The 115,343-nt window shown below is 36.5% G+C and carries 101 protein-coding genes and 1 tRNA gene (1 of these 102 running past the window's edge); 48 read left to right on the forward strand and 54 right to left on the reverse strand.

The window, feature by feature from the left end:
• Positions 1 to 346 precede the first annotated feature (346 nt).
• From AC59HC_RS11440 to AC59HC_RS11455, 4 genes are all read right to left on the reverse strand, one after another.
• Positions 347 to 3,535: an efflux RND transporter permease subunit gene (locus tag AC59HC_RS11440; protein WP_343640569.1), complete on the reverse strand. Its 3,189-nt coding sequence runs from the start codon at positions 3,533 to 3,535 to the stop codon at positions 347 to 349.
• Between the two features lie 7 nt (positions 3,536 to 3,542).
• Positions 3,543 to 4,604, reverse strand: a complete 1,062-nt coding sequence (locus AC59HC_RS11445; protein ID WP_137905617.1) for an efflux RND transporter periplasmic adaptor subunit — start codon at positions 4,602 to 4,604, stop codon at positions 3,543 to 3,545.
• A gap of 9 nt (positions 4,605 to 4,613) precedes the next feature.
• Positions 4,614 to 5,966 carry a TolC family protein gene (locus AC59HC_RS11450; protein ID WP_062675101.1) on the reverse strand — a complete coding sequence of 451 codons (1,353 nt, stop codon included), beginning with the start codon at positions 5,964 to 5,966 and terminating at the stop codon, positions 4,614 to 4,616.
• A gap of 88 nt (positions 5,967 to 6,054) precedes the next feature.
• On the reverse strand, positions 6,055 to 6,648 hold the full coding sequence (locus AC59HC_RS11455) for a TetR/AcrR family transcriptional regulator (RefSeq protein WP_062675102.1): 594 nt from the start codon (positions 6,646 to 6,648) through the stop codon (positions 6,055 to 6,057).
• A gap of 178 nt (positions 6,649 to 6,826) precedes the next feature.
• On the opposite strand from AC59HC_RS11455, the gene AC59HC_RS11460 reads away from it, so the two are divergent.
• Entirely contained in the window at positions 6,827 to 10,738 is a 3,912-nt protein-coding gene (locus tag AC59HC_RS11460; protein ID WP_496558630.1) for a DUF7948 domain-containing protein, read from the forward strand.
• A gap of 37 nt (positions 10,739 to 10,775) precedes the next feature.
• Here AC59HC_RS11460 and AC59HC_RS11465 read toward each other — a convergent pair whose 3' ends face one another.
• Positions 10,776 to 11,600, reverse strand: coding sequence for a CvfB family protein (locus AC59HC_RS11465; protein ID WP_202838803.1), 825 nt, complete (start codon positions 11,598 to 11,600; stop codon positions 10,776 to 10,778).
• 134 nt (positions 11,601 to 11,734) lie between these two features.
• Between AC59HC_RS11465 and AC59HC_RS11470 the strand changes: the two genes are divergently transcribed.
• The gene (locus tag AC59HC_RS11470; protein ID WP_202838802.1) at positions 11,735 to 12,181 is read left to right on the forward strand and encodes a hypothetical protein; all 447 of its coding nucleotides are present in this window, start codon (positions 11,735 to 11,737) and stop codon (positions 12,179 to 12,181) included.
• A 139-nt stretch (positions 12,182 to 12,320) separates the two neighbouring features.
• Here AC59HC_RS11470 and lpdA read toward each other — a convergent pair whose 3' ends face one another.
• From lpdA to recQ, 5 genes are all read right to left on the reverse strand, one after another.
• Positions 12,321 to 13,724, reverse strand: a complete 1,404-nt coding sequence (gene lpdA / locus AC59HC_RS11475) for a dihydrolipoyl dehydrogenase (protein WP_047429636.1) — start codon at positions 13,722 to 13,724, stop codon at positions 12,321 to 12,323.
• 130 nt (positions 13,725 to 13,854) lie between these two features.
• On the reverse strand, positions 13,855 to 14,241 hold the full coding sequence (locus tag AC59HC_RS11480) for a cupin domain-containing protein (RefSeq protein ID WP_395973829.1): 387 nt from the start codon (positions 14,239 to 14,241) through the stop codon (positions 13,855 to 13,857).
• Between the two features lie 37 nt (positions 14,242 to 14,278).
• Positions 14,279 to 14,623 carry a hypothetical protein gene (locus AC59HC_RS11485; RefSeq protein WP_202838800.1) on the reverse strand — a complete coding sequence of 115 codons (345 nt, stop codon included), beginning with the start codon at positions 14,621 to 14,623 and terminating at the stop codon, positions 14,279 to 14,281.
• Between the two features lie 76 nt (positions 14,624 to 14,699).
• A complete protein-coding gene (locus tag AC59HC_RS11490) occupies positions 14,700 to 15,782 on the reverse strand; it encodes a glycosyltransferase (RefSeq protein ID WP_343640588.1) in 1,083 nt (360 codons plus the stop codon).
• 326 nt (positions 15,783 to 16,108) lie between these two features.
• Positions 16,109 to 18,313: a DNA helicase RecQ gene (gene recQ / locus AC59HC_RS11495; RefSeq protein WP_496558631.1), complete on the reverse strand. Its 2,205-nt coding sequence runs from the start codon at positions 18,311 to 18,313 to the stop codon at positions 16,109 to 16,111.
• A gap of 158 nt (positions 18,314 to 18,471) precedes the next feature.
• Between recQ and AC59HC_RS11500 the strand changes: the two genes are divergently transcribed.
• From AC59HC_RS11500 to AC59HC_RS11520, 5 genes are all read left to right on the forward strand, one after another.
• Entirely contained in the window at positions 18,472 to 19,431 is a 960-nt protein-coding gene (locus AC59HC_RS11500) for a KpsF/GutQ family sugar-phosphate isomerase (RefSeq protein WP_202838795.1), read from the forward strand.
• Between the two features lie 130 nt (positions 19,432 to 19,561).
• Entirely contained in the window at positions 19,562 to 20,389 is an 828-nt protein-coding gene (gene tatC, locus AC59HC_RS11505) for a twin-arginine translocase subunit TatC (RefSeq protein WP_330746624.1), read from the forward strand.
• Positions 20,390 to 20,611: 222 nt separating this feature from the next.
• The gene (locus AC59HC_RS11510) at positions 20,612 to 23,572 is read left to right on the forward strand and encodes a reprolysin-like metallopeptidase (RefSeq protein WP_496558632.1); all 2,961 of its coding nucleotides are present in this window, start codon (positions 20,612 to 20,614) and stop codon (positions 23,570 to 23,572) included.
• 135 nt (positions 23,573 to 23,707) lie between these two features.
• Positions 23,708 to 25,339 (forward strand): M1 family metallopeptidase, encoded by a 1,632-nt coding sequence (locus tag AC59HC_RS11515; RefSeq protein WP_496558633.1) that lies wholly within the window; start codon positions 23,708 to 23,710, stop codon positions 25,337 to 25,339.
• Between the two features lie 134 nt (positions 25,340 to 25,473).
• The gene (locus AC59HC_RS11520) at positions 25,474 to 27,330 is read left to right on the forward strand and encodes a M61 family metallopeptidase (protein ID WP_202838791.1); all 1,857 of its coding nucleotides are present in this window, start codon (positions 25,474 to 25,476) and stop codon (positions 27,328 to 27,330) included.
• 116 nt (positions 27,331 to 27,446) lie between these two features.
• Here AC59HC_RS11520 and AC59HC_RS11525 read toward each other — a convergent pair whose 3' ends face one another.
• The 4 genes from AC59HC_RS11525 to pepE form a co-directional block, all read right to left on the reverse strand.
• Positions 27,447 to 28,616 carry a sensor histidine kinase gene (locus AC59HC_RS11525; RefSeq protein ID WP_238349588.1) on the reverse strand — a complete coding sequence of 390 codons (1,170 nt, stop codon included), beginning with the start codon at positions 28,614 to 28,616 and terminating at the stop codon, positions 27,447 to 27,449.
• Positions 28,617 to 28,623: 7 nt separating this feature from the next.
• On the reverse strand, positions 28,624 to 29,997 hold the full coding sequence (gene dacB, locus AC59HC_RS11530) for a D-alanyl-D-alanine carboxypeptidase/D-alanyl-D-alanine endopeptidase (RefSeq protein WP_343640604.1): 1,374 nt from the start codon (positions 29,995 to 29,997) through the stop codon (positions 28,624 to 28,626).
• Between the two features lie 97 nt (positions 29,998 to 30,094).
• Positions 30,095 to 30,946 (reverse strand): hypothetical protein, encoded by an 852-nt coding sequence (locus AC59HC_RS11535; protein WP_496558634.1) that lies wholly within the window; start codon positions 30,944 to 30,946, stop codon positions 30,095 to 30,097.
• Positions 30,946 to 31,638 (reverse strand): dipeptidase PepE, encoded by a 693-nt coding sequence (pepE, locus tag AC59HC_RS11540; protein ID WP_110010963.1) that lies wholly within the window; start codon positions 31,636 to 31,638, stop codon positions 30,946 to 30,948. Before pepE ends, AC59HC_RS11535 begins: the two co-directional genes overlap by 1 nt.
• Before the next feature lie 194 nt (positions 31,639 to 31,832).
• Between pepE and AC59HC_RS11545 the strand changes: the two genes are divergently transcribed.
• On the forward strand, positions 31,833 to 32,363 hold the full coding sequence (locus tag AC59HC_RS11545) for a tetratricopeptide repeat protein (protein WP_330746632.1): 531 nt from the start codon (positions 31,833 to 31,835) through the stop codon (positions 32,361 to 32,363).
• 62 nt (positions 32,364 to 32,425) lie between these two features.
• Here AC59HC_RS11545 and AC59HC_RS11550 read toward each other — a convergent pair whose 3' ends face one another.
• Positions 32,426 to 32,914 carry a YdeI/OmpD-associated family protein gene (locus tag AC59HC_RS11550; protein WP_202838787.1) on the reverse strand — a complete coding sequence of 163 codons (489 nt, stop codon included), beginning with the start codon at positions 32,912 to 32,914 and terminating at the stop codon, positions 32,426 to 32,428.
• Positions 32,915 to 33,191: 277 nt separating this feature from the next.
• Here AC59HC_RS11550 and fsa point away from each other — a divergent pair, with 277 nt between their 5' ends.
• A complete protein-coding gene (gene fsa, locus AC59HC_RS11555) occupies positions 33,192 to 33,845 on the forward strand; it encodes a fructose-6-phosphate aldolase (RefSeq protein ID WP_002978975.1) in 654 nt (217 codons plus the stop codon).
• A gap of 73 nt (positions 33,846 to 33,918) precedes the next feature.
• Here fsa and AC59HC_RS11560 read toward each other — a convergent pair whose 3' ends face one another.
• The 4 genes from AC59HC_RS11560 to AC59HC_RS11575 form a co-directional block, all read right to left on the reverse strand.
• Positions 33,919 to 34,482, reverse strand: coding sequence for a sugar O-acetyltransferase (locus AC59HC_RS11560; RefSeq protein WP_110010966.1), 564 nt, complete (start codon positions 34,480 to 34,482; stop codon positions 33,919 to 33,921).
• 212 nt (positions 34,483 to 34,694) lie between these two features.
• A complete protein-coding gene (locus AC59HC_RS11565) occupies positions 34,695 to 35,597 on the reverse strand; it encodes a GLPGLI family protein (RefSeq protein ID WP_496558635.1) in 903 nt (300 codons plus the stop codon).
• Between the two features lie 57 nt (positions 35,598 to 35,654).
• On the reverse strand, positions 35,655 to 37,571 hold the full coding sequence (locus tag AC59HC_RS11570) for a M56 family metallopeptidase (RefSeq protein ID WP_496558636.1): 1,917 nt from the start codon (positions 37,569 to 37,571) through the stop codon (positions 35,655 to 35,657).
• 4 nt (positions 37,572 to 37,575) lie between these two features.
• Positions 37,576 to 37,941 carry a BlaI/MecI/CopY family transcriptional regulator gene (locus tag AC59HC_RS11575; RefSeq protein ID WP_202838784.1) on the reverse strand — a complete coding sequence of 122 codons (366 nt, stop codon included), beginning with the start codon at positions 37,939 to 37,941 and terminating at the stop codon, positions 37,576 to 37,578.
• 335 nt (positions 37,942 to 38,276) lie between these two features.
• Here AC59HC_RS11575 and AC59HC_RS11580 point away from each other — a divergent pair, with 335 nt between their 5' ends.
• Positions 38,277 to 38,858, forward strand: a complete 582-nt coding sequence (locus AC59HC_RS11580) for a hypothetical protein (protein ID WP_202838783.1) — start codon at positions 38,277 to 38,279, stop codon at positions 38,856 to 38,858.
• A gap of 336 nt (positions 38,859 to 39,194) precedes the next feature.
• Here AC59HC_RS11580 and AC59HC_RS11585 read toward each other — a convergent pair whose 3' ends face one another.
• On the reverse strand, positions 39,195 to 39,641 hold the full coding sequence (locus AC59HC_RS11585) for a GNAT family N-acetyltransferase (protein ID WP_496558637.1): 447 nt from the start codon (positions 39,639 to 39,641) through the stop codon (positions 39,195 to 39,197).
• A gap of 191 nt (positions 39,642 to 39,832) precedes the next feature.
• Between AC59HC_RS11585 and AC59HC_RS11590 the strand changes: the two genes are divergently transcribed.
• The 4 genes from AC59HC_RS11590 (at position 39,833) to AC59HC_RS11605 (ending at position 42,327) form a co-directional block, all read left to right on the forward strand.
• The gene (locus AC59HC_RS11590; RefSeq protein WP_496558638.1) at positions 39,833 to 40,546 is read left to right on the forward strand and encodes a 2OG-Fe(II) oxygenase; all 714 of its coding nucleotides are present in this window, start codon (positions 39,833 to 39,835) and stop codon (positions 40,544 to 40,546) included.
• 18 nt (positions 40,547 to 40,564) lie between these two features.
• A complete protein-coding gene (locus tag AC59HC_RS11595; protein WP_496558639.1) occupies positions 40,565 to 40,813 on the forward strand; it encodes an Ada metal-binding domain-containing protein in 249 nt (82 codons plus the stop codon).
• 302 nt (positions 40,814 to 41,115) lie between these two features.
• Positions 41,116 to 41,397: a hypothetical protein gene (locus AC59HC_RS11600; protein ID WP_110010973.1), complete on the forward strand. Its 282-nt coding sequence runs from the start codon at positions 41,116 to 41,118 to the stop codon at positions 41,395 to 41,397.
• Between the two features lie 78 nt (positions 41,398 to 41,475).
• Positions 41,476 to 42,327: a GLPGLI family protein gene (locus AC59HC_RS11605; protein WP_496558640.1), complete on the forward strand. Its 852-nt coding sequence runs from the start codon at positions 41,476 to 41,478 to the stop codon at positions 42,325 to 42,327.
• A 158-nt stretch (positions 42,328 to 42,485) separates the two neighbouring features.
• Here the strand turns inward: AC59HC_RS11605 and AC59HC_RS11610 are convergent.
• Positions 42,486 to 42,558: transfer RNA gene (locus AC59HC_RS11610), tRNA-Met, on the reverse strand.
• Positions 42,559 to 42,659: 101 nt separating this feature from the next.
• Between AC59HC_RS11610 and AC59HC_RS11615 the strand changes: the two genes are divergently transcribed.
• From AC59HC_RS11615 to AC59HC_RS11650, 8 genes are all read left to right on the forward strand, one after another.
• Positions 42,660 to 43,271 carry an L-threonylcarbamoyladenylate synthase gene (locus AC59HC_RS11615; protein ID WP_202838779.1) on the forward strand — a complete coding sequence of 204 codons (612 nt, stop codon included), beginning with the start codon at positions 42,660 to 42,662 and terminating at the stop codon, positions 43,269 to 43,271.
• A 43-nt stretch (positions 43,272 to 43,314) separates the two neighbouring features.
• Positions 43,315 to 44,016, forward strand: a complete 702-nt coding sequence (locus AC59HC_RS11620) for a CPBP family intramembrane glutamic endopeptidase (RefSeq protein ID WP_496558641.1) — start codon at positions 43,315 to 43,317, stop codon at positions 44,014 to 44,016.
• 4 nt (positions 44,017 to 44,020) lie between these two features.
• Complete coding sequence (yaaA, locus tag AC59HC_RS11625) at positions 44,021 to 44,779, forward strand: peroxide stress protein YaaA (RefSeq protein ID WP_496558642.1); 759 nt, start codon at positions 44,021 to 44,023, stop codon at positions 44,777 to 44,779.
• Positions 44,780 to 45,628 carry a peptide chain release factor N(5)-glutamine methyltransferase gene (gene prmC, locus AC59HC_RS11630; RefSeq protein ID WP_202838776.1) on the forward strand — a complete coding sequence of 283 codons (849 nt, stop codon included), beginning with the start codon at positions 44,780 to 44,782 and terminating at the stop codon, positions 45,626 to 45,628.
• A 29-nt stretch (positions 45,629 to 45,657) separates the two neighbouring features.
• Complete coding sequence (locus tag AC59HC_RS11635; RefSeq protein ID WP_202838775.1) at positions 45,658 to 46,680, forward strand: serine hydrolase domain-containing protein; 1,023 nt, start codon at positions 45,658 to 45,660, stop codon at positions 46,678 to 46,680.
• Positions 46,681 to 46,682: 2 nt separating this feature from the next.
• On the forward strand, positions 46,683 to 47,042 hold the full coding sequence (locus AC59HC_RS11640; protein WP_202838774.1) for a DUF4180 domain-containing protein: 360 nt from the start codon (positions 46,683 to 46,685) through the stop codon (positions 47,040 to 47,042).
• 532 nt (positions 47,043 to 47,574) lie between these two features.
• On the forward strand, positions 47,575 to 48,147 hold the full coding sequence (locus AC59HC_RS11645; protein ID WP_110010981.1) for a phage tail-like protein: 573 nt from the start codon (positions 47,575 to 47,577) through the stop codon (positions 48,145 to 48,147).
• A gap of 7 nt (positions 48,148 to 48,154) precedes the next feature.
• The gene (locus AC59HC_RS11650) at positions 48,155 to 49,696 is read left to right on the forward strand and encodes an L-type lectin family protein (RefSeq protein WP_238349586.1); all 1,542 of its coding nucleotides are present in this window, start codon (positions 48,155 to 48,157) and stop codon (positions 49,694 to 49,696) included.
• Between the two features lie 17 nt (positions 49,697 to 49,713).
• On the opposite strand, the gene AC59HC_RS11655 is transcribed toward AC59HC_RS11650, so the two are convergent.
• The 8 genes from AC59HC_RS11655 to AC59HC_RS11690 all read right to left on the reverse strand — a co-directional run bounded on the left by AC59HC_RS11655 (position 49,714) and on the right by AC59HC_RS11690 (position 59,379).
• On the reverse strand, positions 49,714 to 50,700 hold the full coding sequence (locus AC59HC_RS11655) for an NAD-dependent epimerase/dehydratase family protein (protein ID WP_496558643.1): 987 nt from the start codon (positions 50,698 to 50,700) through the stop codon (positions 49,714 to 49,716).
• Positions 50,697 to 51,482 carry an SDR family NAD(P)-dependent oxidoreductase gene (locus AC59HC_RS11660; RefSeq protein WP_496558644.1) on the reverse strand — a complete coding sequence of 262 codons (786 nt, stop codon included), beginning with the start codon at positions 51,480 to 51,482 and terminating at the stop codon, positions 50,697 to 50,699. The genes AC59HC_RS11655 and AC59HC_RS11660 overlap by 4 nt, the downstream gene beginning before the upstream one ends.
• Before the next feature lie 159 nt (positions 51,483 to 51,641).
• Entirely contained in the window at positions 51,642 to 52,730 is a 1,089-nt protein-coding gene (locus AC59HC_RS11665) for a helix-turn-helix domain-containing protein (protein ID WP_496558645.1), read from the reverse strand.
• Positions 52,731 to 52,760: 30 nt separating this feature from the next.
• Positions 52,761 to 53,402, reverse strand: coding sequence for a rhomboid family intramembrane serine protease (locus AC59HC_RS11670; RefSeq protein ID WP_429814224.1), 642 nt, complete (start codon positions 53,400 to 53,402; stop codon positions 52,761 to 52,763).
• Positions 53,403 to 53,439: 37 nt separating this feature from the next.
• A complete protein-coding gene (locus tag AC59HC_RS11675) occupies positions 53,440 to 56,031 on the reverse strand; it encodes a DNA gyrase/topoisomerase IV subunit A (RefSeq protein ID WP_411413049.1) in 2,592 nt (863 codons plus the stop codon).
• A complete protein-coding gene (locus tag AC59HC_RS11680) occupies positions 56,006 to 56,512 on the reverse strand; it encodes a hypothetical protein (RefSeq protein WP_110010987.1) in 507 nt (168 codons plus the stop codon). Before AC59HC_RS11680 ends, AC59HC_RS11675 begins: the two co-directional genes overlap by 26 nt.
• A gap of 107 nt (positions 56,513 to 56,619) precedes the next feature.
• Positions 56,620 to 58,506 carry a DNA topoisomerase IV subunit B gene (locus AC59HC_RS11685; protein WP_110010988.1) on the reverse strand — a complete coding sequence of 629 codons (1,887 nt, stop codon included), beginning with the start codon at positions 58,504 to 58,506 and terminating at the stop codon, positions 56,620 to 56,622.
• Positions 58,507 to 58,827: 321 nt separating this feature from the next.
• Positions 58,828 to 59,379, reverse strand: a complete 552-nt coding sequence (locus AC59HC_RS11690) for a DUF2867 domain-containing protein (protein ID WP_110011012.1) — start codon at positions 59,377 to 59,379, stop codon at positions 58,828 to 58,830.
• 223 nt (positions 59,380 to 59,602) lie between these two features.
• On the opposite strand from AC59HC_RS11690, the gene AC59HC_RS11695 reads away from it, so the two are divergent.
• Positions 59,603 to 60,751 carry a methionine aminotransferase gene (locus tag AC59HC_RS11695; RefSeq protein WP_496558646.1) on the forward strand — a complete coding sequence of 383 codons (1,149 nt, stop codon included), beginning with the start codon at positions 59,603 to 59,605 and terminating at the stop codon, positions 60,749 to 60,751.
• A 421-nt stretch (positions 60,752 to 61,172) separates the two neighbouring features.
• Entirely contained in the window at positions 61,173 to 61,349 is a 177-nt protein-coding gene (locus AC59HC_RS11700; protein ID WP_171006339.1) for a hypothetical protein, read from the forward strand.
• 89 nt (positions 61,350 to 61,438) lie between these two features.
• Here the strand turns inward: AC59HC_RS11700 and AC59HC_RS11705 are convergent, their stop codons facing one another.
• On the reverse strand, positions 61,439 to 62,203 hold the full coding sequence (locus tag AC59HC_RS11705; RefSeq protein WP_202838767.1) for an SDR family NAD(P)-dependent oxidoreductase: 765 nt from the start codon (positions 62,201 to 62,203) through the stop codon (positions 61,439 to 61,441).
• A gap of 89 nt (positions 62,204 to 62,292) precedes the next feature.
• Entirely contained in the window at positions 62,293 to 63,231 is a 939-nt protein-coding gene (locus AC59HC_RS11710) for a helix-turn-helix domain-containing protein (RefSeq protein WP_411413046.1), read from the reverse strand.
• A 279-nt stretch (positions 63,232 to 63,510) separates the two neighbouring features.
• Between AC59HC_RS11710 and AC59HC_RS11715 the strand changes: the two genes are divergently transcribed.
• The 4 genes from AC59HC_RS11715 to AC59HC_RS11730 are packed head-to-tail and all read left to right on the forward strand — an operon-like array spanning position 63,511 to position 64,401.
• Complete coding sequence (locus tag AC59HC_RS11715) at positions 63,511 to 63,699, forward strand: hypothetical protein (protein WP_062675156.1); 189 nt, start codon at positions 63,511 to 63,513, stop codon at positions 63,697 to 63,699.
• A gap of 30 nt (positions 63,700 to 63,729) precedes the next feature.
• Positions 63,730 to 63,927 carry a hypothetical protein gene (locus AC59HC_RS11720; protein ID WP_062675157.1) on the forward strand — a complete coding sequence of 66 codons (198 nt, stop codon included), beginning with the start codon at positions 63,730 to 63,732 and terminating at the stop codon, positions 63,925 to 63,927.
• A 36-nt stretch (positions 63,928 to 63,963) separates the two neighbouring features.
• Positions 63,964 to 64,122, forward strand: a complete 159-nt coding sequence (locus AC59HC_RS11725; protein ID WP_165490835.1) for a hypothetical protein — start codon at positions 63,964 to 63,966, stop codon at positions 64,120 to 64,122.
• Positions 64,123 to 64,155: 33 nt separating this feature from the next.
• Positions 64,156 to 64,401: a bacteriocin gene (locus tag AC59HC_RS11730; protein ID WP_343641347.1), complete on the forward strand. Its 246-nt coding sequence runs from the start codon at positions 64,156 to 64,158 to the stop codon at positions 64,399 to 64,401.
• A 159-nt stretch (positions 64,402 to 64,560) separates the two neighbouring features.
• Here AC59HC_RS11730 and ychF read toward each other — a convergent pair whose 3' ends face one another.
• The 6 genes from ychF to AC59HC_RS11760 form a co-directional block, all read right to left on the reverse strand.
• Complete coding sequence (gene ychF / locus AC59HC_RS11735) at positions 64,561 to 65,652, reverse strand: redox-regulated ATPase YchF (protein ID WP_202838764.1); 1,092 nt, start codon at positions 65,650 to 65,652, stop codon at positions 64,561 to 64,563.
• A 178-nt stretch (positions 65,653 to 65,830) separates the two neighbouring features.
• Positions 65,831 to 66,382: a ferritin gene (locus tag AC59HC_RS11740; protein ID WP_330746661.1), complete on the reverse strand. Its 552-nt coding sequence runs from the start codon at positions 66,380 to 66,382 to the stop codon at positions 65,831 to 65,833.
• Positions 66,383 to 66,622: 240 nt separating this feature from the next.
• Positions 66,623 to 68,239, reverse strand: coding sequence for a glycoside hydrolase family 10-like protein (locus AC59HC_RS11745; protein WP_343641350.1), 1,617 nt, complete (start codon positions 68,237 to 68,239; stop codon positions 66,623 to 66,625).
• A 128-nt stretch (positions 68,240 to 68,367) separates the two neighbouring features.
• Positions 68,368 to 70,173, reverse strand: coding sequence for a translational GTPase TypA (gene typA / locus AC59HC_RS11750; protein ID WP_062675162.1), 1,806 nt, complete (start codon positions 70,171 to 70,173; stop codon positions 68,368 to 68,370).
• Between the two features lie 135 nt (positions 70,174 to 70,308).
• Positions 70,309 to 70,515, reverse strand: a complete 207-nt coding sequence (locus AC59HC_RS11755; protein ID WP_137905639.1) for a bacteriocin-like protein — start codon at positions 70,513 to 70,515, stop codon at positions 70,309 to 70,311.
• Between the two features lie 88 nt (positions 70,516 to 70,603).
• Entirely contained in the window at positions 70,604 to 70,858 is a 255-nt protein-coding gene (locus tag AC59HC_RS11760; RefSeq protein WP_202838761.1) for a DUF1294 domain-containing protein, read from the reverse strand.
• A 127-nt stretch (positions 70,859 to 70,985) separates the two neighbouring features.
• On the opposite strand from AC59HC_RS11760, the gene AC59HC_RS11765 reads away from it, so the two are divergent.
• The gene (locus AC59HC_RS11765) at positions 70,986 to 71,342 is read left to right on the forward strand and encodes a hypothetical protein (protein WP_202838760.1); all 357 of its coding nucleotides are present in this window, start codon (positions 70,986 to 70,988) and stop codon (positions 71,340 to 71,342) included.
• Positions 71,343 to 71,408: 66 nt separating this feature from the next.
• Here the strand turns inward: AC59HC_RS11765 and AC59HC_RS11770 are convergent, their stop codons facing one another.
• Positions 71,409 to 72,086, reverse strand: coding sequence for a YceI family protein (locus AC59HC_RS11770; RefSeq protein ID WP_343641358.1), 678 nt, complete (start codon positions 72,084 to 72,086; stop codon positions 71,409 to 71,411).
• Positions 72,087 to 72,345: 259 nt separating this feature from the next.
• Here AC59HC_RS11770 and AC59HC_RS11775 point away from each other — a divergent pair, with 259 nt between their 5' ends.
• Together AC59HC_RS11775 and AC59HC_RS11780 are read left to right on the forward strand one after the other, a co-directional pair.
• Positions 72,346 to 74,469: a Tex family protein gene (locus AC59HC_RS11775; protein WP_343641361.1), complete on the forward strand. Its 2,124-nt coding sequence runs from the start codon at positions 72,346 to 72,348 to the stop codon at positions 74,467 to 74,469.
• A gap of 43 nt (positions 74,470 to 74,512) precedes the next feature.
• Positions 74,513 to 75,163 (forward strand): HAD family hydrolase, encoded by a 651-nt coding sequence (locus AC59HC_RS11780; RefSeq protein WP_202838757.1) that lies wholly within the window; start codon positions 74,513 to 74,515, stop codon positions 75,161 to 75,163.
• A 74-nt stretch (positions 75,164 to 75,237) separates the two neighbouring features.
• Here the strand turns inward: AC59HC_RS11780 and AC59HC_RS11785 are convergent, their stop codons facing one another.
• Positions 75,238 to 76,578 carry a LuxR C-terminal-related transcriptional regulator gene (locus AC59HC_RS11785; protein WP_343641365.1) on the reverse strand — a complete coding sequence of 447 codons (1,341 nt, stop codon included), beginning with the start codon at positions 76,576 to 76,578 and terminating at the stop codon, positions 75,238 to 75,240.
• Positions 76,579 to 77,600: 1,022 nt separating this feature from the next.
• Between AC59HC_RS11785 and AC59HC_RS11790 the strand changes: the two genes are divergently transcribed.
• Positions 77,601 to 78,038 (forward strand): transposase, encoded by a 438-nt coding sequence (locus tag AC59HC_RS11790; protein ID WP_202838755.1) that lies wholly within the window; start codon positions 77,601 to 77,603, stop codon positions 78,036 to 78,038.
• A gap of 187 nt (positions 78,039 to 78,225) precedes the next feature.
• Here the strand turns inward: AC59HC_RS11790 and AC59HC_RS11795 are convergent, their stop codons facing one another.
• From AC59HC_RS11795 to AC59HC_RS11810, 4 genes are all read right to left on the reverse strand, one after another.
• Entirely contained in the window at positions 78,226 to 79,002 is a 777-nt protein-coding gene (locus tag AC59HC_RS11795; protein WP_496558647.1) for a hypothetical protein, read from the reverse strand.
• A gap of 172 nt (positions 79,003 to 79,174) precedes the next feature.
• Positions 79,175 to 80,581 (reverse strand): LuxR C-terminal-related transcriptional regulator, encoded by a 1,407-nt coding sequence (locus tag AC59HC_RS11800; protein WP_411413037.1) that lies wholly within the window; start codon positions 80,579 to 80,581, stop codon positions 79,175 to 79,177.
• Between the two features lie 86 nt (positions 80,582 to 80,667).
• A complete protein-coding gene (locus AC59HC_RS11805) occupies positions 80,668 to 81,111 on the reverse strand; it encodes a hypothetical protein (RefSeq protein ID WP_343641369.1) in 444 nt (147 codons plus the stop codon).
• 143 nt (positions 81,112 to 81,254) lie between these two features.
• Positions 81,255 to 81,458 carry a hypothetical protein gene (locus AC59HC_RS11810; protein ID WP_395973875.1) on the reverse strand — a complete coding sequence of 68 codons (204 nt, stop codon included), beginning with the start codon at positions 81,456 to 81,458 and terminating at the stop codon, positions 81,255 to 81,257.
• Between the two features lie 503 nt (positions 81,459 to 81,961).
• On the opposite strand from AC59HC_RS11810, the gene AC59HC_RS11815 reads away from it, so the two are divergent.
• The gene (locus AC59HC_RS11815) at positions 81,962 to 82,309 is read left to right on the forward strand and encodes a helix-turn-helix domain-containing protein (RefSeq protein ID WP_228406557.1); all 348 of its coding nucleotides are present in this window, start codon (positions 81,962 to 81,964) and stop codon (positions 82,307 to 82,309) included.
• A gap of 289 nt (positions 82,310 to 82,598) precedes the next feature.
• On the opposite strand, the gene AC59HC_RS11820 is transcribed toward AC59HC_RS11815, so the two are convergent.
• Positions 82,599 to 84,170 (reverse strand): M20/M25/M40 family metallo-hydrolase, encoded by a 1,572-nt coding sequence (locus AC59HC_RS11820; RefSeq protein ID WP_496558648.1) that lies wholly within the window; start codon positions 84,168 to 84,170, stop codon positions 82,599 to 82,601.
• Positions 84,171 to 84,448: 278 nt separating this feature from the next.
• Positions 84,449 to 84,625 (reverse strand): BF3379 family histone-like protein, encoded by a 177-nt coding sequence (locus AC59HC_RS11825; protein ID WP_002978882.1) that lies wholly within the window; start codon positions 84,623 to 84,625, stop codon positions 84,449 to 84,451.
• 466 nt (positions 84,626 to 85,091) lie between these two features.
• Between AC59HC_RS11825 and AC59HC_RS11830 the strand changes: the two genes are divergently transcribed.
• From AC59HC_RS11830 to AC59HC_RS11850, 5 genes are all read left to right on the forward strand, one after another.
• Complete coding sequence (locus AC59HC_RS11830) at positions 85,092 to 85,607, forward strand: hypothetical protein (protein WP_202838749.1); 516 nt, start codon at positions 85,092 to 85,094, stop codon at positions 85,605 to 85,607.
• Positions 85,608 to 85,781: 174 nt separating this feature from the next.
• A complete protein-coding gene (locus tag AC59HC_RS11835; protein ID WP_110011150.1) occupies positions 85,782 to 86,696 on the forward strand; it encodes a helix-turn-helix domain-containing protein in 915 nt (304 codons plus the stop codon).
• 88 nt (positions 86,697 to 86,784) lie between these two features.
• On the forward strand, positions 86,785 to 87,990 hold the full coding sequence (locus AC59HC_RS11840) for an MFS transporter (RefSeq protein ID WP_343641373.1): 1,206 nt from the start codon (positions 86,785 to 86,787) through the stop codon (positions 87,988 to 87,990).
• 162 nt (positions 87,991 to 88,152) lie between these two features.
• Positions 88,153 to 88,605 (forward strand): MarR family winged helix-turn-helix transcriptional regulator, encoded by a 453-nt coding sequence (locus AC59HC_RS11845; RefSeq protein ID WP_227944228.1) that lies wholly within the window; start codon positions 88,153 to 88,155, stop codon positions 88,603 to 88,605.
• Between the two features lie 20 nt (positions 88,606 to 88,625).
• A complete protein-coding gene (locus tag AC59HC_RS11850) occupies positions 88,626 to 89,468 on the forward strand; it encodes a universal stress protein (protein WP_496558649.1) in 843 nt (280 codons plus the stop codon).
• Positions 89,469 to 89,483: 15 nt separating this feature from the next.
• Here the strand turns inward: AC59HC_RS11850 and AC59HC_RS11855 are convergent, their stop codons facing one another.
• Together AC59HC_RS11855 and AC59HC_RS11860 are read right to left on the reverse strand one after the other, a co-directional pair.
• Positions 89,484 to 90,080, reverse strand: coding sequence for a Crp/Fnr family transcriptional regulator (locus AC59HC_RS11855; RefSeq protein WP_330746683.1), 597 nt, complete (start codon positions 90,078 to 90,080; stop codon positions 89,484 to 89,486).
• A gap of 110 nt (positions 90,081 to 90,190) precedes the next feature.
• A complete protein-coding gene (locus tag AC59HC_RS11860; protein WP_330746684.1) occupies positions 90,191 to 90,547 on the reverse strand; it encodes a winged helix-turn-helix transcriptional regulator in 357 nt (118 codons plus the stop codon).
• Between the two features lie 115 nt (positions 90,548 to 90,662).
• On the opposite strand from AC59HC_RS11860, the gene AC59HC_RS11865 reads away from it, so the two are divergent.
• From AC59HC_RS11865 to AC59HC_RS11890, 6 genes are all read left to right on the forward strand, one after another.
• Positions 90,663 to 91,265 (forward strand): FMN-dependent NADH-azoreductase, encoded by a 603-nt coding sequence (locus AC59HC_RS11865; RefSeq protein WP_496558650.1) that lies wholly within the window; start codon positions 90,663 to 90,665, stop codon positions 91,263 to 91,265.
• A 154-nt stretch (positions 91,266 to 91,419) separates the two neighbouring features.
• A complete protein-coding gene (locus AC59HC_RS11870) occupies positions 91,420 to 91,845 on the forward strand; it encodes a RidA family protein (RefSeq protein ID WP_330746686.1) in 426 nt (141 codons plus the stop codon).
• Positions 91,846 to 92,289: 444 nt separating this feature from the next.
• Complete coding sequence (locus tag AC59HC_RS11875) at positions 92,290 to 92,736, forward strand: hypothetical protein (protein ID WP_496558651.1); 447 nt, start codon at positions 92,290 to 92,292, stop codon at positions 92,734 to 92,736.
• Entirely contained in the window at positions 92,733 to 94,808 is a 2,076-nt protein-coding gene (locus AC59HC_RS11880) for a GMC oxidoreductase (RefSeq protein ID WP_496558652.1), read from the forward strand. The genes AC59HC_RS11875 and AC59HC_RS11880 overlap by 4 nt, the downstream gene beginning before the upstream one ends.
• A gap of 4 nt (positions 94,809 to 94,812) precedes the next feature.
• The gene (locus tag AC59HC_RS11885) at positions 94,813 to 96,267 is read left to right on the forward strand and encodes a ferritin-like domain-containing protein (RefSeq protein WP_496558653.1); all 1,455 of its coding nucleotides are present in this window, start codon (positions 94,813 to 94,815) and stop codon (positions 96,265 to 96,267) included.
• Positions 96,268 to 96,285: 18 nt separating this feature from the next.
• The gene (locus tag AC59HC_RS11890) at positions 96,286 to 97,812 is read left to right on the forward strand and encodes a peroxidase, FMP-type (protein ID WP_496558654.1); all 1,527 of its coding nucleotides are present in this window, start codon (positions 96,286 to 96,288) and stop codon (positions 97,810 to 97,812) included.
• 70 nt (positions 97,813 to 97,882) lie between these two features.
• Here the strand turns inward: AC59HC_RS11890 and AC59HC_RS11895 are convergent, their stop codons facing one another.
• The 5 genes from AC59HC_RS11895 to gnd all read right to left on the reverse strand — a co-directional run bounded on the left by AC59HC_RS11895 (position 97,883) and on the right by gnd (position 104,159).
• Entirely contained in the window at positions 97,883 to 98,521 is a 639-nt protein-coding gene (locus tag AC59HC_RS11895; protein WP_110011162.1) for a TetR/AcrR family transcriptional regulator, read from the reverse strand.
• A 694-nt stretch (positions 98,522 to 99,215) separates the two neighbouring features.
• The gene (locus AC59HC_RS11900; RefSeq protein ID WP_496558655.1) at positions 99,216 to 99,845 is read right to left on the reverse strand and encodes a TetR/AcrR family transcriptional regulator; all 630 of its coding nucleotides are present in this window, start codon (positions 99,843 to 99,845) and stop codon (positions 99,216 to 99,218) included.
• Positions 99,846 to 100,510: 665 nt separating this feature from the next.
• Positions 100,511 to 101,221 (reverse strand): 6-phosphogluconolactonase, encoded by a 711-nt coding sequence (pgl, locus tag AC59HC_RS11905; RefSeq protein ID WP_429814185.1) that lies wholly within the window; start codon positions 101,219 to 101,221, stop codon positions 100,511 to 100,513.
• A gap of 26 nt (positions 101,222 to 101,247) precedes the next feature.
• Entirely contained in the window at positions 101,248 to 102,729 is a 1,482-nt protein-coding gene (gene zwf, locus AC59HC_RS11910) for a glucose-6-phosphate dehydrogenase (RefSeq protein WP_429814182.1), read from the reverse strand.
• Positions 102,730 to 102,740: 11 nt separating this feature from the next.
• The gene (gene gnd, locus AC59HC_RS11915) at positions 102,741 to 104,159 is read right to left on the reverse strand and encodes an NADP-dependent phosphogluconate dehydrogenase (protein ID WP_496558656.1); all 1,419 of its coding nucleotides are present in this window, start codon (positions 104,157 to 104,159) and stop codon (positions 102,741 to 102,743) included.
• A 253-nt stretch (positions 104,160 to 104,412) separates the two neighbouring features.
• Here gnd and AC59HC_RS11920 point away from each other — a divergent pair, with 253 nt between their 5' ends.
• Complete coding sequence (locus AC59HC_RS11920; protein WP_137906036.1) at positions 104,413 to 104,772, forward strand: prevent-host-death protein; 360 nt, start codon at positions 104,413 to 104,415, stop codon at positions 104,770 to 104,772.
• 161 nt (positions 104,773 to 104,933) lie between these two features.
• Here AC59HC_RS11920 and AC59HC_RS11925 read toward each other — a convergent pair whose 3' ends face one another.
• A complete protein-coding gene (locus AC59HC_RS11925) occupies positions 104,934 to 105,659 on the reverse strand; it encodes a response regulator transcription factor (protein ID WP_062675197.1) in 726 nt (241 codons plus the stop codon).
• A 748-nt stretch (positions 105,660 to 106,407) separates the two neighbouring features.
• Here AC59HC_RS11925 and AC59HC_RS11930 point away from each other — a divergent pair.
• Genes AC59HC_RS11930 through AC59HC_RS11940 form a run of 3 tightly spaced genes read left to right on the forward strand, consistent with a single transcriptional unit; the run spans position 106,408 to position 114,254 of the window.
• Entirely contained in the window at positions 106,408 to 110,916 is a 4,509-nt protein-coding gene (locus AC59HC_RS11930) for a GEVED domain-containing protein (RefSeq protein WP_496558657.1), read from the forward strand.
• Positions 110,917 to 110,966: 50 nt separating this feature from the next.
• Entirely contained in the window at positions 110,967 to 113,789 is a 2,823-nt protein-coding gene (locus AC59HC_RS11935; RefSeq protein WP_202838732.1) for a T9SS type B sorting domain-containing protein, read from the forward strand.
• Positions 113,790 to 113,816: 27 nt separating this feature from the next.
• Positions 113,817 to 114,254: a hypothetical protein gene (locus AC59HC_RS11940; RefSeq protein WP_202838731.1), complete on the forward strand. Its 438-nt coding sequence runs from the start codon at positions 113,817 to 113,819 to the stop codon at positions 114,252 to 114,254.
• Between the two features lie 785 nt (positions 114,255 to 115,039).
• Here the strand turns inward: AC59HC_RS11940 and AC59HC_RS11945 are convergent.
• Positions 115,040 to 115,343, reverse strand: the final stretch of a protein-coding gene (locus tag AC59HC_RS11945) for a helix-turn-helix transcriptional regulator (RefSeq protein WP_496558658.1). It continues 1,136 nt past the right edge of the window; 304 of the gene's 1,440 nt are visible here — the last part of the coding sequence; the start codon falls outside the window, past its right edge; the stop codon is at positions 115,040 to 115,042.

Here is a 115,343-nt window from a genome sequence, read left to right on the forward strand (position 1 = left end):
AGGGTAAAAATCAAAGACGTTCACCCTACGCAAGCTAACTCAAGGTCGCTTTTATAAATATAAATGTATAAAAAATAATTTGGAAGTTAACACAGAATCTAAAGCCGAATAATGAACGTTATAGAATTAAGCATGCTTCCTTCATCTGAGCTCAGGAGTAAGGCCGCTCCTATTGAATGAGCCAAAAGTTAACAGTCTACGTTTGTCATTCTGAACGAAATGAAATGAAGTGAAGAATCTCATAGGAAAGACTACAAAACGAGATTCTTCCTTCGTCAGAATGACATTTACCAACAAAAAAAGCCGTATCAAGATGACACGGCTTTCGGTTAATTAAAGGTTTAATTTATTTATCCAAATGCTTCGGAGTAAATCCGTCTTCATTCAATTCTCTATGTACGTAATCAGCTTTCATTTCAGCTTCGTAGTCTACTTTCTTATGTTGTCCCATTCTTCTTAAAAGAGAGTCAAATAATGAATATACTACCGGTACAATGATCAGGGTAAGGAATAGTGATGATGTCAGACCACCGATTACTACCCATGCAAGACCTTTGTTCATCTCTGCTCCGGCACCTGTTGCCAATGCGATCGGTAACATACCGAAGATCATCGCAATGGTGGTCATCAGGATCGGACGAAGACGTGCGTGGTTCGCCTGTACCAGGGCATCGTGAGTATTGGCACCAGCTGCTTTTCTTGCATTCGTAAAGTCAACGATAAGGATCGCATTCTTCGCTACCAGACCAATCAACATAATCATACCCAACATGGTGAAAATGTTCAGCGAGTTGGCTGTTAAGGCAAGGATAACCATTACCCCGATCATCGCCAACGGGATTGAGAACAATACCACGAAAGGATATACAAAACTGTCATATAGTGAAACCATCACCAGGTATACCAATACGATAGCTGCCAATAATGCAATTCCCAATGTACCGAAACCTTCCTGCTGGTTCTCCATATCTCCACTCCAGATGTAATCTACACCTACAGGCTTTTTATCGCTGTTCATGAACTGGTTTGCCCATTCATTCGCTACGTCCCCTACCGGTCTACCAACAGCTTTCGCTCTTACTTTTACAGAAGGAGATTTATCTCTACGTTCAAGCAAACTCGGTCCTGAACCCATTTCCACATTAGCAAACTGACTTAAACGAACCTGCTGTCCCTGAGGGTTTGTAAACATAAGGTTTTTAACGTCATCAATAGATTGTCTGTTCACATCACCGAAACGGATATTAATATCATATTCATATTCTCCCGCTCTGAATTTTCCGTCTGTATTTCCGTTGAATGCGGTCTGCATCGTCTGTCCTACACTTGAAAGATTCAGGCCTAAAGCTGCCATTTTATCTCTGTCGATACTTACCTGAACTTCAGGGCTACCTGTATCGGTTGATAATTCGGCGTCTACTGCTCCAGGAACTTTTTTCAATAGCTCAAGGATTCTTGTTGCTTCTTTCACTGCTGTAGCGTTATCCGGTCCTGTTACTACCATTTCAATAGGAGCATTTTCCGCACCCATGATACCGATTGGAGCCGTTTTAAACTCAACTCCTGTGAATTTCTCTTCCAGCTGTCTTTTTATTTTTGCAGCTTTGATATTGGTACTTTCAGAACGTTCAGACTTATCAGTTAAGTTCACCTGAACCTCAGATTGGTAAGTAGTTGCCTGAGCACCACCAAAACCTGTAGACTGCTGTCCTACTGTTGTAATAAGATCTACAACATCTTTATCATTTCTTAAGAATTTCTCAACATCTAATGTTAATTGGTTTGTCTTCTCAACGGTTGCATCTTTTGACAATTCCATTTGTACCAGGAACTGGCCACGGTCGATTGGCGGGAAGAACTCACCTCCGATGAACCCAAATGCTACCAGCATGAATGAACTGATTAAAACAATGAATGTGATTACCACTGTTGAAATTCTTCTTAACGTCGTTTTCAGACACCATTCAAGGATTCCTGTGATCCAGTGTGTAAACTTGTCAATTAATCCTTCAAACCAAAGAATGAATTTCTCAAACCAGTTTTTCCCTGTTAAATGCTCCAGCTTACCGAATCTTGATGATAACCAAGGAATGATGGTAAATGAAGCCAATAAAGATAATAAGGTGGCAATAACTACCGTGACGCAGAACTGGGCAAGGATGTTGGCTACAAGACCTGAACTCATCGCGATCGGTAAGAATACCACTACAATTACCAGGGTAATTGCCGCAACAGTAAATCCGATTTCTGAAGCTCCATCATACGCTGCTCTGATCTTACTTTTACCCATCTCCATGTGACGGTAAATGTTTTCCAGTACTACAATCGCGTCATCCACCAGGATCCCTACCACAAGTGAAAGTCCAAGTAAACTCATTAAGTTCAAAGTATATCCCATTAAGTTCATTCCGATGAACGCTGCCACCAATGAAGCCGGGATAGAAACCATTACGATGAATGCGTTTCTGATACTGTGAAGGAATAGTAACATTACAATTGCCACGAGGATAATCGCTAGGAATAAGTCGAAAATAACGTGGTTGGCTGATTCAAGGGTAAATTCTGTCGTATCGTTTACGATTTTTACTTTTACTCCCTGAACTTTGTATGCTTCTTCTACTGTTTTAATGGTCTTCTGAACACTTTCAGATACTGCTACCGCATTGGCATCAGATTGTTTTTTAACCTGCATCAAAATCGTAGGGAACTGATTGAATCTCGCTACTTTTTCAACATCCTTCTGAGAGTCGAAAACGGTTGCAATATCAGATAAACGTACCTGAGCTCCGTTTTTATTGGAAACAACAAGGTTGTTCATTTCCTCCGTAGATTTATATTTTCCTGAAAGTCTGATCGTAGATTTTGTAGTTCTCGTCTTCAAACTTCCTGTAGGGAAATCTAAGTTTGATGAAAGAATGGCCTGTTGTACGTCTCCAATTGAAAGTCCGTACCCCTGTAATTTTTTCTCATCAAGATTTACCTGAATCTCTCTCTCCTGTCCACCTACAAGGTCAACCTGAGCGACACCGTTTACACGGGAGAAAATAGGTTCAATCTTTTTATCCAATAAGTCATAAAGGTCCTTACTATTCAGTTTATCCGATGAAATACTCATGGTGATAATCGGTAAATCATCTAAGGAGAATTTATTCAGAGACGGCGCCTTCACATCTTCCGGAAGGTCTGCCAGAATAGCATTTACTTTTCTCTGCGCATCATTTAAAGCGTAATCTACATCGGCTCCATCATTCAGCTGAACCATGATTACGGATAAGCTTTCGTATGAAGAAGATTCTACTTTTTTTACGTTTTCCAAAGAACCTACGGCATCTTCAATTTTCCGGGTTACGGAGGTTTCCACCTCTGCAGGCGAAGCTCCCGGGTAGACCGTAGAAATGGTTACCATATTGGTTTCAAACTTCGGAATCAATTCGTATCCCATGAGTGTATAACTCAGGATACCTCCCAACGTCAGAATTGTAAATAATACAATTACCAGCGAGGGTCTTTTGATCGATATTTCTGCTAACTTCATAGATCTGCTACTTTACAATGTTCACTTTAGATCCGTTGTCCAGGTTGATCTGTCCGCTGGTTACCACCTGTTCTCCTCCATTCAATCCACTTAAAATCTGAACTTTATCTCCGTAAACTTTTCCGATGGTTACTTTGATCAATTTAGCAACACCATTCTGAACAATGAATAATTGTCCTGAGCTTACTCCGTTAACAAAGGCTTCTGCAGGGACTGTCAGCATATTCTGAGTTTCTGCGCCGTTGTTTGTACTGAATTTAGCTGTTGCATACATACCAGCCTTAAGGTTTCCTCTGTTTTGTACTTCGATTTCAACTGGGAAATTCAGAGAAGCATCACTTTTAGGAGCGATGAAAGTAATTCTACCTACGAAAGAGTCTTCCGGAAGAACATTTACTTTAATCGGAACTTCCTGACCTAACTGGATTTTTCCGATCTGGCTTTCATCTACCAAAACAGAAAGTTTCAGACTGTTGATATTAACGATTTCAAACATCGATGTTCCAGGAGAAACCACCGTTCCGGGTTCAACCATTTTCTTGTTGATAGTACCGCTGATTCCAGCACGGATGCTTGTATCATTTACTTTCACACCTTGAGCTCTTACTGCAGCCTGAGCATTTTTCAGCTGTAGTCTTGAGTTATCAAGCTGTTGTTTTGTAACTCCGCCTGTTTTATATGCGTTCTCATAGCGTTGGTTATCAATAATAGCATTCTGAAGATTGTTCTGAGCCTGGGTAACATCCACTTCGATAGCATCTTTTTTAATCGTTGCCAAAACCTGTCCTGCTCCTACCCTTGAACCTTCTTTTACCAGAACGCTTACAATACGTCCTGATATTTCAGAAGACTGGTTCATTTCCTGCTTAGGAATAAAAGTTCCGTTGGCTGAGTAGTCTGTATCAATATTTTCCCTTGTAACGGTTACAATATTAACATTGATTTTATCTACCTGCTTGGCAACTTCTTTTACTTCCTGCGTCTGTTTTTCTTTGTTACCCGCAATCTTGTAAGCGGCTAAACCTACCAGTACAGCTGCTACGATGATATATATTAAAGTTTTTTTCATTTTAGTTTATTATAAGTTTTGTAGTGTGTTTAGTTCACCCTTAGCTTTTATCAGCTTGATCTCTGCCTGTTTATAATCCAGCAATGCATTAGAATAGTTCTGTTTTGCCTGCGTAAGAGCATTTTCAGAATCCAGCACTTCTGTAAGTGTTGCCAGCCCATACTGGTAGTTTGACTGGGTATTTTTCTGAACTCTTTCTGCCAATCCTACATTATCTTTCATGCTTTCGAGATTGATCAATGCATTTTCCATATTGGTAACGGCATTTTTATAATCTAAACTTAAGCTCAGCTGAGTGTTTTCAATATCAACATCAAGATCCTGAATATCAATTTCTGCCTGGTTGATTTTCGCTTTGGTAGCTCCACCCGTGAAAATAGGAATATTGACATTCAAACCAATTGCTGAAAAATCGCTCCAGAGAACGCCTTTACTAAGGCCATTGGTCAATGGGAATTTTGCTCCGTTAGCTCCCCATCCGTAGTTCGCCGTAAGATTTACTGATGGATAAAGATAAGCTTCAGTCGCTTTTTTATTGAAAACCAAAAGTTCCCTGTTTTTATTTAAAACTTTAAGCTCTGTACGATCATTAAGATTTACGTTGCTCGCAATCAGCTCAGGTTTTGGTTCGATTTGTTTTTCTTCAAGCTCGATGTCTGTAGAAATCGGGATTCCCATATAAAACTTCAGGGCATTTTTTGAAAGTTCAACAGAGTTGATTAAAGCCTGCTTGTTGGAACCGATATTGGTAAGCTGAACATTGGTTCTGTCCAAATCGATTGCTTTTGCCAAACCGTTATCAACCAAACTTTTAATAACATTTCTTACTTTTTCAGTGTTGGCATAGCTGGCTGTTACCGTTTTAAGGTTTTCCTCCTGTACGAACACCTGATAATAAGCTGTTGCAACATTTTCAATAATCTGTTCATTGGTTAACTGAGCATTCAGTACATAAAACTCTCTAGTTGATTTTGCAGCTTTCAATCCTGTAAATACTCTCTGATCAAAAATCGCCTGCTGAAGTTGTACAGATGCTGTTGAACCCCAAGGCTGCCCAAACTGAGCTCTGATTTTCTCTCCTCCAAATTCCAGCAAAGATTCCTGAATAATCGGATTATAGGTTAAACCTGCCGTAGCACTGACCTGAGGAAGGGCACCGGCTCTGGCTTCATCAATCTTGTATTCGGCTTTTTTCACCTGTAAAGCAGCTTTTTTAGCTTCTGCTTTATTTTGAAGTGCCTGTTTAATTGCTTCCTGCAGGGAAACCTGCTGCTGGGCAGACATCAGGGTAGAGCCGAAAATCATAAATGCTGAAGCTATCCCAATTTTTAGCTTTGTAGCAGTTATACGTTTTCTATTCATAATTTTATACTTCGTTTATTTTTTATTTAATTTTCATTCATTATTTATTTCTATTTGACGAATCATTTTCAGAAATACTTTAGTTTTTTTAGTTTTTGAACAACATATTGATAATAATTTCTTTTCGTTCAGAAATAATCTTATCATATTCTTCATCATTAATTAATAGATTCTCCATGAATAATGGTCTTATAGCACTAGGAAATACCAGTAGCGAAACCATATTCAGAATAAACTGAACTGGTGCCATTTTCTCAATATTTCCCAATTCCATTTCTTTTTCAATATCCTTGTACATATCGTTCAGGATATCTTCCTCAATTTCTCTGTGATGGCAGGTTCCTTTATTGATCTGTGACACGATATACGTTTCCAGATATGGATACTGAAGGCTTGTGGAAAGACTGCTTTCTATAAATTTGCTGATCTTCTCTTTAAAAGGAAGAGCTGAATTCTGAATGATCTTCGATTTTTCCTGTTCTACTCTTTGGGCTTCATCAAAGATGATCTGGATAAGCTTATCTCTTGAACGGAAATAATAATTAATAAGGGTTCTGTTCACTCCTGCTTCATCTGCAATCTCCTGCGTAGTAGCATCAAACTTTCCTTTCACAAAGAATAAATTCTTCGCTGTCTCCTTGATCAATTCCTGTGTTTGGTCTTTTTTTGCTTGATTTGACATTTTTGTTAAACAAATTTGTGCAAATTTATAGTAAAAATTATTTTTGACAAAATTGTTAAACAAAAATATTAAACAAAAATGTCATGACATCCATCATGTTTGTGAATGAAAGTTTACGATTACTTATTATTCAATAAGAAAGCTATTTTTATATCTTTGCCGCAAAAATTAATAACTGATGAAGAAAATTCTTTCGTTGTTCTCTTTTTTGAGCACGATACTTCTATTTTCACAGAAAAAAATTTCTGAAAACAACTCCTATTATTTTTATGAAAACAAAGGTCAGATTACGGATCAGAACGGGAAGGTAAATCAAGATGTACGATACCTTTTCCATTCAAACGGTCTTAATGTACAGCTTCGAACCGGAGGATTTTCTTACGATATTTACGAAATAAAGAAAACCAGTAATCCTGATTTTTCAAAAAAGGAAAAAAATGCGCTTTCAGTACCAGATCAGTATCATATCCGTGAATATATTTATGAAAAGCTGATTCACAGGGTAGATATTGATCTCGTGAATTCCAATACCCAATCAACAATTACTGCAGAAGGCCGATCTCCGGATTATGATAACTATTATAACCTTCCAGATAATCCAAAAGGCATTAGTAATGTTCACCGATATCAAAAAATCCGCTATAAGAATATATACCCTCATATAGATTTGGTATTCTTTAAACCTAACGATACTTTAAAACCCATCGAATATAATTTCATCATCAATCCTGGTGGAAAAATTTCAGACATACAAATGAAATTTAATGGAGCTCCTACTTTAATAAACAATGGTAGGCTCACCATGAATGTGCGGTTTGGGGAAATCTATGAAGATATTCCTAACAGCTGGATTGCCGGAAATACCAAAAAAAATATTGAAGTTTCTTTTAAGGATCTTGGAGACCATACTTTTGGATTTGCCGCTCCTGTAAATACTTCTGACAAGACCATTGTAATAGATCCGGTACCCACAAGAATATGGGGAAGCTATGCAGGAGGATACGGAGAAGATTACGGCAGGATAAAAACAGATCTTCAGAGTAAGGGCTATGTTTTCGGAACCACTACCAGTACCACAAACTTCGCTACTTCCGGAACCTATCAGCAAAATGTTGCCGGCGCTCTTGACGCATTCCTGATGAAACTGACCAAAACCGGGCAGAGGCTTTGGGGAACCTACTATGGTTTCGGAATGAATGACGGATTTGCAGATGTAGATTTTGATGAAAGTTTTAATATTTATGCAGGCGGAACCGTTCAAAGAGCACAATATAATGAAAATATTGTTTTGGTAAAGTTTAATAATAACGGAAGTTTTGCTTTTGAAAAAGAGTTTTCTTCAAGCAGGCAGAATAAACTCTATACTGTTTCCTACAGTCAAAATCATGTATACATTGGTGGTGATTCTTTCAGTGCTGACTTTCCGACTGTTAACGCCATGCAGCCTGCAAAATCAACACCGATCGGGTATACAGACGGTATTCTGGCATCTCTGAATTCAACAACAGGGAATGTCGATTGGGCTACTTACTTTGGAAGAAGTGACGGTTCTACTTCCATTTTCCAAATTCTCTCCTCAAGCGATAACCTTGAAATAATTGGAGCAACACAATCTTCTGCAATCCCTATGAACAATGCTTTTCAACCGTTAAAAGGCGGGGAATCAGACGGACTATACCTTAAGATTTCAAAATCAGGAACTTCAATTCTGAGATCAAGCTATTATGGAAACAGTGGTTCGGAACAGATATGGAAAGCCAGAATTGTAAATAATACTTTAATTCTTCCGGGAAGATATTCAACTACCGCTTTTCCAATGGGGCAGCCTGGAATATGGAGGGTAAATTTAACTACGAATGCGATTAGCAAAAGCTATTTTAACTTTACAGGCTCTTTCCAGCTATTGGCATATCCTGATACTAACGGAAATGTTTTTTTTACAGGACTGCATTCCAGCGGGCAGCCCGACATCTCTACTCCGGGTGCCTATATGGGAATGCCCGCAATGTATATTTCTACGTTTTTAATTAAATACAATCAGAATGATGTAAAAGAATGGGGAACCTATTACACAGGAAACGGTGCAACGCAACAGGGAGAGGCGACAAAAGATGATGAAGGTGCCATTTATCTGACAGGCATGTCAAGTGGGAATTCAGCTGGTATTGCAACACCGGGAACCTTTCAACAGTCGCCAGGTGGTGGAAATGATATTTTCATTGCTAAATTTCAGGATTGTACCTCTGCAGCGGTTGTTACTTCTAATTCGCCGGTATGTCCTAATGGGACAATCCAACTCAACGCTACCGGAGGAACAGTATATAGCTGGACCGGGCCAAATGGTTTCACATCCAACGAGCAAAACCCTACTATTCCAAATGCGACAGTTACTCAGGCAGGATCTTATGTATGCCAGGTTTCAGGATCTGGCGCTTGTGACGGGACTTTTACAGTAAACGTGATTGTAGGTGACAATGCGGCTCCGGTTCCTGATGTTACTCTGCTGGCAGACATTACAGGAGACTGTCATACAATGGTTGCTACTATTCCTACCGCTACCGATAACTGCGCGGGAGCAATTAGCGCAACAACAACAGATCCTTTATCTTATTCAAGCCCCGGAAACTATATTATCCACTGGACTTATCACGACGGAAATGGAAATACCGCTACTCAGAACCAGAATGTAATTGTGACATCCACAGCTCTTCCGACAACAGCTAATACCCAGCAAACTTTCTGCGCAACCAATAATCCTAAAATCTCTGACATCCAGATCACAGGTCAGAATATAAAATGGTATGATGCGGCAGGAAATATTGTACCTGCAACAACTGTTCTTATCAATGGACAGACCTATTATGCTTCTCAGACTATTAATGGCTGTGAAAGTAATAAAACAGCCATTCAGGTAACCGTAAATACAACTCCTAAACCAACAGCCAATGTAAATCAGGATTTTTGTGCTTCTGCCAACCCTACTTTAGAAAAACTGGTTGTAACGGGAACTGCTCTTAAATTTTATAATGCAGCAGGAAATGTAATTCCAATGTCAACTCCTCTGGTAAGCGGACAAATCTATTTTGTAACGCAAACTTTAAACAACTGTGAATCTGAAAAACTGGCAATAACAGTAACTCTGTCTACGGATAATGTTCCTGCAAAAGATGTAACACAGGTTTTATGTAATTCAACTACCGCAAATTCAATGACTGTCGATCTTCATTCTTATGAAGCCAGTATTATTAATAATCCGGCCGGTTATATTTTTACCTACACTGATACTGCAGGCACCCCTATTGCCAATCCTTCAGCTTACGTATTGAATACCGGAACAACACTTATTCACGTAAGAGTGGCAACGCCTGACGGATGTTTCAAAGGAGTCCGGTTAAGTCTTACCCTAAATCCAAAACCTTTTGTTCTACTTCCTGATAAGCTTGATTTTTGTGAAGGAAAGTCTGTTGTTCTGGATGCAGGACCAGGATTTAATTCTTATGAATGGAATACCGGAGCAACCACACAAACAATTACTGTAACGACTCCGGGAACGTATACTGTAAAAGTGGCCAATATTTTCGGATGTGAAAATACAAGTTCAACTCAGGTAAGCTATTCTGTTTTAGCACATATTGTTTCTGTCAATATCACGAACAATACAGCGACCGTTATTCTTTCTCAGAGCGGAAACTTTGAATTTTCTTTAAATAATTTCACATGGCAGGATTCCAACATTTTCACCAATTTAAGTATGGGAGAATACACCGTTTATGTGAGAACAAAATCCGGATGTATTATCGGACAGAAAAACTTCTCGATATTCAATATTCCCAATGCCATCAGTCCTAACGGAGATGGAATCAATGATGCGTGGAGAATAGCAGGATTGGAAAACTATCCGGGAACAGAAGTAAGTTTATATGACAGAAGAGGTGCTGTAATCTACAAAGAGATTATCAGAAATAAACCTTTCCAGTGGGACGGAAGATATGAATCCCATCCTATTTCTACAGGAAATTACTGGTATACCATAAAAGTTTCTGACGGAAGAATCTACAACGGATGGCTTTTGATCAAAAACAGGGAGTAACAAAAAACGGGCAGAAATTTCTGCCCGTTTTTTATTTTTATAATAATTTGATTTTATCGTCTGAGATATCGATGATCTTATCTTTATAAAGTCCTCCGATTGCTTTCTTGAAGTTTTTCTTACTCATCTGAAGCTCATCTTTAATCTCTTCAGGAGAAGATTTATCGGACACATACAAAAGTCCGTAATTTTCTTCCAGTTTATTCAGAATCTTCTGTTTGAACTCATCAATATTTTCAAAACCTTCCGGCTGCAAAGAAACATCTATTTTACCGTCCTCACGGATAGCTTTGATGTATCCTGTTTCTTCTGACAATGGATACAGTTTTTTGAAAACATCGGAAGCATAAATCAAACCAATGTATTTTTTGTTGATGATCACATTCCAGCCCAGTTCACTTTCGTTCATCATAATCAGATCTACTTTGTCACCTTTTTTGAACGGAAGATCATCATACTGAGGATTTCTTTTGAATTTTGTAGTACCTGTAATCAGTTCCATATCTTCATCTACATAGATATATACCAGATATCTTTTTCCTTCGATGATTTTGGTTTTCTGCTGCTTGTAAGGAATAAATAAATCTTTAATGATTCCCCAATCCATAAAAGCTCCGCTAGGAAGGCTTTGTACACAGCTCATTACTGCAAATTCACCTACTTCAGCCAAAGGAATTTCAGTGGTTGCTTTTAATTTATCGTCATCCTGATATACAAAAACTTCAACTTCTTCACCTGTTTCTTTTTCTTCCTGAATAAAGATTTTAGGCAGAAAAGCCTTCTCACCGGATTCATCTACGAGGATCCATCCTGAATTAATTTTTTCTGAAATTGTTAAAGTTTGAGTTTTTCCGAGTTGCATTGATGATAAAATTAGCTGACAAAGGTACGGAAATTTGAAGATGCTATCCTAGTCAATGCTATTATAATTCTTTAAAGGTCCATCTTCATCTTTTGTAAAGCCTCTGAAACCTTTATATTTGAACAAAAATAATCATGAGAAAATTGATAATCCTACCTCTTATTTTTTTAACGTTTTTTTCAAATGCTCAGCTGCTGAAAAAAACAGCACTGGGTATTTCTTACCGTTATACCGGAAGAAATGTTCTTCAGGCAGGATTAGAATACAGATTGGGTGAAACCTATGATGGTTCCATTATCGTTGGCCCTTCCCTGCTTTATACCAGAGCTGACCAAACTGATAAATTCATCCCGGAGATCCATATTAATTTTTTACGTTTCGGGCAAATGTTTGGAGTATCAGCTAATCCATATTCATTGGAACCGAGAATAGGTTTTTCGTTATTTAATGCAATATTTCTCAATACAGGATATGCTTTTCCCATTCATAAAGAAAAATATTTTAAAGGGATAACTTTTGGGATCCAGTTCAACATTGCACCAAAACATTCTAAGTTTTATGACCATCTGAAAATGATGTAAACAGTTATTGGTTTATAGATGAATTTTTTTTCAAAACCAAGTTCCGTTCTTTATAGCAAAAACATATAAAAAAGGCTGTCTCCAAAAGAAACAGCCTTTAATTTTAAATATTTAAATGATTAAATCTTTTAATCAGATATTACATATGAATAGGTCTTTTTGCTGTAGCATCCAATGCAGCTTCTTTGATAGCTTCTGCATAGGTTGGGTGAGCGTGAGAACTTCTTGCGATGTCTTCAGCGCTTGCACGGAACTCCATAGCAATTACCCCTTCTGCAATAAGGTCAGCAGCTCTTGCTCCTACGATGTGCATCCCTAAAACCTCATCAGTTTTTTCGTCTGCAATAATCTTCACAAGACCGTCAATATCACCACTTGCACGGCTTCTACCTAAAGCTCTCATCGGGAAAGATCCTACTTTGTAAGCAACACCTTCTTCTTTCAGCTGCTCTTCAGTTTTACCAACTCCAGCAACTTCCGGCCATGTGTACACAACACCAGGAATCAGGTTATAGTTGATGTGAGGTTTTTGTCCTGCCAATGTTTCAGCAACGAAAACTCCTTCTTCTTCAGCTTTGTGAGCAAGCATAGCTCCTTTGATAACGTCACCGATCGCATAGATATTAGCAACATTAGTCTGCAGGTGATCGTTTACTTTTACTCTTCCTCTTTCGTCAAGCTCTACACCTGCTTTTTCAAGACCAAGACCGTCTGTATAAGGTTTTCTACCTACAGAAACCAAACAGTAATCTCCTTCTACAACTACTTCTTCACCTTTTTTATCTTTAGCCGTGATCTTTACAGTATCTCCGTTTCTTTCAACTGCAGAAACCGCAGTGGAAAGCATAAACTTCATTCCTTGTTTTTTAAGAACTTTAGTCAATTCTTTGCTTAAAGCTCCATCCATTCCAGGGATGATTTTATCCATAAATTCAACAACAGTTACCTGTGCTCCTAATCTTAAGTATACCGAACCTAGTTCAAGACCGATAACTCCACCTCCGATTACTACTAAATGCTTAGGAATTTCTTTAAGGTTTAAAGCTTCCGTAGAAGTAATCACTCTTTCTTTGTCTAAAGAGATGAAAGGCAGTGTAGATGGTTTAGAACCTGTTGCAATAATGGTATATTTAGACTCGATCGTTTCTGAAGAACCGTCGTTTTTAGTCACTTTAATCTGAGTAGCAGATTCGAAGCTTCCTACTCCTTCAAAAACAGTAATCTGATTTTTGTTCATCAGGTAGCTGATTCCGTCAGTATTCTGTTTGATCACTTCGTTTTTACGTTCGATCATTCTGGCAATATCCGCTTGCGGCTCGTTGATGATGATTCCGTGACCTGCAAAATTGTGTTTTGCATTTTCGAAATGCTCAGAGCTGTCAAGAAGCGCTTTTGACGGAATACATCCAACGTTAAGACAAGTTCCGCCTAAAGTTGAATATTTTTCAATAATTGCTGTTTTGAAACCTAACTGTGCTGCACGGATAGCAGCAACATAACCACCGGGACCAGAACCTATTACGGTAACATCGAATTGACTCATGTTATTGTATGAATTTGTTTATTATTATCTATCTTAATTCTCACAAATTTACATATAAATTACCAAGCACCAAAGTGAGTTTTATCAATTTTAAAAATGATAATTATATGCTCTAGTTTTATGAAAAGTATTATTTTATGAATTTTATATTTTCTTCATTGCCTTCCTTCAGATAAATTGCGGTAAATACAAGCGGTTTTTCAGCTGATGCATTATCAAAATGAAGGATTTTTACATTTTTAGGTTCGTAAAAAGCATCTCCTGTATGAAGTACCACTTTCTCATGTCCTTCTATTTGAAAAACGGCTTCTCCGGAATTAATGATTCCTAAAACGGGACAGGGATGCAGATGCTCGGGAGCTCCTTGTCCTGCAGCCATAGTTATTTCCTGAATCTCTGTGGATTTTACTTTCTGATCAAGAGCAGTTTTTAATAATTCTTTTCTGGAGATGGTCTTCTGCTGAGCAATCATAACAACAGAGTTCAGCATTAAAACAGCGAAAATAAGTGGCTTCATAGATCGGTATTAATTGTAAGAAATCAGTATAGCAAGATTATATATTCAACTTTCCTTGTCCAATGGTTCCCGTACTTTCAAAAAATGAGCCTCCATAGACATACCATTCAAGGCTTTCCAGATATTCTACTGCATTTTCCGGAGTGATGTTGGGACGGTCTTTTTTCGAAACAATTCCTTTATACCATCTCCCTGATTTAGGATAATGCTCATATTCCACAAAATAATGAATCCATATTCTTTGGCACAACTTGCACTGTTGAATCGTTACTTCTCCATATCTTCCGTTGGTATGATCAATTCCTAATGCTGAGCTTCTATATTCTGTATAGCTGGAGTTCGGTTTCTCGCAGGCGCATCCTAATTTTTGGATTTTATTCATGAATAAAATTGTTTTTCAGATAAAATTTGTAGCCTCAAAAGTAAGAAATTAACAGTCTATAAAGCAAATGGAGTCATTATGGTTTGATCAGATCCAATAAGACCTTTTCATATTTATCCAGAATAATATTCTTCGAGAACCTTGATTTAATAGAATTTTTTACAGCATCCCGATTATAATTGCCCTGAAGTATTCTTACAATTTCCTGGGCAAACCTGTCATGGTTCTCAATATCTGCAATCTCTCCATTTATATTATGCTGAATAATCTCATTAATTCCTCCGGGACAGTTGTTGGCCAAAGAATAAGTTCCGCAGGCACCAGCTTCCAGAAGAACGTTGGGAAAGCCTTCGTATCTTGAAGAAAGCACAAATAAATCCGCATATTTCAGATACTGGTATGGATTTTCCTGTCTGCCGTGAAAAATTACTTTTTTTAATCCTAAGAGCTCCTTGGTCTGAAGCAGCAGATCTTTATCTTTTCCATCTCCTAAAATATGAAGCATAATGTTTTCATTCTTCAGCCTTGAAAAAACTTTCAGCAAGTTATCAAACCCTTTTCTGGAAGACAGATTTCCAATGGCCACTACATTTTTATAATTGTATTTGAAACATTCAGGTTTTAAAGAAATAGCCATTTTATCTTCAATAAAATCAAAGTCTACAGGATTATTGATTTTGATAATTTTTTTCTTTTTAATATTAAAATTATCCACAAGATCTTTCATCATATCATCGCTTTGAGCAATGATTTTCTGATAGTTATTGTAAAAATTATAGAAAAACTTAATCTCTTTGCGGGTTACATGCTGAGTCACCACATTAGTTTCCCTTGCAATGAATTTTGTTCTTGGAAAAAGTTTTATGAACAGGGACAAATAAGCATTTACTTCACCAAAACCGGAGAATACAATATCTGGTTTTCTTCTATAGATTTCTCCTAAAATGGGTTTTAAAGAATGTCTTATTCTTTCGGTATTGATATCGATAATTTCTACATCTTTTTTCAGAAAATTCAAATATCCGCCTTGTTTACGTAACAGCAAAATCTTAGGCTCAAACCTATCTCTGGAAAGATGATTCGCTATTGTGGTAACAATCCTTTCTGCGCCCCCGGTTTCTAAGTCCGGCAGAATAAATATGACAGATATTTTTTTCATCCTATCAAAGTTACTAAAAAGTTTAGTTATCTTTCAAATATTGGAATACTGAAGATTTACTATTACTAAACCTAGCAGTCATTGTTAACGCAGCAAAGCAATCTTAATGGTAAAATTTTATTTATTGGAATTGCAAAGGCGCAAAAAAATTTTATAGTATAATGTTTTAAGGCGCAAAGATTTTATCTCCGATAAAATCGTATTCTGTTAAAATATGTTCATAATACAATATTATCCTTCCTTGCGTCCTTGCGTTTTCCAATATGAACCCTTCATAAAGTTCTTCTGTGGAAGAATTTCTTTATATGTATTGTCTACTATACTAATTAGTTCGCTACGTCACTGATGAATTTAATTCTCAACATTCTTACTTCTTCATCCGAAAGTTCATCCCCGAATTCATCCAGCAATACTTTCATACTGTCACTCTCAGATTCATTCATGAATTCCATGAATCCGTCTACAATGTCTTCATCAAAATTATCTTCAATATAGTAATCGATATTAAGTTTTGTCCCCTGATAGACAATTCTTTCCATCTCTTTCAGGAGTTCATCCATAGAAAGGTTTTTAGCTCTTGCTATATCTTCAAGATCAATCTTTTTATCAGTACTCTGGATAATGAAAACTTTATGGCTGGATTTATTGGCCACCTGCTTCAATACCATATCCTGGGTACGTTCGATGTTGTTATCTTCTACGTATGTTTTGATGTAGTCTGCGAATTCTTTACCGTATTTTTTGGCCTTTCCTTCCCCTACTCCGTAGATTTTGGTAATTTCATCTACTGTAATCGGATACTGAACCGTCATATCTTCCAAACTTGGATCCATAAACACCGTATATGGTGGAATTCCATGTTTTTTGGCTACTTTCTTTCTTAATTCTTTCAACAGGTTGAAAAGGTTCTGATCCAACCCTCCTCCAGCCTGCTGCTGTACCTGGTCGCTCTCAGCTTTTGCCTGAGTAAGATCAAATTCACGGTCTTCAGCAATTAAAAAGATGTCTTTAGATTTACCATTCAGGACACTTTTTCCTTTCTCTGTAATTTTTAAAACCCCGTAGGTTTCAATATCTTTCTGTAAAAAATTCTGAACAGTGGCCTGTCTCAGAATTGTTTTCCAGTAATTATCTTTTTCGTCTTTCCCAAAACCAAAATGAGAACTTTGTTCCAGCTTATAAGATTTTGTTACCGCATTTTCTTTCCCTACAATAACTGAGATCAGATCTTTAGACTTGAACTTTTCTCCCGTATCACTGATCAGCTCCAGCGCCTTTTTTAAATCTGCTGTAGCATCCTTTAATTTTGGTGGATTGGATGAATTGTCACACATCTTTGCTCCGTCTCCGTTCACAGGATCGAAACTTTCTCCAAAATAGTATAGAATATATTGTCTTCTGCTCATGGAAGTTTCGGCATAGCCTACGACTTCATTTAGAAGCTGTAATCCGATTTCTCTTTCAGAAACGGGCTTCTGTGCCAGGAATTTTTCCAGTTTTTCGATATCCTTTGGATCATAGAACGCCAGGCAGTGGCCTTCTCCTCCATCTCTTCCAGCTCTTCCTGTTTCCTGGTAATAGCTTTCCAATGATTTCGGGAAGTCGTAATGGATCACAAAACGTACATCCGGTTTATCAATCCCCATCCCGAAGGCAATGGTAGCTACAATTACATCTACTTCTTCCATCAGGAATTTATCCTGATTTGCTACTCTTACTTTTTGGTCAAGACCGGCGTGATAAGGCAGAGCGTTGATTCCGTTCACCTGCAGAAGCTGGGCAAATTCTTCCACTTTTCTACGGCTCAGACAATAAACAATTCCTGATTTCCCTTTATGCTGATTGATAAATTTAACGATTTCCTTATCTACATTGATTTTAGGACATACTTCGTAATAGAGATTAGGACGGTTAAAACTTTCTTTAAACACCAATGCATTGGTCATTCCTAAAGTTTTCTGGATATCATCCTGAACCTTAGGAGTAGCAGTAGCCGTTAAAGCAATCACCGGTACATTGGCGATTTTGTCTATAATCTGTTTCAGATTTCTGTATTCCGGTCTGAAATCATGTCCCCACTCTGAAATACAGTGAGCCTCGTCGATAGCAAAGAAAGAAATTTTCACTTCTTTCAAAAAATCCAGGTAATCATCTTTAATTAATGATTCAGGAGCTACATACAGAAGCTTGGTTTTGCCGCTTTTGATATCGTCAAAAACCTGTTTGGTCTGTGTTTTGTTTAATGATGAATTCAGTACGTGTGCTACCCCATCATCAGATGAAAGGCCGTTCACGGCATCTACCTGATTTTTCATCAACGCTATCAGGGGCGAAACAACTATTGCCGTTCCTTCCGAAATAAGAGCCGGAAGCTGGTAACATAATGATTTCCCGCCACCTGTAGGCATTAAAACAAATATATCCTTCCCATTCAATAGGTTATCTATAATCTGTTCCTGCTGGCCCTTAAATGTAGAAAACCCAAAATACTTTTTCAATTCGCCTGATAAATTGGCTTTTTTTGCGCTCATCTAATTTTCTATTGCTAAATTTGCATCTCACCCAAAGTTATAAAAATTCTGCTTAAAATAAAAGCGAACGAATTTATAAAAAATAAAATTTATATTAAATATTCTTTTTAAAATATAACATTTTTTAGGAACTTTTTTGTATACCTTATCATCGTAAAATGGATAGAACCAACATTATATCAATTGCAAAAAGCACTTTAGAAATAGAAATTTCTGAACTTGAAAAATTAAAAAACAGAATTGATGACGAATTTGCCAGTGCAGTAGAGATCATTCATTCAGCAAAAGGGAAGCTCATTGTGGTAGGAATTGGAAAATCTGCGCATGTGGGTAACAAAATTGTTGCTACATTAAACTCAACCGGCACGCCTTCACAGTTTTTACATGCTTCGGAAGCTATTCATGGTGATCTTGGAGTTATTCAGAAACAGGACGTAGTTTTGTGCATCTCGAATTCAGGAAATTCGCCGGAAATTGCCAATCTGGTTCCTTATTTAAAAGATTACTCTTCTTCTTTAATTGGCATGACCGGAAACAGATCCAGTAAACTGGCAGAATTTTCGGAAGTTATTTTGGATACTCATGTTGATATCGAAGCCTGCCCGAATAAACTGGCACCCACCAGTTCTACTACAATACAAATGGCATTGGGCGATGCGCTAGCTGTTGCTTTAATGGAACTGAATGATTTCAAAGCGAATGATTTTGCCAAATTCCACCCGGGAGGAAGTTTAGGAAAAAACCTGACATCAAAAGTAGAACAGTTCCTTTCTTCTCAAAAGCCTCAGGTTACGGAAGATTCTTCAATAAGAGATGTCATTATTTCCATCAGTGCCTCGAGCCACGGAATCACGGTGGTAACGAATGGAGACCAGATTATTGGCGTTATTACAGACGGAGATTTAAGAAGAATGCTGATGAAAGGAGAAGATATCAGTAAGGTGTCAGCAAAAGATATCATGTCTGCCCGTCCGAGAACAATTGAAAAGGGTGCTTTGGCTAAAGAAGCCATGAAAATTCTGAAAGAAAATAACATCGGCCAGCTTGTAGTAACGGAAAACGGGAAGTATTTCGGGATTATCGATCTGCATAAACTGTTAGACGAAGGGATTAATTAGAACTTATAAATCAGAGGAGATGTTAAACTGAGGAATGATTTTGCAGATTACAGGTAAAATCTAACTAATCATTCACAGACTCTTGCTTCTGTCATTTTTTTTATAAATTTGCGCTTTAAAATTTTATTCTGTGAGTGAAGGTAAAGACATGTCCTTTCTTGGGCATATAGGAGAATTAAGAGGGCACCTGATCCGATCGATTATTGCTATCATAGTTGCCGCTTTTGTGGTAGGCTTTAACATCAACTGGATTATGGACCATATCTTTTTTGGCCCTACCAGAAATGATTTCCCTACCTTCAGACTTGTAAATCATTTTTCAAGAATGATTTTAGGTGAAGACAGTATTCATCTTCCAAAGGACTTTCCTGTTCGTGTACAGAGATTGTATCAGCAGTTCAATGTCATGATGGCTGTTTCAATTTTTGGAGGAATGGTAGCGGCATTTCCTTATATTGTATGGGAACTGTGGCGTTTTATCAGTCCGGCTTTACATCCGAGAGAGAAAAAAAATTCTATTTATATTATTAATGCGGTATGGATGCTTTTTATGACCGGAGTTTTATGCGGTTATTTTCTTATCCTTCCGTTTGCAGTCAATTTCGGGGTTATTTTTAAAATTTCAGATATTATTGTTCCCCTTTATGATTTAAGTGATTATACCACATTATTTTTACAGGTGGTGTTGGGTATGGGTGTTATTTTCCTTTTCCCGATTCTGATCTATTTCCTTACCAGCATCGGAATTCTTACGCCAACGTTCATGAAAACTTACCGTCGCCACGCTATTGTTTTAATTATGGTAGTGGCTGCAATCATTACTCCGGCAGATGTTTTAAGTATGCTGATGGCTGCATTCCCGCTGTTGATTTTATATGAATTCAGCATCATGATGTGTACATTCACTTATAAAAAAGTACAGAAAAACAACGCAAATCTTCCTGCAGTACAGAAATAAACAGTATTTTTTACTAAGCATAAGCGCTACTATTCAGCTGAATAGTAGCGCTTATTTTATATAAAAATATTAATCTTAATTATATTTATTCTTAATTTAATTAAAAACAACAATAAAATTCAACTAATAATATAAAGTTAGGAACAATTAACATGGTGTTATTAATATTTTTTTTAAAAAAATACACTATCTTTAAAAACTTTAACAACAATCAATAAAAATATGAAAAAGAAAATTATTTTCGTCTGTGCACTGGCTTTAAGTCTGGGCGGTTTGCAGGCACAACGCTGGGAACCTGTCTCGGAAAAAATTACTCCGATAAGAAAGGAAGTAAAGGTAGAATATGCTTACAAATTTGACCTTTCAGCATTAAGAAATCAACTAAAGAATGCTCCTGAAGCAGGAAAAGGTGGAAACGCTGTAATTGTTTCTATCCCTACAGCAGATGGAAGAATTGAAAGGTTTTCGGTTTACAGTTCGCCGGTAGTTGAAAAATCAATGGCAGACCGATATGAATTGGGAGCTTATGCCGGTATCGGGTTAGATAATCCACATAAACAAATCCGGTTCAGTACAGCACCTAATGATTTCCAATCTATGACATTCGATACTGATTCAGGAAAATACGAATTCATAGAACCCATTAATAAAGAAAAGGATGTATACGGAGTCTTTTTCAAATCCAACAAATCCCATGAAGACCCTTTCGAATGCAGAACTGCTGAGCCTGAAAAGGCAAAGAAAGAAATGAATAAGCTGCTTAAAACAAAAAACGTTTTAAGGGGTTTAGGGAGCGCTAATAAAAGTAACGAACAAAAATACAGAACCTATAGAATTGCCATCTCGGTAAACGGTGAATACACACAGCTTGCCGGAAGTGTTCCTTTGGCAGCAGCGCGAATTAATGCTACCATGAACCGTGTAAATGGTGTTTTTGAAAAAGATTTTGGGATCCACATGATCGTACAGGATCTTCCACAACTTATATTTGCAGATCCCGCGACAGACCCTTATTCGAATGTAATTACCAATTCAAATGGTACCTATAGTGCTCCCGCAGCATGGAACCTTCAGCTTCAGCAAACCCTTACCAATACCGCTGGTGTAGGTAACGCTGCCTATGATATAGGACATTTCTTTGGCCACAGAGGTGGCGGCGGAAGTGCCGGAGATGTAGGAAATGTCTGCAGAAACCCTGCAAACAACAATGATGCTACTTCTAAAGGAGCAGGAATAACTTCTCCTTCTACTCCGGATCAGCCTTTTGGAGATAATTATGATATCGATTTTGTAGCGCATGAAATTGGCCACCAGTTCGGGGCTGCACACACCATGTCTATTGCTTTGCACGGAGCCCACATGGAACCGGGATCAGGATCTTCGATTATGGGATATGCCGGTATTACCAACTATAATGTTCAGATGCATTCTGATGCTTATTTCCATACCAAAAATATTGAAGAAGTAGGAGCCTACGTTAATGCTCAGGACTGTGGAATTATTACGAATGTAGCAAATACACCTCCTTCTATTCAGCCAATGGCTAATAAAATGATCCCTAAAGGAACAGCTTTTGTGTTAACAGCTTCTGCAACAGATACACAAAATGATCCGATGACCTATACCTGGGAACAGTATGATCTGGCTACATCTGCTTTTGGTCCGGTAAGTGCAACCAGAAATAATGGTGCGAATTTCAGATCTCTGATGCCTACCACTTCCCCTACCCGTTATTTCCCTAAATTCACCAACGTTCTTAATGGTACTCTTACCAGCCCTACAGACTGGGAAACTGTATCTAACATCCCAAGAACCATGAATTTCAAGGTAACGGTGAGAGATAACAATCCGGATGCTGCACAGCAGCAGACACAAAGCAGTCTGATGAAAGTGGACATAGGAAATGAAGGTCCTTTCAAAGTGACTTCAACCACCGTTTACAATAATACACCGGGAGCTGTTACCTGGGATGTCGTAAACACTAATAATGCACCATACAATGTTCAGAATGTTAAAATAGATTATACTACAGATAATGGAACGACATGGACGGTTATCAGCCCATCTACAGCTAATGACGGATCTGAGCCGTTTTCATTCTCTTCTCTGGCTACAGGTACCGGTGTAAAAATAAGAGTAAGTGCCATTGATAATGTATTCTATGCCATTGGGAATGCTACTGTTTCCGCATCAGCGGGCGCCTGTACAACATCTGCTCCAACAGGAGTTACGGTAAGTGGTATTACCAGAACATCAGCATCTGTAAACTGGACAGCGTTAGTTGGAGCAACGTATTCTGTACAGTACAGAAAAGTGGGGACAGCCACATGGACTACTGTTCCTGTTTCAACAAATTCTTATACTATTTCAGGGCTTACAGAAGCTACCCAATATGAAGTACAGGTAGCCAATGTCTGCGGAGGTTCGGTTGGTTCTTATTCAGCTTCAACGAATTTTACTACATTATCTTTTGCTAAATGTTCAATCACCGGAACCAATGCCGCTGACGAGTATATTTCCAATGTTACGGTAACCGGCGCAGGAATGAGCCCAGTTTCAAACACCAGCAGCAACACTCCTTACACAGACTATACTACAGATCCTTCGAAACTGATCACTCTAATGGCCGGATCTTCAGGGAATAATGTAAGCATCTCCAAGGCGTGGACGAGCTCACAGTATAACGATGGAGTAACCGCCTGGATCGATTTCAACAAAGACGGAGTATTCTCTTCTTCTGAAGTAATCTACACCAGTGCACCAAGTATAGCAACACCGGTTTCCGGAACATTCTCCGTACCGGCAGATGCTTATACGGGAGGAAACGTTATTATGAGAGTTGTATTAGGATATGAAAGCCAGCCAAGCAGCGGATGCAGCAACCAGCAATATGGTGAAGTTGAGGATTATCCGGTATTGATTCAGCAGCAGCTTTCCACCAGTGAGACAGTGAAGGATAAGAGCCCGATTCAGATCTACCCTAACCCGGCAAGTGACATATTGAATGTAACTGAAATCTCATCTAAAGCTCAGTTTATCATTACGAATATGGCCGGTCAGAAAGTAATGAACGGACCTATTAATGATCATAAAATCTCTGTTTCAAAATTAACGACAGGAACTTATATTATTTCAATTGAAGACAAAGGAACGACTTCAAATCTGAAATTCATCAAAAAATAAAACCTAACCCGTTTTTAGAGCCCGGCAATGACCGGGCTTTTTTTATGCCTTTCTAAAATCTTTATTTAATTTGATTTCCGGCATCAGCCTATTAATTTAATTTTATACTTTTGAAAAGATTTAATAACAGTTTAAATGAAAAAATTGTCATACACACTCTTATTTGCATCAGGACTGGTTTTCGGACAGTTCTTTGAAAAAGATAAGGCTTTCACCAAACAGGATACTTTAAAGGGTTCCAATACCGAGTTCAGAAATTTCTGGGATGTCAAAAAATATGACCTTTCCGTGGAACCGGACTTTGAGCAGAAAAGTATCAAAGGAAATAATAAAATCAGTTTTGAGATTATAAAAGATGTTACCAATCCTGTATTTCAGATTGACCTTCAGCAGCCTATGAAAGCTGACAAAGTGGAAGGAAACTTTCCTATCGCGAATTACAGACAGGATGGAGACTTTATTTTCATTACAGCAAATAAAAAATTCAAAAAAGGCGAAAAATATACGATTAACGTCATCTATTCCGGAAACCCAACCATTGCTAAAAATGCGCCCTGGGATGGTGGATGGGTTTTCACTAAAGATGAGAAAGGAAATCCATGGATGACTGCTGCTGACGAAGGCATAGGAGCTTCCATATGGCTTCCTACCAAAGATATCTGGAGTGATGAACCTGACAACGGAATCATCATGAAAATTATAACTCCTAATGATCTGGTAGGTGTGGGTAACGGCAGACTCACTGATAAAAAGACAGCCGGAAATAAAACTACTTATACCTGGGAGGTTAAAAATCCTATCAATGCCTACTCCATTATCCCAAGTATAGGAAAATATGTAAATTTTAAAGATGTATTTGAGGGTGAAAAAGGAAAACTGGACCTGGATTACTGGGTAATTGACTATAATCTTGATAAGGCAAAAAAACAGTTTCAGCAGGTGAAGCCTATGCTCTCCGCATTTGAATACTGGTTTGGTCCGTATCCGTTTTATGAAGATTCATACAAACTTGTAGAATCTCCTCACCTTGGCATGGAACATCAGAGTAATGTTGCTTACGGAAATGGGTACCAGAACGGGTACAGAGGAAAAGATCTTTCCGGGACAGGAGTGGGTCTGAAATGGGATTTCATTATTATTCATGAAAGCGGCCACGAATGGTTCGCCAATAATATCACAGCAAAAGACCAGGCTGATATGTGGATCCATGAAAGTTTCACCAATTATTCCGAGACTCTTTTCACCGAAAAATATATGGACAAGAAATCTGCTGAAACCTATGTTCAGGGGATCAGAAAATTGATAGACAATGACGTTCCAATTATTGGTCAGTATGGCGTAAGAAATGAAGGCAGCGGAGATATGTACCCGAAAGGAGCCAATATGCTTCACACGATAAGACAGGTGATCAATAATGATGAAAAATTCAGACAGATTTTAAGAGGTTTGAATAAAGATTTTTATCATCAGACGGTTACCACGCAACAGGTAGAAAATTATATTTCCTCAAAATCAGGAATCGATTTTTCAACGGTATTTGATCAGTACCTGAGAACAATAAAAATTCCAACCCTTGAGTATGCCCAGGATGGTGATACTTTAAAGTTCCGGTATACCGATGTGGTAAAAAACCTGAAATTACCAATCATCATCAATGGTGATCAGACCATAACTCCAACGGAAGAATGGCAGACTGTAAAGCTTAAAAAGAGTACTCCGGTTGAACTAAACCCCAACTATTATATCAATTATAAGGAAACGAAATAAAGAAAAAGGCAAATCCGCACATCAGCAGATTTGCCTTTTCGCTTTTTTAACCTTGAAATTTTAAGAAAAGTTTAATACTTTCTTCGTAACAAATTCAGAAAAAAAGCAACTATTTAACTATTAATTTAAACCTAATGAGAAAAACAGTACTTAGCCTTGGTATTTTTGCTGCTTTTTTAGCAAATGCACAGTCTATAAAAACCACTATTGACCTTGTCAACGTAAAAGATGATAAAGTAGCCGTTACCATGGAGTTCCCAAAAATGAAATCCGGTGACATTAAATTTCATTTCCCTAAAACAGTTCCGGGTACTTATTCTGTAGACGACTACGGAAGATTCATCGAAGGAATCAAATTTTACGATAATAAAGGAAAAGAGCTTACTTATACTAAAGTAAATGACAATACCTATTCATTGAAAAATGCTCAGGGTCTTTCCAAAATCTCTTATCTTGTAAATGACAGTTTTGATGATGAATTGGATACCTCTAAGCATAAAGCCGTATTTTCTCCTTCAGGAACTGATATTGAAGAAGGAAAGATATACATGATCAATACCCACGGATTTATCGGATATATCGAGAACATGCAGGATGTTCCTTATCAGCTTGTCATTCAGAAACCCACTGATTTCTATGGAACGACAGCACTGGTAGATCAGGATAAATCTGAATCTACAGATACCTATACTCTTGCCAACTATGCTAAGGTGACCGATTCACCATTAATGTATACAAAGCCGGATTATATTACCTTCAATGCCGGAGGAATGGATCTAGTACTAGGTGTTTATTCTCCGACAGGAAAGTATAAAGCTGCCGATTTCAAAGAAAATCTTGAAAAAATGGTGGTTGCCCAAAAGAAATTCCTGGGCGATATGAACACGAATAAAAAGTATGCTATCATGCTTTACCTTTCCGGTGGTGACGGACCAAGAATCAAAGGTTTCGGAGCATTGGAACACCACGAATCGACAAGTGTGGTACTGCCTGAAGCAATGCCGAAGGATGCCATTGACAATACCATTACAGATGTCGTTTCCCACGAGTTTTTCCATACGGTAAACCCTCTGAAAACCCATTCCGAAGAGATTCATTATTTTGATTATGCAGATCCGAAAATGTCTCAGCACTTATGGATGTATGAAGGCGGAACAGAATATTTTGCCAACTTATTCCAGATCCAGGAAGGTTTGATCAATAAAGATCAGTTCCTTGAAAGAATTGGTGAAAAAATTGCCAATTCCAAGAGCTATGACGATACAATGCCATTTACAGTAATGAGTAAAAATGTATTGGTAGAGCCTTATAAAGATCAGTACAGAAACGTCTATGAGAAAGGAGCTCTTTTAGCCATGTGCTTAGACATCGAGCTTAGAAAATTGTCCAACGGAGAAATGGGATATAGGGATATGATCAGAAAATTGTCTCAGAGATTTGGTGAAAACAAACCTTTCAAAGATGATAAACTGATTGACGAATTGGTAACAGTTACCGGATATCCTCAGGTAAAAGAATTCTACAACAAATATATCGCAGGAAACCAGCCAACACCTTATGCACAATATCTGAGCATGGTAGGGGTGGATATTAAAAAGCAGGAAAGCCAGCCTTTGTTCTGGTTTATCAAAGACCCGAACCAGACAGGTTTTGATGAAAAGACCAATGCTTTTGCTTTTGATGAACATTCTGCGCTTTCTCCGTTTGCGAAAAGTATCGGATTTAAAATCACAGACCAGGTACTTGCTTTAGACGGAAGAACGGTAGATATCAAAAAGGTACAGGATTTTATTGGTTATACAAGAACCATTAAAGAAGGACAGGAAGTTACGGTAACCATTCTAAGAGACAATGCCGGCAAAAAAGAGAAAATGACATTGAAAGGAAAGGCTATTCTGGATAAAATGACCATGGAAACACTTTCTTTCAAAGCGAATCCAACACCGGAAGAACTGAAACTGCAGACTCAGTGGCTTACAGGTAAAAAATAAAGTGAAAAGCGGGGAAAATTTCCCTGCTTTTTATTTTTATCAGCTTTATCTTGATACAAACCTAACAGGTTTTGAAAACCTGTTAGGTTTCTTATTGGCCCTAATTTCAACGAGAATCAATCCTCTTTTCTGATCGTAATCCTGAAAGTACTCCCCTTTCCTACTTCAGTCTGGGAAATCTTAATATCTCCATTGTGGTATTCATGAATAACTCTTCTTGCCAGTGACAATCCTAGTCCCCAGCCTCTTTTCTTCGTAGAATATCCGGGATTAAAAGCATTTCGTGCCTGCTGTTTAGTCATTCCGCTTCCATTATCTTTTACTTCAATTAAAATATTCTTATTTCTTTCAAAGACAGACATGGTAATAGAGCCTTCACCTTTCATCGCATCCACCGCATTTTTTACCAGATTTTCAATGACCCAGCTCATCAGAATTTTATTGTGAGGAACCAGAACGGTATACGTAGGAAGATTAAGCGTAAAATTGATCTTTCTGGAGATCCTTGTTTTTAAATAATCATAATTCTCCTGAATGGTTTCATTAAAATTTCTGTCATTCAGTTCTGGAACAGAACCTATTTTTGAGAATCGCTCTGAGATCGTTCTGAGTCTTTCAATATCTTTTTCTATTTCATGTACTCCTTCCGAATCCGGATTATCAAGCTTCATAATTTCCATCCACCCGATCATGGATGATAAAGGAGTTCCGATCTGATGTGCAGTTTCTTTAGCCAGACCCGCCCAAAGATATCCTTCATCCGTCTTTTTAATAGTTTTGAAAAACCAGAAAGAAAAACCAAAATACAGCAAAATAAACAACCCTAAAATATAGGGAGAATAGCGAAGATTATTAAGCAGACGCGAGTTGTCATAATAGACAAACTGATTATTTCCATCCGGCACTTTAATCTCGATAGGATCATAATTTTTCTCCATATTCCGGATCAGATCCTGTAGTTTTTCAGGATTCTTAATCGTACTTTCAGGAATATTTCTATAGTATCCGAGGTCAAGAATCGGGTTCTTATATTTGTCTGTTACAATAAACGGAATGGTATTGTTGATATTCAGGATATCCGGCAGCAGATCCAGAACATCAGTATCCGGAGTTTTAACCTCCTGTTGTATTCTTATCGCTTTGGAAAGAAGACTGATCCTTTTGATCTCCTCTTTTCTGAGAAAATTAATAAGCGATGTTGAAGCCACTACAATGGCGATCACCAAAGTAGTCATCACAACAAAAATGATCCAGTTATTCAGTCTGGTGAGGATGGATTTTCTCAAAGGTATTTTATTTTAAAACATTCAGGATTTTCTGCAGCTCAGTATTTCCGCTTCCCTGATAGTTGTTGATGATAATCGAAAATACATATTTTTTCCCATCTTTTGCGGTGTGGTATCCGGCAAAAGATTTGGTATCTCTCATGGTTCCGCTTTTCATTTTCATACCATTATCCTGAACCGGAAATCCATCATAGTACGCTTCAAACCATGATTGTTTTTTAGCATATAAAAGAGCCTGCACTTCTGCTTTTGCGGACACATAATTCTGGGGGGAAAGTCCGCTTCCATCTGCAAAGTTGATCATATTAGGATTAATTCCTCTTGATTTCCAGAATTCTTTCAGATAGGCAACTCCGCTTTTAAAGCTTGAATTTCCTTTTTTCTCTTTTCCTAATGTTTTAATTAATGTTTCTCCATACAGATTGATACTTTTTCTCAGAAACCAGTACACTATTTTATCAAGAGTCGGAGATTGATAAGTCAGGAGAATATTATTTTTTGGAGCTGATAAAGGATTTTTTCCATCTATTTCAAGCTGAGAATTCGTTACAGCTTTTCCAGAAAGTTCAATTCCTGATTCCTTCAGCCATTGTTTTACTTCTGCTGCCAGCTGTAGCGGCGGATTGGGAGCAGAACCGGAAACCGTTACTGTTTTTCCAGCCGGAAGCATTCCATTAATCAAAGCGACATCAGAATGAGGAGCGGTAAAGATCAAGCTTTGATCCGAGTTTCCTCCTGTTTTCAGGTCATTCAGCCACTTTACACCCTCCAGCGGATAAGAAAAGCTTTTAAAATCGGTTCCATTAATATTGATATCAAACTGGTTCTCTTTCCAGTTGATTCCCCATACACCCGCACCATAGTAATTCCCCAGGTCATCCCACGGCCAGCCTCCCGGAATCGTTTGATGATCAAAATAAGAATCATCAATAATCAGATCACCGGATATTTTTGTTATCCCTGAATTTTTGATTGCATCAATCAGTTTCCTTTTAAAATTTTCGGGTTTATAGCCATCATATCTCCAGCTTCCCAAAGTAGGGTCGCCATTGGAGCTGATGAAAAGGTTTCCATTCAGCGTTCCTCCGGAGATATTTCCGGAATAGCTTGAAGTGGTGGTAAAAGTATAGTTTTTTCCTAAAGTTTCCAGTGCAGCTCCTGCCGTGAAAATCTTTTGTGTAGAGGCAGTAGAAAGACCTTTATTTCCCTGATATTCATATAAAAAGTTTCCGTTTTCATCGGAAACATAAAAAGATAAGCTGGAAGATACTGCTCCTGAAGAATCCATAAGATCCTTTGTTACTTTATCTAATTTTTGGGCTATATTCTGTGCAGCAACCATCTGTACAGAGAGTATGAGAACTGCAAATGTTTTTTTCATTACATTGTTATTTGGGTCTGCATGCAAAGGTTTCCAATACAGTTTACAAAGAGTATACGGACCTTTTTCTATTGATTTAAATTCTGATCAAATATAGTTAAAATAAAAACTTTTCATACTCACTGAGCTCTTCGGAGGTGAAAAGTATCTGATGGCCAGGAGTTTTTTCAAATGAACGATCATGTTTGAAATATTTCTCATAATCATCTTCATCTATAAAAATGTCCATCTGGCATTCCTTTATATAGTTTGATTTTTCCCCGTAATCCTGAATAAAATATCCTGAATCATTCCAGGGTTCATGATGACATCGCAGACAATTTCTTTGGTGCACAGCTTTATAACCGCATATTTCACAATTCCGAAGGTCCTGAAATATTGCTGAGATTTCATTCCGGCTCTCTTCTGGAAAAACAGACAGGGGAACGCTTCTCAAAAGCAGATAATAATTGGGTTCCTGCCATGAAAAATAAAAACTCTCTTCATGATGGGTATAAAGCCATAAACTCTGAAGATCATATTCAATCTCGGCTTTGGCAATATCTTTACTATTCAGAACGCTCTCATTATTTCTTTTGATATTCTGTTTATCATCAATCTCAATAACGGGCTGCTGCTCCAGAAAATGGTCCAGGCACAATGTTGTCTGCCATGAGCCTATTGCTCTCATTTTCCCTTCGCTGCCACAGATTTCACAAGTCTTTACCGATAATTTCGAATACTTATCTTTGATGTTTTTAAGCTTGTTATTGAGTATTTCATCCTCAGAATAGGTATAGCATCTCAATTCACCAAACTTCTCCTTTCCAAAGACACGGTATTCCATATTCCAGCCTGCCAAAGCAAATTCATACAGCAATTTCCGGATCAGTTCATTCCATCCGGTACTGTTCACTGAAAAATTAGTGAGATTGCGTTCTATGAAAAGATTAATTTCATTTTCGCTCATTAAAGTCTGCTTCCTGCTTCTATTTCGTAAGGCTCTTTTCCTTTTTCAAAAATCCTTGTCAGTTCACTTCCTTCTACAGTAATGGAATCATTGGTTCTTCTGATCCAGTTCCCTTCTCTGAGACCAACCACTTTGATATCATTCTGGGTAAGAAACTCCTGAATACGGGTTTCTCTGGTTTCTCCGTTATGCTTTAAGTCGGGATTAGGATCAAGATAATGCGGATTAATATTGAAAGGAACCAATCCCATACAGTCGAAACTTGGCGGATATACAATCGGCATATCGTTCGTTGTCTTCATATTCTGGCCTCCGATATTGCTTCCTGCGCTGCATCCGAGATAGGCTTTTCCTTTTGATACATTTTCTTTCAGGACAGACATCAGCCCTTCTTCGTGTAATGTTTTAACCAATAAAAAGGTATTTCCGCCTCCTGTAAAGAAACCTTTTGCCTGATGAATGGCTTCCTTTTTATCTTCAAATTCGTGAAGACCTTTCACTTTTATATCGATGGTTTCAAAGAAAGAACGTGCTTTTGCGGTATAATCATCATGGGAAATTCCACCTGGTCTTGCAAAAGGAATAAATACAATTTCATCAATTCCGTTATAAAGTTGGATTAATTCTTCTCTTAAGTATTCCAGATATTCTCCACCAAAAAGTGTAGATGTTGAAGCTAATATGATATTCATACCACGAAATTTATAAGTATTATTAAAAACGAATCACAAAGATAGCCTCAAAGATCAACGAATCAAAAATTAAATTAAAAAAAACATCAATCCCGTTAATATTTTCTAAAAAAACTTAAAGCCTCTAAAATTTACGGTTTTGTGGAATTATTATTGAATTTTAGATTTTGACTTTAAAATATAAGATTATGAAAATGAGTAAAATTAATAGCCTGTTTTTAGGCTTAATACTAGCAGGAAGTGTAAGTCTTGTAAATGCACAAACGACTCAGCCTGAAACTTCAGCAGCAACGAGTCAAACAACTAATCCAACTATCGAAGATCTTAAAAAACAGATCGCGGCCAATCCAAAGGATGCAGAATCATTAGCAAAACTGGCTAATGCTTATCAGGAGGCTTCAGACTGGCCCAATGCGATTGATACCTGGAAAAAAGTATCAGTTTTATTACCGGACTGGGCTCCGGCTTATTACAGCCAGGCTTATGCCTATCAGTCTGCAAAAGATGATGCCAACGCAAAAATTGCTTACGAAAAGTATATTGCAGCCGTAAAACCTGAAGAAGTGGAGCAAAATAAGAAAAATCTGGCGTACGCTTATTTCTATCTTGCCTTTACAGAACAGAAAACTGATCCTAATAAAGCAAAAGAACATATTGCGAAATCGATACAGTATGATCCTACCAATCAGGATGCTGTGAAGCTTAGCAAAGCATTAAATTCTTAGTAAAAAAGAAAATGCCGGAAGTTTTTCCGGCATTTTTGTTTAATGATTAATGAGTTTTAGATCTACTCAATCATTTTTCCAAAAAAATCTGTTTCACCATGTAGATGCCTGATGATTTTCTCAATATTTCTCTGAATACTGGCTTCGGTTTTTAAATTATTGATATACCTTACCAGCTCATTTTTTCTTGAGGGAGTCAGCTTTTCAAAATTTTCCGCAGCTAAAGCACTTTCTTTGATTGCCTTTTCTAATTGAGGATGAACAGGTATACTTCGGTCGGAATCATCATATTCCAGAACAACTTCAATAATTTCCCCGATTCTTTTGGGAGAATTTTTCAGCATAATCAGATTCACGTAAAGCCTCCACTCACCTAAATATTTCATAAGATTTTGTTTGAATTCTTTCCCGTTCACCGTTCCTTTGACAGCAATAGGGCTCTTATTTCTCCCGGATTTTTCAAAAATCGTTTCCAATATTTCTTCCGGAACAAATACAAAAGGATTAATTCCTATGATTTCCAAAGTGGCGCTGAAACTATTGTTTTTCATGGATGGTATTTTAAGTTGGTCTGGCTGGAAGCTAGAAGCTAGAAGCTAGAAGCTAGAAGCTAGAAGCTGGAAGCAAAAATAACAGTTTGACGAATATCTAGGGAATTTCTTTTTTTATTATTTCAAAACCATTACTTCATACACTCCCACAGCCAAACCCGTTTACCCTCAAACCCTCTCACTCTACCCCTGCAAACCCAAAAACCCGTAACTTAAAATTCATACCTCATAACCCAATTAATTCCCTATATTTGTATCAATAAATCTATTTATCAAAATGAAATTTTTTATTGACACAGCTAATTTAGAGCAAATCAAGGAAGCAAGAGACCTTGGAATTTTAGATGGTGTAACAACCAACCCTTCCCTAATGGCAAAAGAAGGTATTCAGGGAGCTGAAGCCATCAAAAACCATTATAAAACGATCTGCGAGCTTGTAGACGGAGATATTTCTGCGGAAGTTCTTTCTACAACGTATGAAGAAATGATTAAAGAAGGAGACGAATTGGCTGCTATTCACCCGAATATCGTTGTAAAAATTCCGATGATCAAAGATGGAATCAAAGCTTTAAAATATTTTTCCGATAAAGGTATCAAAACTAACTGTACATTGATCTTCTCTCCGGGGCAGGCTCTTTTGGCAGCTAAAGCGGGAGCAACTTATGTTTCTCCTTTCTTAGGAAGATTAGATGATATTTCTACAGACGGCTTGAACCTAATTCAGGAAATCAGATTGATTTTCGATAACTATATGTACGAAACTGAAATCCTTGCAGCTTCTATCCGTCACTCAATGCATATCATCGACTGTGCTAAAATCGGAGCTGATGTTATCACATCTCCACTTCCTCCGATTTTGAGCTTATTGAAGCACCCATTAACAGACAGCGGATTGGCTCAGTTTGTTGCAGATTCTCAGAAATTAGCATAATCACTGATCCTTGTTCAAACATAAAAATCCCGGAACATTGTTCCGGGATTTTACTTTATAGTGATTCTGTATATTATTCTTCCGGGATATTTTTTACTACCCTACACGGATTTCCCACGGCCACTACATTCTCAGGAATATCTTTCGTTACCACACTTCCAGCTCCAATCACAGAATTATTTCCGATAGAAACTCCTGGAAGTACAACCACATTGCCTCCCAGCCATACATTATTACCTACTTTGATAGGATGTGCATATTCCAGTCCCTCATTTCGCTGTTTCGCGTCAAGCGGATGACCTGCCGTATAAAAACTGCAATTGGGGCCTATAAACACATTATCACCAAACTCTACTTTGGCACAATCCAAAATAACCAGATTGTGATTGGCGTAGAAATTCTCTCCTACGGTTATATTATATCCGTAATCACACCAAAAGCTGGGTTCTATACAGATATTTTCTTTTATACTACCCATAATGCTTTTAAGCAATCGGAATCTGTTTTCGGAATCGGAGTTTTTGAGAGCATTATATTCCTGACACAAATCTTTGCATGCAATGCGTTCTTCTATTAATTCTTTATCGTAGTTGGCGTTGTATAAAAGTCCGGCTGCACATTTTTCCTTTTCTGTCATAAGATATAAAGTTTATTGTTTATTGCTTATTGCTTATTGCTTATTGCTTATTGCTTATTGCTTATTGCTTATTGCTTATTGCTTATTGAAAGATAAAAAAATATATTATAACATCATGAAATTGATATTTGTCCCATTTTATTTGACTTCTTTTGTCAAACAAAAACAGGATGACACGTATGCCATCCTGCAGATATTAGAAAATATAATTTTTAATTTACCAGATCCGGTTCTATCGGATTGTTATCTTTTTTTAGGGCTTCTTTAGTATTTTTTTCTATTTCCCTAAGTACCTGATTGGGATCTGAGATTTCTTTACCGTCTCCTGTTCTCAGCTTAAAACTAAATTTCGTATTGCCATCACCATTTTTCATCAACATTTCTCTCATATTCTTTGCCGGATCATTTATATAAGCCTTCCATACTTTTTTGAACTGATCTTTTGTGACTTCCAGTTCTTTTCCGCCTATTCCCAATACTTTTACATGATCAGGCACCTGCATTTCCGAGTCAGCAGCCGGAGTATTAATCGTTTTATTACCTATCATCGTCATAATATGAGATCCGGTGGTGTCCTCAATCTTTACGATAAGACCGGGAAGACCGTAAAAGACATAAGGGCCATCCTGAAAAGGAAGATCTGTTGCAAACCAGGCTATCCATTCCCTTCCTCCAAAGCTGGCAGTGGCTTTCTGAGCCTGATACGCTCCTATTTTTTGTTTCTCGGCCAATATTTTCCATTCCGGTTTCTGATCTTCTTTTATTTTATATTTATCTGTAGAAATGCTTCTGAAAAGATAGGTTTTGAAATCAGGATATTGTTTGGTAACTTTATAAGAAACCTGCCCGGGCTTTTCCCGTCTGTTAACACTGATATTTCCACCTCCGGCTTTTAACTGTTTTTCAAGTTCTGCCTTTCCAATAGAATCTGCTACAAATTTATCACGGCTGTAATAGCTTGATCCGTTTTTATCAATATCGAGCATCATCATTTCCGTCTTTACATCTTCCTTATTATTGGAATCCGGAATAAACTTATATTCATAAAAAAACCTGTTGACCTGTGCACTGACAAGCACACCCAGAAATAAAAAAAATAGAATTTTACTTTTCATAATGTATGTTTAAAAAAAGGCTTTGCCAATCTGAAACTGACAAAGCCTGATGGAACTTTATTTCTTTGTTTCAATTCTTATTTCCCCTTGCTTAAAATCTCCTTTTTTCTGAGTATTGACATTAACTTTCGATATATTGCTTGTATCTAATGAGTTAACATCGTCCTTAGAAACTTCTCTTCCGTCAATATAATACTTATATTTTACATCATCATTACCGCTTATTTTGAAATTTTTCACTCCATTCATGGCAATATTTCCATTGCCGTCTTTTTTGATAAAATCAGCATTCATTACAATAACATCAGGTTTACCGTCAAATTTAATAAATGCTCCGTCTCTGAAGCTGACAGATCTTTTCTCTGCTTCTGCACGGGCTTTTTCAACTTGTTTTCGGATTTTTTCCCCATCAATTCTGATTCTTTCAGTCTTCACTCTAATTCTGTCTCCTTCGGCTCTTGCTGTTTCACCTTCCACTCTGGATTTTACAGCTTCTTTCATCGCCTCTCTGGCTTCTGCCATTGCTTTGCGTACTTCTTCTTTTTCTTTAGCGCTCAGATCTTTATAATAAACGGTGTTATTATTTTTAAAATAAACTACTTTGGGAGCTTTAGGAGCCTTTGGGGCAAGTGGAGCTTCTGGAGCTATTGGCGCCAGAGGTGCATCCGGTGCATTAGGCGGTGTGGGCGGAACGATTTCTTTTACCGCTCTTGCAGCCTCTCTTCCCGCTTTTTTAGCTGCTCTTTTTATTTTACGAAGTTCTTTCTTATCAAGAGGATCCATATTTTCAAGCTCCTTCATCTGATTTTTCCATTCAGCAGAATTGAAATATTTATCAACTTCAACTTTGGCAGCTACCTCTCCAATCTCTGATGCCAGATTACTTATTTCTTCAATTTTATCACTGAAGGCATCACTTTCCGGATCCAATCCATCCAGCTCCTTCTCTTTTTCTTTTATCTTTTTTTCAAGATCAGTTAATTTTTTGTGTTCACCGGGTGATAAGGTTTTTAATTCCCGGATATTTCCCTGAACCGATTTTTCAGGTCTTATTGTATCTTTTTTGATTTCTGAAACTGCTTTTTTAATAGAAAGATTGGTTTCTTCGATTTCTCTGTTCTTCGCATTTACCAGATAAGCAAACGCTACGGTAAATAAAACCGGTAATGCAAGAATTCTTCGCGCATATCCGAACTTGGTTTTTGGTTTTTGTAACATCTTAAGTCTTTTTTTAAGGTTTGAACTTAGAAACGGACTGGCAGCAGGCAACTGTGTTCCGGAAAAGTGGCTTGCTAAAAGCATCTGCGCAAATGCTTTGGTGTCCGACTGCTGTACGGCTTTTTTATCCGCCAGGTATTCGTGGATGAGATTAATTTCTTTTTTGATGATATGAAAAAACGGATTGAACCAGAAAACAGAAGTAATAATCTCGATAAAGATCTTATCAAAGGAATGTTTCTGCTCAATATGTACCATTTCATGCTTTAAAATCTGTTTTCCGATATCAGAATGCAGGGTAATTGTATTCTTCCAGAACAGGTTTTTAAAATAGGAAAATGGAGCTTCATTAAGGTCTGTACGGTAAAAGTTGATCCCGTCAAAGCTTTCTTTCTGAAATTGATTTTTAAACTGCTGGATTTTAAAAATCCCATACAGCAGCCTTCCTAGAAAATAGAAAGAAACCAGTCCCAGAGCTGAAAAAATAATGTTAAAATAAAGGTTACCATTGTTTATATTTTTTTCTGAATTAAAATTCTGAATCTTGTCAAGAAGCATGTACATATCATTATTCACCTCTATCGTAAAATCATCTACTCTGATAAGTGGCAATAACAGGGATATCACAATTGCTGCCAGCAGATAAAATCTGTTATAATGATGGAATGTCTTGTCCTTTAAAGACAATTGATAATACAAAAATGTTACACCCGAACATAAAATAATTTTTCCAAAGTATAAAAGTATTGCTTCCATGGTCCTAGTCTTTATTTTTGAGTTCATCCAATAGCATCTCAAGATCTTCTACCGTCATTTCATTTTTTTCTACCAGAAATGAAACGGCACTTTTGTAAGAGCCTTTGAAATAGTTCTTTACAAGACTTTTCATGGTTTTCCCGGAATATTGTTCTTTTGAAACCAGCGGAAAATACTCATGCTGTCTTCCATGTACACGATAGTCTACAAATTCTTTGTCTTTCAACACTTTTAAAATGGTAGATACCGTATTGGTATGGGGTTTGGGTTCCGGAAAAAGATCAAGAACATCCTTTAGAAATCCTTTTTCTATCTTCCATAAATACTGCATTACCTGTTCTTCTGCTTTTGTTAAAGTCTGAATTTTCATATCCTGTTCATTTATCATTTATAGTGATATAAACCTTTCAACTTCTATATCACTAAGAAATTAGTTATACAAATGTAGAAATAAAATTGAATCAAACAACTATTTTTTTAGTGATAAACACCAGCAAAACATTAAACACCTGATAATCAATTGAATAAAAATAGTTAAAATATATTAAATTTTTAAGAGAGTGAAAATATAGCCTGCTTAATCGATAGAAAAAGAAACAATTCAGAGGTAAATCCTTAAAACTTGTTAAATTTTATTAAATAAAATTAAAATGAATTTGTTTTAACCGGGAAATTATATTTATTTTAGTGCTTTAAAAATTTCTCATGAAAAGATATAATTTACTGATTGTACTATTACTGCTTATTTTTAATGTTACTACAGCACAAAAGAAGGGTTCTCCTGCTGCCGATCTTAGCATACTGAAAGATACAAAATCAAAAATCGAAGCTACCGTTCCATTGGTTATTCAACATCTTCAGACGATCGCTACAAAAGAAGGCGATAATAATATTGTGAATAACGGAAAGATTGCTTTGGGTAAAGAATATGGTATTGTAGAATCTGAATGGTTTTTATACAGAAACAACATGAAAAACTGTATCCTGAACAATTCATCTAAAAAAGCTAAGAAATGTATGGAATACCATAACAATATGATGAGAGGAACCATGATCAATTACAACAATTATATTACTAACCTTACAAGAAAGAATGGTTATCTTGGAGTTGAAGGAGATACAAAATTCGATTTCAAACCTGCTGATATCGCTACAAAACTAAGTGAAGCTTATTTCAATGCCAATGATGCTGCAGGCAGAATGAAAGCGGATCAGAAAAGAGACTTTCTGGGACAGACCATGTCTGATGACAACAAGCTTACTCCTTACGCTCAACTGGCTCAATAATATTTAAATATATTTAAGAATAAAAAAAGAGAATGACCATCGTCGTTCTCTTTTTTTATTCAAAAGCAAAAAATCTCCGCCGGAAAAAGCAGTTTTGTGGTACTAATCATAAAACCGTGGGGAAAAAGTAGAAAATTAGGCAGAGATTTTTTTGCATACGCTCTACAGATCAACTGTCCTACCCATGATCTGTAAGAGCTTTACAAAAATAGGATTATACCCTTCTGCTGGTTGAAAATACCTGTAGAATTAAGTGTTAAGAACTGTAGAACTAATACTACTTATCATTATAGAAGTAAAATACCGCAAAAAAAGGTTATCTTTTGCGGCTTTATTCTACTTCCACCAATGGTAATAATTATGCAATCCGTCATATTCAAACCCACAGCGTGGATATAATTGGTTTCCTATATCATTCGTCTTTTCGGTTTCAAGCATCAGCCCGCATGCTCCTGTTTCTTCACACCATTGTTTACTACGGTCAATTAATGCCACAGAAAGTCCTTTTCCTCTATAATCAGGATGAACAAAAAGATCACTTAACAGCCATTGTTTTTGTAATCTGGTATAATGAAATAATTTGTAAAGCTGCACGAATCCTACGGCTTTTCCGTCCTCTACTGCTAGAAAAATATCGGATTCACTGTTTAAAAACCGTTCTTTGAGAAAAGCCTTCCCTTTTTCTACATCTGATTCCTGCCTGTAAAAAATACGGTAAAGGTTGAACAATTCAGCCGTTTCATCAAGATCCTCAAGACTTGCCTTTTTAATCATGTAATTCATCGTTATATCTATTTTTATTAACAGGGCAAAAATAGCTTTAAACAGGACCCATGATATCATCCAGAATCATATTAAAGCAATAGTCCAGACAGACTTACTCTGATCTTTTATAAACTACGCAATGAATATCGCACGTTTCGGATTGTATTGTTCTGAGGAACTATAGATTTTTGCAGAATAAAATCAAACCAATGAAAGATATTGTCCATACAATCAAAAATACAGACTGGCAGAACGTTACAGAAAAAATGCATCAAAACGGGTATGCCATCATTCCTGATCTGTTGTCTGGGGAAGAATGTGAACTATTAAAAGCAGATTACGATCATTCTTCTCTTTACCGTAAAACAGTCGTCATGGCCAGACACCGTTTTGGATTGGGTGAGTATAAATACTTTACCTATCCATTACCAGAAATCATTCAAACTATACGAACAACAATGTATCCCTATCTGGCTTCTATTGCCAATACGTGGTTTAAAGCTTTACATATTGACATTCATTTTCCTTTAGAGCACCAGGAGTTCCTGGATCTATGTCATCTTAACAACCAGCAGAAAGCTACGGTTTTAATTTTGAAATATGGAAAAGGAGGATTTAATACGCTGCATCAGGATTTATATGGAGATATCTATTTTCCCATTCAAATTGTTGTTATGCTCAGCGAACCCGACAAAGATTTTACAGGCGGTGAGTTTGTCCTTACCCAACAGATTCCGAGAGCGCAGTCAAAAGCTATTGTTTTAAAACCTAAAAAAGGAGATGTCCTTATTTTTACGACTCAGTTTAAACCGGAAAAAGGAACCAAAGGATACTACAGAGTCAATATGAAACATGGAGTAAGTGAAGTGAGAGAAGGAAACCGCTATGCGCTAGGTATTATTTTCCACGATGCAACCACCTAATTATTAAATAAGTGAACTATGATTCAGCATTCTCAGATCACAGCCGAAAGTCTTAGAAGTAAAATCCACCACCGAGACATTTCTTTTGGAGGGAATAAAAAACTGAAAATCTATGGATTGCTCAGCTGCCGCTCAGGAAAAAGAATGAAGAAAGAAAACAGGATCTTCTTTGCAGACGAAAAAGAAGCTTTAGAAAATGGCTATCGTGCCTGCGGGCATTGTATGAAAAAAGCTTTTAAAAAATGGAAGGAAATGAATATGGACTGATTCAAATTTATACCATCGTTTTGTCTGCAATGACAAGAAAATAAAAACAGAATTCTATAAAATTTAAGATGCTATAAAAATATTTTATATTTTTCCTTATGGAAAACCGTAATCAAATTAATTAATGGTTATATAAATTTGATTATTGCGATAGTATTTAAGCAGTTATCAGAATATCATTTTTGAAACATATATTAGAAGTAGTAATGCCCTAGATTTACAAAAATGAAAACAGAAGAGAACCTTTGACAACAAAGACGCTGGATATATTCGCGACTCAATTAATTTTAAATTTTAAAACCATGAAAAAAATTATTTTAATCGCTGGAATTCTTACAGCGGGAATCATGAGCGCTGCTACGGCTCCATCTAAGAACGAGAAATCAACTACGTCTAAGATTCAAAAAGAAAACCGAATAGAAGTTTTGAAGAAAGATTCTAAAACAAAGAAGAAATATTCCAAATTTTATCCAATCTATTATACTACAAGCTGTGGTGTAGCTGCGGTAACTAATCAGTCTAACTGGAGTGAAGCACAGATAATGGCATGGACAGAAGCTCTTGAAGCAAATTACTGTAATTAATTTTTTAATTATATCTTGCACTTACAGTAGTAATAATAACAATCAACTGTAAGTGCAGTTTTTATTTATCATAATATCATGAGTAACTCTAAGAAAATTTCTTTCCTTTTTACCTTCTTTTTATTTGCATTATTTTATTCTCAGACAGAAAGAAAAGAAGCCCTTGTTGCAGACTTCACCTATTTATTAAAAGGGAAAATAAACAAATCAACCCCCAACTATATACATGAAGAGTTTTTCTCTTTACAAGTCTTGAATGACCGGGCTTTTTTTATCAGTGAAAAAGCTGTAAAATTTGATTCTGTGTTTCAAAGTGAGTTTAAAAAAGCTACCGTAAACGGATATTCAAATATAGATTTTAGGGGAAAATCTTTCCCAAAAACCAAATTCCCATACACGATTATCCAATCTAATCAGAACATTCAATATTTTGAAAATATCGGGATGACATTACTTTCCTATAAAGAACCTATAATAAACAACTGGAAACTTATTAATGAGTCCAAAGTAATAAAATCATTTAACTGTAAAAAAGCTGAACTTAATTACAAAGGGCGAAACTGGATCGCCTGGTATTCCACCGATATTCCCCTCTCGTACGGCCCTTACAAATTTACAGGATTACCGGGATTGATAATTAAAATATCGGATCAAAATGGGGATTATGACTATGAACTTGTAAAATCTGTATCAAGCGAAAAACTGAAGGGTATGGAATTGACAGTAAGGAAAAAAAGATATGAGAATTCTACGGAAACTTCTGTAGCAGGCTTACAAGAGGCGAAAAAGAATTTCATTAATAATATGATCGGATCACTTTCGAACTCGGAGACCACTATAACATCAGAGTCTATGGAAACGGTACGAAATATACAAAAACAAAAACTGCAAAATTTAACAGATGAAAATTCAATTGAACTTATTCAATGATTATGCAATATCATAATATCCAGATACCATCAACAGATCTTAAAAAATACTATAGAATTTACAAGCTTAATTAAATGTTCATTTAATTAAGCTTTTTTTAGACAGAACATATAAAAAAAAATCGGTATAACAATAAGTCATACCGATTTTTCGTTTAGTAGCGGGAACCGGACTCGAACCGATGACCTTCGGGTTATGAGCCCGACGAGCTACCTACTGCTCCATCCCGCGATATTGGATTGCAAAGGTACGAATATTTTTTACAAATCCTAATTTTTCTTTTAAATAAAGGACTTTTATGAAAACTATTTTATTATTTGTATCTTTGTTTTATGGCAAAAATATTAAAAATTTATCCAGACAACCCACAGGAAAATCTTGTGAATGAGGTTATTAAAACTTTAAACAATGGCGGGCTGATTATCTATCCTTCTGATACGATTTATGCTTTAGGCTGTAATATTTTTGATATAAAAGCCATGGAAAAGCTGGCTCAGCTGAAAAAAATGAAGCTTGACAAGTCTAAATTCTCAATTATCTGTAATGATCTCAGCCATCTTTCTGACTTTACAAGACCTATTGATACCTCAGTTTTCAGATTTCTGAAAAGTCATCTTCCCGGGCCGTTTACCTTCATTCTTGAAGCCAACAAAAGTTTACCTTTAGCCTATAAAGGCCACAAAACAATTGGTATCCGTGTTCCGGATCATCCGATTCCGCAGCTTATTGTTGAAAAACTTGGCCATCCCATAGCATCCACTTCCATTAAAGATGATGATGAAATTATCGAATACTCTACCGATCCTGAACTTATTGCTGAAAAATATGATCATCTGGTAGATATCGTGATTGATTCAGGATATGGTGATAATGTAGCTTCTACTATTGTAGACCTTACTTCAGGAGAACCGGAAATCATCCGTCAGGGAAAAGGGATCATTTAATTCAAGGTTCAAAGTTAAAGTTCAAGGTTTAGGGTACTGAATTATGAGTCTTACCGGGAAATATGCTGTAGGAATTTTACTCACTTTTGTTATTTTAGCGGCAGCGATGCTCTATTCTTTTCCTGCTGTTACCACAATAACGGGAATAAGAGGAATTACAGAAACCAATTTCTTTCTCAGCAGAATTATACTATGGATTGTTCTTATCATTGTATTTCTATACAATGTCTTTATTGAGAAAAGTGCTTTTTTTCTTAAAAAGGAGAAGAAATATTCCGCAACATTTTACATCAAAGCTGTTGTGAGCTTATATTTTATCTGTCTGATTGGCGGAGTGATTCTGAATGCAGTCGTCATGTTCGTTACACAGGAAAAAATAAGTGAGAAGCTTCTCAACCTTGTTCCCATTCTTAGAAATAATTATTTTTTAGTTATTTTTACATGCCTTACGGCTGCTATTGTAGAGGAATTTCTGATGCGGGGCTATATCCAGCCCAGGATTGAAAAAATCTATAATAACCCGACAGTTGCCATTGTTATTTCAGCTGTCTTATTTGGAATTCTGCACAGCACTTACGGTACCATAAGCCAGGTTCTTGGACCTTTTTTTATCGGAATCGTGTTTGCTGTATTTTATAAACGCTATTCAAATATTAAAATTCTGATCATCTGTCATTTTATGATTGATTTTATCGCAATGATGGTCATGAATTGTATTGATATAAAACACTTATCTGTATTTTAACATTATGAAAATTATAACATCTCCTGCCAAATTAATGAACACGGAAAATTCAACGGATCTGTTGAAAACCACTACTCCAAGATTCATTGAAGATGCAGCATTGATACAATCTTATTTAAAAGAAAAATCACCAAAATACCTTTCCGAGCTTATGGAAATATCCCCAAAGCTTGCTGATGAAAACTGGGAAAGAAATCAAAAATGGAAGTCCAAACCTACAGCAAAAGAATCTGCTCCTGCAATGTTTGCCTTTACAGGAGAGGTTTACAGAGGTCTTGATGCTAAAACACTGGATAAAAATGCTGTAGATTACCTTCAAAAAAACTACAGAATCCTTTCCGGGCTTTACGGCTTACTGAAACCATCTGATAAAGTAATGCTTTACAGACTTGAAATGGGCCGTCCTTTTGAATTTGAGCAATATAAAAACCTATACGAATTCTGGAGAGAAAAGATTACAGAGCAGTTGAATTCTGAGATGAAAAAAGGAGAAATCCTCCTTCACCTTGCCAGCAACGAGTATGGAAAAGTAATCGACAGAAAAAAACTGAATCACAAAGTCATTGATTTTGATTTTTATGAATTAAAAGATGGAAAACTGAAGACCATTGTTGTGTATACAAAGCATGCCAGAGGTCTTGTGGTTAGATTCTGCGCAGAGACCAATGCCAAAACACTGGAGGATGTAAAAGCATTCAACTATGAAGGATACAGAATTGATGAAGAGAAGTCTACAGATACAAAACTGGTTTTTACAAGATAAATGACAATCTCAGGATTTAAAAAATATTTCAAAACAGAACTTTCCGATCTTTATACAGACTCGGAAAGTGTGTTTTTATCGTCTTTATTCATTCATCAAATCGTAGGTTTCGATTCATTTCAGCAAAGAAGATTTGCTGAACAGGAGCTTCTGACTGATGATAAGGAAAAACTGTGTTTTCTTGTTTCAGAACTTAAAACCGGAAGACCTTATCAGCAGATATTAGGAGAAACAGAATTTTACGGAATGAAATTCTTTGTGGATGAAAATGTTCTGATTCCCCGCCCTGAAACAGAAGAACTATTGGAAATTGCTATCAGGGAGATTAAAGGTTCAAAGTTAAAGGTTCCAGGTCTAAAGATTTTGGATATAGGAACCGGAAGCGGAGTTATTCCATTGGTTTTAAAGAAACATTTCCCAGAAGCAGAGGTTTCATCTATTGATTTTTCTGAGAAAGCTTTGAAGACAGCCCAAAGAAATGCAGAGTATCACCAATTGAAAATCCGGTTCATTCATGCCGACTATCTTAATTTTGATCTGGCTGAAAATTATGATATCATTATTTCAAATCCGCCCTATATAGGAATTGAGGAGGAGATTGAAATTGCTGATTCTGTGAAAGAATTTGAACCTAAAATGGCCCTTTTCTCCCCTACTTCAGATGCTTTGATCTTTTACAGAAAAATTGCGGAAGATGCTGAAAAGTATTTGAATGAGAACGGACTTGTATTCCTTGAAATCAATCAGAAGCTGGGGCTGGAAACACTCAGTCTTTATCAGGATTTTCCTAATGCACAACTATTGAAGGATTTATCTGAAAATGACCGATTTATTTATGCAGGGAAATAAGTAATTTTACCTGTTTAAATACTGAACCTATGAAAACTTTACTATGGAAAATTCTCATTTGTCTTTCACTGATTATGCAACTGGTATCCTGCCAAAAGCATCCTCGGGATGTGGTGAGTAAATATTATAGTAAAGGAGAGTTCAACGGTTCCGTTTTGATTGTGAACAACGGCAGGATTGTTTGCGATACGGCTTTGGGTTTCCGCAACTTTGAAAAAGGGCTGAAAACAGATAAAAATACCTCATTTTACATTGCATCCCTCAGTAAACCCTTCACTGCAGCAGCTATTATCATGCTGGAGCAAAAAGGTTTATTGAAGTTTGATGATAAAGCATCCCGGTTTATAACGCTTCCTGAATATGCCAGAAACATTACGATCAGACAGCTTTTGCATCATACTTCAGGAATCAGGGATTATGAAAACCTGTTTTCTAAAAGAGGATTAACGAATCAGGAGGTAATAAACTGGCTGTTTGATCTTAAAAATCTTGATTTTGTTCCGGACAGCAAGTTTAAGTACAGCAATACCGGATATATTGTTCTTTCTCTGATTATTGAAAAGGTTTCAGGTAGATCATACAGTACATTCATCAATGAACAGATTATTACTCCATTAAAAATGAATAACACTTATGTGTATGAACCTGGGACAGTTATTCACAATAGAGCACTCGGATATAATGAACAAAAGCAGCCTGATGATTATTCAATTTTAACAACCGGTGACGGTGGAATCTACTCTACTCCTGAAGATCTCTATAAATTTGATCAGGCTTTACGAAACAATTCTTTTATTAATAAAGAAAATATAAGTATGATGTATTCTCCTTTCCAGTTATCTGACGGACAAATATCAAATTACGGCTTTGCGTGGTACATAGAGAATAAAAGCGGAGAAAAATCAGCAATGCATACAGGTGGCCTGAACGGTTTTAAAGCTTTATTCTGGAGAGATTTGGAGCATAACAGCTGTATTATTGCACTTACCAATCAGGGAGATGCATTTCCGCCACACCACTTTCTACATGACATAAAAAAAACAATACAGTAAACATGATTATTCAGCAACACGAAATCAATTCTATTAAAATTGCAGAAATTATTTCTGATGACATCATTATCCGGTCTGCACAAGACGGGTTGGATCTTATGGGAAATATCTATTATCAGGGGTTTGACAAAGTTATTCTTCACGAAAAAAATATTACTCCAGAATTCTTTGATTTAAAAACAAAAATTGCTGGGGAAATTCTACAGAAATTTTCAAACTACCGCATAGGACTGGCTATTGTTGGCGATTTCAGTAAATATGAAAGCAAAAGTATGAGGGATTTTATTTTTGAAAGTAATAAAACAAATCACATTAATTTTGTACAAGCATTGGAAGATGCTTTAGCTAATTTTTCAAAATAGTCTATTTTTCAATTCTTTAGATACAAAAACGGAAAAATTTTTCTTCAATTTAAGCTGTCACTACCCCAACATCATCTGTTTTTTTAATTTCTTACCACAATACAAAGATGTACATAATAAAAATAATCTTACCAATTGGTAAGCTTGTGTAAAAATTCAATACAAATTACACTAATCATTAAGAGAAGACTAGAATTAATTCTATAACCATAAACATCTGAACATTTCTTTGTACATTTGCAAAAAACACGAGGGAATATGAATCTTACTTATTTAAGAGCTTATACGGCTACATAATCATTTAATTTTTCAACCACCCAGGTAGGTATAGGATATTTCTTTATGAAGCATACTTGCTATATCTGTTGATGAGCTTTTGAACAAAAGTCTCGTCTGGCTATTATTTGAGCAAAACAATTCATTGTATTAATGGACTTGTTGGTTATATCTATTGCCTTTATGAAATTAAGCCTTATAAAGATTTCTTCCTGTAAAAAACAAAAAACACACAAATAAAAATTATTAAGACATCATGATTAAAAAATTATTTCTACCAATCGTTTTTGCAAGCTCGCTTTCTTTCGCTCAAGTAGGGATTAACACATCTACCCCTGACCAGAGTGCGATTCTGGATGTTTATAGTCAAAATAAAGGAATGCTGATACCCAGACTGACTACAGTACAAAGAGATGCTATTGCCAATCCTGCCAACTCGCTTCTTATCTACGATACAGATAAGAAATGTTTAAGTCAGAATATCGGTACTCCTCTCAAACCGGATTGGCTTTGTATCAGCAGCAATGCCGTAAAAATGTTTTATATGCCTAGTGTTTCTTTTGACACTTCCATCACAGCTACTGGCCGGACTAAAGATTTGTATACATTGTATAAAACACAGTTTGGATCTCCAAAAGCAAAGAGTACCAGTGCTCCAGCTTCTATTCCTTTTTTCCCGTCCAGTAAAGATCTTTACTATTATGTAACCGATGCCGACCCTAATGTATTCAGTAATATTTCTATTTCTGATGACGGAGTTATGACTTATGATGTAAAAGCTGCAGCTACTGACTGTTCTTTTATCAATATTGTTTTTGTTGTTAAATAATTGAGTTATGATAAACAGCAGCTCAATTTTACGGTACAAAAGGTTTTTGTTTACCTTTTCCTTATTTGCCTGTTCTCAAAACATTCAGGCTCAGAACGAACAGGGAACCGGTTATCCTTATTTTGTAAACTTTACTCAGGGATTACAGCCACAGGAAGCCTATAAGGTAGCTACCAGCGGTGTTCAGAATGACGCAACCTTTACCACAGACGGGCTAAGGCTCACCCGAAGTGTGAATAATATTTCAGGAGGAGTGATATTGGCGGATAAAATATTCAAAAGTGATCAGGGAATCAAGTTTGAATTTGAATTTGCCATTTATGGAGGAAATACCAACGGAGGAGATGGAATTTCCATATTCCTGGTAGATGGTTCTATTCCTAAAGATCAGCTTAACCTCGGATATTTTGGTGGAGGATTAGGATATAGTTTTGTACGTGGAGGAGAATCTACGGAAGGACTGAGAGGTGGTTATCTGGGAATAGGTCTGGATGAATACGGAAATTTTAAAACAAGTTTTAAACAAACTGAAAGGATCAGAAACGGAATATTTGGGGTGGGACTGGCAGATGGTCGCAGCAACGTTTCATTAAGAGGAAAGCGTGGAAACCAGTATCTGTCTTCAGCTGAGCCTGCAGGATATAACGGTTATCCGCTGCTTTACAGTATCGCAACCAATGCTTTACCAACCAGCAGCAACCGATCTGCTTATCTGGATACGGCAACAGGGAAATATATCGGGATTAAAAATACAGCACTTCAACAGTTCAGCATTGAAAGTGGCGGAACTACAATTCCTCAGAATGAAAATGATGCAAGATTCCGTAAAGCATATGTTACCCTTGTTCCCAATCCGGCCGGCGGTTACAATATAACCCTGGAAATCCAGCACGGAACGGTGAAAGAAAAGGTGATTGACAATTATTACTACCCTACTTCGCTGAAATATACCGAGACTACCATTTCCAACACTACGGTAAGGACTCTGGATACTTCGCCTCCTTCTACTTTCAGAATTGGATTTGCAGCATCTACCGGAGCTGCTAAAAATATACATTTACTGAAAAATCTAGGGGTTACAAGACCTTATGCTGCTGAAGTAACAGATGATTTGTTTGCAGGCTGCCCGGGGATAAAGTCAACGTATTATCCTTTGCTTAATGATGCGGCTTATTCTTCAGCTAATGGCCAGAATCCTCCAACCCTTTCCTATAACAACCTTGATTTTAATTCATTTCGTTTTTTAGATAATAACGGAGCTGTAATTCCCAATATAACAGGCGGTGTCTACACCAATAGTCAGGGAACATGGACTTATTTCCCAACTACCGGAGCACTTTCTTTCAAACCTGCGGCAGGATTCACAGGAGTAGCCCAGATACAGTATGATATTAAAGGAGGTGGAAGCAATGGTACTGAAGCACCTTACAATAGTGAAGAATACAGATCATTGCCGGCATTGGTACAGGTTAATATTTCAACTGCCAATAACTGCAGCAAAGCCTGCGTTATTTCTAATAAAAATGTAACTCAGAAAATAATAAGATAACCTTCTAAAACCAGCTTTTAAGAGCTGGTTTTTTTATTATTTACGGGGTTTTCGATAAAATACCGGACAGCATCCTCAATTGCCCTATCAATAGATTGATATTGAATCCCCAACTCGTCTGCTGACTTCTGATTAGAATAATAATTCCAAATCTGCAGTGCTTTCATATTGGGGGTACTGAGGTTTGTTTTTATTTTTAATGTTCTTAAACCATCACCAATTAATCCAAGGAGACTCAAAAGTGTGTTGGGAATAGCAATCATAACCGGGTTCTGGCTGGTAATCCGGTTTACTTTTTTAAAAAACTCTCTGTAGGTCAGGTTTTCATTGGCCAGGAGATATTTTTCTCCGGTTCTTCCGTATTCAACAGCATTTACTATTCCATTGGCTGCATCTTCCACATGTACAAAGTTCTTACCTCCTTTCGGATAAAATACCAGTTTCTTTTTCCATGCCCAGAAGATTATTTTCCCAGAACTTGGCTTGCTGTCATATGCTCCGATCATCAACGTTGGATTAACAATGATAACCTCTGTGTTCTTACCTTTCTTTAAAAGATAATCTTCCGCAGCCTGCTTGCTTTGAGCATACAGTGAATGGGTAAAAGGATAGATTGGGGGTGCTTTTTCGTTTCCCCGGAATGCGGTGTTTCCAAATCCTAAGGTATTGGCAGTACTCACAAACAAAAACTTTTTTACGCTCATCAATTCTGCATGGGTAAAAAGATTTACAACGGCCTCGTAATTCACTTTTCTGTATTCATCATAACGAAGATTCTGACGTGTTTCTGCTGCCACATGAATAATACAGTCAATATCGGTCAGGTGCCCAGAAATATCGCACAGAAGATCCGCTTCCACAAGCTTCAGATTTTCGTTTTCTTCGCCCAGCCAGCTGCTTTTCTTACGCACCAGAGCAATGACAGAATAACCATTTTGTAATAATTTAAGGATAACATTAGTTCCCAGAAGCCCTGTTGCTCCGGTTACACATACTTTTTTCATGTTTCGATCTCTCTTTTTATAGCCTGGGTCATCAATGGCAGTTTGATCCATATGGGTAAAATTTTCATCACCAGCCAGCTGATTGGGTTCACCATAATTACGGAATCTTTTTTAAATAATTGCCGGAGGCAGTATGAAGCTACTTTATCAGGATTCAAAAGTGTTAATCTTCCCATAAAACCTTGTTTTTCTATTCTTTCACAAACATCCTTATTGGTTTTCATTGCCCCGGGATTCACAACGCTTACAAAAACATTGGTATCTTTCAGTTCTTCATGCAGTCCTCTTGAAAATGAATGGATAAAACTTTTAGAAGCTGGATATACGGTTTTAAAACCAATCGGAGAAAAAGCAGCCATACTTGAAACATTCAGGATATAGGCTTTGGGTTGTTTTAAAAGGTTAGGAAGCAGCTGATGCGTGATCAATGAAGTGGCTGCCACATTCACCTGTAGAATAGTGTTGATATAATCCGAAGAGGCTTCCGTAAATTTTTTTGTTCCCCCAAGCCCTGCATTATTAATCAGAATATGAACATCAAAAGAACGGTTGAGCCATTCTGTAAGCTTCATTACATTTTCATTAACAGAAAGGTCTGTTTCATAGTAATGAGCCTTTATATCATACTGTTTCTCCAACTCTCCGGATAATTCTCTGAGATTCTGATCCGGAAGACTTATAAGAATGACGTTGATTTTTTGTTTTGCAAGATGTTCAGCAAATGATTTTCCAAGTCCCTGGCTTGCGCCCGTGACGACTGCATACGATTCTTTGGTATCCATAAGTTTAAATTGTATGGTACAAAGCTATCGTAAAGAGGATGTCTGAATGTTCAGGATTATCTGAACGAACTGATTTTAAGAAATGAAAATTAAAATAAACAACTATATGATAATCAATTATTTAAAATAAATAAAAAGTAAGAGTTTATAAACCTGAACTTATTTTCTGAACTCAGAAGGTGTTTGTCCGGTCACTTTTTTAAAGGTTGTATTGAAAGAGGTTTTAGAATTGAATCCGGCTTCATAGGCAATCCCCAAAACAGACAATTTATTGTTGGGTTCTTTCAGAAGTTTTTTGGCATACTCTACCCTAAACTCATTAACGTATTGGAAGAAGTTTTTTCCAAACCCTGTATTGATGACATAAGAAAGATGATGGGTAGAAACGGACAGTATTTCAGCCAGCTTGATCAGGTTAAGTTCACTGTCAAGATAAGGTTTCTGAAGTTCCATGATTTCTTCCAGCAAGGTTTTAATCTTTAATAGTTCTTCATCAGATATCAGTTTTTTCTTTACTTCTTCAGGACCTGAATCTTCATCAATAGAGATCAGCTCCTGTCTTTGTTTTTCTTCTAACGGATAAATTTCCTTCTGCTTCATAGAATAGTATCCCACGCAGTAGATAACGGATAAAAAGACCGCATTGATAAAGAAATTCAGTGATTTCGGATCATAGAACAGATTATAAATCACATAGATAATATTCACGATAAGTAGTACCAGAATGATATATTCCAACCAGTTCAGATTGATTCCTTCGGTATTGGATGAGAACTGCTGAATTTTCTTTTGATGTTTTCTGATGGTAATATAGGAAAGCCCCGTGTAAAAGAGAGCCTGGATCAGGATCAGAATAATACTGAGATATTCAAATGGTTTTTTATATCCCAGTTTGATCAATATAAGACAAACCAGAAAAGCAGCCGGAAGGATTAAAAACTTAACCGCTGTAAGTTTAAAAGTAAAGGAAGGATTGGTATAAAACAGTACACTAAAGTAAAAAACGATAGGGGTAAAAAACTGGATAAGTCTAACCCAAAACAAGGAATGAAACTCGATGATTGAACCAGTGATGAGAAACAGTACTTCATCCAGCCAAAAAGTAGACCACAGAAAGAGAAATATCCCGAACCAGAAATTGGCCTTATGGTTTACTTTTAAGGGGTTGGCCAGCTTCAGCAGAGAAAGCAAAACCAATGAACCATAGATAAGTATCACGATGAAACTGTTTAACTCTGATGTGTTCATTGGTTTTGATATTTGATTATAAATAGTCTTTTATCCTATTCGCTTTCTTACAAAAATTTCATATCCTAGATAGATGAGCGGAAGTGACATGATTCCCAAGAAAAGAATATTGCTCATGGCCAGCTGCGGATGCATTACAATAGAGTAAACCAATCCGAAAAATGCTCCTCCAAGGTGAGCAGCATGCCCCAGGTTGTCCCACTGCTTGGGATTCAGCATCATGTATACAGAGTATCCGAAATACAGTGTTCCGAATAACCATCCCGGCAAAAAGTTGACACTGATCTCATTCGGAGCCATAGCTATGGAGGCAAAAATAATCCCGGAAACCGCTCCAGATGCTCCAATTGCAGAATACCACGGCTGCTTTTTATAAATCTGCAGGCTGAATAAATTCCCCAGAATCATTGATCCGAAATATAGAATCAAAAATCCTACTTCTCCAAAGAAACTAATAACGACTCCCTGGAAAAAATACAGAGAAAGCATATTAAAAAATAAGTGCATAAAGTCTGCATGCAAAAATGCAGAGCTGATCAGCCTTACATATTCTTTACGATTCGCAATCGCTCCGACGTTGAATTTATATTTTTCAAATAATGCTGTGTTATTGAAACCCATATAGCTAAAAATACATGTGGCTGCAATGATAATGATAACAACTATATCCATTATGTTCTTTTATGTTATAACTGAATAAACATGCGATCTATTCATTTTCATTATTCCCGTTATCCTGGAAAAGATCTCCGATCATTCCTCCGTCTTCATCGGTTTCGCCGGCAGGTTCGGGATCTTCGTATACTTCAGGCTCTTCTTCTGCCGGTTCAGGAATGGCAATATTGATGGCTTTTACTTTGAACTTTGTAAACTGGTTTCCGATGGCTTTTATTCCTTTTACCGCTATAAATTCATCAATATTTATCGTTTCCGGATCGCGTTCTTTTCCTTTATCTTTTGCAAAAATGATTTCTGCAGTGGCATCATTGGCAACAATTACATTTTCAATGAATGATTTCGGATGTTCAGATGGCATAAAAGTCTGTACATTAACTGTATTTTCCAGTAAGAATCTCTTAATGAAATAAATATCTTTTTCTCCATCGTAATAAATACAGGTAATCGGCTGTGCAGGTCTCCACTTTTCCAGTACCAGGTATTCATCATCAAAACGGTTGCCAAGGTCAAAAGATACCAGTTTTACTTCACCGTTTGTATTGATGGTCAGAATCTTATCATCTCCTTTGAAGCTTCCCAGCAGTGTTCCTCTTGCATCGGCATTCAGTCTTCTTACCGTATCATCAAACCAGATTTTTCTAGGGGCCAGAGTAGAAACCCCTTCTTCCTTCATATCTACTTTCTTGACAGCGTATTTAGTTACCAGATTTCCTTTGGAATCCCGGCCTTTGATGGCCAGATCGGAGAAGTTAATCTCCATTTTGTTCTTTCTGATTCTAGGGTTTGGTTTTAAAAGCACGGTTACAGTTTCTGCTTCTCCATTAGGGTTGGCTGAGAAATAGAGTGTTTCAGAACCCTTTTTATCTGAAGCTAGCGGATAATCTGTATTTCGGGTTACTCCGGTTACAGAGAATCGTTTCATATAATAAGGTCCTTCCCTGCCTTCACGGTAGATCATATTATACACTGTCCTTTTATCGTTTTTCTTCCATACGGCAACATGAAGGATATCTTTTCCGATGAAAGTTTTCGCTTCCACTTTTACAACCTTCATACTTCCGTCTTTTCTGAATGTGATGATATCATCAATATCAGAACAGTCGAACAAATACTGATCTTTCTTCAAAGATGTCCCGATAAAGCCTTCTTCGAAATTTGCATAAAACTTTTCATTGGCTACGGCTACTTTTGTAGCATCAATGGTATCAAAGATTCTGAGTTCAGTCTTCCTTTGTTTGTCTTTACCGTATTTCTTCTGAATATTTAAGTAATACTCAATGGCATAAGCGATCAGGTTGGCCAGGTTGTATTTCACCTGTTCTATTTTGCCTTCAAGCGAAGCAATATTTTCCTTAAACTTATCTAAATCAAATCTTGAAATTCTCTTGATTCTGATCTCTGTCAGTTTTAAAATATCTTCTTCCGTAACGGCTCTTAAAAGATGTTTGGTATGGGGTTTTAATCCTGCATCAATGGTTTTCAGTACATCTTCCCAGGTTTTTACCTCTTCAATATCGTGGTAGATTCTGTTTTCGATGAAAATTCTTTCCAGTGAAGAGAAATGCCAGCTTTCCTGAAGCTCATGAAGCTCAATTTCCAATTCTTTCTTCAGCAATGAAACTGTATGATCCGTATTCGTTTTCAGAATATCGGATACCGTAAGGAACATAGGTTTATCCCCTACAATCACACAGGCATTGGGAGAGATGGTCACCTGGCAGTCCGTAAATGCATAAAGAGCATCAATAGTTTTATCCGGTGAAACATCATTATGGATATGAATAAGGATTTCTACTTTGTCTGAAGTATTGTCCTCAATTTTTTTGATTTTGATCTTTCCTTTCTCATTGGCTTTTAAAATAGAGTCAATAAGATCAGTGGTTGTTTTAGAATAAGGAAGTTCAGAAATCACCAATGTATGCTTATCCGTCTGGGTAATTTTGGCTCTTGCTCTTACTTTTCCTCCTCTTTGACCGTCATTATATTCAGAAACGTCAAGATAACCGGCTGTTAAAAAATCCGGATACAGTTCAAATTTCTTACCTTTCAGGTAGGCTACAGAGGCATTGATAAGTTCATTAAAGTTATGAGGAAGAATTTTGGTGGAAAGCCCCACTCCAATACCTTCTACTCCCTGTGCAAGAAGCAGAGGGAATTTAACCGGTAAATCGATAGGTTCATTGTTTCTTCCGTCATAAGACTTTGTCCATTCTGTAGTTTTAGGATTAAATACTACTTCCAGAGCAAAAGGGGTGAGTCTTGCTTCAATATATCTCGCAGCGGCTGCAGAATCTCCTGTATAGATATTACCCCAGTTTCCCTGTGTATCTATTAACAACTCTTTCTGCCCGATCTGCACCATGGCATCTGTAATGGAAGCATCACCGTGCGGGTGATATTTCATGGTATTTCCCACGATATTGGCCACTTTGTTGTAACGGCCGTCTTCCAGCTCCCGCATGGAGTGCATAATTCTTCGTTGAACGGGTTTTAAACCATCATATATTGAAGGGATAGCTCTATCCAGAATTACATAGGAAGCATAATCAAGAAACCAGTCTTTGTAGAGACCGGAGACTTTTTTTAAGCTTTCACCCTCATGCGAATATTCTTCTGTCATCATCTAGTTTATCTTTTTTCTCTTTATTAGTTTTCACTACTTTGTTTAGAGAGAGTTTTAAATCGTTTACTTGTTTTCTGTTCAAATAAGAAATCTGGTACTTCAATATAGCAGAACCATTATTCTTACTTGAAACGGTGATGTATAATCTTTTGAAAAAGAGAATACTGACTACATCATATTTGATCAGCTTGTATTTTGGAAATTCGTCGTGAAGTGGCTTATCCAGAAATGGAATGATATTCCTGTTTTTAAAATTCAAAGCTTCTCCATCGCTGTCATATTCAAAAATCTGTCTTCCGCTGATGTAAAAGATAATCAGCAGCAGAGCAGGAACAATAATCAATAAATAACTTTCTTTACCCACTGCATTAAACCTATATTCATTAGCAGCAAATGCGATGATGCCAACCATGGTTATCATCAAAAGCAACGTGCATAAAAAATTATAAATTGATGCTTTATTACGGTTACTTAGTCTCATTTTATTTTTTTTGGCTGTGTAAGTACTATAATTCCTACTTCATCCAAAGTTGTGCTTTTTTCAGTCTGCAATGGCTTTACAACCAGTTTTTTAAAGTTATAGTTTTTTTAATTTTCTACTTCATCCAGTATTTCTTTTTTATCGATATCTGTATCATCCTCTACCACAAGGTTTTCAAGAATAAAAGTCTGTCTGTCCGGAGTATTTTTCCCCATATAAAATTCCAGAAGCTGATCAATCGTCTGGTCTTTTCCTACTACTACTGGCTCCAGGCGGATATCTTTGCCAATAAAGTGCTTAAATTCATCAGGAGAAATTTCTCCTAATCCTTTAAATCGCGTGATTTCAGGATTTTTCCCCAGTTCATTTAATGCTTTTACCCTTTCTATTTCTGTATAGCAATATCTTGTTTCTTTTTTATTTCTAACTCTGAATAACGGAGTCTGAAGGATATAAAGGTGTCCATTTTTAATCAGATCCGGGAAGAACTGCAGGAAGAAAGTAATCATCAGCAAACGGATGTGCATCCCGTCAACATCGGCATCGGTAGCAATAATTACCTGATTGTATCTCAGGTCTTCCAGACTTTCTTCAATATTTAAAGCTGCCTGAAGAAGGTTAAATTCTTCATTTTCATACACCACTTTTTTGGTAAGACCATAACAGTTCAGCGGTTTACCCTTCAGTGAAAATACAGCCTGAGTTTCTACATCTCTGGATTTTGTGATTGATCCCGATGCAGAATCTCCCTCGGTAATAAAGATCTGGGTATCTCCTTTTCTTTCGGCTTTCTGGTCGTTATAATGCTGCCTGCAGTCACGAAGTTTTTTATTGTGAAGAGATACTTTTTTTGCTCTTTCTCTGGCCAGTTTCTGAATTCCGGATAATTCTTTTCTTTCTCTTTCGGAAATTAAGATTTTTCTTTGAATTGCTTCTGCTATTTCCGGGTTTTTGTGTAAGAAATTGTCCAGTTTACTCTTCAGGAAATCAATGATGAATGTTCTTACGGTAGGTCCGTTGGGTCCCATGTCATTGGATCCTAATTTTGTTTTGGTCTGGGATTCAAAAACAGGTTCTTCTACGTTGATGGAAATCGCAGCAATGATCGACTTTCTGATATCAGAAGCATCAAAACTTTTATTGAAAAATTCACGAACTGTTTTCACATATGCTTCACGGAAAGCATTAAGGTGTGTTCCTCCCTGCGTTGTATTCTGTCCGTTAACGAAAGAGAAATAGGTTTCTGTCTGTGATTTGTCGGAATGGGTAATGGCAACCTCAATATCATCATCCTTCAAATGAACAATCGGATAAAGGATATCGCTTTCCAGCTCTTCTTCCAATAAGTCTTTAAGACCGTTTTCAGAATAGTAGGTTTCTCCGTTGAAAAGAATTTTAAGTCCCGGATTCAGATAAGCATAGTTACGGAGCATTCTTTCGATATACTCTTTTCTGTATTTGAAATGCAGGAAGATCTCTCCATCAGGAATAAAGGAAATTTCGGTACCGTTTCTGTCCGAAGTTTCTTTCTCGTCAAAGTTCTCTTTGATCATCCCACGGGAGAATTCGGCAGCTTTCATTTTTCCGTCACGGAAAGAACGGACTCTGAAATAATCTGAAAGGGCATTTACCGCCTTGGTACCGACCCCGTTCAATCCTACAGATTTTTTAAACGCTTTACTGTCGTATTTACCTCCGGTATTCATTTTTGAAACCGCGTCTACCACTTTCCCAAGCGGAATTCCACGGCCAAAGTCACGGATGGTAACTTTACCGTCATCCAGCTTTATTTCAATTCTTTTTCCTGCTCTCATTCTGAACTCATCAATAGAGTTATCAAGAATTTCTTTTAGCAGGATATAAATACCATCATCAGCGGAAGAACCGTCACCGAGCTTCCCGATGTACATACCGGGGCGCAGACGGATGTGTTCCTGCCAATCAAGGGTTCTGATATTATCTTCGGAGTAGGTTGGATTTATTTCTTGTGACATATATGATTTCAGCAAACATACAAAAGTACAAAATTGTCCAAAATTATCCGAATTTTTTCAACTTGTTTTTTTCAATATTTCACTGCAAACATTGTAGTATTTTTAATCAAATTATATATTTACGAAATTATCATTATCAAGTGAAAAATTTCTTTACTTTCCTCATATTCTTTATAATTTTATTCTTTTCAACATGTTTTTATTACAGACTCTAAGGGTGGTGAATAACCAACCGAGATATTGATTTATTATTAAACTTTATTAAGTTTATTCCTTTAAAAAAGACCATCCTGTTATGTAGATGGTCTTTTATTTCAATATTTACACTGTATACAATTTATTCTTTTCCAGCTGCCCGATTATATTTTTCAGCATAGCCGGAACAATCAGCTTATGGAAAGGACGAACGGGTAAAAAGTACAAAACGCCCCACCAGTTATGAAATTTTACCGTAGTAGAGATGGTAAGTGAGTTTTGATTGACATCTTTACTATTTTTGTCAATTAAAAGAGAAACCCGGAAATCCAGATGTTTATCATCTTCTCCCAGAACAATTTCGTTACTGGTCTTATCAAAAATCTTAAAAAGTCCCGCTCGTTCGCCAATTTCGCATTGGAAAACCTTCTCTGCTTGTTGCTTCTCATTTTCAGAACCTGTCTTTAAACCGAATAATCCCATTACTCTATTTCTGAAAGCAAACATTTTCTTTCCCCATTTTGGCCCGCTTGTAAAGAAAGCTTTTCCTATTTCTGAGATATCGATATTTCTGCCACATTCTGTAAGTTCTCCCTGAAAACTATCAATATAATCGAAATCTTTTTTTCCCGGAGATAAAACAGATTTTTCAGGAAACTTTGTCTTCTTAATCTTCATTGTCATTGGTTTTATGGTTGTTGTCTAACAAATGTAAGTATCTTTCCATTCATTTAAAAGGAAAATCTAAACAAATGTTTAAATTTATTTTATACTATGAAACTGACTATTTAATTTACAATTTTCCATCATTCTCTTTAAACCTGCTATTTTCTGATTTTTATTACCATAAGTTCAAACTGTTTTAAATATTTCATTAAATTCGGTCAACAAAACTGCTTTTATGATACAACTTCCTTTATCAAAACTTTCCAATGTAGGAACTACTATTTTCAGCCAGATGACTCAACTTGCCAATGAAAATGAGGCGATCAATCTTTCTCAGGGTTTTCCTGATTTTATGCCAGATCCGGAATTACTCAATAATGTGGATCACTTTATCAAAAAAGGGTTCAATCAGTACGCTCCTCTTGGTGGAATGATTGGCTTAAAGGAAGAAATTGCACGAAAAATTGAAAACAGCCATCAGGCAATATACCATCCGGATTCTGAAATAACAGTTACCGCAGGCGGTACCCAGGCCATTTTTACCGCTATCGCCTCCTTTATTAAAAGGGATGACGAAGTGATTATTTTTGAACCGGCATATGACTGCTATGAACCTACTGTGGAACTTTTCGGGGGAATTATAAAGCGCTTTGAAATGAAAGCTCCGGATTACGAAATCGACTGGGCTGCCGTAAAAAGTCTTGTCAGTGAAAAGACCAGGATGATCATTCTTAACAACCCCAACAACCCTTCAGGAAAAATACTGAAAGAAAATGATATACAGGAACTTATTGAGATTGTAAAAGGAACTTCTATTCTTATTCTGAGTGATGAAGTATATGAAAATATTGTTTTTGACGGAAAACAACATATAAGCATCTGTAAATACCCTGAGCTGAAAGAAAGAAGCCTTCTTGTAGCCTCTTTTGGGAAACTTTTCCATGTTACCGGATGGAAAGTGGGCTATTGTGCTGCACCAAAAAACCTAACAGATGAATTCCGAAAGGTTCATCAATTTAATGTTTTTTGCGTAAACACTCCCATTCAGCTCGCACTGGCAGAATACATGAAAAAGGATGAACATTACACCCATCTTAATCAGTTTTTCCAGGAAAAAAGAGATTTCCTGAGAAAAGGACTTGCAAGCACACCATTTGAACTTCTGGATTGTGAAGGAACTTATTTCCAGGCAGTAAAATATGATAAAATTTCAGATAAAAATGATTTTGATTTTGCTTCAGAACTTACCATCAATCATAAGGTTGCCAGCGTTCCTTTCTCTTCATTTTATAAAAACAGGCTGAACGAGAATGTGATCAGATTATGCTTTGCGAAGAAGCAGGAAACACTGGAAAAAGCCCTTGAAAATTTATCAAAGGTTTAACAGTCATCTATTTTTCACCCACTTGACTTTTCAGATTGGCAGATCAAAACTGTCAGCCTTGTCTGTTTAATCTGCGGAGTATTTATTTATAATATTATTCCTGTCCGATTAAATTAAAGCATGAGTATCAGGTCGCTCCCCTGGACCTATAATTTAAAACAAATACGTTCTATTAGCAGTCAGTAGGATCCCATCGGTATCTGCTGTTAGTAGAAAAAAAATGAAGTCCCTGCAAAAAATAAAGCTCCGGAGGAGTGGACTGTTAATGATACGTAAATATTGATATTTAAATGTTTTTACAGTTTTATCGATAGTAATGTTATCATATATAATCATTATTTAGTGACTTATTTAGTTTATTTTTCCTATTTTATCTAAATCAAAAAAATAATAAATCAATAATTACCAAAATAAAACTACCATGAAAAACAAGAATTTAAACAAAGGAAAAAAATTAACCAGAAAAGAGCTGCATAAATTCCACGGAGGATTGGGCAACATAAGATGTACCAATTCTTCAGGCTACTGTATCTACATCGGACCCGGCTGTTCAGAACAGAAATGTCAGTTGCCGGAACCTCTTGAAGCTGTTGAATAAAATACATTACTCCATATCCGGAATCGGCCGGCTCATTCTGAGCCGGCCGATTTATTTAAAGATAATAATTCACTTAAGGTTATTATACTTTATAAAAACATCCCTCCTGAAACTTCAATTCTTTGCCCGTTGATCCATCTTGCATCTTCCGTACACAGGAACGCTACTACTCCACCAATATCATCCGGAAGACCTACTCTTCCCAAAGCTGTAGCACCAGCTACCATGGCATTGATTTCTCCATTATCTCTCACCCTTCCGCCGCCAAAATCTGTTTCAATAGCTCCCGGCGCTACAACATTGGCTTTGATTTTTCTTGAACCTAATTCTTTTGCCATATATTTTGTGAGCATTTCAACGCCTGCTTTGATGGATCCGTAAACAGAAGATCCCGGTGTTGCGAATCTTGCCAAGCCTGAAGACACGTTGATAATTCCTCCTCCGTCATTGATAAATGGCAATAATTTCTGAGTCAGAAAAAATACACCTTTAAAATGAATGTCTACCACATCGTCCAACTGTTCTTCCGTCACTTCTGTAATCGGTGAATATAGGGCTGTTCCTGCATTATTGATCAGGTAGTCAATATGAGTGCTTCCTGTATTTTGCTGCAAGTGATCTGTTACGTTTTTCACAAAAGTATCAAAGCTCTTAATATCTTTTGTGTCAAGCTGAAATGCAACAGCATTCCTTCCCATTGATTTGATCTCATTGACAACAGTTTCTGCTTCTTCCCTGTTGCTTCTGTAGGTGATAATTACATCCAGTCCTTTTTGAGCAATTTTAATTGCTGAGTTTTTCCCTAATCCACGGCTTCCTCCGGTTACCAGTGCAATATTTGTTTTTGTGTTCATTGTATTTTGATTATTTTGATGGTACAAAGTTGGGAAATTTTCAGACTGAAGGGTTTGCTTGAATCAATCTGAAATTTGCAAAATTCAAATCAGGAACGAAATTCTAATGGAGTAAAAGAAGTTTTCCTTTTAAAGAAATTAGAAAAGTGGGCAATTTCCTCAAATCCCAGCGCATACGATATTTCTGAAACATTCCATTTCGTCTGTTTTAAAAGTATTTTAGCTTCCTGAATAATCCGGTCCGAAATAAACTCCGTAGTAGTTTTTCCTGTACTTTCCTTTAATCTTTTGTTTAAGTAATTGACATGAACCGCCAACCGGTCTGCATAATCTTTTGCAGTCTTCAATTGCAGTCTCTGTTCCCAGGATTCTATAGGGAACTGTCTTTCCAGCAGCTCTATAAACAAAGAAACCACTCTCATAGATGCATCATTTGACGATGATATTTTGGAAGCAGGCTGTAATTTCTGTCCGTAATGGATCAGCTCCAGAACATAGTTTCTGATAAGATCATATTTAAAAACATAATCTGAGTCAATTTCCTTTTTTATCTTTTTAAAAAGGTTTTCAATCTCTTCTGCCAGCTCACCATCAATTTCAAAGATCGGCACTCCACCTGGCTGAAATATAGGAAGATCTTCGAGGTTATAGTACGATTTATCCTTGATGAAAAAGTCTTCGGTAAAAACACAGAAACTTCCTGACTGATCAGGGTCTTCAGGAACCCAGTGATAAGGAACCTTAGGCGTTGCAAATAACAAAGCGTTCTGTTTAATTGAGATGACCTTGTCTGCATATTCTGCCCGGTTCCGTCCTTTTATAAAGCTGATCTTATAATACTTCCTTCTGTTATAGGGCATTTCAGAAGTGGTTTTTACCTTTTCGATGGTCTGGGCAATATCGAAGACATTAAAATGACCAATGTCTTTGTGAAGTCCCTTTGGAAAAATACTTTCAAGATCTTTGCCCAGTTTGGCAGCCATCTCATTATAAAAATCTTCCAGTGAAGTAAATGCTAATTTTTCCATCACAAATAATTTGTAAAATTCAAATATACGAACTTATCAACCAATATTTTTTGAAGTGAGTCCAGATTGTTTGGCAGAGAAAAAAGTCTTTTTACATCTCAAAAATAAAGCCTTATTAACTTATTGAAAAATTCAATGTATTTTCCGATTATAGTTAATATTCACCATCAATACCATAATAAAATATTTAAAAAATTCTCCATTTTTTTCTAAAGACAGTGATATACTTCATTTATTTTTATTACTTTCGTTAAAACTAACCCATTAAAAATCAAATCAATGAGAAATCAAATCAGTCAAATCGGAAAAAAATTAAACAAAAAAGAATTAAGAACCATTAAAGGTGGTCTTATCAACTGTATGGAACCGGTTCTTTGTCCTACCCCTTGTGAGCCTTCTTCTGATCCATATGGATGCACAATCATTTCTCCAAAATGTGCACAAAAAGAGTGCAGACCTCAATTATAAATAAAACATCATTTAATCAACAAAAAAATTATGAAAAAGGTAGAATTAAGCAAAGGTAAAAAGCTTGAAAAAAAACAATTAAAAACTATTTTAGGAGGTATGTTAGATTGTATGGAACCAAGACCATGTACAGAATTTCCTTGTGAAACTTATCCCCCTGACGATGTCAGAAACTGCACTAAAATTTCTGTGGGATGCGCCCAAAAAATCTGCAGACCACAACCATAAAGATAGAATTCTTCACTAAACCAAAAATTAAACATTATGAAAAATCAAGATTTAAATCACGGAAAAAAATTGAATAAAAAACAATTAAGAGTAATTACAGGTGGAAAAGAAATGTGCTTGCTTCCAGACCTTACTTGTAAGAAATATTCTTTTACCTGTGCAGAAATTCAATGCCAACCTGGTATTGAATTGTAGCCAATAAAAAACTAAACCATAAGACTTTAACGAATGAGAAATCAACATGTAAATAATGGTAAAAAACTCACTAAAAAAGAGTTGAAAACCATTAAAGGAGGTGTGATGATATGCAGCCATCAAGGTATTTGCGCACAGATTCATCCTTCATGCTATGAACCGGAGTGCCGAACTGGACAGGCGCAGTTAAAATGTACAGATACCATTAATAACTGTGTAGTTTTCTCCCCATCCTGTATCGAGCCAAAATGCCGGTTTGATATAGGTATTCCACTTTAAAAATAAAAATGCTGCTCTCTACTTCAGGGAGCAGTAATTTTTAGTACCTGTTCCTAATATCAAAATATAAACAGACAGCCTACATTATTAATTTTACGCAAAAAACGCTCCCAAATACATGAAAGCGCTTTTTTAATATAACTAACTTTAATACTTTTCTTATACGTTGAATCTGAAGTGCATGATGTCACCATCCTGTACAATATATTCTTTACCTTCTACAGAAAGCTTTCCTGCTTCTTTTACCTTTACTTCAGAACCATAATTTACATAATCATTATACTTGATTACTTCTGCACGGATAAATCCTTTTTCAAAGTCTGTGTGGATTACTCCTGCAGCTTGTGGAGCAGTCCATCCCTGTCCGATAGTCCAGGCTCTTACTTCTTTTACTCCGGCTGTAAAATACGTCTGAAGTTTTAAAAGATCATAAGCTTTTCTGATCAAACGGTTAACCCCTGGTTCTGTAAGTCCCAGCTCATCAAGGAAAATTTCTCTTTCTTCGAAAGTTTCAAGTTCGTTGATATCAGCTTCAATCTGTGCTGCCAATACTACGACTTCAGCACCTTCACCTGCAGCCATTTCCTCAATCTTGGCAATCCATTCATTTCCGTTTTTGATAGAGTTTTCGTCTACATTACAAACGTAAAGAACCGGCTTATTCGTCAACAACTGAACTTCTCCGATAATTGATTTTGTGAAATCATCAGCAGCAAATTCTCTTGCATTTTTACCATCTTCAAGGAATTTCTGTAAATTCTGAAGTGTTTCGTAAGTAAGAATATCCTCTTTCTTTCCTGATTTGATGAATTTTTTAGCTTTTTCAACTGCTTTTCCTACCGTTTCAAGGTCTTTCAGCTGAAGTTCTATATCAATAATTTCTTTATCTCTTAACGGATCTACTGAACCTTCTACGTGAACGATATTTCCGTTGTCAAAACATCTTAAAACATGAATAATCGCTTCACACTCGCGGATGTTAGCCAGGAACTGATTTCCCAACCCTTCTCCTTTGCTGGCTCCTTTTACAAGACCTGCAATATCAACAATTTCAACCACAGCTGGTAAAACTCTTTCAGGTTTTACGATTTTCTCCAGTTCAAACAATCTCTGATCCGGTACAGAAACCGTTCCAAGGTTCGGTTCAATCGTACAGAAAGGATAGTTTGCTGATTGAGCTTTTGCGTTGCTCAGACAGTTAAAAAGAGTTGATTTACCTACATTCGGTAAGCCTACGATTCCACATTTCATATTGTAAAATTCAAAGTTTAAGGTTTAGGGTAACTCAAGGTTTCTCCAACTTTAAACATTGAACTCAGAACCTTGAATTACGAGTGTGCAAAGATAGTGATTTTTGAGGGAGTTTCATAATAAAAAAATCTGCCGATATTCTGACAGATTTTTAAATGGTCTTGTTTCACCAATTGCTTTAAGGATTGTCCCCTGTAGCATTCTGAGCCAGCGGCACATCATTGGGTGCTTCCTGCAAAGTTTTATCTAAAGTAAATAAAGATTCATCTGTTGCCCTGTCGCCGCCTGCAATTTTTAATTTATCAATTAAGTTCTGCGCTAATGTTTCTTCTTCAATCTGTTCCTGTACAAACCATTGCATAAAATTCCATGTAGCCCAGTCTTTTTCTTCAAGAGAAAGATCTACAATTCTGTAAATTGCGGTTGTATTGTCAACTTCATGCTTAAAGACGCCATCAAAACAGGCAGTAAGGCTGTCCGGATCTGCCGGAGGAGCGGGAATAGCGTCTACTTTTGGTTTTCCACCACGGTTTAAGATATATTCCATGAATTTGATGGAGTGGTTTCTTTCTTCCTGAGCATGGCGGTAAAGAAAATTGGCAATACCCTGATAACCTTTATCATCAGCCCAGATCCCATAGGATAAAAAAACGTGTGATGCATGAATTTCTTTGTTCATCTGGTCACTTAATGCCTTTTCCATGTTGTCGGAAAGTCTTTTAGTATTCATAATGTTATATTTTGGTGATTATGGAATGAATCATGCAAAAACAGTTCCGATAGGGTTATTATTCCGTATAAAAATTCCAAAACACCTTTAAAACACAACTGAAATTCAGTAACTTAAATTAATAATTTATAGTTATTCTAAAATAAAACCGGTTCTGTCTGAGAACCGGTTTTTTAAATTTATTACTGAAATTGCTTCACATAAAGGTTCGCAATGACCAATTTAGAATGGGTATACTAACTATTTAATCTTTCTTGCTGTATAATCACTCTCATTTCCTAATCTGTCGATAGCTTTGATGGCAACAGCATTCAATTTTTTTCCGTCTTTAGATTTGGGAATATCTTTTGAAAGCGTATCCAATGTCAGAATTTCTGTTTGCCATACTCCGTTGTACTGTGTAAAAAGTACCCACAGGAAAACATCAGCGGCATTTTTTGTACTCCAGCTTGTCTGAGCAAAGCTTCCGTTATCAGCAATAAACAAGGTTGGAGTCTGCAATGGGACCGCTTTAATCCACGGAGATTTTGGAACTAATGCTTTTTCATTGTATGGTCCGCTTTTCAAAGCGGGAAGCATATTTGGATTTTTGGTAAGCCCGGCAATACTCCAATGAATTTCTCCGGCATCATTTTTAAGGATATTTCTGGAAATTGCAATCTGGTTTTTGATTTCAGCCGGACGGTCTGATACTTTTATTTCAACAGTATTCAATCCCGGCCACAGGTGACGTTTCATTGTATTTTCAGACTGCCACCAGCTTAACAGGCCTTCGAAGCTTTGTCCTTTGGAATCTATAGGCCAGTAAAGCTGTGGTGAGAAATAATCTACCCAGCCTTTATTTAACCATAATTTAGCGTCTGCATACAGTTCATCATATTGTGATGATCCTACAACTCCTGCCGGATATCCTGGTTTCCATATTCCGAACGGGCTGATCCCGAATCTTACATTATTTTTTTCTGCGTGAATTTCTTTATAGATACGTTCTACAAATTTATTCACGTTATCCCTTCTCCAATCTGCCCTGGATAAGGTTCCGCCACTGCTTACATAGGCATTCCAGCTTGCATTATCAGGAAAATCCGCACCTTTGTTGTAAGTAGCATAAGGATAGAAATAATCGTCGAAATGTACAGCGTCAATATCATATCTTTTTACAATATCTTTCACCACATTGGATACGTGACCTTGTGTTTTCGGATTAGCAGGATCAAACCAATACATTCCGTTCTTTAGTCTAACCACAATATCAGACAGTTTATTGGCCATTGAAAGCTTATTTACTGCGCCTCCGTTGGTATGATGTGCACGGTAAGGGTTTAACCAGACATGCAGTTCCAGACCTCTTTTATGAGCTTCTTCAATCCAGAACTGAAGCGGGTCATAATTGGGATATGGTGCAGTTCCTGTTTCTCCGGTCAGAAAGTAAGACCATGGTTCGATATTACTGGTATAAAGGGCGTCTGCCGAAGGTCTGATCTGGAAAATAGCGGCGTTGAAATTGTTATCTTTCAGCATATCAAGCATACTGATTGCTTCTGCTTTCTGCTGATCCACCGTAAGATCATTTCTCGATGGCCAGTTGATATTGGCAACACTTGCGATCCATGCTCCACGGAATTCTCTTTTGATTTCCGGAAGATTGGTTCTGAAATTTTCTTCACCGGAAGCTCCTGTATTTGTAGCAGGTTTTACAGCTGTCGGATTTACTTTCGGAGGATTTGTATTGTTGATTGGTTTTGTCGGATTCTTCGCGGAAGGTGTTTTTACAACGTTGTTCTGAACGGAACAGGAGGTAGCGTAAGATGCAAAAACGCCCAATAAAACGATAAGTTTTAATTTATTCATTCTCATAGTCACAAAACTACTTTAAAATTTATTTTTTTATTTCAGAGATTATTATGCCAAAATAAGCATTTAATGGGTAGGTATAGAAAAAAAGCCTCGAAAATCGAGGCTTTGATTTTATGTATAAGATTTTATTATGCTTTTGCAGATCTTTCTACTCTTTTTCTTTCTTCTTCAGAAAGGATTTTCTTTCTCATTCTGATGAAGTTCGGAGTTACCTCAATCGCTTCATCACCCTGGATGTATTCCATACATTCTTCAAGTGAGAATAAGATTTTCGGAGCAACACCAGTATCTTTATCTTTTCCGGAAGCTCTCATGTTGTTCAACTGTTTTGCTTCTACGATGTTTACTACTAAGTCACCAGGTTTGTTTTGCTCACCGATGATCATTCCTGTGTAGATTTCCTCACCCGGGTCAACGAAGAACTTACCTCTATCCTGCAATTTAGCAATAGAATATTCTGTAGCAGGACCAGTTGTTTTGCTGATTAAAACACCATTGTTTCTTCCAGGAATAGCACCTTTGAAAGGCTTATATTCTGTGAAACGGTGTGCCATAATAGCTTCACCAGCTGTAGCTGTCAACATCTGAGAACGTAATCCGATCAGACCTCTTGAAGGAATTTCGAATTCCATGTGCTGCATTTCACCTTTAGTTTCCATAATGTGAAGGTCACCTTTTCTCTGAGTTGCCAGGTCAATAACTCTTGAAGCAAATTCTTCAGGAACGTCAACAACCAAAGATTCATAAGGCTCACATTTCTCACCATCAATTTCTCTGAAGATAACCTGCGGCTGACCAATTGTCATTTCGTAACCTTCTCTTCTCATTGTTTCGATCAAAACTGATAAGTGAAGAATACCTCTACCGAATACAAGGAATGTATTGGCATCATCAGTCTGCTGAACTCTTAATGCAAGGTTTTTCTCTAATTCTTTTGTTAATCTTTCTTTCAGGTGATTAGAAGTAACATATTTACCGTCTTTACCAAAGAAAGGTGAGTTGTTGATAGAGAACGTCATATTCAGCGTAGGCTCATCAATTGCCGTTCTTTCCAATGGCTCAGGATTTTCAAGATCTACGAAAGAATCTCCAATCTGGAAAGCATCAAAACCTACTACAGCACAGATATCACCTGCCTGTACTTCAGTTACTTTTTTCTTTCCTAATCCTTCAAAAACGTAAAGTTCTTTTACTTTTCCTTTTACAATTTTACCATCTGCCTGAGCAAGACCAATCCATTGAGATTCTTTGATCTCACCTCTTGTCACTTTCCCGATTGCAATTCTTCCTAAGAATGAAGAGAAGTCAAGAGAAGTGATCTGCATCTGAAGATTACCTTCTGTTACTTTCGGTTCAGGAACATATTGTAAAATACCATCCAATAATGGTAAGATATCTTCAGTTTGCTCTAATGAAGTGTTGAACCAGCCTTGTTTTGAAGATCCATAGAATGTAGGGAAATCCAATTGCTCTTCTGTAGCATCAAGGTTGAAGAAAAGGTCAAATACTTTATCATGAACTTCGTCAGGACGGCAGTTTGGTTTATCTACTTTATTGATAACCACTAATGGTCTCAATCCTAATTCCAAAGCTTTCTGAAGTACGAATCTTGTTTGCGGCATTGGTCCTTCGAACGCATCCACCAACAAAATAACCCCATCAGCCATTTTCAATACTCTTTCTACTTCTCCACCAAAATCGGCGTGACCAGGAGTATCGATTACGTTAATTTTTGTGTCTTTATAAGTAACAGAAATATTCTTGGATAAGATCGTGATCCCTCTTTCTCTTTCAAGATCGTTGTTATCCATAATTAACTCCCCACTCTCCTGATTTTCTCTGAAAATGTTGGTAGCGTGAATGATCTTGTCAACCAAAGTCGTCTTTCCGTGGTCAACGTGTGCGATAATCGCAATATTTCTAATGTTTTGCATAAAAGATTTTTACGGGTGCAAAAGTAGTGATTTTTAATGAAAAAATATTTAGTTATACAAATATTTAATATTTTGTTTAAAATACTTATTTACAAGATAATAAAAAAGAGTGCTCAAAAAACACTCTTTAGATTATTATACACAAGCCTGTACTTCGCATGGATCTACGGCAGGCGGTTCTCCACATATAATGTCAAACTCTGCACAATTGCTGGAGAATCCGGTTCCCCATCCCCATCTTACAACACATGTATCAGCATCTTTGCATCTTACCATTCCTTTGACGATTCCTCCCTGAACTGATTTCATTTCTGTTCTGGAAATTTTTTTGAGATTTTTCATGTTGTTTCTTTATTTGTTATTAGCCTGATAAAGATAAAAAAAATAAATCATGACAACTATTTATTAAAAATATTTAACATTTTTAATATCAACGCCTTATCAATCTGTAAAACACAACCAGGTCAATCAAAACCACAAGAACAAATTTTACTAAAAAAGATTTTTTTGATGTTTTATGATTAAAAATCACCATTCCTGAAGCGGCTCCTAAAACTCCACCTAGAAGGGAGATTCCTAAAAGAGCATTTTCAGAGATTCTCCATTGATGTTTTTGGGCCTGCCATTTATCAAATCCAAAGATCCCAAATGTAATCAGGTTTGTTATAAAAAGAAAAGGAATCATTCAAAAATTAATTTGTGGCAAAAGTAAAGCTTAATTTGTATATGGAAACAACTTTACAACCATGAATATATTTATAATTTTATCAGAATAAGATTTTATAAATTTGCACTTCCTAAAAATAAAATCAATGACAGTACAGGATCTTGCAGGAAGCTACTCTATTGAAGGGAGTAATCAGGAAGAGTCTTCCCTACCCACATATCATGGTATATTAACCTTATCCATTGACGAGAACAACCGTATCATTGCGCAATGGATTATCGGTGATCATATACAAAATGGTACCGGATTTTATAAAAATCATATCCTGGTAATCAACTTCAATTATGAAGGTGAAGATCTTAAAATATATAAAGGTGTTGCTGTATATCGCTGTCTGAATAAGGATATACTTGATGGATTCTGGTCTGAAAAGCACGGTAATCCTTTATATCTTGGAAGTGAATATTGTGTGAGAATTCAGAATTCAACGATTTTGAACTGATTTTTACAGTAAATAAAAAGAGCTGTCTTTTAAAAAGACAGCCCGGTTGTTATTAATTTAAATAACTTATTTTTTAGCTTTTACATCGATAGCAATCTCGATATCTTTGCTGATCATCCATTCTGCAGGGTCTGCTTCTGAAGTACCGAATTTGATTCCCCAATCTGCTCTGTTTACAGTAAACTTCGCCTGAATAGCCGCTGAGCTTTCAGTCACATCTACTTTAGCAGGGAAAGTAACATTCATTGTTTTTCCTGATAATGTAAGGTTTCCGCTTACTGTTTTATTAGCTCCTGCTACTGCATCTTTTGGTGCTTCTTTCAAATCTGTAACACTGGTAATTTTGAAATCTGAAGTAGGGTTTTTAGCTACATCAAAGAAATCAGGGTTTTTAAGGTGAGCTTCAAGGTCTGCCGGTTTTTTATCTTTCTCTGTTACTGAAGCCGGATCTACTTTGATAGAATTCATGTCAATCACAAAGTTTCCTGCAGCAACCTGGCCTGCATCAACACTGATATCTCCTGATTTTACAGTAAGTGTTCCCCAACGAGGTGCCATACCTCCCTTGTGGAATGCTTTCCAGTTTACTACTGAAGCTGCTGTGTCTACTGCCAGTGTTTCTCCTTTGCTCTCTGCTACTGTTTGTTCCTGAGCTGTTGCTGCAGACTCTGCTGTTTTTCCTTTATCACATGATGCCAAAAGCAATCCTACTCCAACTAATGCAATTACGCTAATTTTTTTCATATTGAACTGTTTAAAAAAGTTTGAATTTTGTTGTTTTCGGGTACAAAAATAGAAAAACCTATTTGGAGAAGCCTTAACATACATCAAGAAATGTGGTATTTTTATAGTATTTGTAATGATAAAACCATTTGCGGAATATTTCTATTGAATTAAATGCCTACCGAAATAATTGGTATAATATAAAATAAAGAGATTAATACATTCAGTATCTATATTTTCTCATTCCAAAACCCTATTTTAGCTATCCGAAAACAGAACAATGACGACCGTAGAATTTATCCAGAGACAGCTCAGCATTTCTGAAAAGAACATCAACAATACTTTACAATTATTAGCAGAAGACTGCACCATTCCTTTTATTTCGCGTTACCGAAAAGATAAGACCGGAAACCTTGATGAAACACAGATTGAACAGATTTCAAAAATCAGCAGGCAGTTTGAGGACATTGTTAAAAGAAAAGAAACTATTGTAAAATCAATAGAAGAACAGAATTCATTAACGCCTGAACTTCAGCATAGAATTGAAGAAAGCTTTGATATCCAGGAGCTGGAAGACCTTTACCTGCCTTTCAAAAAGCGTAAGAAAACCAAAGCAGATACTGCCAAGGAAAAAGGGCTGGAACCTTTAGCCAAAATCATAATGAGCCAAAAGAATAACGATCTGCAGTTTTTGGCTTCAAAATATCTTAATAATGAAGTAAGTTCTGAAGAAGAAGCATTGCAGGGAGCAAGAGACATCATGGCAGAATGGATCAATGAAAATATGTATGTCCGTAAAAATCTCCGCAGATTATTTCAGCGTAAGGCTGTTATCACTTCTAAAGTTGTAAAAGCCAAAAAAGATGAAGAGGATGCGCAAAAATTTTCCCAATATTTTGAATGGGAAGAAAGCCTTGCCAGAACTCCTTCTCACAGACTTCTTGCAATGTTGAGAGCAGAAGCGGAAGGTTTTGTAAAAACAAATGTAGCTGTAGATAAAGAAGAGGCAATCGGTTTTATTGAAAAAGCGGTCATTAAATCCAACAATGAAAGTTCGGACCAGATTGCACTGGCCATAAAAGACAGCTATAAAAGACTTCTGGAACCCACTATTTCAAATGAAACATTACAGGAAGCCAAAGAAAAAGCAGACAAAAAAGCAATTGAAATTTTCTCTGAGAATTTAAGCCAGCTGCTTCTTGCCCCACCTTTGGGAGAAAAAAGAATTCTGGCAATAGATCCCGGATACCGAAGCGGATGCAAAGTTGTGTGTCTGGATGAGAAGGGAGACTTACTGCATAACGAAACCCTCTACCCTCACGCTCCGCAGAATGAAAGCGGAATGGCGATGAAAAAAATCCGTTCTATGGTGAATGCCTATAATATTGAAGCTATTTCCATTGGTAACGGAACAGCAAGCCGCGAAACAGAATTCTTTATCAAGAAAATTGCTTTCGATAAGCCTTTGCAGGTTTTTGTAGTTTCTGAAGCCGGAGCATCCGTATATTCTGCAAGTAAAATTGCAAGAGATGAGTTTCCTTCGTATGATGTAACAGTACGTGGAGCTGTTTCTATCGGAAGAAGACTTTCTGATCCGCTGGCTGAATTGGTGAAAATTGATGCAAAATCTATAGGCGTTGGCCAATATCAGCACGATGTGGACCAGACTCAACTTAAAAATGAGCTGGATTCTACTGTCATGAAATGTGTAAATTCTGTGGGAATTAATTTAAATACCGCCAGTAAGTCTCTATTAAGCTATGTTTCCGGAATCGGAGAGAAAATGGCAGAAAACATTGTGAATTACCGTACTGAGAACGGAGCATTTGAAGACAGGAAACAGCTTAAAAAAGTTCCAAGGCTTGGAGAAAAAGCCTTCCAGCAAGCTGCCGCTTTCGTGAGAATCACCAATGCCAAAAATCCACTGGACAACTCTGCAGTACACCCGGAAGCGTATGGAATTGTAGAGAAAATGGCAAAAGATTTGGGTATTAAAACCACTGAGCTGATTGCCAATAAAGAAAAAATAGCTCTGGTAAAACCGGAAAACTATACAACAGGAGAAATCGGAATTTTAGGAATTAAAGATATTTTAAAAGAACTTGAGAAGCCGGGACTGGATCCAAGAAAAGCTGCAAAAGTATTTGAATTTGATCCGAATGTTAAAAGCATCAAAGATTTAAAAGCAGGAATGATTCTTCCGGGAATTGTCAATAACATTACCGCTTTTGGGTGTTTCGTAGATCTAGGAATCAAAGAAAGCGGGCTGGTTCATATTTCGCAGCTTAAAGATGGCTTTGTATCAGATGTGAATGAAGTGGTAAAACTTCATCAGCATGTTCGCGTAAAGGTAACGGAAGTGGATGAAGCAAGAAAAAGAGTACAACTGAGCATGATTTTGTAATATTTAACCGTTATGTATTTAAATTAAACCAACAGTTATCATTTTGAAAACAAAGAACTTAATCTTCGATCTGGATGGAACATTATGGGATTCCAGAGCTACGATTATCAAAATATGGAATAAAGTATTGGGTAAACATCAGTTGATCCAAAAAGAACTGAAGCCTGAAGACATGGATCAGTATATGGGATTATTAGCTCATGATATTGTAAAAGATATTATTCCCGGCATTTCAGACCTGCAGGCTCAGAAACTTCTTTCTGAAATTGTAGGCGAAGAGAATAAAATACTTCACTTAGAAGGTGGAATTTTATATGATGGTGTGGAAGAGACTTTAAAGAATCTGGCTAATACCTATTCCCTTTTCATTGTAAGCAACTGTCAGGATGGCTATATTGAATCTTTTTTAGATTATTATCAATTCAGTGATCTGTTTGTAGATTTTGAGTCTCACGGGCGGACCAAAAAAAATAAATCTGAAAACATACAGCTTCTTATGGAAAGAAATTATTTATCTGCTGAAGACACCTTATATATTGGAGATACCCAAACTGATTATGATTCTGCAACATCCAATGGATTACCATTTATCTTTTGTAAATATGGATTTGGAAAGTTAACCAACCCTTTGTACGAGCCGGCGATTCTTTCCTTTTCACAAGTAGGACTCCGCGTTACCGATATAACCAAATAAAGGCGGTCTCTCAAGACAGTCTTTATTTTTTACAAAAAATACACTTACAAGTGCGCGCACAATGCGATTGAATATTATTTGGAATTTAAATTTTGCAAGAAAAAATAAAGATCCACATCGGATGGAATATTTAATTTTTTCCTTAATCTATTTTTCTTTGTTTGTACCGATCTGTGCTGCATAAAGCCATATTGTGCAATTTCCTTAGAGGAAAAGCCCAGCTGTATCATTGCACAGAAAGAAAGCTCATTTGCTGACAGCTTTGGATTAATCTCAAAAAGCTTTTCAACCAGCTCAGGATAAGCACTTTGATATTCATTAAAAAACAAAGGATCATTTTTCTTTGCTAAAAACACCAGCCTTTCATCATTAGCAGACATTTTTTTCATCAGAGATTCCGTCTCTAATTCTTTCTCCTCTATTATTTTACGCTTTTTAGTAATTCTTTTCTGATAAACCCAATATACAAATACAATAACACCCAATAATACAAAAACGATTACATTATATACGATGGTTGAATACTTTTTTTCAATATCATTTTTCTCCTTTTCCTGAATCATTTTATCAACAGAAGTATTGATTGATTCATCCCATACCTTTTCCAGACTATCGTTTAATTTAGCATATTTTTCCAGATAATCTTTCTCTTTTGAGTTATTGTTTAGTTTTTTATAGGTCTTGGCAATAGCTTGATACAATACGGGAACCTGATAGATTCTTTGGGTTTTTTTGAGTATTTCTACCGATTTAATATAATAATCTAATGCCTGACTATAATCCTGTTTTTCAAATAAAAAATTCCCGTAATAAAAATAAGTAAGCGCTCTCTGGGAATCCCAGTAATCTTTTTTTTCTAAAAGAGAAAAAGCCCTGTTAAAATATACCTGTGCAGAATCCTCATTTTTACCAAAAAGCAGATAGTGATTAGCAATCGTGGAATTGATAACCGGTGTTGGTTTTACATCTAAAGCTTTGTGTAGATAGATTAACGAAGAATCAACCGAATTTGTTTCTCTTAAAAAGTCAGCTCTGTTTGCATAAACAACAGATAAAATTTCCCGATCATGCTTATCCTTTATTTGTTTACCATAATAAATTGACCTGGAATTATATTTAATGGCTTTTTTATAAAGACCTATTACAAAATTCGCCTGGCCATACTCTTGATATAGTCTTGTATACAGGTAGTAATCTTCCATCCCTTCAAGGTCTTCTTCAGCCAACTGAAGGTATTTGAAGGCTTTTTCATACATCCCGACGGTAGCATACATATTCCCCAAATTAATGTATGAAATGACCACTCCTTTTTTATAATCCTGTTTTTTACTGATATTGTAAAATTTCGTATTAAGATCAATTAATTCTTTCTTTCTGCCACTTACTCTTAAATTCTCATTTACTTTGATCAGCATACTATCTATATATTGAGGAGTATATGTCTGAGAATAGAATAAGTTAGAAAACAAAAAATATATCAGCGTGCTTAGCAATACTTTCGAAAATTGGCTCAGCTTTAATGTTTGCATAGTAAATTAAATAATAATTAGTTTCTAAAGTGAAAAAGCAACATCAGTCCTAACACATAAAAACTACCTAACAAGATATTAATAATAACTTTTTCAACCAAATTATAACGCATCATTTAGTTTCCATAAAATTAAATAAAAAAAATATATAATTGTAAAATTTTTGCTAATTTTAGTTAAATTAAAAAATATATCATGATTATATTCACTATATATTGATTAATTGAAACGCATAAACAATCAATCATAACGAATTAAAAATCATCAGAAAATTAATTTTATCAATAAGTTTATTGAGGTAGTATAGCCAACTGATAAAATTCCTGTTTTTCATTAGATTTTCATGCCCCGGATGCTATTATAGCAGCAAACTGTAAATTGATGTACTTTTGATGTATATAAAATTTTGCTTTAATCATATGCCAGATTTAACTTTGTAACAGTAAAATTTATTAATATAATCTGATATAAAGCACAAAAGAAATATTGAATTGAGGATTTAACTAAAGTTTTTACACAAACAAAAACATCTGTTGTAAAACTTTCAGTTCTCAATATTTAATAACAAAATCAGTTTTCATTTTTATAGAATTCTATAATACTGATCAAAGTTGCTACTCCCGTTTTACGGGAGTTTTTTGATCCTACACCATAAAAATTGATGTATCTCTGATGTACAGCTATTTGATTAAAAAAAAATAATGAATGCTAAATTTGAACAAATGATAAAAAAAGGTTTACCTATTATTTTTTCTTCTCAGGTAGGAATTAATATCACCTGTATAGAATATTAATGAAGATATTCATTTTAATTCAGACCCATTTTTGTCATCAGCCCAACGAAAATAAGTCCTAAGACTTAATTATTTTTTGCGAAAAAAAATTTTAATTATATAATACCGTTTATTTTGAATTTTAAAAAAATACATATTGGCAGTACTATTAAAGCTAAGTTTCAGGAAGAAGCACTGGACATGCAGAGAGCATGCAGTTTCATGAAATGTACTGAATCTGAAATTGAACAAATGTTCCTTGAACAAGACCTGACAACTGATAAATTATTGAGATGGAGCAAGCTGCTGGAGTATGATTTTTTCCGGGCATACTCACAGCATCTTATACTCTTTTCTCCTCCCAAAAAGGTAGCTTCCCATAAAACTTCCGATAAAAAAACATCTTCTCTGCCTGCGTTCAGGAAAAACATCTACACCAAGGAAATAATAGAATTTATTCTTGAGCAGATTGAAACAGGAAAAAAAACAAAGCTGGAAATAATAAATGATTATAAAATCCCAAAAACTACACTATATAAGTGGATAGCAAAGTATACGGATAAAAATAAGTAGACACTTCCACTTTATTTTTGCATAGTTATAATATCACTTTAATGTCAATTTATCAAAGATAAATTAAATCTATCATTTTATGCTCGTGTAATGAATTGTCAAAAAAAGCAACGAATGAAAAATAAAAAAACAGGCTAATTTTAGTCTGTTTTTTAGTAAAATGTAGAAATTAAGATAAAAGTGTACTCTACTTTAATCGTTTTACGGACATTTGAGTAACAGGGCCAGATCCTGTAGCACCTGAGCTTAAATACCTGATAGTTACATCCTCTGTATTATACAGTCTGAAAGAATAGGTATGAGAAGCTAACATAGGAATTGAAGTAATGAGAGTATAGGTTTGCTTTGGCTCACCTCCGGGTGAAGTTGATGATCCTGCCCAATAAACATCATTAACACGCGCCACCCAGCCACTAATTGTATCATCCCATATGCCTAATACTGGAACCGTAGGTTGATTATTACTATCATTAGTTGTAGATAACTGTCCGTTCATTGTTACCTGATATACACCATCAGCTGATACTTTAAATGAATTAGTGGATGGTGAACCCGTATACAGATTTTCATTATCTACAATTTCATTATTTAAACTTCCTATAGCAACCGGAACACCACCGTTGGAACCAGCTGTAACCGTGAAATCATTAGTCATTTGTACAATAATTTCCTGGGCCACCAGAAATTGTCCATTTACCACGATCACAGTTCCTGTAGAACTTGGAACACCTGCAATAGACTCCCAGGTAGGAGCATTACCCGGTCCATTAGACTTAAGAACCTGCCCTGCAGTTCCTGCCGAACCTGCGGTAGAAGCAGTCCCTCCCACATTCAGTTCATTTACAACCTGTAAAGATCCGTTAACATGCAGGGACTTCATAGGAGTAGAGGTATTAATTCCAACTTGGGAATGATAAAATAAGGAAACAAAGATACTGGTAATAAGTATGGCTTTCTTTTTCATAATGAATATTGTATTTTAAATTGTATGCAAAACTATAACACAATACCACTTTTACAGCATACGACCACATACATCATAGATACAACATCCAACAACAACATATATAAAACTCTAAAAATCAACACTTCTATATCTTAAAAAAAAACAATATATCTATCCCGATTTACTATTCTCAGCTGTCATCAGAAAGATTTTTAAAGAAAAAGTAAAGATCAACATCTGAAGAAATATTCAATTTTTTCCTGAGTCTGTGCTTTTTATTCTGGACAGACCGATGTTCCACAAAAGTATACTGTGCGATTTCTTTTGATGTAAATCCTGCCCATATCATCGCGCAAAAAGCTAAATCAGATTTTGACAAATTAGAATTTATTTCAAGTAAATTTTTAATAAAGTCCGGATATGCTTCCTGAAATTTGTTGAGAAAATTAGGGTCGTTTTTTTTGGCCAGCTCGATAATATAATCGTAGGAATTATTAAGTTTTTCCTTTAAGACATCTGTTTCAAATTCCTTTTGTTTTATAATATCTCTATTCTGTTGACAGTGGATAAAGGCTAAAAGTAAAATAACAATAAGACAGAAAACTACACTTTTATAAACAAAAAATACATTCTTCTTTGAAATATCTGCAGATTCTTTTTCCTTTATCATTTCATCGATAGAAATATTGATGCTTTCGTTACAAACCTTGCTTAAACTGTCATTTATCCTTGTATACTTTTCAAGGTATTCTTTTTCTCCCTTCTGGTCATTTAAAATCCGATAAGTACCGGCTATTGTTTTGTATAGCAGAGGAATATTATAAACTCTTTTGGTTCTTTCTAAAATGGCAACAGATTTTGTATAGTACATCAACGCTTTTTCGTACTCTTTTTTTTTATTAAGAAAATTACCATAAAAGTAGTAAGTCTGCCCTCTCTGGACATTCCAGTAATCCGTTTTCTGCAGTAGTTTCAATGCATTATTCAAATAATACGAAGATGAATCCGGATTCTCTCTATAAACCATATAATGATTTGCTATCAAAGAATTAATTACCGGAGTAGATTTTATATTTAATGCTTTGTGCAAATAAACCAGCGAAGAATCAGGCTGGTGGATATCATGTAAGAAATCTGCCCTGCTTGCATAAATACCTGATAATATTTCCCTTTCATTACGATTGGAAATCAGCTTACCATAGTAAATAGACTGTGAATTATATTTCAATGCATTTGTGTACAACCCAATACCATAATTAGTCTGTCCATATTCGTGATATAGCCTGGCAGACAAATAAGCATCATTGATTTTTTTGATTTTTCTTTCAGCTTTCCGCAGATAATAAAAAGACTCTTTATAGTCACCTATGGTTGCATAGATATTAGCAATATTGATATAACCTAAAATTTCTCCTTTCAGATAATTCTGATTTTGGGAAATAATAATATATTTTTCGTTGAAAGAAATTAATTCTTTTTTTTCACCTCTTATTCTTAATTTCTCGGATTTAATTATTAATGCGTTGTCTATTTGGTCCGGAGTATAATTTTGAGAATATAAGACAGTAAAAATAGACAAATGGGCAAACACCATCATTAAAAATTGAAATATTCTTTTTATGCTCACGCTGATCATATTGTATATTCAATTGCTGTTCCTTTGATACTAACAAATAATTCTGCTTATTTCTGTACTTTCTGAAAAATTATTTTTTTTGAATCAGGTTTTTGAATGATAATAATTGTATTGGGGATTGTCATGAAACTTCGCTGACCTCCTTTGATCACTTTATAAGAATATACTATATCCTGATCTTTTTCCTGAAGGCTGACAGGGATAATTTCCACTTCCAGATTGGTTTTAGGGTAAATAAGAGCGAGTACATTTTCTTTTGAAAAATCAATAGGTGTTGGCTTCCCGCTCATGCCCATTGTTGTTGCAGCCCCAAAAATCTGATCAAATTCTTCCTGTGAAGTAATTATTTTTTCAGTTAAATCTTTTTGATGGGAGGTATTTTTAACAAAGTATTTCTTTGCTGATGTATAGGGAATATCTTTTTGAGAAACATTTACAGTACACGAAAAAACTATGAGAGTACTTACTAAAGTCATGATGAAATTTTTCATTTTTTTCAATTTATTGTGTGTTAAAAGCTATTGTAATTACTTAACATATATAGTAAACAGAGCCGGGCTCGGGAATTACCTTAATTAACTTTAAAGGATATTAAGATGATCTGGTAAGAACACGTCCTGTTTCTACAATTGTATTATTTTATAACTTGTAAGGAAGGATAATTTTTTAGCTGATCTGCGGTAATTCCTGATGCAATGATACCATCCCGTATAGCTGGCTTCGTTGAATTTCCTGGTACATCCAGAGTAATTTTAGAATTCGGAGTATCAATTCCGCTCTGGGAATACATATCCAGCAACAATAATACGAGCAAGGTTAATACATTTTTTTTCTTCATAAGGTTTTTTGTTTCACCGTAAAAGTATAAAATAAGCGTTAGGATGCATTAAATGGCACATACATCACAGATACAGCACGACGAAACGTGCGTTATTTCAAGCAAATACTCCCGATTTATAGTAAGAGACAACCAACCGTTATCTGTAAGCAATTTTCGGATTTTTTGACATTCAGAAAAAGCTGTATAGATGATGTATACAAAATATTGCAGCGTATAGAACAAGACCTATATTTTTGCACAAAAACACAAACTATATACTTTCTATTAACTCACAAATCCTTTAGTTGATATAAAGACCAGGTACTAGAGTTGTAACTGACATTAAAGAAATAAACTATTGTAAAGTTCAAAAACAATTTTACTTTATTATTTTAAATATTAAAAGCATTCTTTTAATTGGTTGAGACACTCTCTTTAATTAATTTATGAACTCTAGTATTCTTTTTTATTAAATACAGTTCGCTCAAAAAAGAGCTATAAAATTGAAAATTTATATTATTATGTTACCAATGGATCATCACAAACAATCTCACTCAATGACGCCTGATTATAAAAAGATTTACCTTGATCTTGTCGACCTGAAATATCCTGAGAAAAAGGACGAGTGTGCAAAAATTTTATCGAAGAAAAATCTGTCAGCGTTTGATGTAATAGAAATTAACAGAATAATATTTAATTATAACCAGGACATCAAGGCAAATCAGTCTCATCGTTCCTACAATGAAGAAACGATACACAAAATCCTTGAATATCAGAAAAAGAATTATCTTAATAATACGCAGCTGGCCCTGCATTTTAAATTGAGTCGTAATACCGTTGCAAAATGGAAAAATTTATTCAATATTTAATCAATTCACAACCTCAATAAATTTATATACCCTCCTACTGTGCTTTTACTGCCTTGTTTAAAGGATGTAATCCGGATAAAAATAACAGAATCTTACCACGTCCCGGTTATATAGTAAGAGATATTCCTGTTTTTAGAAAAATTCTTAATAACAAATGCCGTTATTGACTAAAACATATATAACTATCAATACATGTTTTAAGCAATAACGGCAAAAAGAATATACCAGAATATGGTATAATATTCAGAGATTTAAAATTAGTCTTCTTTATTGTTTTTCAAATAAAGAACTACTTATAATCTTTAGAACTTCTTCGGGGCTCTTTTACTTCCGGCCATTTTACCACCTCTCCCTTTTCATCCTGAGGCATTACTCTTTTTTCTCTGTTACTGAATTCAGGATCCTCAGACGCCATATAAGCTAATGCCGCTGTTAAAATCACATTATTCTTCACCTCATCAAAAACGATCTTGTCATAGGTATCTTTCGTAGTATGCCATGTATATCCAAAATATCCCCAGTTCAGAGAACCTAAAGAAATTCCGGGAACTCCTGCTGCCACGAAAGAAGCATGATCGGAACCTCCACCACCAGGCATTCCTGGGAAATCTGTCTTAATGTGGCTTCTTACGGCTTTTGGAACGCCATCAAGCCATCTTCCTACATAATCATAAGCTTTTACAAATCCTTGTCCACTGATGTTAACCACTCGCCCCGTTCCGTTATCCTGATTAAAGGCTGCCTGTACCCCTTTAATTATCTGAGGATTATCAGCAACAAAACCTCTTGAACCGTTTAATCCCTGCTCTTCACTACCCCAAAGTCCGATGATAATAGTTCTCTTGTTATCAGGATAATATTTTTTCAGAATTCTCATGGCTTCCAGCATGGTAATCGTACCGGTACCATTATCTGTAGCTCCCTGTGCTCCGTCCCATGAGTCAAGGTGAGCAGAAAGAATCACGTATTCATCAGGTTTTTCTTTGCCTTTGATCATTCCGATCGTATTAAAGCTTTTGGCTTCTGGAAGTATTTTTGACTGGGCATCAATTTTAATTTTAGGCCGAGTTCCTTTTTCTGCCATTCTGTAAAGCATTCCATAGTCTTCCAAATCGATATCGACCATAGGAATTTTGGTAGTTTTTGCGCCGAATATTCTGTTAGCCCCCATAATACCTGTCCAGTTTGAAATGGCAATACCTGCCGCTCCTGCTTTTTCCAATGCTTCCGGAAGGCTGTTATTATCATAGCCGATATTCTTTATATAAGCTGCAAAATCTTTAGCAGCCTGATCTTTTTCCGCTTTAAGTTTTTCATACAATTCGGGGGTTGCAAATTCTTTGATTTGTTCATCAGAGCGTCCTATTTTCTGGTATTGTGCCATCAGCACAATTTTTCCTTTCACTGAAGGAAGCCATTGATCAAATTCAGCTTTAGAAGACACTTTCGGAAGAATGATCACTTCCGCTTCAATGGCTTTTTTTGTAGCCGGACTCCACGCCAGCTGAGTTGCGGAAAGAGATTTTATGCGTGGATAGGTCATATCAACATGAGTAGTTCCTCTCTGCCATCCTTTCCATGTTCCGAATTGCTGAAGATTGGCATCTACTCCCCAGGAGCGAAGTTTATTAACACTCCATTCATTTGCTGCCAGCATTTCGGGAGTTCCCACAAGACGAGGCCCGATGCCATCCAACAGTTCAGACGCCAGGTTTTCAAGCTGGGAATTATTATTGACTTCATCTACAAAACTTTTCACGATAGGGTTAAGCTTTTCTTTTGGATCAACCTTTATCTGAGCCCATGAAAACTGGGCAGCCAGCATTACTGCAGGCACTGCAAAAAATCTATTTATCCTCATAATATATATTGATTGGTTTAAAGATAAAAGAAATCAGGGAGATGGTGAAAAATTAAGCCTAAAAAAGAGGCTTTTCAATTATTTTTATCAATATTTTATTCAAAAACAACAATAAAAATTCATCAATAACTATAATCTACAAAAAAGGTCATCAATCCGACAGCCTTTATGATTTTTAGAAGTGGCAATTCACTTTCTGTAAGAATAACCTATTTCAAAGAAAATACCATTGAAATCAGTATATAAAAAAACCGGCTTGAAAGCCGGCTAAAGGTGAATTATTTCTTAGCTTCTTCTACAGAAACTTTTCTGAATTCTTTGAACAATTTGCTTAGTTCTAAAGCTGCTTTACGAGCTCTTGTACCAGCTGCTTTGTTTCCTTTTTCCGCTTGTTGGTTTGCCTCAGTTGTGAACGCTTCAAATTCTGCGTTGATTTTTTCAATTAGTTCTTTCATTTATTTAAAAATTTAGGCTGCAAATATAGGTTTTATGGCGATTCCAGCCTAATTGTGTAGAAAAAAAATAGTGGATTTACTCATTTTTTCTGAGTCTTTCTGAAATTCAATTTAAATTTTAAAATAAAATCAAATTATTGTAGAAAATAAGCCATGTTATTCGGTGTCACATAGCGCATCAGTGAATATTTAAATAAACTATTCAAAATCAACAAGAACCAAAGAAACATATAGAGAAATCTTCTTAAAAATTTTATCTGTAAATCATTTATTTTCCTCAATTTATACGTATTTGATTACGTTGTTTTAAAAATCCAGTTATTTTGTATTTCTACCAGTATTTTATACTAAAATTTTAATGATATAGGACAATTTTAAACAAATAATGTCTGTACCGATGATATTTTAACGAACTGTATCCTTTTTGAATGGATTAATCTTATAATTTTGAATAAAAAAAAATCCCATGGATATCATTTCAAAATTTACAGTAGGTTCTGAAGAGGGAATTTCTGATCTTATAGCCATCATTGATTCTTCCGTTTATGCATTGCACAAAGAATTTGTTACTGAAGAAGAAATCAAAAGATATATTCACAACGAAATAGACCCGAGAAAGATGATCAATGACCTGAACGATCTTTCCAACCAACTGATCATGATGTATGCAGATCAGAAACCCATCGGATTCAGCATTATAAAAAGCGGTTCGGTACATCCGGGAATTTCTGACGGAAAAAGGGCTACAGAAATCAGTTTTGTAATTCTTTCAGAGTTTGATCTTCCTGAAGCAAGACAGTCTCTCTGGAAAAAATGCAGGTCAGCAGTGAGCTTTACGGATATTATATGGATCAATATCCTGGATCATGATCCGCTTGCAGACTTTTTAAAAGAATCCGGTTTTATCGCTGTGAGCAGTTCAAAAGCCGGACCTTTTCAACTGCCTTCTCATATTTTGGAGCTGGAGATTAATAAAGGTTAATCCAGTTGCTTTAACCATAGATTCCATAGATATTTGCCTATATAATAGTAATCAATCATTTTTTTAATTCCACAACTATTGAGGAAGACTATCATTTTAATTTCTATTATCTCATTTAAAATGATCTTAAGTAGACAACAGTTTACTTATCTTTGATTTTTATAATTTTTACCTATGAGTGATCAGCTGGAAACAATAGAGGATTATTACAGACGTATCCGTAAAAACCAGATTAAAATGTTTGATTCTGAGGATTTTGAAATGGGAAAATCTCACTTCAATATTTCTATGCGGAAATACTGTAGTTTTAAAAGCCCTTACAACCGTCGTGATTATTATAAAATAAGCTTTATTATTGGAAAGGGCACCATTCATTATGGTACTCATCAGCTGTATATAGATGGTCCTGCCCTATTTTTTCCTTCTCCAAGCATTCCGTATTCATGGGAGTGTGAAAGCGATGTACAGGAAGGATATTTTTGTTTATTCAATCAGGAATTTTTTAATGGGAATTCTGAATTCAATCTGTTTAAAAAAACGTCAATGTTCAAGGAATGGAGTAAGCCGGTTGTTTTTCTGACAGAAGAACAGGCCCAGCTGACAATGCTTTATTTTGATCAGATTTACAGAATGAATAATTCTTCCTATCCTTTCCGCTGCAGCAGTATCAAAAGCAATCTTGCTTCTGTAATGCATCTGGCGCTGGAAAACCGTGTGGAAGATATCAATCCTAATGAGCTTCCCGCAAATGTACGTTTGTATAAGTTATTTGATGAACTCCTCAACAAACAGTTTCCGCTGGACTCTCCTGCCTATCCGCTGGCCTTAAAAACACCTTCCGATTTTGCTGCGCACCTGAATGTGCATGTCAATCATCTGAATTCTTCCGTGAAATCTGTAACCAACCTTACGACCACACAGATCATTAAAGAAAAGATGTTTGAAGAGTCTAAAAACCTGCTGAAGTATACGAATTGGGATATTGCACAGATCGGTTACACTTTAGGATTTGATCAGCCTGCCCATTTTAATAATTTCTTTAAAAAGCATGCGCAGACTTCACCCTTAAAATTTAAGAACCTGTCATAATATTTGATTTTTGTAATTTTTACTTTGTCTTTTAAAATCCGGTTTTGTATTTCTTGACTTATTTTTGCAATGTAAAAAATGAATGAATATGTTGAGAGAAGCATCTGAACAACGAATCAGATTAATTACCATTATGGCTTTCGTGTCTATCCCGCTTTCCGGGTTTGTCACGGACATTTATTTACCATCATTCCCTTCTATGGCCAAAGAAATGATGGTTTCGGAAAAAGATATTCAGATTACCCTGACATCATATCTGTTGAGCTACGGGATTTCCCAATTATTTGTAGGAGGAATTCTGGACAGCATCGGCCGTTATCGTCCCAAATTGATAGCCTTGTTCCTATTGATACTGACCAGTATTTTAATTACGATGACCAACAGTATTCTACTGATCTGTCTGCTTCGTATTCTTCAGGGAGCTGCAGTTTCAGTACTCGTTGTAGCTACGCGTGCTATTTTTGTAGATATTTATGATGCGGAAAAGGTAAAACATTATCTGAGCTACTTTACTATTGTATGGTCCTGCGGTCCTATTCTGGCCCCTTTCCTTGGAGGATATCTTGAGAAAATCTTCAACTGGCATGCTAATTTCTATTTTCTGGCAGCATATGCCGGATTTCTGTTCCTTTTTGAGTGGTTTTTTAGCGGGGAGAGCCTTCCGCAGAAAAAGAAACTGGATCTTTCAGAGAACATCAGCCTTTATAAGATGATGCTTAAAAACAGGATTTTCATGTTGGGGATTTTCATTTTAGGTTTGAGCTACTCTATCGTGATGTTATTTAATATTACCGGGCCATTTATTATAGAAAATACTTTTCATTTTACGCCGGTAGTGATTGGATATTGTACACTGATCTTAGGATTTTCATGGATGATTGGAGGTTTTATAGGCAAACGCAGACTGACTCTGGATTTTAAGCCCAGAATTTTACAGCCCATCTTACTTCAGCTGATCCTTATCGCAGGCCTGATCACCACCAGTTATTTTGCAGAAAGCCTGTTCATTATGATTCCTTTTGCCTTTTTCATTCATATCTGTTCCGGAATTTTATTCACCTCCTTTTTTACGACAAGTATGCTTTACTTTCCGAAAAATGCAGGTACAGCCGGCGGACTGATGGGTGGACTGGTGTATGTAATCACTTCTGTAACAAGTTTTATCATCTCTGTAAGCGGAACGGTAACAGATCAAAAAGGTCTTTCCTGGCGCTATCTGATTATTGCATGTTTCCTTTTGGGGATCATTCTTATTATGTACCAAGCCGTTAAAAAAGAAAAAGCAGAGAATTAGTCTCTGCTTTTATTTTATACTTCAGGATAATTTTTTGCTGTCTACTATTTCATCAAAATTAGTTTTAATTAAAACTAATTTTTGTATATTTGTTATGATAAGTCATGTCATAATCCATCGGAAAAAATGCTTCTAATCCTGTTTCATCATTAATATAAAAGTATGCCTGTAAAACAGAATAATCTATCAGAACTTGCTCTGGAGCTTGGCCTGGCAATGAGTGAAATGAAAAGCCGTCTCCGCCAGAAGATCCAGACTATCGTTACTATTTATGATCCGGATCTTTCTTTTGAACTGATTGAAATTCTTGGTTTGCTTTCTAGACATAACGGCATTAACCAGCAGGAAATAGGAAATAAGGTAAGCAAAGACAAGTCAAGTATCACCTATCTCATCAACAGCCTTGTGAAAAAGGATCTTGTAGAACGGATAGCTGATAAAAAAGACAGGAGAAACAAACAGATCTTTTTAACTCCGAAAGGTAAACAGATTGTAGAAACCGTTTATCCCTGGGCCCTGGATCTTTATAAAAAGGCAGCTGGTGATATAGAAGAAGAAGAGATCAGCAAAGCGCTGCTTTTGGTAAAAAAAATGACAGCTAATCTGGAAGAATAAGCACTAAAACATGATACAATATGAGAACAATTCTTGTACCTGTTGATTTTACATCAACTACGGAAAATGCAGTAAGAGTTGCCGCAGACTGGGCAAAAACCTACGAATATCAAAATATTATCCTGTTAAAAACTGCAGGAGAATCTGAATTTGACTATCTGCATATTGCAGAAGGGCATTCATTTGTCAATGAAGAAAGTATCAACAACCTACTGCAAAGGACAGAATTGCTATTCGATCAGTTAACGGATATCATCGCTGAAAAGTCACCAGAAGTAAAAGTTTCCAGGGTATTGAGCGACTGGGCACTCACCAGAAGTATTAATGAGCTTTTAAAAAACCAGCCGTCTGTAGAAATGATTATTCTGGGAAGTGATGACCAGACTTCTTCTACCGATAGTTTTGTTTCTGAGAATATTATAAGCATTGCCAGAACAAGTCCTGTGAAAACATTAATTGTTCCCAGCAGCTACCATTATTCACCTATTAAGAATATATTTATTCCTTGTGATATTAGAGGTATTAAAAGGTTAGAAAGACTGTTTCACCACAAATCTGTTATTCACAAGCAAGATGTCCGTCTTTCATTTCTTAATATCAACACCAGTGAAAAAGAGGACGAAACACAAAAAAGAGAACTGGAGGACTACATTCGTGAGCATTTAACAGAAATTCCGAGCAGTATTCATTATTCTCATGATGAAAATATTATTAAAGGTATCCTGAACTTTGCTGTATCAGATCAGGCAGACCTTATTATAGCGCTACCCGGTAAGCACAGCTTTTTGTATTATCTGGCAAGCAGAAGTATTTCCGAAGGAATTTATCAGAACACCTCTCAGCCCGTTTTAATTTTAAAATAACAAGAAAACTGAAAGCTAATAATAAATTTTAGCATTTTCAATTTTAACCATGTTCAGCTCTTCCATTTTCTTAACATAGCGGATCACCGTCTCTACCCGAAGGCCGCTTAAGGTTGCTATTTGCTGTCTGGTATAAGGAATCAGAAATGAATAAGGTTCTTCAAAACCGAAATATCTTTTAAGGTGATCGAAAAGCTTCGTGAGCTTTACAATAGGATCTGAAATTGCCAGAAAGCTTGAAATCATATATCTGAAATGAAGTCTGTCTGCAGTATACTTATTTATTTCAAGCATTAATAAAGGATTTTCCACCAGGAATTCCAGGAATCTTGTTTTGGAAAGCCTGATAATCTCACAGCTGGTTACCGCAATAGCATTTACAGCATAATGGTGATTGGTAAATAAATAGCTTTCACCTATACAATGCCCGTCAAAGGGAAGCCCATGAACAAACTCTTTTCCGTCTTCCAGAAATGTATTGACTTTCACAGTACCCTCTCTGATCTGAAAATAATATTTTGCTGCGGCGCCTTCCTGAAAAATAGTATCTCCCGCTTCATAATTTTCCAGACTGGCTCCGAGGGAAAATAATAATTCTTCATCTATGATCATCTTACCATTATTAATTTGAGTAAAAATACTTAAAGAATAAGCAATGTTGCAACTTATTAAATACCACAGAAACGGTAATCCTTTTTCTACACTGCTTTTCTTATATCTTATTAGGTTGTAATTTTCTTCTTGTGTTTGGAACCCCAATCTGCCAAAGCAGCAATCACATCTTTCAGGGATTCACTATACTCTGTGGGAACATATTCTACCAGCACCGGCTTCTGATCCGTAATCACAGTTCTTTCCACCAGGTGATTCATCTCCAGCTTTTTCAATTCGCTGGATAAGACTCTTGCCGAAATTCCATTGATAGTCCGCTGTAACTCATTGAAGCGGGTATGTCCGCCTAAAATGGCAATCATTACTCTGATGGTCCACCGCCCACCCAAAACATATAAAGCATCCTCGGTAGCAGCCAGATGAGTACTGCATTGCGGCCTTGAATACACTATTTTCTCCTCTTCCATTCTTTTATTTTTACTGATTACTAACCTAAATGTTATTACTAACCTTTTGGTAACTACTATCTTTTTATTAGTAAATATAGATAATTTTGAAACATCAATTTAAAAAAATAAAAAAATGAAACGTGTACTTCATATCATTTCAAGCCCGAGAAGCGAATCATCAATCAGTAAGAAACTGGGTAATGCTGTTGTAGAAAAAATTGCCGCAAAGTATCCTGACAGTGTTTTTAAAAAGCGTGATTTGACCAATCCGCTTTTTCCCCATCTGGAAGAAGCTCATATCAATGCATTTTTTACTCCAGCTGAAAACCGCACTTCTGAACAGCAGGAAATCGTAAAACTTTCAGACACGGTAATTGATGAATTACAGGAGGCTGACATTATCATTATTGAAGCTCCCCTTTACAACTTCAGTATCACTTCTACATTAAAATCATGGCTTGATCATATTGCCAGAGCAGGAAAGACATTCAGCTATAGCGAAAACGGTCCTGAAGGCCTGGTAAAAAATAAAAAAGTATACCTTGCCTTTTCAAGTGGCGGAATCTATTCTGAAGGGGAAAGACAGGCTTACGACTTCGTAGTTCCTTACCTGGAAAAAACGCTTGGATTTATGGGGATGACGGATATTTCCGTTGTCCGAGCAGAAGGACTTTCTGTTCCGGTGATCCAGGATACAGCCCTGCAAAAAGGGATTGAAAGTATTGTTGTAGAGTAAAGACTAAAAATGCTGTTCCTTTGAACAGTATTTTTTTTGCATCAGAATTTTATTATTGATGAAAGTATGTAAAGAATTAAAAATATTTCCCTCAACATATGTAAAGTTTTTTTCAATTTTTTTCGCTCATTTTTACTTTATTAAATAAAAGATTATGGAAAAAAATAAACAGCCTAAACTGATCAATCCTGTTGAATTATTTGATCCCAGCCCTTACGGCTTCTCTCACAGTATTGCTGTGAAATCTCCATCAACGATGTGTTTTATATCCGGACAGAGCGGCGGCGTGGGGGGAAATCATGTGCTGGCAGATGACTTTAAAACTCAGGTTCAGGATGCTTTGAAAAATTTACAGATTGTTTTACAGAGCCATTCAATGACATTTGAAAATATAGTTAAAATCACCTTGCTTATTGTAGATCACAACCAGGAAAAACTTGAAATATGGGCAGAGGAAGCCAGAAAAGTCTGGAAATCTTCGTTCCTGCCTACGAGTACACTTATTCCTGTAAGCCAGCTGGCTTTGCCGGGAATGATGTTTGAGATCGATGCAATTGCTGTAAAACAGCTGGCCACCTAGAAATATCTGATAATGGTATTATAATTCTTTCCTTCGACCTTATTTATTTAAATACTGCCTGAATATTCAATTCAGGCAGTATTTTTATCTATTCCAGGCATTCGTCACTGTTTTATCCGATATATTTCGATAACAGATACCACATTATTTAAAATAATTCTAAACTATGTGAAAATAGAACCTCTTATAAACACTTCAAATAAAGGATTTGTTACAAAAAATTAAAACACTGTTAATTCAAATTACGTAGAAATACTGAATCTTATCTGCCGGGATGTGATTAATTTCGAATAAACAAAAACTGATACTATGGATCGCTTGAAATACAGTCAATCATTTCTGAAAAAGAGGTGTTATCTGAAATATCCGGCAGCTGTAGATCAATCAGCTTGATAGCCTCCTGCTAAAAGGAGTTGAAGATATTGAATCCAAATTTTTTACGAAATGAATATTATTAACAAAATTCTCAACGTCGACGATTATTATTTCGACGTGTTCATGTCTATCTCGGAAGCGCTTACCGGGTTTACGGTAAACGAACTGCAGTCAACAGGGCTTGCAGAAACCTATTACACTTATGTTTTAAAAAGCCTGGAAGCAGCCACTTTCGTAGAATTCCTTACGGTTTCTAAAAATATCCTTGAAAATTCTTCCGGTGAAGAGGAATTAAAAAAGGCTATTCAATCCGAAATTATTGCCCACCCGGGAATGAATGACATTTCAGGAAAAGTAATCACCATGTGGTATCTGGGAACCTGGGAAGGAGCGTATATCAATGATTTGTCTTACAAGGAAGGCCTTGTCTGGAATCTGATGCATTCACACCCGCCGGGAGCCAAACAGCCGGGCTACAAATCTTGGAATATTAAACCTGTAAACACCCAATCATGAATCCAACCCATAACAAAAAAGATGTGATCATTGTAGGAACAGGGATCGCAGGGTCATTAATCGCAAAGCTATTGTCCGACCACGTATTTGACGCCACCAAAGGAAAAATGGTCCATCGTGCAGATGCCGGAAAATCCGATAACATCAGGGAAATATCAATCCTTATGTATGAAGCAGGTCTGGAAGCAGGTATTGAGCTGGATTCCGTATCCTCAATGACCACTTATAATGAATATATCCGTACTTTTTACAGAGAAGAAGCCAAGGTTCCCAACTCTCCTTATCCGAACTTAAAGCAGGCTCCTTCTCCCAACGTTCTGGATATGGAACATATTGTCCAGCCGTATCCGGATAAAAAAGGGTATCTCGTTCAGTTCGGGCCGATGCCATTCGCAAGTGATGCGATACGGGTAGGCGGCGGAACTACCCTTCACTGGCTGGGAACTACACCAAGAATGCTTCCCAACGATTTTAAACTTACCGAAAAATACGGCATCAAGATTCCAAAGCCGGATTCTGATGAGAAAACTGCTGTCGACTGGCCGATAAGTTATGAAGAATTAAGGCCTTATTATGAGATGGCTGAGTTTGAAATCGGGGTTTCCGGGGATGTTTCAAGACAGGAATATCCAATTACAGAGAAGACGGAAGAATATTATGGAAACTATGTATTTCCGATGGAAGAAATTCCTCAGAGTTACATGGATCATAAGATTATTGAGGGACTTAAAGGGACAAGTGTAAAGCTGAGTTCAGGAGAGATTCCTTTAATGATGGTACCTTCTCCACAGGGAAGGAATTCCATTCCAAATCCAAAATACGGAAAAACGAAGATCATTAAAGCAGAACCAAAGGATTCCGGCTATAAACTGGTTTTAGACAGTTCTGAAAAAGAAGAATACAAAGCTCTTGGTTCTGTTTGGAATCCTTATATGGGAGAACGCTGTGAAGGGAATGCTTCGTGTGTTCCGATCTGTCCTGTTCAGGCAAAATACAATGCGTTAAAAACATTGAAAAAGGCTTTATATAAAATGAATGATAATGATAACCTGAGCCGTAATCTATTCATGCAGATTCAGGCGCAGAGTGTTGTTTACAAGCTAAGCATTGATCAAAATGATAGTCATAAAATTTCAAAAGTCCATCTGAGAAAATATATCTCAAAAGAAAAAACCGATTTTGTTGAAGAATCTATTGATACGTCTGATGCCATCGTCATTCTTGCAGCCAATGCTTTTGAAAATCCAAAGATTTTATTAAACTCCAAATACACAACCCCGGAAGGTGTAAAAACAGCAGCCAACAGCAGTGATCAGGTGGGAAGAAACCTGATGGATCATATGGTAATGCTTACCTGGGGACTTTTCCCTGAACCGGTATACCCGTACAGAGGTCCGGGTTCTACTACAAATATTTCGTCTTTCCGTGACGGAGAGTTCAGAAAGGACTTTTCTGCATGGATTTCTCCGCTTGACAATTGGGGATGGGGCTGGCCGGCATTTTCTCCGGGTTCTGATGTGGCAGAATTTATCAATGATAAAAAGTTTGGGGCAGAATTAAGAGAAAAGCTCACCGACAGACTTTCAAAGCAGGTATTATTTCATTTTGAAATTGAACAGCTCCCGAATCCCAATAACAGAGTAACCATTAATGATGAGTATCTGGATGTTCTCGGAATTCCACGCCCTGTTATTCATTATGAACTGACAGAGTACGAAATGAAAGCTATGGAACAGGCAAAAGATGCTTCGGATCAAATGTTTAAAAGATTAAACATCACGGATTTCACAAAATATACTGAGAAAGACAAAAACTCTGTGATATACAATAAGAAAAGATATTCTTACAATGGTGCAGGGCACATCGTGGGAACTCACAGAATGGGTTCTAAAGCTGAAGAATCCGTAACCGACAGCTACTGCAAAACCTGGGATCATCCGAATTTATACGTCGTAGGCGCGGGAAATATGACCACACTGGGAACATCAAATCCTACTTTAACATTATCAGCATTCACAATCCGTTCGGTAGAATCCATCCTTGCTGACCTTGAAATTCAACTTAAAAAATAACAACATGAGACAAAGACTTATCAATAAAACAGTTCAACCACAGGAAACTTTTTTAACAGCAGGCAGAATGGCTTCCAGAAGTGCCGCGGTTACAGAAGCTATTTCATTACCTTCTTTATTATTTGATTCAACATTAAGCAAAGAAGACTGGATAGAGGGATTAAAGCATCACAGCAAAACAGTTACTAATCTTTTACTGAATGATCAGATAAGTGACTTTAATACCTATCTGGAATCTCAGTTCGGTTCAGGAGTTTCAGAAATGAAAAAAGAGGTAACAGAAGTTGATTACAAACCGGTTTTGCAGGACCTTCTGCAAACTGCCATTCTTATTGAACATTCTACAATTCCACCCTATCTTACGGCTTTGTACTCGATCAAAGACGGGACCAATGCTCTGGCTTCACAAATTATCAGAAGTGTTGCTGTAGAGGAAATGCTTCACCTGATTATGGTTTGTAATGTATTGAATGCCATCGATATTCAGCCTTCTGTCAACAAAAAGGAGAACTACCCTGTTTATCCCATGAAATTACCGATGAACGTTGATTTCTATGTAGGTCTGGAAACATTCTCAAGCAACAGTATTGCCACGTTTATTGCCATTGAAAGTCCGAGTGCATCTGTGGTAAAAGCTCCGAAATATGATGATGAAGCGGAGATTTCTGAACTATACTCTCAAAGAGCTGCCGTACAGGAAAAACACCTCTGGACCCTTGAAAATATGAAAGGTTTTATCATGGAAAATGTACACACCATTGGTGAATATTATGACGTATTATTCTTTTATATCGTTGTTTTCCAAATCATTGTTTACTATAAAGCACATGGGACACTTCCGACAAACTTTGAGGAATTAAATACCGGAGGAATTTTCACAGGAAATCCGGCAAAACAGATCCGCCCTGAGCAATATTACGGAAGCGGCGGGAAACTTCATTCTGTAGAAGCCTTGACAGGAGTAATTGCTGTTTTCCAGGAAATCAAAGGGCAAGGTGAAGGTGCAGATGATTCTATTTTCGATGTAGATCCGTCCCAGTTTGAAGAAGGGGTTGAACTGGCCCATTATTTCAGGTTTAAAGAAGTTTTCCATGAGCATTTCTATCTGGGAGGAAACTATGAGCCTTTCATGGATGAAAATGGAATGATGCCTGTAACTACACCGCCTACAGGAAAAGATCTTCCGGTAGACTGGAACGAGGCCTATCCTATGAAACCTAACCCTAAGCTGGAAGATTACGTCAAAAACAAAGAATTATATGCCCAGGGCGTGGAGTTTAATAAAACCTACAAACGTTTGTTAGATGCTATACAAAGCGCTGTAGAAGGAAATCAGAGAGAACTGGAAAAATCCATTATGTATATGTATGCTCTGAAAGAACAGGCTGTAAATCTGATGAAACAACCGTTGGATGCTCAGACCAATGCGGGGCCAACATTCGAATACATCGACCTATAACCATAAAAATGATATATCATGCTTAAAAGAAAAAAAGAGAGCCCGGAAGCAGGAGGAGAACAGCTGTTCCGCAGAATGCCGGGACAAAGTGAAGTTAATCTGGCTGAATTAATGGACGGATATTCTAAACTTCTTATTGATGATCCGGTAAGACCATTCAGGGAAGATAACCTGCAGGCTATTGAGAATAATGTGGATTATGGAGTTCTGGCTGCCCTGGATGGCACATGGGTAAGCTATAATGTCAATTATAATAAAGATGTTACCAACCCTTCGTTAGCAAGCGGAGTACATACTACCATCATGCCTTCTCCCGGAACCAATCCGGGGACGATACCCGGAAAGTTCGCATTTACCAGTGAAGAATATATTGAGAAATTAACATTTTCCATCGTTCCCGGCGGAGTACGTAACCGTGGCGGAGCGAGTGAGCTTTTCTGCGGAGCAGTTAAGTACGAGCAAAGCATTAAAAGTGTTAATACAATACCAGGACAGGATGCGCTGAAATATACCCCTATCCACGAAGAAAACGGAATGTACCTATGGCTGAGTGATGTCTATAACCATGCAGCAACAAAAGAATCTATTGAAAGAGACCGCGGTATTCATGCCATTTTAACAGAAGATGCAAAGTACGGATATACCGGAGAATACAGAGACGAGCCTCTGCTAAGGATAACACCGGACGGAGAACCCAATCCTCAATACATTCTTCAAAGTCAGCTGCAACCGGGACAGCCTTATTATGAAATCATTCCGGCACAGGAAATAAAGCCGGGAGCAGGGCTTGATGGTCCTTATTTTATCCCGGACTACTCTATCTCCCGAAGCGGTGTTATTCCACATGGAAGCACCATTACTTTGCTTGGAGATATCATTCCTCAGAATAAAGATAAGACAACGTACTATTTAATTGAAGGTTCACCTCAGTTCCCTTACGGTAAAGAGGCCTGGGAAACCAATCATCTTTCCATTTCACGGACCATGGGAAATGCCGGAGTAACTCCGGAAGAAATCATTGATCTTGACCAACCGGCACCGGCCTGGGTTCATGAAACACTTAATGATGATAATGATCCCGGCTCCAATAAGATCTATACCCAGAGAATTCTTGCAGACAATTTATATCCTTACTCTGTACGGCCTGACCTGAGGCTCAGGGATACGTTAAGAGGCCAGAAAATCAGCAATCATGTTCATGTGAGAATGTCTTCAAAAATGAAAACAGGAGCACAGGGAGGCGTGTTGAATGTTCCGTTTGTCAATCGTTTCGTTCCGACTGTTGAGGTAGATATGGATATGTGGATCGAAACGGTGATTGAAGATGGAAAAGAGATTCTTCAGCTGCAGTATGAGCAGATTGTATTTTTTGAATTTGATTTCGGGAATGACGGAGGTACCACAAGCTGGCCTCATATCCAGGTAAATACCCTGAGAAAGATACAGGACATTCCTGAGGATCAGAGAAAGGTAATTGAAGAGCAGTTCTATAATACCGGAGTAAATACCGGTACAGCTTCAGGCTGTCCTTATCATAAAGGATAGACTACTATACTATAAGTAACAATAAAAAAGGGGCAAACTATTGTCCCTTTTTTATGTTCTTTATAACAGATTAAAGATTATCGTGGGTTTGTTGTACCATGAAAGATATCGCCTTTTTGATTTTTTCCCGTCCTTCAGGCGTATTGGTATCTATACCACAGAAAATACTTCCGTTCAGAGACGAAAACATATTCAGATAATACAATCCTGACACCATGATGGCCATAATAGAACGGTAGGTATCCATTTTATCTTTAAAATGTGATTCCATCAATAATTTGAAGATATATTCTCCGTTTTCCTCCTGAGTGTCAATCAGTTTTTTTAATGATTTCCGGGGTTCAGAAATAGTCCACAACAATAGTTTTTGAGCTTCTTTATTGGCGTATACGTAATCAAACTGGGAAAGCAGCATATGCTCGATAAATTCTCTGCCTCCATCTTCAAGATTCGGTTTCATCTTTTCCACTTCCTCGCTGGTTACTTTTACCCAGAAATCCTGTGTACGAACATATTCGTCCATGAGGCCATCCATTCCGCCAAAATAGGTATAGATCATTTTCTTATCTACCCCGGCAGTCGCAGCGATATCATTAATCTTCAATCCTGCATGTCCCTTCGTTTTCAGTATTTTCCCAACGGCGTCCAGAAACTTTTTTTTGCTGCGTTCCTTATTCCTAATACTACCTGATGCTGACTTTCTTTCCATGACTAAACATTCAATATACAAGATACAAGTTTAAGAAATTTTTTTTTATTTTAGACACTAGTTAGTGTCTAAAATAATTTATTTGTATATATTTGTATAAACTATAACCATTCAATATACAAAACACTATTGAAATTGAGAATTAAAAACTATTCAGATTGTATCGTTAGTTCCCTCAGTTTAAAAAATTTAGAACAAAAATGACTGAGGTACAAACAACAGCAGCATCATTTTTTACAGTGATGCTGCTTTTTACATAGCAAATAATGGCTTGATATTAAATAAATATTTTCTACAGATATCCCTGATCAACCCTTCTTTGTTATTAAAGACGCTATTTTAAACTATTTCATAGACTTAGCTTAATCAAAAAGCATCGATAAAGAGAAATTTTCACATCAATACTAAAAAATAACATACTGATCTCCAACAAATTAAATAAAACAATGAAAAATATTACGATTTTACACACTTAGCAGTGTCTTATTTTATATATTTGTACAAACTAAAACCATCTACATATTTTAAAACACTTTTTAGGTTGAAAAATAAGACAATTCAGATTGTATTATTTTAGTTCCCTCACTTTATGAGAATTTCGGATACGAAACAACTAAGGTAGAAACACAACTTACATACAGACCATTAGATTTCTAATGGTTTGTTTTTTTATAAGTTCAAATTCCAAAAAGTTCTACAGGTTTTTGCAGGTATGATGCAGCAGAAAAGAAACAGCTTTTTTTATTTCATCCCGTCCTTTGGTTGTACTTATATCAATTCCGCAGAAAATACTCCCATTGATTTCGGCATACATATTCAGATAGTATAATCCTGAAGTCATAATCGCCATGATGGCACGAGCATTTTCAGCATTATTTTTAAAGTGGAAATCCATTAAAAGCTTAAAAATGTATTCCCCGCTTTTTCCCTGAGTTTCGGTGAACTTTTTTAAAGATTTACGGGATTCTGATAACCGCCAAAGCAATAGTTTTTGTGCCTCTTTGTTGGTGTGAATATAATCAAATTGAGAGAAAAATGCGTTTTCCATAAAGGATTTTCCTCTATCATTTACCTGGGGTTTTATTTCCTCAATCATTATTTTACTCCAGTAATCCTGTGACTCTATATACTCATCTATCAGACCATCTATTCCTCCAAAATAAGAATAGATCATTTTCTTATCAACCCCGGCTGTAGCAGCAATACTATTCACTTTCAAGGCAGTATATCCTTTTGTTCTCAGTATTTTTCCAACGGCATCCAAAAATTTTTTTTTACTGCGTTCCTTGTTCCGGATATTTCCTGCTGCTGACTTTCTTTCCATGGTACACTTTTCAATCGTACAAGTTTATGAATTTTTTTTCATTTTAGACACTTTTTAGTGTCTAAATATATATATTTGCATTAACTAATAACCATTTTATATAAACAGACAATCAGAGTTGTGAGATTGAGAGTGATTAGATTGCACCGTTAGTTACCTCAGTATAAATATTTTACTATTCCATTACTGGGGTAAAACATTACGACAGCATCATTATAAATGATGCTGTTTTTGATTAATAAGGGTATTTTTTTAGTTTTTGATCAGTTAAGGCTTGATTTTTTTAAATTTCATGACCTCATACAAGTCCTTTTAATAAAGGTTTTTTCACGTTACCAGACTGTTGATAATTTTTTTTTATATTTTTTTTTCATGTTAGACACTTACAAGTGTCTTATTTTGTATATTTGCTTCAAACTAATAACCATTTTTATATAGAAACACTAATTGAGTTGAAAAATTAAAAGTTTCGAACAAAAAGCAACTAAGGTAAAAACATTAAATGCAGCAGCATCATGAGTTCTCTAATGGTGCTGTTTTTCATTTAAAAACTTATTTTAGTTTAACCTACAGAAAATTGTATATACCGGGAATCCGGTATTAGAATAGTTGATATGAAGAGAGACTGTCCAAGGACAGTCTCTTATTTTTAGATTGAAGTTGTATTAGCCTTTTGCTTTCTCATCTGTAAAAAACTGAAATCCATTCTTCTTCTCAATAAGCTGCATTGGATATAACGAAGGATTATATTCACCATTCAATACTTCATTCAGTGCATGCTTTTTAGATTCCCCGAATGCAATAACCAGGATATTTTCAGCATGATTAATGATGGGTGCAGTCAATGTAATTCTGAACATTTCCTGAGGCTTAAGATAATAAGCAGATACCCATTTTTCTTTTTCATTTAAAACATCTTCGCCTGGAAATAATGAGGCTGTATGGCCGTCATCTCCCATTCCTAACAGGATAAAATCAAAAACACCTTCATCACCAAGAACAGTTCTTATCTGCTGTTCATAAGCTTTTGCATAATCTTCAGGAGTTATTCCTTCGGCATACATAGGAAAGATATGGCTTTTGTCAACAGGAACCTTACTGAGAAGCGCCTCATCTGTCATCCGGAAGTTGCTCTTATCATCGTTTAAAGGAACCCATCTTTCATCTACCCAAAAAAAGTAGACTTTATTCCATTCTATCTTTTCTTTATATTCCGGTGTTGCCAATAATTTGAAAATAGCTTTAGGGGAAGAGCCTCCACTTAACGCCACCACAAAATGGCCATTTTTCTGAATAGATTTTTTTGAAAGATCAACAAATGCATCTGCTGCCTTTGTGTACAGTTTTTCCAGATCGTCAAATACTGTGATATTCATTTTGTCTGTTTAAATTTTATTTTGATTTATACCCAGCTGTGCCCTTGTCTTTCCACCAAAGCATTAACATCTTCCGGTCCCCAGCTTCCTGCTTTATAATTCGGGAAAGATAAATCTTTGTTATTTTCCCATGCTTCCTGTATGGTAGTCACTACATCCCATGCCTCTTCCACCTGATCGGAACGCATAAATAAGGTAAGATCTCCTAAAAGAGCATCCTGTAATAAGGTTTCATATGCTTCCGGAGTATCTTCCTGACAGGCAAAATTATCGAAAATCATTTCTGCAGGCTTCAGATCCAGTGTCAGCCCGGGCTTTTTGGTCATGAACTGTAATCTGATATCCATCATGGGCTGAATATTAATGATCAACCTGTTGGCTGATAAAAGATGCGGGCTGTCTGAGAACGTTGAGTGAGGAAGCGGCTTAAACTGAATGGTAATGTAAGAATGCTTTTCTTTCATTTTCTTTCCGGTACGGACATAGAAAGGGACATCCTGCCATCTTTCGTTATCCAGATAAAATTTAATTGCTGCAAAAGTCTCTGTATTGGAATCAGGAGCAATTCCGTCTTCCTGGCGGTAGCCTTTCACCTCAATACCGTTGATGGTTCCTTTTCCATACTGGCCTCTTACCGCATAATGATCAACCTGATCGGAAGATATTCTCCGAATTGATTTCAGAACGTCAACTTTCCGGTCTCTGATTTCACCTGACTGCAATGAAGCCGGTGGTTCCATAGCCACCATACACAGAATCTGCAACAGGTGATTCTGAATCATATCTCTTAACGCACCTGTCTGTTCGTAGAATGCTCCTCTTGTCTCTACTCCAACTTCTTCCGCTACCGTAATCTGTACCGATTCTATATATTTATGATCCCATAAAGGCTCAAAAATAGAATTTCCAAATCTGAAAGCCAGTATATTCTGCACCGTTTCTTTTCCCAGATAGTGGTCGATACGGTAAATCTGCTCTTCTTCAAATGTTTTTGCCAAAAGGCTGTTCAATTCAACAGCAGATTGTTTATTGTGACCAAAAGGTTTCTCGATAATGATACGGTCTTTTTTCGGATCAGAAGCTAGTAAAGTCGTTTTGATATGATTGGATATTGTAGAAATAAAGCTAGGCCCGATGGATAAATAAAACAGCCTGTTTGCTCTCATTCCGTAAACGGTATCGAAATCCTGCAGTTTCTGCTGCAGATTTTCGTAAGAACTTTCTTCATCCAGCTGATGCTGAAAGTAAGTAATATGAGCCTGAAAACCTGCCCAGTCTTCGGAAGTCACTTTTTTTCTTGAGAAACTTTCAAGGTTTTCTTTGATATAATTTCTGAAATTTTCGTTGGTATTTTCAGCTCTTCCCAATGCTACAATATTGAAGCCTTTGGGCATTCTGCCATCGATATATAAGTTGTAAAATGCCGGAAAAAGTTTTCTTTTTGCCAGATCGCCTGTAGCACCAAAAATAACAATAGTTGTTGGCTGCAAGACTTTATTTTGATTCATTTTTCCGAATTTTAGTTGTTTGCACTCTGCCAGGAAGTATGAAAAACACCTTCTCTGTCAATACGCTGATAAGTATGAGCTCCGAAATAATCACGCTGAGCCTGGATAAGATTCACGGGAAGAGATTCTGTAGTATATGCATCAAAATATCCTAAAGCTGTCTGAATTCCCAGGCTTGAAATTCCGTTGGTAGCAGCATATCCAGCTGTTTTTCTTAAACCTCTGATTTTTGATTTTACCAGTTCTGAAATTTCTTTATCAAGAAGAATATTAGAAAGGTTAGGGTTTTGGGTATAAGCGGAATAGAATTTTTCCAGCAAAACTGAACGGATAATACATCCTCCTCTCCAGATTTTCACAACATCTTTCAATGGAATTTCAAAGCCGTATTCTTCAGATGCTTTTACCAGTAAAGATAAACCTTGTGCATAGCTGATTAAAGTAGAAAGGAAAAGAGCATCGCCAACCTCCTGAATGAATAATTCTGTATTTTCAGGTTTTACAATTTCGTTATCGGCATATATTTTTGAAGCCTGAACTCTCTCGTTTTTATAAGCAGATAAAATTCTTGAAGTTACCGCAATATCAATGGTAGGAATAGAAACTCCGATTTCCATGGCCTGTTCTGAAGTCCATTTTCCGGTTCCTTTTGCTCCTGCTTTATCTAAAATCTGATCTACAAGATAGCCATCTGTTAATGAATCTTTTTGTGTGAAAATATCTCTGGTAATTTCAATAAGGAACGAGTTCATTTCGCCGTTATTCCATTCTTTGAAAACCTGATAAAGCTGTTCATTATTTAAACCTGCTCCTCTTTTAAGGAGATCATAAGCTTCACTGATCAGCTGCATTATGGCATATTCAATACCGTTGTGTACCATTTTCACATAGTTTCCGGCAGATCCTTTTCCCATATATGCTGTACACGCTTCGTTGTCTACTTTGGCTGCAATGGCTTCCAGCATCGGTTTTAGAAGTCTGAATGCTTCCAGATCCCCTCCAGGCATTATACTTGGACCTGTTCTGGCTCCTTTTTCACCTCCTGACACTCCCATTCCCATAAAATGCAGTTTCTTAGATGCCAGGTCAGCAACACGCCTGTTGGTATCTTCGAAATAAGAATTTCCTGCATCAATCACGATATCGCCTTCGCTTAAAAGCGGGGTGATATTTTCCAGCACAGCATCTACAGGTTTTCCTGCAGGAACCATAAGAATAATTTTTCTTGGAACTTCCAATGCGGATACAAAGTCTTCTAAAGATCCTGTACCCTTCACCTTCATTTCTGAAGCAGCTCCGCCTTCTAATTCTTTAACTTTCTCCTGATCAAGGTCGAATCCTGCGATTGAAAACCCGTTGTCAGCGATATTATAAAGCAGATTCCGCCCCATTACTCCAAGGCCAACCATCCCATAACTATATCTTTCCATTATATTGGTATTAATATGAATTTTTGTTATACAGAGAATAAAATTACGGAAATGCCTATAATGAAAAAAATAAAAGGAAAGAAAATGTTTGTTACACTTTTGTTACGTCCTCATTTATAAGCCTCTAATATTCACATTTTCATATGATTTTGTGTTTATAGAATAAAATTCAATCATTAATATGGGAATGATCTATTAAAACAGTCGGTTTTTTGGCATAATTAAACTTATATTTGCCAAAATTTATAAAGTAATGAACTATAAACTTGAACTCAACACTCAGGAGCCTAATTCTAAAATCGTTTTTAATAACATCATATTTGATTCGTTCAAGATTAATATAGTTGAAAGATATATCGGTTCCATGAAGGCTCGCCCTACGTTATGCGAAGTTTTATTTAAAGTAAGAACTCTGGATGATGTACTTATTAACAGAAAAGATGGTAATATAAGAGTAAAGATAAAGGGTGATGATTTTGAAACGTATCAGAAATTATCCCGCGATCTGAATTCTTATGAATACAAAAACAAACTGATTAACAGAAAAGAGGTAGAACAGAATTATGTTCATTTCATCCTGAGTTTAGTAATTACAAATTATCAGCTTAATTAAGCTGTTCCGGGCATTCTCCTTCTATCATTTTGCAGAGGGAGAATGTTCAGAAAACAATACACAGAAAGCAACCGGTTTTTAATTAAAAACGGTAAGTTATACTGAGCGTTCTATTTTGATTCTCAGCCATTTCGAGCTGGAAATATTTAAAAAAGTATAGTTTAAATCAAATTATTCGTTATTACGTAGGATATTGCTTCGATGATATTCTTCACTCCAATTCTCTCAAACAATTTGCTTCTGTGAAACTTTATGGTACTTGGTGACACAAACAATTGTTCTGCAATTTCTTCTATTTTTAATCCCTGAAGATAAAGCCGTATTATTTCTATTTCCCTTAATTTTAGGGCAACTTTAGATTCTTCTGTCCATTTTCCAGTGAAGAGATTATACTTCCAATAGGTTTCTGAGGTATTAGAAACGATCCTGATATTTCCCGCAGACCGGTTAAGAGAATAGGACACTACACAGACTATTTTGGAGATTTCTCCATCATCAAAGAGTTCTATAGGTGTAATCTTATGATTGACAAGCACATCTACACTGTTGGCATATTTAAGATGAAAATCATAGGTAATGGTATGTACTTTTTTTTCTTCAGGTGAAAGGCATTCAAAAAACTTTAATCCGTTGGTACTTACTTTCTTTAATATGTCAAGATCTGCCTTCTTGGTGTATTTACGAAAAAAATTATAACCCATTTTTTCAACTTCAGCAGCACTTAAACCAGAAAAAAGAAGAGGATTCTCAGAAATGAACTCTAATTTTCTTGTTTTAAGATCTGCAATATAAACACAGCCCAGACTGGTTTCCGATACCGCTTTTAGTACATTAAGATACTTCTCTGATGCCTTTCCGGCATATAATGAATTATTTTTATCACTCATATTTTTGACATGATAATAAGATATAAAACTTTTTATTAGGCGACTTTTGCAAACATATTCATAATTAAGCTAAATAAAAAATCTATCAAAACTTAATTATAATTAAACTAAAAACTATAAATTATTTATTTTGATAATAAAAAAATCTATACAACTTCATTTTATTACATTTTCGCACATGTATGGAGATAAAAAAGAGAAAGAATGAAAGAAAGATATTTATATAAATCATTGTTTTTAAATGAAACTTGTATTTTTCTGTGTTGAAAGCATTTTGGGAAGATCAGTTTCTTATTAATTCATCAATCTTTGATTTAAAACTATACAAAAGTATAGTCATATTAAGTTTTTATTAAATTATTTTTACCCAAGTCACAATCATAAAAACTAAACTAAGAAAACTATATAAAAATGAAAGAAATCAAAACACATTAAAAAATACAACAACCCGTGCAGTAAAGTGAGTGATTTTTATAAAAAAATATAAAAAGGCCACCAACTCTGCAGCTGCCATTATTCCCACCTACTTAGACCCTACTACTTTTCTGTTTATCCGTTGATCACTTTTTATAAAAAGAGGTGATAAGGAAACATGATAATACACTTTAAACCAATTATTGTCTCTGTGATTGAAAAACAGAGGATTTTTCTATTGATTTCTGAACCAAATCTATAGAAGGATTCCTATTTCTTTCGAAGAAGAACTTAAGTAAATTGAATAACAGACTCTAACTTAAAATGAAACTATATGAGAAAAATTCTATCCATTATCTTATTTTTAATGACTTTTGCACATGCCCGGGGGCAAACCTGTGCACCAGTTCCAGTGCCGTTCTTACAGTCATTCAGTAGTGGAGCACTTCCCACATGCTGGATCAGCCAAAACCCTTCTTCCACTTCTACAAACGCTAATGTTAAGTGGAAATTTTCCGGATCAGCCGGATATGGAGCCACCGGAAACGGAGGGAAACCTGCCGGAACTTTTGCATGGGTTGATGCATCTTCACCTTATGCAGGTGAACACACAGTTGAACTGATAAGCCCTCAGATCAACTTAGTGGGGTTAACCAATCCTTATATCAAATTTGAATGGTTTAAAGATCATTTAACCGGACTCAACGGTACAGTACCTGCTGCCGACAACAATCAGCTAAAACTTGCTGTAAATAACGGCTCCGGATGGATACAGGTCTGGTCTGGTGATACCAATTCTCCTGAATGGAGAACAGTTGGTGTTCCTCTGGCAGCAAGCTATGTGGGTGCAACCATTCAATTAAAATTTACCGTTGATAAGGATGTAGCAGGAAATGGTGATTTTTATGATGATGTATTATTAGATGAAGTTCAGATAATACAAGCTCCTACATGTTTTGAACCTGTTACTCTGCCTGTATCTAATATTGCACCTAATTCTGCAACACTGAACTGGACTGCTCCCCTTGCTCCGGCACCAGCTCCGGCCAATGGCTATGAATATTATTACAGTACAAACAGTACTCCTCCTGCAGCTGCAACACCAGGCACACCCAATCCCGGAACAAGTGCTAACATCAGCTCTCTGACTTCGGGTGCTACCTATTACTGGTGGATAAGATCTGTCTGTTCTGCAACGGATAAATCACCATGGGTTGCAGGCGCTCCTTTTACTCCAGGGCAGATTGGAGGAGGTACGGCTACTCATGCTTTTTTACCTGTATATTCCTGTTCAGGATTTAATTATTCCCAACAGATTTATTTGGCTTCAGAGATTGGAGCCGCAGTAGGAACCAATAATTATATAACAGCCATCAGGTTTTTTGCATCCACAACTGCAGCAACCCAGGCTAATTACAATCAATGGGTAGTGTATATGGGGAATACTTCACAAACAGATTTTGCAACCACTTCAAGCTGGATCTCTACCCCATCTTTAACACAGGTATATTCTGGCACTTTACCGGCAATGGTAGCTGGGACATGGGTTGAAATTCCTCTAAGCACACCATTCTTATGGGATGGTGTAAGCAATGTAGTGATAGGTGTTGATGAAAATTCAACAGGAACATCATGTACCGCCAACTGGGGAAGTTATTCTGCAGGAAATAACCGTGGAATGATTTATTACAATTCAACGACCAATCCGGATCCGGCAAATCTTCCAACTGCAACAAGCAGATATGCTGTATTACCGAGGTTACAATTGACAGGAACAACGTTACCAAGTTGTACCAACACTCCTCCAGCCAATATTGCAGTAAATAATATTACAGCAACTTCAGCCAATATTACCTGGACTGCCACAGCCAATGCCACATATGTTGTAAGATACAGAATACCTCCTTCCCTTACGTGGCAAACAATCAATGTAACAACTCCTTTTACTAATAGTGTAACGCTTACCTCTTTAACTGAACAGACCCAATACGAGGTAGAGATTGCAACCATTTGTGGAACGCAAGAGACATTTTCTGCTCCCGTAGGTTTTACAACACCTGCACTCACTTACTGTAATGGAGCAACGGCAACAGTTACGAACGGTTATATCAACAATATCACCATGATTGGTACGAATGTACCTTTAACCAGTAATAACTCAGGGCCGACAACGTATACGGATTATTCTACAGATCCTACAAAGACCATTACACTCCTGAGAAATTCAGTTAACAATACTCTGTCTGTAGGAAGGTCAATTATATCAGGAACTTATTCTACCAATGCATGGATAGATTTTAACGGGGATGGTATTTTTGATAATAATCCGGCAACGAGTCCCGGAGGAGAAAGAATCATGAATCTTGGCTATTCAAGCACCACTCCCGTTACTGCTACATTTGATGTTCCTGCCAATGCCTATCTGGGAACAAGTAAAGTAAAAATGCGTGTTATTGTATATTCTCTCACTCCAGCCAATGCCTGCGGACCTTTCACCAGCAATGGAGAAGTGGAAGATTATTATGTAAAATTTATAGATTTACAGCCTTGTACTACAGCTGCTCCTACTACTATTGCGGTGAATAACCTTACTCATAATTCTGCCTATGTATCATGGATTCCTACTGCTAATGCTACTTATATTATCAGATGGAGACAAGGAAATACAGGAGCATGGCTTCCATCTGCAACAGGACAGACACTTCCGGCAGGACAAAGCTTTTATACCATAACAGGACTCACCGAGCAAACCGGATACCAGGTGCAAATTGCAACCATCTGTAATGGAAACCAGGGAGTTTTTTCTCCAAGCGTAAGTTTTACAACTCCACCGTTAACGTATTGTAGTATGACCGGAACAGGAATTAACGATTACATTTCAAATGTGAAAGTTACCTCTGTCAACTTCCCGGTAATGGATAACCCATCAGTTCAAACGAATTATATCAGTTACACATCTGCTGCTACCCTTATTAATCTTGAAATCGGTTCTCAGGGAAATCAACTGTCAGTTTCTAAAGAATGGGCAGGAACTCAATATGCCGATGCTGTCAATGCATGGATCGATTGGAACAGAGATGGAGTTTTCACAGATGCTGAAAAAATAATGACGTCCGCTGCCAGCACCACCACTCCAATAACAGCAACTTTTGATGTTCCTTCAACAGGAGTTTATACAGGATCTTTAACAACAACGATGAGAGTGGTAATGAAACGAACCAGTGCTCCTGTAATGTGTGCAGATGCAGCCAATGGTGAAGTAGAAGATTATGCGGTAAGATTAAGACCATGCAGTAATGCAACACCCGGAAATCCAGTATTCACCAATATTACCCATAACTCTGTAAATATCAACTGGACAACTGCTGCTAATAATAATGCTTTTATTTTAGAATACAGACCTGTTACAAACCCTGTTTCTGCATGGGTTCCTTTAAACCTTTCTGTTTTAGGAGGGAATCCACCTGTAACAATCAACGCTTTAACTCCTGCTACGACTTATGAGGTAAGAATTGCAGCGGTTTGTGGTGGTACAGGAATCGGAGTTTACACGCCTATTAAAACATTTACAACGAGATGTGATCCTACTCCACCATTTGTAACGATAAGTAATGTAACGTCAAACTCAGCTTTGATCACCTGGAATCCGGTTGTTCCAAGTGCCTCTTATATTTTAAGATGGCGTGAAGTAGGTACCGGCCCATGGAATACACCAACGATCCCTCAACCACCTGCAAATTCATACACGATTCAAAATCTTGATTCATTTAAAACGTATGAAGTACAGGTTGCCAATATCTGTAATGGAGAAACAACAGCCAATCCGTGGTCTAATCCAAAAGTATTTACCACAGAAAGAATATGTGAAATTCCCCCTCCGGGGCTTATGATCACTCAGATTATGCCAACAACGGCAGAGGTTGTATGGGATCCTTTTCCGGGAGCCACTTATATACTGAAGTACAGAAAAGTAAGTATTCCGAGCTGGACAGAGGTTGTAGTTCCTACAAATACTTACACCATTACTGGCTTGCTGGAGCTCACTAAATACGAAATGCAGGTAGCCAATATCTGTAACGGAGTACCGGGAAATTTTACAAAACTGTATTATTTTACAACTCCAACCGTCATCTACTGCCCGATGTCAGCAGCCAATTCTACAACAGAATTTATTTCAAAGGTTACTGTAAAACCTAATGGCAATAAGGAAATGATTAATGAATCTCTTGCCTCTACGTATTCAAATTTCACAGGAAATCCTTTAAAGTTTATTGATTTAATTCAAGGATCAAAAGGTAATCAGATTACCATTGATAAAACTTTAAGTTCAGGAACTAACGCTGGTGTTGCAGTCTGGATCGATTTCAACAGAAACGGAGAATTTGACATCAATGAAAGAATTCTGGCAGACGGACCTAATGGAACCCCAACAGCAAGTTCAACTTTCTCTGTTCCTGACAATGCCTTCATAAGTATGACAGATTATAAATATGTTGTTATGAGAGTCGCTTTACAGAAGGATGGTATTCCTGTGAACTGTACGAATTTCAAAGAAGGTGAGGTGGAAGATTATACGGTCAGAATATCTAAACAACCTGTACCAAACTCTCTAAATCAGGCAGACATCCACATTTATCCCAACCCGGTAAGTTCAGTATTGTATGTAAAAAACATAAGCTTCAAAGCTCAATATAAAATTTACAGTGCTGCCGGAAGATTGATATCAAGTGGAATCATTCTGAACAATGCTATTGATGTGAGCAATCTTATCCACGGGATGTATATGATCGAGATAGAAGATGGAGGAATAACCGTTCAGAAGAAGTTTATTAAAGAATCCTAATCTCTTTTGTCAATGAAATTTCAATTTTTAGAATCAAAATTCTGTAATTCATGAAAAACATTATATTTAGTTTATTATTTATCCTAATGAGCATTCCTATTTCGGCTCAAAGGGATACAGACCATTGGTTTGCACCTTATTACGCCTCCACAAGTTATACGCAGGCATTATATCTGTCTACCGACTCTGCCACCCCTTTTGTTGTTACAATTAATAATAACAATACTCCGATTGGCACTGTGACAATCAGCAAAAATGCTCCGCAAACCTTTGTTGTACCCATATCTGCTATCGCCGCCAATGTTACATCAGACGCTTATAGTGTTATCACTAAAGGGTTACATGTACAAGGGACAAAGCCGTTCTACTGTTCATTAAGAATAGTAAGCAATACTACACACGCCGAAATTATAACCAGTAAAGGGAAAGCCGGGATTGGTAAAGAGTTTTACGTGGCCGGAACTCCTACAACCTCATCACTTACCGGATATAATTTCACAGCAGGAATACTGGCTACTGAAAACAATACTGTAGTAACTGCTACATGGAGTGGAAACGTGACGTTCTTTGGAGCAGCACCAGCTACCAATACACAGACTATTACTCTTAATAAAGGACAGTCTTTTATTTTTGCAGGAGGTCCTGGAACGGGAGGGCAAAACCAGTCTGCTTTTATTGGAGCCAAAATTGTTTCCGACAAACCCATTACGCTTACCAATGGAAATGTCAATGGAAATTTTGGAAATAATACAAGTTCCGGATCTGATGCCATCCTTGATCAATCTGTACCAACAGAAAGGCTTGGAAGTACTTTTGCCATGGTAAGAACCAGATCTTCCTCTGATGATCTGGAAGGAGGTATCATTATTGGAACGGAAGACCATACTCAGATATTCATTAATGGTTCTACTACACCTATCGCAACGATCAACAGTGGAGATTTTTACAGGATCACAGGAAACAATTATGTTCAGCAGGGAAATTCCGGACATTTTAATATGTTTATAACGACTTCAAAAAATGTTTATCTGTATCAACTGGTTTCGGTAAATAACAGCAGTGCTACCTGTGGTTACAACTACATCCCACCATTAAACTGTTTTTTACCCAGAAAAATCGACGAAATCGGAAAGATCAATGAAATGCCAACCGGCACAGGTACTACAAGTACTGTTCCGAACGGAACTGTAGTAAAACTGAATATTTTAACTGAAGCGGGAGCCAATGTAACCGTAAACGGAGTTCTGCCACTCGCTTCAGAAGGTCCTTTTCCCTTAACAGGTAATAACAGCTGGGTAACGTATGCCATCCCTTCTATCACCGGAAATGTAACGGTTATTTCGGATAAAGCTGTAACTGCAGGGATTAATGGAGGATACAGCACGTCCGGATATGGAGGATATTTTGCAGGGTTCTCTTCTATTCCATTAATTGCAAAACAGACAGGAGAATGTATTCCTGGTATTGTTTTGGAAGTGGATGACAGCTATGATAGCTATCAGTGGTATTTGAATGGCAATCCTATTACAGGAGCCAATGCAAATACTTACACCCCTCTGGTTTCCGGAAATTATACCGTAAAAATAGCAGTAGGATCTTGTACTCCGGCCATCACCCCGGTTTACAAAGTGTTTACATGTCTTGAAGAGTCTACTAAAGCAATGACTGTCTGCGAAGGCTATCAGGCTATAGTCCCTCAGTTTACCAATTCAACTCAAAATTATGTTCCGAGTACAGTAACTATTATTACACCCCCGGCAAACGGTACCGCAACCATTGATCCGGCGGGAGTAATTACTTATGTTCCTAATTTCGGCTATATGGGTACAGACACTATTGTTTATAAATTTTGTGGAAACAACCCTGATTTTACAGATTGTGAACAGGTAACCTTAACATTAACGGTTTCTGAAAGCCCTATCGTTAAAGATGCTGCTCTAAGATCTTGTTTTGAACCATCTAATCCTGTACTGGGTGTATTCAACTTAACCTCAGCAGGAGTAAACGTACAACCTGGAACTATTAAACAATATTATCCTTCTCCTGCTGATGCCCATAACGGAACCAATGAAATTCTGACTCCAGCTAATTATACAGCACCAGACGGAGTGGTTTATATTAAGGTAAGCAATGCCAACGGATGTTACAGAATTGCAGAAGTAACGCTTACCGTTATCCCTCCTACCTACTCAGAGGTACTAAAGGATAAAATTATCTGTATGGAAAATACCACCACACTGGATGCCGGCCCCGGATATACTTCTTATCTATGGAGTACGGGAGCAACAACACCATCCATCAGCAATGTGGGAGTGGGAACTTATTGGGTAGATCTGAAAACGAGAGAATGTACGACAAGACAAACCGTAAAGGTTTATCCATCAGAAAATCCTGTAATTTCAGATATTAACATCAGCAATAATACGGTTACCCTGACTGCCATTGGAGGAACAACACCTTATCAGTATTCGATGGATAATATCAACTGGCAGAATGAAAATGTATTTACCAATGTTCCGCGTGGCAGCAATACTTTTTATGTAAAAGATGCTTATAACTGTACTCCTGTAGAGGTAGAAATTACAGTTCCTAATCTTATTAATATCATTACGCCTAATGGTGATGGAATAAATGATGTACTGGATTATTCTGCTTTGGCCGGGAAACCTAATTTCACATTCAGTATTTATGACCGATATGGAAGCAAGATCCACGAAGGAAGCAAATTAAACGGATATCAATGGGATGGCAGCATTGGCGACAAGAAAGTATCTACCGGAAACTACTGGTTTGATATGGGCTGGAATGAGACCAACAGAAAACAGACTCCGATAAAATACACAGGATGGATTATGGTAAAAAACAGAAATTAATTAAACATTTAAATATCAATTTTAATTATGAAAAAGCTATTATATATATTTCTCGTGTTCTTTTCAGGTATGCTCATCGCACAGAAAAACACCTATGTAAAGTTTGCTGTTTACAATAACACCATCGGAACTGCCAGTATGTTTGATCTTTATAAGGACAGTATTGAAAAGGTACACGTTTTTAAAACCAAAGCCAGTTTACCTCCTCATTTAAAGAAGTTTGACTATCTGGCTGATAACGGCCTAATAGAAATAAAATTTAAAAAAAATGCCGGCTATCCAGATAGTTTATCTCTGGAAATGCTGAATGAGCAGAATAATCTGCCCAAAGACAGACCTGTATTGATTGAAGGATATCAGTTTAATGATACCACTACCTTAGTTTATAATGAAATGATTGACAACATTGAACTTATAGATTCCAACGGACAGAAAAACATCCATATTTCAACTATAAGAAATTAATTACTGATATCAATCGGAAGTTAATTTAAAAGCAGAGACTATTTCGAAATGAAATAGTCTCTGTTGCTTTTCACAATATTCTTAATCTTTATTTCAATAGTTTTGAAAACCATATATAAATGTCCATATCACCGGGGACATTCAGTTTTTTCCTTAGATTGTATTTCTTGGTCTGCACAGTTCTTACTGAGGTGTGGGTATATTCAGCAATATCTTAATTACAATATGAATACTATCCTTCTACCACACCACTGAAACCACGTACGTATCACATACACAACATAGCAAAAGTGCAAACAAAAACCATTTAAATTACAAAATTACCAATTACTTTTGTCCGAAAATTATTCTATGCTTTTATAATGAAGTAGAAAATTGATCAAAGTTTAAAAGATAGCCCATTATAAAATCTTATCAGATAACCCCTAAAAACCCATACATATTATGAAAAATTTATTGTCGGTTTAGGTTATTGATGCTTCCGGAAAAACAGTTAAAACGATTGAACAGCCTTCATCTCAGTTGTATCTGAAGACTTAAAACGGGATTATATCTTGTTACTTTAAAAATGATAAACGGAATTACAAAAACGATTAAAACAATTAAGAAATAGCACTTTTTTCAGAATCAGAAAAATAGTTTTTAATATTTAGGATATCTTCTGCCTGCAGGTTTGTGTTATTTTCTGCAGGTATTTTTAAACGAAACGTTCAAAACATATTTTACTTGCACAGAGGCTACTTCATTAATGAGATAGCTTCTGTTTTTTATGACTATTTAAAGGTTTATTTCAGTAATTTGGAAAACCATACATAGATATCCATATCACCTGGAATATTCAGTTTTTTCCTTAGATTATATTTTTTGGTCTGTACGGTTCTCACTGAAGTAAAAGTATATTCAGCAATTTCTTTGGTAGAAAAATTCAGATAGATGTAGGCACAGAATCTTATTTCTGATATTTTTAAAGGAAAAACTTTCAGCAGTTCTTCTGAAAAGTGCGGATAATACTCATTGAAACGGGTTAAAAATTCAGGATTATTTTCTTTGGCAAGCTGTATAAGTTCTTTAAAAGCACTTTCATCTACA

It is taken from the genome of Chryseobacterium sp. DZ-32, assembly GCF_059587025.1.

Excerpts from the sequence above, each read along its gene's own strand:
- AC59HC_RS11440 (WP_343640569.1), bottom strand. The coding sequence starts at position 3,535 with ATGAAGTTAGCAGAAATATCGATCAAAAGACCCTCGCTGGTAATTGTA.
- AC59HC_RS11445 (WP_137905617.1), bottom strand. The coding sequence starts at position 4,604 with ATGAAAAAAACTTTAATATATATCATCGTAGCAGCTGTACTGGTAGGT.
- AC59HC_RS11450 (WP_062675101.1), bottom strand. The coding sequence starts at position 5,966 with ATGAATAGAAAACGTATAACTGCTACAAAGCTAAAAATTGGGATAGCT.
- AC59HC_RS11455 (WP_062675102.1), bottom strand. The coding sequence starts at position 6,648 with ATGTCAAATCAAGCAAAAAAAGACCAAACACAGGAATTGATCAAGGAG.
- AC59HC_RS11460 (WP_496558630.1), top strand. The coding sequence starts at position 6,827 with ATGAAGAAAATTCTTTCGTTGTTCTCTTTTTTGAGCACGATACTTCTA.
- AC59HC_RS11465 (WP_202838803.1), bottom strand. The coding sequence starts at position 11,600 with ATGCAACTCGGAAAAACTCAAACTTTAACAATTTCAGAAAAAATTAAT.
- AC59HC_RS11470 (WP_202838802.1), top strand. The coding sequence starts at position 11,735 with ATGAGAAAATTGATAATCCTACCTCTTATTTTTTTAACGTTTTTTTCA.
- lpdA (WP_047429636.1), bottom strand. The coding sequence starts at position 13,724 with ATGAGTCAATTCGATGTTACCGTAATAGGTTCTGGTCCCGGTGGTTAT.
- AC59HC_RS11480 (WP_395973829.1), bottom strand. The coding sequence starts at position 14,241 with ATGAAGCCACTTATTTTCGCTGTTTTAATGCTGAACTCTGTTGTTATG.
- AC59HC_RS11485 (WP_202838800.1), bottom strand. The coding sequence starts at position 14,623 with ATGAATAAAATCCAAAAATTAGGATGCGCCTGCGAGAAACCGAACTCC.
- AC59HC_RS11490 (WP_343640588.1), bottom strand. The coding sequence starts at position 15,782 with ATGAAAAAAATATCTGTCATATTTATTCTGCCGGACTTAGAAACCGGG.
- recQ (WP_496558631.1), bottom strand. The coding sequence starts at position 18,313 with ATGAGCGCAAAAAAAGCCAATTTATCAGGCGAATTGAAAAAGTATTTT.
- AC59HC_RS11500 (WP_202838795.1), top strand. The coding sequence starts at position 18,472 with ATGGATAGAACCAACATTATATCAATTGCAAAAAGCACTTTAGAAATA.
- AC59HC_RS11510 (WP_496558632.1), top strand. The coding sequence starts at position 20,612 with ATGAAAAAGAAAATTATTTTCGTCTGTGCACTGGCTTTAAGTCTGGGC.
- AC59HC_RS11515 (WP_496558633.1), top strand. The coding sequence starts at position 23,708 with ATGAAAAAATTGTCATACACACTCTTATTTGCATCAGGACTGGTTTTC.
- AC59HC_RS11520 (WP_202838791.1), top strand. The coding sequence starts at position 25,474 with ATGAGAAAAACAGTACTTAGCCTTGGTATTTTTGCTGCTTTTTTAGCA.
- dacB (WP_343640604.1), bottom strand. The coding sequence starts at position 29,997 with ATGAAAAAAACATTTGCAGTTCTCATACTCTCTGTACAGATGGTTGCT.
- AC59HC_RS11535 (WP_496558634.1), bottom strand. The coding sequence starts at position 30,946 with ATGAGCGAAAATGAAATTAATCTTTTCATAGAACGCAATCTCACTAAT.
- pepE (WP_110010963.1), bottom strand. The coding sequence starts at position 31,638 with ATGAATATCATATTAGCTTCAACATCTACACTTTTTGGTGGAGAATAT.
- AC59HC_RS11545 (WP_330746632.1), top strand. The coding sequence starts at position 31,833 with ATGAGTAAAATTAATAGCCTGTTTTTAGGCTTAATACTAGCAGGAAGT.
- AC59HC_RS11550 (WP_202838787.1), bottom strand. The coding sequence starts at position 32,914 with ATGAAAAACAATAGTTTCAGCGCCACTTTGGAAATCATAGGAATTAAT.
- fsa (WP_002978975.1), top strand. The coding sequence starts at position 33,192 with ATGAAATTTTTTATTGACACAGCTAATTTAGAGCAAATCAAGGAAGCA.
- AC59HC_RS11560 (WP_110010966.1), bottom strand. The coding sequence starts at position 34,482 with ATGACAGAAAAGGAAAAATGTGCAGCCGGACTTTTATACAACGCCAAC.
- AC59HC_RS11565 (WP_496558635.1), bottom strand. The coding sequence starts at position 35,597 with ATGAAAAGTAAAATTCTATTTTTTTTATTTCTGGGTGTGCTTGTCAGT.
- AC59HC_RS11570 (WP_496558636.1), bottom strand. The coding sequence starts at position 37,571 with ATGGAAGCAATACTTTTATACTTTGGAAAAATTATTTTATGTTCGGGT.
- AC59HC_RS11575 (WP_202838784.1), bottom strand. The coding sequence starts at position 37,941 with ATGAAAATTCAGACTTTAACAAAAGCAGAAGAACAGGTAATGCAGTAT.
- AC59HC_RS11580 (WP_202838783.1), top strand. The coding sequence starts at position 38,277 with ATGAAAAGATATAATTTACTGATTGTACTATTACTGCTTATTTTTAAT.
- AC59HC_RS11585 (WP_496558637.1), bottom strand. The coding sequence starts at position 39,641 with ATGAATTACATGATTAAAAAGGCAAGTCTTGAGGATCTTGATGAAACG.
- AC59HC_RS11590 (WP_496558638.1), top strand. The coding sequence starts at position 39,833 with ATGAAAGATATTGTCCATACAATCAAAAATACAGACTGGCAGAACGTT.
- AC59HC_RS11595 (WP_496558639.1), top strand. The coding sequence starts at position 40,565 with ATGATTCAGCATTCTCAGATCACAGCCGAAAGTCTTAGAAGTAAAATC.
- AC59HC_RS11600 (WP_110010973.1), top strand. The coding sequence starts at position 41,116 with ATGAAAAAAATTATTTTAATCGCTGGAATTCTTACAGCGGGAATCATG.
- AC59HC_RS11605 (WP_496558640.1), top strand. The coding sequence starts at position 41,476 with ATGAGTAACTCTAAGAAAATTTCTTTCCTTTTTACCTTCTTTTTATTT.
- AC59HC_RS11615 (WP_202838779.1), top strand. The coding sequence starts at position 42,660 with ATGGCAAAAATATTAAAAATTTATCCAGACAACCCACAGGAAAATCTT.
- AC59HC_RS11620 (WP_496558641.1), top strand. The coding sequence starts at position 43,315 with ATGAGTCTTACCGGGAAATATGCTGTAGGAATTTTACTCACTTTTGTT.
- yaaA (WP_496558642.1), top strand. The coding sequence starts at position 44,021 with ATGAAAATTATAACATCTCCTGCCAAATTAATGAACACGGAAAATTCA.
- prmC (WP_202838776.1), top strand. The coding sequence starts at position 44,780 with ATGACAATCTCAGGATTTAAAAAATATTTCAAAACAGAACTTTCCGAT.
- AC59HC_RS11635 (WP_202838775.1), top strand. The coding sequence starts at position 45,658 with ATGAAAACTTTACTATGGAAAATTCTCATTTGTCTTTCACTGATTATG.
- AC59HC_RS11640 (WP_202838774.1), top strand. The coding sequence starts at position 46,683 with ATGATTATTCAGCAACACGAAATCAATTCTATTAAAATTGCAGAAATT.
- AC59HC_RS11645 (WP_110010981.1), top strand. The coding sequence starts at position 47,575 with ATGATTAAAAAATTATTTCTACCAATCGTTTTTGCAAGCTCGCTTTCT.
- AC59HC_RS11650 (WP_238349586.1), top strand. The coding sequence starts at position 48,155 with ATGATAAACAGCAGCTCAATTTTACGGTACAAAAGGTTTTTGTTTACC.
- AC59HC_RS11655 (WP_496558643.1), bottom strand. The coding sequence starts at position 50,700 with ATGAAAAAAGTATGTGTAACCGGAGCAACAGGGCTTCTGGGAACTAAT.
- AC59HC_RS11660 (WP_496558644.1), bottom strand. The coding sequence starts at position 51,482 with ATGGATACCAAAGAATCGTATGCAGTCGTCACGGGCGCAAGCCAGGGA.
- AC59HC_RS11665 (WP_496558645.1), bottom strand. The coding sequence starts at position 52,730 with ATGAACACATCAGAGTTAAACAGTTTCATCGTGATACTTATCTATGGT.
- AC59HC_RS11670 (WP_429814224.1), bottom strand. The coding sequence starts at position 53,402 with ATGGATATAGTTGTTATCATTATCATTGCAGCCACATGTATTTTTAGC.
- AC59HC_RS11675 (WP_411413049.1), bottom strand. The coding sequence starts at position 56,031 with ATGATGACAGAAGAATATTCGCATGAGGGTGAAAGCTTAAAAAAAGTC.
- AC59HC_RS11680 (WP_110010987.1), bottom strand. The coding sequence starts at position 56,512 with ATGAGACTAAGTAACCGTAATAAAGCATCAATTTATAATTTTTTATGC.
- AC59HC_RS11685 (WP_110010988.1), bottom strand. The coding sequence starts at position 58,506 with ATGTCACAAGAAATAAATCCAACCTACTCCGAAGATAATATCAGAACC.
- AC59HC_RS11690 (WP_110011012.1), bottom strand. The coding sequence starts at position 59,379 with ATGAAGATTAAGAAGACAAAGTTTCCTGAAAAATCTGTTTTATCTCCG.
- AC59HC_RS11695 (WP_496558646.1), top strand. The coding sequence starts at position 59,603 with ATGATACAACTTCCTTTATCAAAACTTTCCAATGTAGGAACTACTATT.
- AC59HC_RS11700 (WP_171006339.1), top strand. The coding sequence starts at position 61,173 with ATGAAAAACAAGAATTTAAACAAAGGAAAAAAATTAACCAGAAAAGAG.
- AC59HC_RS11705 (WP_202838767.1), bottom strand. The coding sequence starts at position 62,203 with ATGAACACAAAAACAAATATTGCACTGGTAACCGGAGGAAGCCGTGGA.
- AC59HC_RS11710 (WP_411413046.1), bottom strand. The coding sequence starts at position 63,231 with ATGGAAAAATTAGCATTTACTTCACTGGAAGATTTTTATAATGAGATG.
- AC59HC_RS11715 (WP_062675156.1), top strand. The coding sequence starts at position 63,511 with ATGAGAAATCAAATCAGTCAAATCGGAAAAAAATTAAACAAAAAAGAA.
- AC59HC_RS11720 (WP_062675157.1), top strand. The coding sequence starts at position 63,730 with ATGAAAAAGGTAGAATTAAGCAAAGGTAAAAAGCTTGAAAAAAAACAA.
- AC59HC_RS11725 (WP_165490835.1), top strand. The coding sequence starts at position 63,964 with ATGAAAAATCAAGATTTAAATCACGGAAAAAAATTGAATAAAAAACAA.
- AC59HC_RS11730 (WP_343641347.1), top strand. The coding sequence starts at position 64,156 with ATGAGAAATCAACATGTAAATAATGGTAAAAAACTCACTAAAAAAGAG.
- ychF (WP_202838764.1), bottom strand. The coding sequence starts at position 65,652 with ATGAAATGTGGAATCGTAGGCTTACCGAATGTAGGTAAATCAACTCTT.
- AC59HC_RS11740 (WP_330746661.1), bottom strand. The coding sequence starts at position 66,382 with ATGAATACTAAAAGACTTTCCGACAACATGGAAAAGGCATTAAGTGAC.
- AC59HC_RS11745 (WP_343641350.1), bottom strand. The coding sequence starts at position 68,239 with ATGAGAATGAATAAATTAAAACTTATCGTTTTATTGGGCGTTTTTGCA.
- typA (WP_062675162.1), bottom strand. The coding sequence starts at position 70,173 with ATGCAAAACATTAGAAATATTGCGATTATCGCACACGTTGACCACGGA.
- AC59HC_RS11755 (WP_137905639.1), bottom strand. The coding sequence starts at position 70,515 with ATGAAAAATCTCAAAAAAATTTCCAGAACAGAAATGAAATCAGTTCAG.
- AC59HC_RS11760 (WP_202838761.1), bottom strand. The coding sequence starts at position 70,858 with ATGATTCCTTTTCTTTTTATAACAAACCTGATTACATTTGGGATCTTT.
- AC59HC_RS11765 (WP_202838760.1), top strand. The coding sequence starts at position 70,986 with ATGACAGTACAGGATCTTGCAGGAAGCTACTCTATTGAAGGGAGTAAT.
- AC59HC_RS11770 (WP_343641358.1), bottom strand. The coding sequence starts at position 72,086 with ATGAAAAAAATTAGCGTAATTGCATTAGTTGGAGTAGGATTGCTTTTG.
- AC59HC_RS11775 (WP_343641361.1), top strand. The coding sequence starts at position 72,346 with ATGACGACCGTAGAATTTATCCAGAGACAGCTCAGCATTTCTGAAAAG.
- AC59HC_RS11785 (WP_343641365.1), bottom strand. The coding sequence starts at position 76,578 with ATGCTGATCAAAGTAAATGAGAATTTAAGAGTAAGTGGCAGAAAGAAA.
- AC59HC_RS11795 (WP_496558647.1), bottom strand. The coding sequence starts at position 79,002 with ATGAAAAAGAAAGCCATACTTATTACCAGTATCTTTGTTTCCTTATTT.
- AC59HC_RS11800 (WP_411413037.1), bottom strand. The coding sequence starts at position 80,581 with ATGATGGTGTTTGCCCATTTGTCTATTTTTACTGTCTTATATTCTCAA.
- AC59HC_RS11805 (WP_343641369.1), bottom strand. The coding sequence starts at position 81,111 with ATGAAAAATTTCATCATGACTTTAGTAAGTACTCTCATAGTTTTTTCG.
- AC59HC_RS11810 (WP_395973875.1), bottom strand. The coding sequence starts at position 81,458 with ATGAAGAAAAAAAATGTATTAACCTTGCTCGTATTATTGTTGCTGGAT.
- AC59HC_RS11815 (WP_228406557.1), top strand. The coding sequence starts at position 81,962 with ATGTTACCAATGGATCATCACAAACAATCTCACTCAATGACGCCTGAT.
- AC59HC_RS11820 (WP_496558648.1), bottom strand. The coding sequence starts at position 84,170 with ATGAGGATAAATAGATTTTTTGCAGTGCCTGCAGTAATGCTGGCTGCC.
- AC59HC_RS11825 (WP_002978882.1), bottom strand. The coding sequence starts at position 84,625 with ATGAAAGAACTAATTGAAAAAATCAACGCAGAATTTGAAGCGTTCACA.
- AC59HC_RS11830 (WP_202838749.1), top strand. The coding sequence starts at position 85,092 with ATGGATATCATTTCAAAATTTACAGTAGGTTCTGAAGAGGGAATTTCT.
- AC59HC_RS11835 (WP_110011150.1), top strand. The coding sequence starts at position 85,782 with ATGAGTGATCAGCTGGAAACAATAGAGGATTATTACAGACGTATCCGT.
- AC59HC_RS11840 (WP_343641373.1), top strand. The coding sequence starts at position 86,785 with ATGTTGAGAGAAGCATCTGAACAACGAATCAGATTAATTACCATTATG.
- AC59HC_RS11845 (WP_227944228.1), top strand. The coding sequence starts at position 88,153 with ATGCCTGTAAAACAGAATAATCTATCAGAACTTGCTCTGGAGCTTGGC.
- AC59HC_RS11850 (WP_496558649.1), top strand. The coding sequence starts at position 88,626 with ATGAGAACAATTCTTGTACCTGTTGATTTTACATCAACTACGGAAAAT.
- AC59HC_RS11855 (WP_330746683.1), bottom strand. The coding sequence starts at position 90,080 with ATGATCATAGATGAAGAATTATTATTTTCCCTCGGAGCCAGTCTGGAA.
- AC59HC_RS11860 (WP_330746684.1), bottom strand. The coding sequence starts at position 90,547 with ATGGAAGAGGAGAAAATAGTGTATTCAAGGCCGCAATGCAGTACTCAT.
- AC59HC_RS11865 (WP_496558650.1), top strand. The coding sequence starts at position 90,663 with ATGAAACGTGTACTTCATATCATTTCAAGCCCGAGAAGCGAATCATCA.
- AC59HC_RS11870 (WP_330746686.1), top strand. The coding sequence starts at position 91,420 with ATGGAAAAAAATAAACAGCCTAAACTGATCAATCCTGTTGAATTATTT.
- AC59HC_RS11875 (WP_496558651.1), top strand. The coding sequence starts at position 92,290 with ATGAATATTATTAACAAAATTCTCAACGTCGACGATTATTATTTCGAC.
- AC59HC_RS11880 (WP_496558652.1), top strand. The coding sequence starts at position 92,733 with ATGAATCCAACCCATAACAAAAAAGATGTGATCATTGTAGGAACAGGG.
- AC59HC_RS11885 (WP_496558653.1), top strand. The coding sequence starts at position 94,813 with ATGAGACAAAGACTTATCAATAAAACAGTTCAACCACAGGAAACTTTT.
- AC59HC_RS11890 (WP_496558654.1), top strand. The coding sequence starts at position 96,286 with ATGCTTAAAAGAAAAAAAGAGAGCCCGGAAGCAGGAGGAGAACAGCTG.
- AC59HC_RS11895 (WP_110011162.1), bottom strand. The coding sequence starts at position 98,521 with ATGGAAAGAAAGTCAGCATCAGGTAGTATTAGGAATAAGGAACGCAGC.
- AC59HC_RS11900 (WP_496558655.1), bottom strand. The coding sequence starts at position 99,845 with ATGGAAAGAAAGTCAGCAGCAGGAAATATCCGGAACAAGGAACGCAGT.
- pgl (WP_429814185.1), bottom strand. The coding sequence starts at position 101,221 with ATGAATATCACAGTATTTGACGATCTGGAAAAACTGTACACAAAGGCA.
- zwf (WP_429814182.1), bottom strand. The coding sequence starts at position 102,729 with ATGAATCAAAATAAAGTCTTGCAGCCAACAACTATTGTTATTTTTGGT.
- gnd (WP_496558656.1), bottom strand. The coding sequence starts at position 104,159 with ATGGAAAGATATAGTTATGGGATGGTTGGCCTTGGAGTAATGGGGCGG.
- AC59HC_RS11920 (WP_137906036.1), top strand. The coding sequence starts at position 104,413 with ATGAACTATAAACTTGAACTCAACACTCAGGAGCCTAATTCTAAAATC.
- AC59HC_RS11925 (WP_062675197.1), bottom strand. The coding sequence starts at position 105,659 with ATGAGTGATAAAAATAATTCATTATATGCCGGAAAGGCATCAGAGAAG.
- AC59HC_RS11930 (WP_496558657.1), top strand. The coding sequence starts at position 106,408 with ATGAGAAAAATTCTATCCATTATCTTATTTTTAATGACTTTTGCACAT.
- AC59HC_RS11935 (WP_202838732.1), top strand. The coding sequence starts at position 110,967 with ATGAAAAACATTATATTTAGTTTATTATTTATCCTAATGAGCATTCCT.
- AC59HC_RS11940 (WP_202838731.1), top strand. The coding sequence starts at position 113,817 with ATGAAAAAGCTATTATATATATTTCTCGTGTTCTTTTCAGGTATGCTC.